This window comes from Kitasatospora sp. NPDC127121 (genome assembly GCF_042677305.1).
Classification (GTDB): domain Bacteria; phylum Actinomycetota; class Actinomycetes; order Streptomycetales; family Streptomycetaceae; genus Kitasatospora.
This window is the reverse complement of record NZ_JBHXTQ010000004.1, coordinates 76,629-168,974: the sequence shown is the minus strand read 5'-3', so window position 1 is coordinate 168,974 and position 92,346 is coordinate 76,629. Positions and strand designations below refer to the sequence as shown.

At 74.7% G+C, this 92,346-nt stretch carries 46 protein-coding genes and 1 tRNA gene; 24 read left to right on the top strand and 23 right to left on the bottom strand.

Going from position 1 to position 92,346, the window contains the following annotated elements; all coding sequences use genetic code 11:
- Positions 1 to 119: 119 nt before the first annotated feature.
- Complete coding sequence (locus ACFVHI_RS04725; RefSeq protein WP_380335722.1) at positions 120 to 7,277, bottom strand: amino acid adenylation domain-containing protein; 7,158 nt, start codon at positions 7,275 to 7,277, stop codon at positions 120 to 122.
- Positions 7,278 to 7,498: 221 nt separating this feature from the next.
- Between ACFVHI_RS04725 and sbnA the strand changes: the two genes are divergently transcribed.
- The 13 genes from sbnA (at position 7,499) to ACFVHI_RS04660 (ending at position 33,407) form a co-directional block, all read left to right on the top strand.
- Positions 7,499 to 8,536 (top strand): 2,3-diaminopropionate biosynthesis protein SbnA, encoded by a 1,038-nt coding sequence (gene sbnA / locus ACFVHI_RS04720; RefSeq protein ID WP_063348730.1) that lies wholly within the window; start codon positions 7,499 to 7,501, stop codon positions 8,534 to 8,536.
- Between the two features lie 103 nt (positions 8,537 to 8,639).
- Positions 8,640 to 16,601 (top strand): amino acid adenylation domain-containing protein, encoded by a 7,962-nt coding sequence (locus ACFVHI_RS04715; RefSeq protein ID WP_380335719.1) that lies wholly within the window; start codon positions 8,640 to 8,642, stop codon positions 16,599 to 16,601.
- Entirely contained in the window at positions 16,598 to 23,872 is a 7,275-nt protein-coding gene (locus ACFVHI_RS04710) for an amino acid adenylation domain-containing protein (protein ID WP_380335716.1), read from the top strand. Before ACFVHI_RS04715 ends, ACFVHI_RS04710 begins: the two co-directional genes overlap by 4 nt.
- 50 nt (positions 23,873 to 23,922) lie before the next feature.
- Complete coding sequence (locus tag ACFVHI_RS04705) at positions 23,923 to 24,126, top strand: MbtH family protein (RefSeq protein ID WP_063348727.1); 204 nt, start codon at positions 23,923 to 23,925, stop codon at positions 24,124 to 24,126.
- A 287-nt stretch (positions 24,127 to 24,413) separates the two neighbouring features.
- Positions 24,414 to 24,662: an acyl carrier protein gene (locus tag ACFVHI_RS04700; RefSeq protein WP_063348726.1), complete on the top strand. Its 249-nt coding sequence runs from the start codon at positions 24,414 to 24,416 to the stop codon at positions 24,660 to 24,662.
- Positions 24,663 to 24,723: 61 nt separating this feature from the next.
- Positions 24,724 to 25,992 (top strand): beta-ketoacyl synthase, encoded by a 1,269-nt coding sequence (locus ACFVHI_RS04695; RefSeq protein WP_063348725.1) that lies wholly within the window; start codon positions 24,724 to 24,726, stop codon positions 25,990 to 25,992.
- A 2-nt stretch (positions 25,993 to 25,994) separates the two neighbouring features.
- Complete coding sequence (locus tag ACFVHI_RS04690) at positions 25,995 to 27,116, top strand: beta-ketoacyl synthase N-terminal-like domain-containing protein (protein ID WP_107452908.1); 1,122 nt, start codon at positions 25,995 to 25,997, stop codon at positions 27,114 to 27,116.
- On the top strand, positions 27,113 to 27,841 hold the full coding sequence (gene fabG, locus ACFVHI_RS04685) for a 3-oxoacyl-ACP reductase FabG (protein WP_063348724.1): 729 nt from the start codon (positions 27,113 to 27,115) through the stop codon (positions 27,839 to 27,841). The genes ACFVHI_RS04690 and fabG overlap by 4 nt, the downstream gene beginning before the upstream one ends.
- An 11-nt stretch (positions 27,842 to 27,852) precedes the next feature.
- Positions 27,853 to 29,553 (top strand): NAD(P)/FAD-dependent oxidoreductase, encoded by a 1,701-nt coding sequence (locus tag ACFVHI_RS04680; RefSeq protein ID WP_244293425.1) that lies wholly within the window; start codon positions 27,853 to 27,855, stop codon positions 29,551 to 29,553.
- Positions 29,554 to 29,621: 68 nt separating this feature from the next.
- Positions 29,622 to 30,653 (top strand): 2,3-diaminopropionate biosynthesis protein SbnB, encoded by a 1,032-nt coding sequence (gene sbnB / locus ACFVHI_RS04675; RefSeq protein WP_380335710.1) that lies wholly within the window; start codon positions 29,622 to 29,624, stop codon positions 30,651 to 30,653.
- Positions 30,654 to 30,827: 174 nt separating this feature from the next.
- Positions 30,828 to 31,316: a MaoC family dehydratase gene (locus ACFVHI_RS04670; protein ID WP_063348721.1), complete on the top strand. Its 489-nt coding sequence runs from the start codon at positions 30,828 to 30,830 to the stop codon at positions 31,314 to 31,316.
- 163 nt (positions 31,317 to 31,479) lie between these two features.
- Positions 31,480 to 32,799, top strand: coding sequence for a histidine kinase (locus tag ACFVHI_RS04665; RefSeq protein ID WP_063348720.1), 1,320 nt, complete (start codon positions 31,480 to 31,482; stop codon positions 32,797 to 32,799).
- Positions 32,763 to 33,407, top strand: a complete 645-nt coding sequence (locus ACFVHI_RS04660; protein WP_063348719.1) for a response regulator transcription factor — start codon at positions 32,763 to 32,765, stop codon at positions 33,405 to 33,407. Before ACFVHI_RS04665 ends, ACFVHI_RS04660 begins: the two co-directional genes overlap by 37 nt.
- A 24-nt stretch (positions 33,408 to 33,431) precedes the next feature.
- On the opposite strand, the gene ACFVHI_RS04655 is transcribed toward ACFVHI_RS04660, so the two are convergent.
- On the bottom strand, positions 33,432 to 34,076 hold the full coding sequence (locus ACFVHI_RS04655; RefSeq protein WP_063348718.1) for a response regulator transcription factor: 645 nt from the start codon (positions 34,074 to 34,076) through the stop codon (positions 33,432 to 33,434).
- Positions 34,077 to 34,110: 34 nt separating this feature from the next.
- Here ACFVHI_RS04655 and ACFVHI_RS04650 point away from each other — a divergent pair, with 34 nt between their 5' ends.
- Positions 34,111 to 35,454: a sensor histidine kinase gene (locus ACFVHI_RS04650; protein WP_380335705.1), complete on the top strand. Its 1,344-nt coding sequence runs from the start codon at positions 34,111 to 34,113 to the stop codon at positions 35,452 to 35,454.
- Here the strand turns inward: ACFVHI_RS04650 and ACFVHI_RS04645 are convergent.
- The 5 genes from ACFVHI_RS04645 to ACFVHI_RS04625 all read right to left on the bottom strand — a co-directional run bounded on the left by ACFVHI_RS04645 (position 35,436) and on the right by ACFVHI_RS04625 (position 61,352).
- Positions 35,436 to 36,719, bottom strand: a complete 1,284-nt coding sequence (locus ACFVHI_RS04645; RefSeq protein ID WP_380335702.1) for an MFS transporter — start codon at positions 36,717 to 36,719, stop codon at positions 35,436 to 35,438. The two genes, ACFVHI_RS04650 and ACFVHI_RS04645, sit on opposite strands and share 19 nt — an antisense overlap.
- The gene (locus tag ACFVHI_RS04640; RefSeq protein ID WP_380335700.1) at positions 36,716 to 49,135 is read right to left on the bottom strand and encodes an amino acid adenylation domain-containing protein; all 12,420 of its coding nucleotides are present in this window, start codon (positions 49,133 to 49,135) and stop codon (positions 36,716 to 36,718) included. The genes ACFVHI_RS04645 and ACFVHI_RS04640 overlap by 4 nt, the downstream gene beginning before the upstream one ends.
- Before the next feature lie 11 nt (positions 49,136 to 49,146).
- Positions 49,147 to 58,836: an amino acid adenylation domain-containing protein gene (locus ACFVHI_RS04635; protein ID WP_380335697.1), complete on the bottom strand. Its 9,690-nt coding sequence runs from the start codon at positions 58,834 to 58,836 to the stop codon at positions 49,147 to 49,149.
- Between the two features lie 124 nt (positions 58,837 to 58,960).
- Positions 58,961 to 60,334: a serine hydrolase domain-containing protein gene (locus ACFVHI_RS04630; protein WP_380335694.1), complete on the bottom strand. Its 1,374-nt coding sequence runs from the start codon at positions 60,332 to 60,334 to the stop codon at positions 58,961 to 58,963.
- 10 nt (positions 60,335 to 60,344) lie between these two features.
- Positions 60,345 to 61,352: a cyclopropane-fatty-acyl-phospholipid synthase family protein gene (locus ACFVHI_RS04625; protein WP_063348712.1), complete on the bottom strand. Its 1,008-nt coding sequence runs from the start codon at positions 61,350 to 61,352 to the stop codon at positions 60,345 to 60,347.
- A gap of 254 nt (positions 61,353 to 61,606) precedes the next feature.
- On the opposite strand from ACFVHI_RS04625, the gene ACFVHI_RS04620 reads away from it, so the two are divergent.
- The 9 genes from ACFVHI_RS04620 to ACFVHI_RS04580 all read left to right on the top strand — a co-directional run bounded on the left by ACFVHI_RS04620 (position 61,607) and on the right by ACFVHI_RS04580 (position 70,864).
- Positions 61,607 to 61,804 carry an MbtH family protein gene (locus tag ACFVHI_RS04620; protein ID WP_063348711.1) on the top strand — a complete coding sequence of 66 codons (198 nt, stop codon included), beginning with the start codon at positions 61,607 to 61,609 and terminating at the stop codon, positions 61,802 to 61,804.
- 43 nt (positions 61,805 to 61,847) lie between these two features.
- Positions 61,848 to 62,810: a TauD/TfdA family dioxygenase gene (locus tag ACFVHI_RS04615; protein WP_244293424.1), complete on the top strand. Its 963-nt coding sequence runs from the start codon at positions 61,848 to 61,850 to the stop codon at positions 62,808 to 62,810.
- 264 nt (positions 62,811 to 63,074) lie between these two features.
- Complete coding sequence (locus ACFVHI_RS04610; RefSeq protein ID WP_159398483.1) at positions 63,075 to 63,839, top strand: DUF4097 family beta strand repeat-containing protein; 765 nt, start codon at positions 63,075 to 63,077, stop codon at positions 63,837 to 63,839.
- A gap of 3 nt (positions 63,840 to 63,842) precedes the next feature.
- Positions 63,843 to 64,739 (top strand): ABC transporter ATP-binding protein, encoded by an 897-nt coding sequence (locus tag ACFVHI_RS04605; RefSeq protein ID WP_063348709.1) that lies wholly within the window; start codon positions 63,843 to 63,845, stop codon positions 64,737 to 64,739.
- Positions 64,739 to 66,343, top strand: a complete 1,605-nt coding sequence (locus ACFVHI_RS04600; protein ID WP_063348708.1) for an ABC transporter permease — start codon at positions 64,739 to 64,741, stop codon at positions 66,341 to 66,343. The genes ACFVHI_RS04605 and ACFVHI_RS04600 overlap by 1 nt, the downstream gene beginning before the upstream one ends.
- A gap of 207 nt (positions 66,344 to 66,550) precedes the next feature.
- Positions 66,551 to 67,804, top strand: coding sequence for a sensor histidine kinase (locus tag ACFVHI_RS04595; RefSeq protein ID WP_380335688.1), 1,254 nt, complete (start codon positions 66,551 to 66,553; stop codon positions 67,802 to 67,804).
- On the top strand, positions 67,801 to 68,478 hold the full coding sequence (locus ACFVHI_RS04590; RefSeq protein ID WP_063348706.1) for a response regulator transcription factor: 678 nt from the start codon (positions 67,801 to 67,803) through the stop codon (positions 68,476 to 68,478). Before ACFVHI_RS04595 ends, ACFVHI_RS04590 begins: the two co-directional genes overlap by 4 nt.
- Positions 68,479 to 68,720: 242 nt before the next feature.
- On the top strand, positions 68,721 to 69,716 hold the full coding sequence (locus ACFVHI_RS04585) for an ArsR/SmtB family transcription factor (RefSeq protein ID WP_380335685.1): 996 nt from the start codon (positions 68,721 to 68,723) through the stop codon (positions 69,714 to 69,716).
- A gap of 191 nt (positions 69,717 to 69,907) precedes the next feature.
- Positions 69,908 to 70,864 (top strand): TauD/TfdA family dioxygenase, encoded by a 957-nt coding sequence (locus ACFVHI_RS04580; RefSeq protein WP_380335683.1) that lies wholly within the window; start codon positions 69,908 to 69,910, stop codon positions 70,862 to 70,864.
- A gap of 61 nt (positions 70,865 to 70,925) precedes the next feature.
- Here ACFVHI_RS04580 and ACFVHI_RS04575 read toward each other — a convergent pair.
- The 13 genes from ACFVHI_RS04575 to bldG form a co-directional block, all read right to left on the bottom strand.
- Positions 70,926 to 70,999: transfer RNA gene (locus tag ACFVHI_RS04575), tRNA-Thr, on the bottom strand.
- A gap of 82 nt (positions 71,000 to 71,081) precedes the next feature.
- Positions 71,082 to 71,747 carry a leucine efflux protein LeuE gene (gene leuE, locus ACFVHI_RS04570; RefSeq protein WP_380335680.1) on the bottom strand — a complete coding sequence of 222 codons (666 nt, stop codon included), beginning with the start codon at positions 71,745 to 71,747 and terminating at the stop codon, positions 71,082 to 71,084.
- A gap of 84 nt (positions 71,748 to 71,831) precedes the next feature.
- Entirely contained in the window at positions 71,832 to 73,493 is a 1,662-nt protein-coding gene (locus ACFVHI_RS04565; RefSeq protein ID WP_380335677.1) for an alpha/beta hydrolase, read from the bottom strand.
- Positions 73,494 to 73,630: 137 nt separating this feature from the next.
- Entirely contained in the window at positions 73,631 to 74,764 is a 1,134-nt protein-coding gene (locus ACFVHI_RS04560) for a hypothetical protein (RefSeq protein WP_063348701.1), read from the bottom strand.
- A 321-nt stretch (positions 74,765 to 75,085) separates the two neighbouring features.
- Complete coding sequence (locus ACFVHI_RS04555) at positions 75,086 to 76,297, bottom strand: DNA polymerase III subunit delta' (RefSeq protein ID WP_363370692.1); 1,212 nt, start codon at positions 76,295 to 76,297, stop codon at positions 75,086 to 75,088.
- Positions 76,298 to 76,540: 243 nt separating this feature from the next.
- Entirely contained in the window at positions 76,541 to 80,080 is a 3,540-nt protein-coding gene (tmk, locus tag ACFVHI_RS04550) for a dTMP kinase (protein WP_380335674.1), read from the bottom strand.
- A gap of 228 nt (positions 80,081 to 80,308) precedes the next feature.
- Positions 80,309 to 83,191 carry a type I DNA topoisomerase gene (gene topA / locus ACFVHI_RS04545; RefSeq protein ID WP_380335672.1) on the bottom strand — a complete coding sequence of 961 codons (2,883 nt, stop codon included), beginning with the start codon at positions 83,189 to 83,191 and terminating at the stop codon, positions 80,309 to 80,311.
- Positions 83,192 to 83,581: 390 nt separating this feature from the next.
- The gene (locus ACFVHI_RS04540; RefSeq protein ID WP_063348697.1) at positions 83,582 to 84,040 is read right to left on the bottom strand and encodes a DUF3592 domain-containing protein; all 459 of its coding nucleotides are present in this window, start codon (positions 84,038 to 84,040) and stop codon (positions 83,582 to 83,584) included.
- A 249-nt stretch (positions 84,041 to 84,289) separates the two neighbouring features.
- Positions 84,290 to 85,822, bottom strand: a complete 1,533-nt coding sequence (locus ACFVHI_RS04535; protein WP_063348696.1) for a methyltransferase — start codon at positions 85,820 to 85,822, stop codon at positions 84,290 to 84,292.
- Between the two features lie 138 nt (positions 85,823 to 85,960).
- Complete coding sequence (locus ACFVHI_RS04530; protein ID WP_063348695.1) at positions 85,961 to 86,686, bottom strand: hypothetical protein; 726 nt, start codon at positions 86,684 to 86,686, stop codon at positions 85,961 to 85,963.
- Positions 86,683 to 86,967: a cyclophilin-like family protein gene (locus tag ACFVHI_RS04525; RefSeq protein WP_208869091.1), complete on the bottom strand. Its 285-nt coding sequence runs from the start codon at positions 86,965 to 86,967 to the stop codon at positions 86,683 to 86,685. The genes ACFVHI_RS04530 and ACFVHI_RS04525 overlap by 4 nt, the downstream gene beginning before the upstream one ends.
- A 204-nt stretch (positions 86,968 to 87,171) precedes the next feature.
- Positions 87,172 to 87,591, bottom strand: coding sequence for an ATP-binding protein (locus ACFVHI_RS04520; RefSeq protein ID WP_063348694.1), 420 nt, complete (start codon positions 87,589 to 87,591; stop codon positions 87,172 to 87,174).
- Between the two features lie 165 nt (positions 87,592 to 87,756).
- Entirely contained in the window at positions 87,757 to 88,098 is a 342-nt protein-coding gene (gene bldG / locus ACFVHI_RS04515) for an anti-sigma factor antagonist BldG (protein WP_049659132.1), read from the bottom strand.
- 221 nt (positions 88,099 to 88,319) lie between these two features.
- Between bldG and ACFVHI_RS04510 the strand changes: the two genes are divergently transcribed.
- The gene (locus tag ACFVHI_RS04510) at positions 88,320 to 90,824 is read left to right on the top strand and encodes a DEAD/DEAH box helicase (protein WP_380335666.1); all 2,505 of its coding nucleotides are present in this window, start codon (positions 88,320 to 88,322) and stop codon (positions 90,822 to 90,824) included.
- Here the strand turns inward: ACFVHI_RS04510 and ACFVHI_RS04505 are convergent.
- The 3 genes from ACFVHI_RS04505 to ACFVHI_RS04495 form a co-directional block, all read right to left on the bottom strand.
- Complete coding sequence (locus tag ACFVHI_RS04505) at positions 90,819 to 91,319, bottom strand: Rv3654c family TadE-like protein (protein ID WP_380335663.1); 501 nt, start codon at positions 91,317 to 91,319, stop codon at positions 90,819 to 90,821. The genes ACFVHI_RS04510 and ACFVHI_RS04505 overlap by 6 nt on opposite strands.
- Positions 91,307 to 91,666, bottom strand: coding sequence for a TadE family type IV pilus minor pilin (locus ACFVHI_RS04500; protein WP_380335660.1), 360 nt, complete (start codon positions 91,664 to 91,666; stop codon positions 91,307 to 91,309). Before ACFVHI_RS04500 ends, ACFVHI_RS04505 begins: the two co-directional genes overlap by 13 nt.
- Positions 91,667 to 91,958: 292 nt before the next feature.
- The gene (locus tag ACFVHI_RS04495) at positions 91,959 to 92,231 is read right to left on the bottom strand and encodes a DUF4244 domain-containing protein (RefSeq protein ID WP_063348693.1); all 273 of its coding nucleotides are present in this window, start codon (positions 92,229 to 92,231) and stop codon (positions 91,959 to 91,961) included.
- Positions 92,232 to 92,346 lie beyond the last annotated feature (115 nt).

Here is a 92,346-nt window from a genome sequence, read left to right as displayed (position 1 = left end):
TAACCCCCCCCGGGGGCGCGCGCTTGCCCCCCCGCCCCCCCGGGCGCCCCCCCGGGGGGCCCCCCCCCCCCGCCCCCTCCCGGCCCGGGCCCGCATACGGGCCCCGGCCGTCCGGTCGTTCAGGACCGGCGCAGCGCGGCGTCGGCCACCGCGCCGATCCGGCCGGCCGCCTCCCGGCCGAGCATCTCCTCGTGGCCGCAGGCGACGTCGTGCACCGTCAGCGCGCCGGTCAGGTGCGCGCGCCAGCGGTCGGCGAGCTCGGCGGCGGGGGCGCCCTGCACCTCGTCGGCGGCGGTGAACAGCAGCAGCGAGCCGTCGAACCGGCCGGGGGTGAACTCCCGGGCGATGTCCGTGTGGTGGCGCATCACCGCCATCAGCCGGCGCAGCTCCCCGTCGTCGATGCCCGCCCCGGCGGCGTGGTGGGCGAGGAAGGCCCCGCGGATCTCCTCGTCGGTCGGGTTGTGGTCGCCCGGCAGCACCGGGAAGACGTCCAGCGCCGCCAGGAAGGCCACCCGCTCGCCCGCCGCCTGGAGCTGCACCGCCATCTCGTGCGCGACCAGCCCGCCGAAGGACCAGCCCAGCAGGTGGTACGGGCCGTGCGGCTGCACCCGGCGGATCCTAGCCAGGTACGTGGCCGCCAGCTCCCGCACGCCCTGCGGCCGTTCCCACTCCCCCTCGGGCGCGGCGACGCCGTCGGACTGCAGCGCGTACACCGGCCGGGCCGGGTCGAGGTGCGGGGCCAGCTCCGCGTACGGCAGGCCGAAGCCGACCCCGCCGTGCACGCAGAACAGCGGCTCGGCGGTGCCGCCCGGCCGGATCGGCAGCACCGGCTCCAGCACCGTCGCGGGGAGCCGCTGCTCGGTGGCGGGCCGGGCGGCGGCGGCGAGGGCCGCCACCGTCTTGTGGGTGAAGACGTCGGCCAGCGAGAGCGTGAGCCCGGCCTTCGCGGCCCGGCTGACGATCTGCACCGAGCGCAGGCTGTCGCCGCCGAGGTCGAAGAAGTCCCCGTCGGCGCCGACCTGGTCGAGGCCGAGGATCTCGCCGAAGACCCCGGCGATGACCTCCTCGGCCGGCGTGCCCGGGCGCCGCACCGGGGCCTGCGCGGCGGCGGGCGCAGCACCGGGCGCCGGCAGGGCGCGGGTGTCGAGCTTGCCGTTCGCGGTCAGCGGCAGCGCGGGCAGCGTCACCAGCGTCGCGGGCACCATGTGCGCGGGGAGCGACTCGGCGACGAACGCGCGCAGCACCGGCACGTCGACGGCGGCGACGCCGGGCAGCGGCACCACGTACCCGGTCAGCTGGGGCACGCCGGTGGGCGAGGGCGCGACCTGCACCGCGGCCTGCACGACCACCGGGTGGCGCACCAGCGCGGCCTCGATCTCGCCGAGCTCGATCCGGAAGCCGCGCAGCTTCACCTGGTGGTCCACCCGGCCGACGTAGTCGAGCGTGCCGTCGGCCCGCCAGCGGACCAGGTCGCCGGTGCGGTACATCCGGGTGCCGGCCGGCCCGTACGGGTCGGCGACGAAGCGCTCGGCGGTGGTGACGGGGCGGCGCAGGTAGCCGTGTGCCAGGCCGGTGCCGGCGATGTACAGCTCGCCGGTGACGCCGACCGGCGCGGGCGCGAGGGCGTCGTCCAGGACGTACAGCCGGTGGTTGTCCAGCGGGCGGCCGATCGGCGGGCGGCCGCTGCCGGGGCGCAGCGGGTCGCTCCAGGTGGCGCAGACCGAGGCCTCGGTCGGGCCGTAGGCGTTGCGGAACTCGGTCAGCGGGGCGAACCGGTCGACCAGCGCGGCCGGGCAGGCCTCGCCGCCGACCAGCAGGTGCAGGCCCTCGGGCAGCACCACGTCCTCGGGCAGGCCGGCCACCACGGTGGGCGGCAGCACCACGTGGTTGACCTGGTGCTCGGCGAGCAGCGCGCCCAGCACCTCGCCGGAGACCCGGCTCTCGTCGGTGGCGACCACCAGGGTGCCGCCCGAGTACAGCGAGACGCCGAGCTCCCAGACGGTGGCGTCGAAGCTGAACGAGGCGAACTGCAGCACCCGGGTGTCCGGCCCCGCGCCCATCCGCGCCTGGTGGTTGGCGGCCAGGTTGGCCGCCCCCAGGTGCGGCACCGCGACGCCCTTGGGGCGGCCGGTGGAGCCCGAGGTGTAGATCACGTAGGCGACGTCCTGCGGGACGAGCGGCCGGGTGCGGTCGGCGTCGACGGGGTTGCGGTCGGGCCGGCCGGTCAGGTCGGACCGGGTGCGCAGGGAGTCCAGGACCAGCGGGACGACGCCCTCGGGCAGCCCCGGGATCCGGTCGGCGACCGCCTCGACGGTCAGCACCTGGGCGGGCGCCGCGTCGTCGAGCATGTAGGCGATCCGCTCGGCCGGGTACTGCGGGTCGACCGGCAGGTAGGCGGCGCCGGTCTTGAGCACCGCCAGCAGCGCGATCACCAGCGGCGCGGAGCGCGGCATCGCCAGCGCGACCACGTCGCCGGGGCCGACCCCGCGCTCCAGCAGCAGGTGGGCGAGCCGGTTGGCCCGCTCGTTGAGCGCCGCGTAGGACAGCCGCATCGTCGCCGGGCCGGCCGGTACGCCGTCCGGGCCGATCAGCGCGGGGTGGTCCGGGTCGGCGGCCGCCAGGCCCTCGAACACGGCGGTCAGGGTGACCGGGGTGAACGGGGCGGTCGGGCCGGCCCACTCCTCCAGCAGGACGCGGCGCTCCTCGGCGGTGAGCAGGTCGAGGGCGCTGAGCGGTGCGTCGGGGGTGCGGGCGGCGGAGTCGAGCAGGGTGGCCAGGGCCCGGGCGAGGCGGGCCGCCGTCGCCCCGGTGAACAGGTCCTCGCGGTACTCCAGGCGGATGTCCAGTCCGGCCGGGGCGCCGTCCGGGCCGGTCCGCTCCAGCACCTGGAAGGACAGGTCGAACTTGGCCGTCGTGCTGCCGATCGGCAGCACCTCGGCGCTCAGGCCGGGCATCGCGGGCAGCGGGTCGGCACTGTTCTCGAAGGCCAGGATCACCTGGAAGAGCGGCTGCCGGCCCATCGAGCGGACCGGGTTGAGCTCCTCCACCAGGTGCTCGAACGGCAGTTCGGCGTGCCCGTAGGCGGTCAGGTCGGTCTCCCGGACCCGCCCGAGCAGGGCGGCGAACGCCGGGTCGCCCGAGGTGTCGGTGCGCAGCACCACGGTGTTGACGAAGAAGCCGACCAGGTCGCGGACGGCGTCGTCGGTGCGCCCGGCCACCGGGCTGCCGAGCGGGATGTCGGTGCCCGCGCCCAGCCGGGTGAGGAGCGCGGCCAGGCCCGCCTGGACGGCCATGAACAGGCTGGCGCCGCCGCGCCGGGCCAGTTCGGCGAGCCGGGCGTGGGCCTCGGCGGGCACCGTGCACTCGACCTCGGCGCCGCGGTGCCCGGCCCGGGCCGGGCGGGGGAAGTCGGTGGGCAGGTCCAGCTCCTCCGGGATGCCCGCCAGCGCCTCGCGCCAGTGCGCGAGTTCGGCGCTGGCCAGGCTGTCCGGGTCGTCCTTGGAGCCGAGCAGTTCGCGCTGCCAGAGCGCGTGGTCGGCGTACTGCACCGGCAGCGGCTCCCAGCGCGGCCCGGCGCCGTCCAGCCGGGCCCGGTAGGCGTCGGAGAGGTCGCGGGCGAGCGGGCCGAGCGACCAGCCGTCGGCGGCGATGTGGTGCACCGTCAGGGCCAGCGCGTGGCTGTCCCGGCCGAGGGTGAACAGCCGGGCCCGCAGCGGCACCTGGGCGGACAGTTCGAAGGGGTGGGCGGCCTCGGCGGCCAGCGCCGCCTCCAGCGCGCCCGGCGCCGCCCCGGAGAGGTCCACCACGACCAGCGGGGCGCCGGCCTGCTCGGCCTCCTCGGCGGAGAGCACCAGCTGCGAGGGCAGCCCGTCGGCCTCGGCGAAGACGGTGCGCAGGCTCTCGTGCCGGGCCACCACGTCCCGGACGGCGGCGGCCAGCGCGGCGGCGTCCAGCGGGCCGGTGAGGCGGACCGCCAGCGGGATGTTGTAGCTGCCGGTGGGGCCGTCCATCTTGTCCAGGAACCAGAGCCGCTCCTGGGCGTGCGAGAGCGGCACCGAGGACGGCCGGTTCGGGACGGCGCGCAGCGCGGGGCGCCGGGGGGCCGGCTCCGCCGCGTCGGCGGCCGCCGACTCCGGGTCGAGGACGCGGGCCAGCGCCTCGGCCGTCCGGGCGTCGAACAGGGCCCGCACCGGGACGTCCGCGCCGAGCGCGGCACGCAGCCGGTTGGCGACCCTGGTCGCGGACAGCGAGTGGCCGCCGAGTTCGAAGAAGTCGTCGTCGGCGCCGACCCGGTCGAGCCCGAGGGCCTCCGCGAAGACCGCGCAGAGCAGTTCCTCGCGCTCCCCCACGGGCTCGCGTCCGGTGCCCGCCCGCTCGTCCGGCGGGGCGGGCAGGGCCTTGCGGTCGACCTTGCCGTTGGGGGTCAGCGGCAGGTCGTCCAAGGGAACGTACACGGCAGGGATCATGTGCGTGGGCAGCACCGATGACGCCCGCTCCCGCAAGCGGTCGCGGTCGATCCCTGCCGGTACGACATAGGCGACCAGGCGGGCGTCCCCCGCCTGGTCGGTGCGGGCCGTGACGACGGCCCGCGTCACTCCGGGCTGCGCCGCGAGCACGGACTCGATCTCGCCGAGTTCGATGCGGTAGCCACGGATCTTCACCTGGTGGTCGCTGCGCCCCGCGTACTCCAGGGCGGTGCCGGCGGCGTCCCAGCGGACGATGTCGCCGGTGCGGTACATCCGCGCGCCGCTCGGGCCGTACGGGTCGGCGACGAAGCGCTCGGCGCTCAGGCCGGGGCGGCCCAGGTAGCCGCGGGCCAGGCCGGTGCCGGCGAGGTAGAGGTCGCCGAAGGTGCCGTCGGGGACGGGGCGCAGCGCGCCGTCCAGGACGTACACCCGGGTGTTGGCGATCGGGCCGCCGATCGGCGGCGGCCCGGCCGCGGTGGTGGTCAGCGGCGCGGCGGTGGACCAGATGGTGGTCTCGGTCGGGCCGTACACGTTGGTCACGGACGCGCAGTGCGCGGTGAGGGTGCGGGCCAGCGGCTCGGGCAGCGCCTCGCCGCCGACCAGGGCGCGCAGGCCGGCCAGCCGGGGGGCGTGGTCGGCGGCGAGCGACTGCCAGAGGCTGGGGGTGGCCTGCAGCAGGGTGGCGTCCAGGCCGGTGACGGCGTCCGCCAGGGCGGCCGGGTCGCGGACCGTCTCGCGGTCGGCGACCAGCAGTTCGGCGCCGGCGGCGAGCGGGACGAACAGCTCCAGGTTGGCGATGTCGAAGCCGAAGGTGGTGACGGCGAGGAAGCGGTCCTCGGTGGTCACCTCGAAGCGGGCGACCATGTCCTCGACCAGGTTGACCAGCGCCCGGTGCGGCACCACGACGCCCTTGGGGCGGCCGGTGGAGCCCGAGGTGTAGATCACGTACGCGGGGTGGTCGGCGTGCGGGGCCGTGCCCGGTACGCGCTGCCCGGGCGCACCGGTCGCGGCGTCCGGGCCGTCCAGGACCCACAGTTCGCCGGTGCTCATCTCGCCTTCGGAGGCTTCGGCGGCGAGGAGTTCGCGCACCCGGCGGTGGGTGAGGGTGACCACCGGGGCGGCGTCGGCGAGCATGTAGCGCAGCCGGTCGGCCGGGTAGTCCGGGTCCAGCGGCAGGTAGGCCGCGCCGGACTTGAGGACGGCCAGGGCGGCCACCACCAGGTCGCAGGAGCGGTCCAGCGCGATCGCCACCACCTGCTCCGGGCCGGCCCCGGCGGCGTGCAGGGCGTGCGCCAGCGCGTCGGCGCGGGCGTGCAGTTCGCGGTAGGTCAGGCGCTCCCCGCCGCAGCGCACGGCGGGCGCGTCCGGGGTGCGGGCGGCCCGGGCGGCCAGCAGCGGGGCCAGCCAGTCGCCGGGCAGCGGCGTCCCGGTGGCGTTGCGGGTCTCGGTGATCCCGGCGCGCTCGGCCTCGTCCAGGACGTCCAGCCGGCCGCACGGCTCGTCGGGCCGGGCGACGGCGGCGGCCAGCAGCCGGGCGAAGCGCCGCCCGACCAGTTCGGCCTCCGCCCGGGTGACCAGCGCGGGCACGTGGTTGACGGCCAGGCCGAACGGGGTGCCGGGGAAGACCGTGAGGGTGACCGGGAAGTGGGTGGCGGAGCGGACGTCGGCGCCGGTCACCCGGGGGCCGGTGCCGGTGGCCAGCGGCAGGCCGCCCATCGGGTAGTTCTGGAACATCAGGGCGGTGTCGAAGAGTTCGCCGCGCACGGCGGTGAGCTGCTGGACCTCCGCCAGGGTCAGGTGCTCGTGCGCCAGCAGCGCGGTCTGCGACCGCTGCACGTCGGCGAAGAGCTCGGCCGGGGTGCGGGCCGGGTCGACGTCCACCCGGACCGGGAGCGTGTTGGCGAACAGGCCCACCATCCGCTCGACGTCCGGGACCTCGGCCGGCCGGCCGGAGGTGACCGCGCCGAACAGCACGGTGTCCTGGCCGGTCAGCCGGGACAGCAGCAGCGCCCAGCAGCCCTGCACCACCGCGTTGACGGTCAGGCCGCGCGAGCGGGCGAAGCCGGTCAGCGCGGTGGAGACCTCGGGGGTCAGCTCCAGCGGGACGGCCTGCGGCAGCGCGGCCGCGCCGGCGGCCCGGTCGCGGCCGGCCGGCACCAGCCGGGTCGGGTCGACGACCCCGGCCAGGGCGGCGGTCCAGGCCTGCCGGGCGGCCTCCTTGTCCTGCGCGCCGAGCCAGGCCAGGTGCGCCTGGTAGCGGGCCGCGCCGGCCCGCGGCTGCTTGGCGGGGGTGCCGCCGGCCTTCAGCTCCTCGGCGAGCGCGGCGAGTTCGCCGATCAGCGAGACCATCGACCAGCCGTCCACCAGGATGTGGTGGACGGTCCAGACCAGCCGGCAGCGCCCGCCCTCGGCGCGGGCCAGGGTGAGCCGCTGGAGCGGCGGGCGGGCGAGGTCGAAGCGGCGCAGCCGGTCCTCCTCGGCGAGCCGGTCGAACTCCGCCTCCGGCCCCTCGGCGGAGGCCGCCACCGCGACCTCGCGCCACGGCAGTTCGACCGACGTGGGGATCACCTGGATCGCCTCGCCGTTCTTGCGGTGCCGGAAGCAGGCCTTCAGGTTGGGGTGCCGCTCCAGGAGCAGGCCCGCCGCGGTGCGCAGCGCGGCGGCATCGGCGTCGGTCAGCTCGTCCAGGTCGAGGACCAGCTGAATGGTGTAGACGTCCGTCCCCTCACGGTCGTACTCCGAGAGAAAGAGCAGTCCCTGTTGCAGCGGCGAGAGCGGAAGGACTTCACTGATGGCGGACGGCCGATTCAAACCGGGCTCCTCGTGGAAGGCCTGCAAGTGCGGAATAACAAACGCTTTCCGATGGCGCTGACGAGCAACTGACCGGCAACTGACGGACGGCTGACGCGTGCCTCCGGACGGGTCCGAAACCCTGGTCGCGGACCCCGTCAGCAGTCCGTCAGCCCCTCGTCAGCGCCCGGCGGGAGGCTTGCCGCCGAGGCTAATTCGTTACCGAAGGCCAGGAGTCTCCAGTGCCGGTCATTTCCGCGTCGCACGAATTCGAGGTCAGCGACCTCTTCGTGAATCTGCAGCCGTTCTTCGGGCACCGTCTCTTCCTGAAAGTCGAAGGGTTCAACTTCGCCGGGTCCATCAAGCTGAAAGCGGCCCGGGAAATGGTCGCGCAGGCCGAGGCGGCGGGCGTCCTCGGCCCCGGCTCGACCCTGGTGGAATCCTCGTCCGGGAACATGGGCGTCGCCCTGAGCGTGCTCGCCGCCAGCCGCGGCTACAAGTTCATCTGTGTCACCGACTCTCGCTGCAACGAGGTCACCCGCCGCACCATGGAGTCGTACGGCGCCGAGGTGCACCTGATCACCGAGCCGCACGAGACCGAGGGCTTCCTCGGTGCGCGGATCCGCCACGTCAAGGCGCTGCTCGCCGCCGACGAGAAGCGGGTCTGGCTCAACCAGTACCTGAGTCCGGGCAACTGGATGGCGCACTACCGGACCACCGCGCCGGCCATCGCCCGCCAGTTCCCGGACCTGAACGTGCTGTTCATCGGCGCGGGCACGACCGGGACGCTGATGGGCTGCGCCCGGTACTTCCGCGAGCGGCGCCCCTCGGTGCGGGTCGTCCCGGTCGACAGCGTCGGCTCGGTCACCTTCGGCGCCCCGCCGGCCACCCGGCACATCCCGGGCCTGGGCACCAGCGTGCGGCCCGCGCTGCTGGACGAGTCGCTGGTGGAGCGGGCGGTCCACGTCGAGGAGACCGACACCGTCCGCACCTGCCGCGAACTGATGCGCGGCGGCTTCCTGTTCGGCGGCTCCACCGGGACGGCCGTCAGCGGCGCGCTGCGCTGGCTGAACGAGCACTACGGCGACGGCGCGGGCGGCGTGCGCGAGCGGGTGACCGCCGTGACCATCTCGCCGGACCTGGGCGAGCGCTACATGGACACCGTCTACCACGACGAGTGGGTGCGCGGTTCGGTCGGCCCGGAGGGCCTGCTGCCCGGGGTCGAGCACCGGGGCCTCGGGGCGGGCGTCGCCGCCGGGCTCCAGACCGTGTCCGGCTGACCGGTCCGCCGGGGGCGGGGCCTGCGGGGTCGGGGCCGGCGGGGTCAGAGGGTCGAGAGTTTTCAAGGCGGGGCTGAGGCTGAGAATGACGGAGAGCAAAGCAGTGACGACAAACCGGAACGCTGTCCTTCCGCTCACCGCGGCACAGGCCGAGATCTGGTTCGACGAGCAGTTCGCCGCCGGGCCGCTGGCCTACAACATGGCGGACTACATCGATCTGCGCGGACCGCTCGACGCCGAGCTGCTCGGACGGGCGCTGCAACGCCTCGGCCACGAGGCCGAGGGGCTGCGGGTGCAGTTCGTCGAGGAGGACGGCGCCCCCGGCCAGATCATCCGCCCGCTCGCCCAGCTCCCGCTCAAGACGCTGGACTTCAGCGGCGAGGCGGAGCCCTCGGCGGCCGCCGAGCGGTGGATGCGGGCCGACCACGCCGACCCGATGAAGGTCACCGACTTCCCGCTGTTCCGCGGCGCGCTGATCAGGCTCGCCCCGGAGCACCACCTGCTCTACCTGTGCATGCACCACATCCTCGCGGACGGCTTCAGCCGCTCGCTGCTCTACCCCAAGCTGTCCAGCGCCTACACCCGGCTGGCCGCCGGCGAGGGCCCGGCCGAGCTGGACGCCGACGCCATGCCGGCCTTCCACCGGCTGCTGGACGCCGAGCGCAAGTACCTCGACTCGTCGATGGTCGAGAAGGACCGCGCCTACTGGACGGACCGCCTCACCTCCGACCGGCACGGCGCGGTGCCCGAGCTGGTCTCGCTCTCCGAGCAGGAGCCGGCCCCCGGCCGGGTCGCGCTGCGCGAGACCGCCCGGCTCTCCCCCGCGACCACGGCCGCGCTGCACGCCCTCGCCCAGGACGGCAAGGTCACCATGCCGGTCCTGATGGTCGCCGCGATGGCCGCCTACACCCAGCGCGTCACCGGGGTCGCGGCGCCGCTGCTCACCCTGCCGGTCACCGGCCGGGTCGGCGCGGTCAGCCGCGAGATCCCCGGCATGCTCGCCAACTACCTGCCGCTGGCCGTCCGGGTGCGCCCGGAGATGACCCGCACCGAACTGCTGCGCGCGGCCTGGGTCGAGGTCGCCGGCACGCTGAAGCACCAGCGCTACCGCGGGGACAAGGTCCGCCGCGACATCGGCCTGCGGATCGACGACCAGCGCGCCTTCGGCCCGTTCATCAACGTGCTCAACCAGGACCCGGAGCTGGCCTTCGGCGACTGCCGCGGGGTCGTGGTCAACCTGTCCACCGGCATCGTCAAGGACCTCATCATGACGGTCCTGAACGCGGACGACGGCACCGTCGAGATCCACCTCGACGGCAACCCCGAGCTGTACGAGCCGGCCGAACTCGCCACCCACCTCGCCCGGTTCGAGACCTTCCTCGGCACCCTCGCCACCATGCCCGCGGACCGTCCGCTCGGCCAGGTGGGCCTGGGCGCGACCGGCGAACCGCTCGGGCTGCTCGGAGCCTGGGATCCGGCCACCGCCGCCGACCAGGGCCTGGTCGAGCGGGTCCGCGCCGTCGCGGCCGGTACGCCCGACGCGGTGGCCGTGGCCGACGGCGCCGAGCGGATCGACTACCGCGAACTGGTCGCCCGCGCGGCGGGCCTGGCCGCCCGGCTGACCGCCGCCGGGGTCACCACCGGTTCGGTGGTCGCGATGTTCGCCGAGCCCGGCGTCCCCTTCGTCACCGGTGTGCTGGCCGTCCAGGCCGCCGGCGGCGCCTACCTGCCGCTCGACCCGACCGCCCCGGCCGCCCGCAACACCGGGCTGCTGGAGGACGGCGGCGCCCGCCACCTGCTGGTCGGCGCCGGGTACGAGGAGCAGGCCGCCGAGCTCACCGCCGGGGCGACCACCGCCCTGCCGCTGGCCGACCCGTCCGACTCCACCAGTGGCGCCGAACTCGCCTCTGTCGGAGGCGAGTTGGACCTGGCGTACGTGATGTTCACCTCGGGCTCCACCGGCAAGCCCAAGGGCGCGATGGTGCAGCGCTCGGGGATGATGAACCACCTCTGGGCCAAGGTCGGGGACCTCGACCTGGTAGCCGGGGAGGGCGTCGTCCAGAACGCGCCGCTCACCTTCGACGTGTCGGTGTGGCAAATGCTCGCCCCGCTCATCGTCGGCGGCACCGTCCGGGTCTCCGGCACCGACATGGCCGCCGACCCGGCCGCCCTGTTCGGCATGGCCCGGGACGAGAAGATCGCCGTCCTGGAGGTCGTGCCCTCGCTGCTGCGCGCCGCCCTGGACGCCTGGGACCTCGACGGCACCGCACCCGAACTCCCGGACCTGCGCTGGCTGATGGTCACCGGCGAGGCCCTTCCGGCGGACCTGTGCCAGCGGTGGCACGCCCGCCACCCGCACATCCCGATGATGAACGCCTACGGCCCCACCGAGTGCTCCGACGACGTCACCCACGCCGTCATCCGCGCCGGCGACACCCTCACCGCCCGCGTCCCCATCGGCACCGCGGTGCGCAACACCCGCCTCTACGTCCTCAGCGACGAACTCCAGCCCGTCCCCGTCGGCGTGCCCGGCGAGCTCTACATCGGCGGCGCCGGAGTCGGCCGCGGCTACCTCCACGACCCCGCCCGCACCGCGGGCACGTTCATGGCCGACCCCTACGCCGGACCCGGCACCCGGATGTACCGCACCGGCGACCGCGTCATCCAACGACCCGACGGCCAGCTCGAATTCATCGAACGCCGCGACCACCAGGTCAAGATCCGCGGCCGCCGCGTCGAAACCGGCGAGATCGAAGCCGTCATCCGCTCCCTCGACACCGTCGCCGACGCCGCCGTCGCCGTCCTCCCCGACGCCTCCGGCAACCCCCGCCTCATCGGCTACCTCACCGGCCCCGGCGTCGACCCCGCACAGGTCCGGGCCGAACTCTCCCAACTGCTGCCCGGCTACATGATCCCGGCGTCCTGGCTCGTCCTCGACACCATGCCGCTCACCCCCAACGGCAAGCTCGACCGCAAGGCCCTGCCCAAGCCCGCCCTCGGCGAGCAGGACACCCTCCGCAGCCCCCGCACCGAGCGCGAGCGGGTCCTCTGCGACATCCTCGCCGAGGTCCTCGGCACCGGCCGGGTCGGCATCGACGAGGACTTCTTCGCCCTCGGCGGCGACAGCATCCGCTCCATCCAGGTCGTCAGCCGGGCCCACAAGGCCGGACTCACCCTCACCACCCGCGACATCTTCACCCACAAGACCGCCGCCGCCCTCGCCCGGGTCGCGGGCGGCGCCGACCCCACGGCGGCGACCGCGCCCGCCGAGGACGCGGGCGGCACCGGCCCGTACGAACTCACCCCGATCATGGGCCAGTTGCACGACGACACCACCAGCCTCACCGGCCCGGTCGTCAAGTACAGCCAGCACGTGGTCGTCCGGGTCCCCGCCGCCCTGGACGCCGAACTGCTCGACGCGGCCCTGCACACCCTGGTCGACCACCACGACGCGCTGCGCACCCGGGCCACCGAACCCGCCCCCGGCCTGTGGCACCTGGAGGCACTGGCCCCCGGCGCGCTCGCCGGCGTCCGCCTGGTCGCCACCGCCGAGAACGGCGCCGGCAGCGGCGCCGACGACCAGGACGCCCTCGGCTTCGCCGAGCGGCAGGCCTCCGCCGCCCGCGCCCGGCTCGACCCCGCCGCCGCCGTGATGATCCAGGCCGTGCTGATCGGCGCGGCCCCCGGCGCCGACACCGCCCTGCTGGTGCTCTCCGCCCACCACCTGGTCATCGACGGCGTGTCCTGGCGGATCCTGCTGCCCGACCTCGCCGCCGCCTGCGAGGCGCTGGCGGCCGGCCGCACCCCCGCCCTCGACCCGGTCGGCACCTCCTACCGCGCCTGGTCCCAGCTGCTCGCCGCGCAGGCCCGCACCCAGGTCCGCGGCCCCGAACTCGCCCTCTGGCAGTCGATCCTGACCGGCCCCGACCCGCTGGTCGGCACCCACCGGCTCGACCCCGAGACGGACGTCTACGGCACCCAGCGCACCCTGCGCCTGGAGCTCGGCCCCGAGGTCACCGGCCCGCTGCTCACCGACGTCCCGGCGGCCTTCCACGCCGAGGTCAACGACGTCCTGCTGACCGGCCTCGCCCTCGCCGTCGCCGACTGGCGCCGCCGGCACGGCCGCGCCGACTACGCCCAGACCCTGATCGAGCTGGAGGGCCACGGCCGCGAGCAGCTCAGCGACGGCCTCGACCTGTCCCGCACCGTCGGCTGGTTCACCAGCGCCTTCCCGATGCGCCTCGACCCCGGCACGCTCGACTGGGACGAGCTCTGGGCCGGCGGCCCCGCCCTCGCCGCCGCCCTCAAGCGGATCAAGGAGCAGCTGCGCGCGCTGCCCGACCGCGGCGTCGGCTACGGCCTGCTGCGCTACCTCAACCCGCACGCCGCCCGCGCCCTGGCCAGCCACCACAAGCCGCAGATCGGCTTCAACTACATGGGCCGCTTCGACGCCCGCGAGGCCCGCCTCTGGGAGCCGGCCGGCGGCGACGGCGTGGTCGGCACCGGCGCCCACCCCGGCATGCCGCTGCCGCACCTGCTCGACGTCACCCCGGCCACCGAGGACCGGCACGACGGCCCGCACCTGATCGCCAACTGGTCCTGGGCCGGCCGGACCGTCGCCGAGGAGGACGCCCAGGACGTCGCGGCCACCTGGTTCCGCGCCCTCGAACTGCTCGCCCGGCACGCCACCGCCCCCGGCGCGGGCGGCCGCACCCCCTCCGACCTGCCGCTGGTCGCCCTGGCCCAGGACGAGATCGAGGAGTACGAGGCCGAACTCGCCCAGGCCGGCACCGCCCTCGCCGACGTCCTGCCGCTCACCCCGCTCCAGCAGGGCATGCTCTTCCACGCCGACTACGACACCGCCGCCGGGGGCGACGCGGACGCGGTCGACGTCTACACCCTGCAGATCGTCGCCGACATCGAGGGCGACCTCGACGCCGATGTCCTGCGCGCCGCCGGGCAGACCCTGCTCGACCGGCACCCCAACCTGCGTGCCGCCTTCCGCGCCCGGGCCACCGGCGAGCCCGTCCAGGTCATCGCCCAGCACGCCGAACTGCCCTGGCTGGACGCCGACCTGACCGACCTGCCGGAGCCCGCCCGGGCCGCCGAGCTGAACCGCATCACCGAGGCCGAGCGCACCCGCCGCTTCGACCTCGCCGCGCCGCCGCTGCTGCGCTTCGCGCTCGTCACCCACGGCGAGGGCCGGCACCGGTTCATCTGGACCAGCCACCACATCCTGGTCGACGGCTGGTCGATGCCGCTGCTCGTCCGCGAGCTGTTCGCGCTCTGCGCGCCCGGCGCGGACGTCGCGCTGCTGCCCGACCCGGCCCCGTACCGCTCGTACCTGGCCTGGCTGACCGCGCAGGACCGCACGGCCGCCCGGGCCGCCTGGCACGAGGTGCTGGCCGACATCGACGAGCCCACCCTGCTCGTCCCCGCCGACCCGAGCCGCCTCCCGGCGCTGCCCGACGCGGTGCTCGCCGAGGTGCCGCGCGAGCTGACCGCCGCGCTCGCCGGCTGGGCCCGCACCCAGGGCCTGACCGTCAACACCGTGGTGCAGGGCTGCTGGGCGCTGCTGCTCGGCCGGCTCACCGGCCGCCAGGACGTGGTGTTCGGCGCCGTCACCTCCGGCCGCCCGGCCGAGGTCCCGGACGTCGAGTCGATGATCGGCATGTTCCTCACCACCGTGCCGGTCCGGGCCCGGCTGCACCCCGGCGACACCCTCGCCGAACTGCTGCACGCCCTCCAGGACCAGCAGACCGCGCTGCTCCCGCACGAGCACCTCGGGCTCGCCGCGATCCACCAGGCCGCCGGCCTGTCCGGCGAGGTCTTCGACACCGTGGTGCTGTTCGAGAACTTCCCGCTGGACGAGAACGGCCTCGACACCGGCGTCGCCGACGGCCCGCGCATCGTCCGCACCGAGGCCCTGGACGCCCGGCACCACCCGCTGAGCCTGGTGGTCCACCCCGGCGACAGCCTGCACCTGCGGCTGGACTACAACCCCGGCCTGTTCGGCCGGGCCGAGGTCGAGCGGGTCGCGGCGATCTTCCAGCACCTGCTGCGGACCGTCGCCGAGCAGCCCGGACTGCCGCTCGCCCAGGTCGACGTGACCGCCCCGGCGGACCTCACCGGCACCGGCACCCCCGGCGAGCTGGGCGGACTGCTCGGCGCCTGGGACCCGTCGATCCCCGAGGAGAGCCTCGGCGTCGTCGAGCGGGTGCGCGCCGTCGCCGCCCGCACCCCCGAGGCGACCGCCGTCACCGACGGCGCCGGCTCGCTGACCTACCGGGAGCTGGTCGAGGCGGCCGGCGGCCTGTCCGCGGGCCTCACCGAGGCCGGTGTCACCACCGGCTCGGTGGTCGCGATGCTCGCCGAGCCCGGCGTCCCGTTCATCACCGGCGTGCTGGGCGTGATCGGCGCCGGCGGCGCCTACCTGCCGCTCGACCCGACCGCCCCGGCCGCCCGCAACACCGGGCTGCTGGAGGACGGCGGCGCCCGCCACCTGCTGGTCGGCGCCGGGTACGAGGAGCAGGCCGCCGAGTTCGCCGCCGCCGTCCAGGACGGGCCGGTCACCGTCATCGGCCTGGAGCAGGCCGCCGGCGCGCGGGCCCTGCCCGACTGCGTGGGCACCGGGCTGGACCTGGCGTACGTGATGTTCACCTCGGGCTCCACCGGCAAGCCCAAGGGTGCGATGGTGCAGCGCTCGGGGATGATGAACCACCTCTGGGCCAAGGTCGGCGATCTCGACCTGGTAGCCGGGGAGGGCGTCGTCCAGAACGCGCCGCTCACCTTCGACGTGTCGGTGTGGCAGATGCTCGCCCCGCTGGTCGTCGGCGGCACCGTCCGGGTCTCCGGCACCGACATGGCCGCCGACCCGGCCGCCCTGTTCGGGATGGCCCGGGACGAGAAGATTGCCGTCCTGGAGGTCGTCCCCTCGCTGCTGCGCGCCGCCCTGGACGCCTGGGACCTCGACGGCACCGCACCCGAACTCCCGGACCTGCGCTGGCTGATGGTCACCGGCGAAGCCCTCCCCGCCGACCTCTGCCACCGCTGGCACACGCGCCACCCGCACATCCCGATGATGAACGCCTACGGCCCCACCGAGTGCTCCGACGACGTCACCCACGCCGTCATCCGCGCCGGCGACACCCTCACCGCCCGCGTCCCCATCGGCACCGCCGTCCGCAACACCCGCCTCTACGTCCTCAGCGACGAACTCCAGCCCGTCCCCGTCGGCGTCCCCGGCGAGCTCTACATCGGCGGCGCCGGAGTCGGCCGCGGCTACCTCCACGACCCCGCCCGCACCGCCGCCACCTTCATGGCCGACCCCTACGCCGGACCCGGCACCCGGATGTACCGCACCGGCGACCGCGTCATCCAACGACCCGACGGCCAGCTCGAATTCATCGAACGCCGCGACCACCAGGTCAAGATCCGCGGCCGCCGCGTCGAAACCGGCGAAATCGAAGCCGTCATCCGCTCGCTGGAGACCGTCGCCGACGCCGCCGTCGCCGTCCTCCCCGACGCCTCCGGCAACCCCCGCCTCATCGGCTACCTCACCGGCCCCGGCGTCGACCCGGACCGGATCCGCCGTCAACTGGCCGAGCTGCTGCCCGGGTACATGATCCCGGCGTCCTGGCTGGTGCTGCCCGCCATGCCGCTCACGGCCAACGGCAAGCTCGACCGCAAGGCCCTGCCCAGGCCCGATCTCGGGGACCAGGAGGAGGCCCGCGCGCCGCGCACCGAGCGCGAGCAGGTGCTGACCGAGATCCTGGCCGAGGTCCTCGGCACCGGCCGGGTCGGCATCGACGAGGACTTCTTCGCCCTCGGCGGCGACAGCATCCGCTCCATCCAGGTCGTCAGCCGGGCCCGCAAGGCCGGACTCACCCTCACCACCCGCGACATCTTCACCCACAAGACCGCCGCCGCCCTGGCCCAGGTCGCCGAGGAGCAGGAGCAGAACCCCGCCGAGCCCGCCCCGACGGAGCCCGAAAGCAGTCTGATCGCCCTGTCCGACGAGGAACTGGCCGATCTGGAATTCGAGTTGAATGAGGAACTTTCGTGACGACCGCCCCCAGAACCGGGTCGAAGATCAGCGAAGTACTTCCGCTCTCCCCCCTCCAGCAGGGGCTGCTGTTCCTGTCCTCGTACGACCAGGCCTCGCCCGACCTGTACACCCTCCAGTTCGTCGCGGAGGTCGACGGGCCGGGCGCGGGTGACGGCGAGCAGCTCGCCGCCCGGCTGCGCGCGGCCTCGGCCGCGCTGCTGCGCCGGCACCCCAACCTGCGGGCCTGCTTCCGCAACCGCAAGACCGGCGAGCCCGTCCAGGTCGTCCTCAAGGAGACCGAGGTCGAGCCGCAGTGGCAGCTGCACGACCTCACCCACCTGCCCGAGGCCGACCGGGAGGCGGAGGCGCAGCGGCTGACGCGTGAGGACCGGCTGCGCCGGTTCGACCTGGCGCGGCCGCCGCTGATGCGGTTCACCCTGATCCGGCTCGGCGCGGGGCACCACCGGTTCCTCTGGTCGGTGCACCACATCGTCATGGACGGCTGGTCGTTCCCGCTGGCCGTCCGCGAACTGGTGCTGCTCGGCGACGAGGCGGGGGCGGCGGCGCTGCCCGCGCCCGCGCCGTACCGCTCGTTCCTGACCTGGCTGAACGGCCGCGACCGGGCCGCCGCGCGGGCGGCCTGGGCGCAGCTGCTGGACGGCCTGGACGGGCCGGTCCGGGCGCTGCCCGCGGCCGGCGACGGCGAGTCCCTCGAACTGCCGTCGCTCGTCCGGGGGTTCCTGTCGCCGGAACGCACCGCGGCGCTCGCCGGCTGGGCGCGCGGCCGGGGCCTGACCCTCAACACCGTGGTGCAGGGCTGCTGGGCGCTGCTGCTCGGCCGGCTCACCGGCCGCGAGGACGTGGTGTTCGGGTCGGTCACCTCCGGCCGCCCGGCCGAGGTCCCGGACGTCGAGTCGATGATCGGCCTGTTCGCCAACACCCTGCCGGTCCGCGCCGATCTGCGCCCGGACCAGCGGGCGAGCGAGCTGTTCGAGGCGCTGGCCCGCCAGCAGCTCGCGATGATGCCGCACGAACACCTGCCGCTCGCCGAGGCGCAGGCCGCCTCCGGCGTCCAGGGCGAGCTGTTCGACACCGTCCTCGCCTTCCAGAGCTACCCGCTGGACGAGGCCGCGCTGTTCCGCGAGTCGGGCGGCACCGTCAGCTCCGCCCAGGTGCTCTCGGCCACCCACTACCCGCTGAGCCTCACCGTCTTCCCCGGCGAGCGGCTGGACCTGCACCTCGCCTACCGGCCCTCGGCCTTCGCCGAGGCCGCTGAGCACACTGACGCCGCCGAGGACCCGCAGTCGTCCGCGCAGCGCGTCCTGGACCGGCTGGTCCGCGTCCTGGAGCAGGTCGCCGACGACCCGCAGGCCCCGCTCGCCCGGCTCGGCGCGCCCGAGCCCGCCGAACTGGCCCGCATCCTCGGCGAGTGGAGCGGCGCCTCGGCCGCCCCCCGGGAGCCCGCGCGGCGCGCCACCGTCGCGGAGCTGTTCGCCGAGCAGGCCGCCCGCACCCCGGACGCCGTCGCGGTCACCGCCCCCGGCGAGGCCGCCCTCAGCTACCGCGAGCTGGACGAGCAGGCCAACCGGCTCGCCCACCTGCTCGCCGCCCGCGGCGCCGGCCCGGAGAGCCTGGTGGCCGTCGCGCTGCCGCGCGGCGTCCAGCTGATCGTCGCCGTCCTGGCCGTCCTCAAGGCGGGCGCGGCCTACCTGCCGCTGGAGCCCGGCCACCCGGCCGACCGGATCGGCTACACCCTGCGCGACGCCCGTCCGGCGCTGCTGCTGACCGCCGGCGGCGTGCTGCCCGAGCCGCCCGACGCCCCGGACCTGCCGCGCCTGGACCTGGACGCCCCGGAGACGGCCGCCGCGCTGGCCGCCCACCCGGCCACCGCCCCGGACACTGCGGCCTCCCCCGAGCACCCGGCCTACGTCATCTACACCTCCGGCTCCACCGGCCGCCCCAAGGGCGTCGTGGTGCCGCACCAGAACGTGGCGCGGCTGCTGGAGGCCACCGACGACTGGTTCGACTTCGGCCCCGGCGACGTGTGGACGCTGTTCCACTCCATCGCCTTCGACTTCACCGTCTGGGAGCTGTGGGGCGCGCTGCTGCGCGGCGGCCGGCTGGTCGTGGTGCCGTACGACGTGTCGCGCTCCCCCGACGCCTTCCTGGACCTGCTCGCCGAGGAGCGGGTGACCGTCCTCAACCAGACGCCGTCCGCCTTCTACCAGCTGATGCGCGCCGACGCCGACCGCCCGCGCCCGCTCGCCCTGCGGACCGTGGTGTTCGGCGGCGAGGCGCTGGACATCGGCAAGCTCACCGACTGGTACACCCGGCACGCCGACGACGCTCCGCGCCTGGTCAACATGTACGGCATCACCGAGACCACGGTGCACGTCTCCTACCAGGAGCTGGACGCCCCGACGGCCGCCGCCGGCGGCGGCAGTGTGATCGGGCGCGGCATCCCGGACCTGCGGGTCTACCTGCTCGACGGCGCCCTGCAGCCCGTCCCGGCCGGCGTGCCCGGCGAGCTGTACATCACCGGCCCCGGCCTGGCCCGCGGCTACCTGCGCCGCCCCGACCTCACCGCGGCCCGCTTCGTCGCCTGCCCGTTCGAGCCCGGCGGCACCCGGATGTACCGCACCGGCGACCTCGGCCGCTGGCGGGCCGACGGCACCCTGGAGTACCTGGGCCGCGCCGACGAGCAAGTCCAACTGCGCGGCTTCCGGATCGAGTTGGGCGAGATCGCGACCGTCCTCGGCCAACACCCCGCGGTCGCCGAGGCGGCCGTGATCGCCCGCGAGGACCGGCCCGGCGACCAGCGCCTGGTCGCCTACGTGGTGCCCCGCGACGGCGCCGACCCGGCCGGGCTGCGGGAGTTCGCCGCCGAGCGGCTGCCCGAGTACATGGTCCCGGCGGCCGTGGTCCCGCTCGCCGCGCTGCCGCTGACCGCCAACGGCAAGCTCGACCGCCGCGCCCTGCCCGCCCCCGCGTACACCACCTCGGCCCGCAGCCCGCGCACCGCCGAGGAGGAGCAGCTCTGCGGCGTCTTCGCCGAGGTGCTCGGACTCGACCGGGTCGGCGTCGACGACGACTTCTTCGCCCTCGGCGGCCACTCGCTGCTCGCCACCCGGATCGTCAACCGGGTCCGCGCCGAACTCGGCGCCGAACTCCAGGTGCGGGACCTCTTCGAGGCCCCCTCCCCCGCCCGCCTCGCCGAACGGCTGGCCGCCGCCGCACCCGGCCGCGCCCCGCTCGCCGCCGGGCCGCGCCCGGCCGTGCTGCCGCTGTCGTACGCGCAGCAGCGGCTCTGGTTCGTCGAGCACCTGGGCGCACCCGGCGGGCTGTACGCCATCCCGCTGGCGATCCGCCTCTCCGGGCGGCTCGACACCGCCGCCCTGACGGGCGCCCTGCACGACGTGGTCACCCGGCACGAGGCGCTGCGCACCGTCTTCCCGCAACACGCCCCCGCTGAGGCCCCCGAGACCACCGGCAGCGGACCGGCCGAACAGCGGGTGCTCACCCCGGCCGAGGCCGCCGTCCCGCTCCCGGTGAGCGAGACCACCGAGGCGGGCCTGCCCGCCGCCCTCGCCGCCGAGGCCGCGCGCGGCTTCGACTTGGAACACCACCTCCCGCTCCGCGCCCGCCTGTTCCGGCTCGGCCCGGACGAGCACGTGCTGACGATCGTCCTGCACCACATCGCCGGCGACGGCTGGTCGCTCGCCCCGCTCACCCGCGACCTCACCGCGTACTACCGGGCCCGGGTGGCCGGCCGCCCGGCCCAACTGCCGCCGCTGCCCGTCCAGTACGCCGACTACGCCCTGTGGCAGCGCGGACTGCTCGGCGCGGAGGACGACCCGCAGAGCGAGCTCACCCGCCAACTCGGCTACTGGAGCGAGACCCTGAAGGGCCTGCCGGAGGAACTGGCGCTGCCCTTCGACCACCCGCGCGGCACCCGGGCCGAGCACCGCGGCGACGTCGTGCGCACCACCGTGCCGCAGCCGCTCAGCGCCGAGCTGCACCGGCTCGCCGCCGCCTGGGGCGTCAGCGTCTTCATGCTGCTGCGGGCCGGGCTCGCCGCCCTGCTCACCCGGCTCGGCGCGGGCACCGACATCCCGCTCGGCAGCCCGATCGCCGGCCGCACCGACGAGCGGCTCGACGAGCTGGTCGGCATGTTCGTCAACACCCTGGTGCTGCGCACCGACACCTCCGGCGACCCGGGACTGCGCGAGCTCGCCGAACGGGTCCGGGCCTACGACCTGGCCGCCCACCAGCACCAGGACGTGCCCTTCGAGAAGCTCGTCGAGGTGCTCAACCCCGAGCGCTCGATGGCCCGGCACCCGCTGTTCCAGGTGATGCTCGGCTTCCAGCAGGCCGGCCCGGCCCCGGCGCCCGAGGACGACCCGGAGCTCGCCGTGACCGAGCAGCCGGTGCCGGTCCGGACCGCCAAGTGGGACCTGTTCTTCCAGCTCACCGAGCAGGCCGGCGGCGCGCTCGCGCTCGCCGTCGAGTACCGCACCGACCTGTTCGAACCCGCCACGGCCCGCCGGATCACCGACGCCTACCTGCGACTGCTCGCCGCCGCCCTCGCCGAACCCGCCCGGCCGCTGTCCCGGCTGGACCTGCTCGGGCCCGAGGAGGAGGCCGAACTGCTCGCCCTCGGCACCCACCGGGCCGGCACCCCGCGCAGCACCCTCACCGCCCTGGTGGACCGCCGGATCGCGGCCACCCCGGACGCGGTCGCGCTGGTCCACACCGAGCCCGGCCGCCCCGAGCGGCTGCGGCACACCAGCTACGCCGAACTGGACGCCGAGGCCAACCGCCTGGCCCACCTGCTGACCGCGCGCGGCGCCCGCCGGGGCGACCTGGTGGCGCTGCGCCTGGAGCGCGGCCCGGCCGTGGTGAGCACCCTGCTGGCGATCGCCCGCACCGGCGCGGCCTACCTGCCGATCGACCCGTCCTACCCCGACGAGCGGGTCCGCGACATGCTGGCCGACAGCGGCGCCCGGCTGCTCGTCACCGAACGCTCCCTGGCCGAACGGGAGCTCCCCGCCGGGGTCGTCAAGCTGCTCCTGGACGCCCCCGAAACCCTGGCCGACCTGGCCGACCGGCCCGTCACCGCCCCGGTGCCCGCCGCCCCGATCGACCCCGACGACCTGCTGTACGTCATCTACACCTCCGGCTCCACCGGCAAGCCCAAGGGCGTCGCGGTCCCGCACCGCGCCGCCGTCCGCCTGGTCCTGGGCCTGCCGGAGCTGGCGCCGACCGCCGCGGACACCTTCCTCTACTTCGCGCCGGTCGCCTTCGACGCCTCCACCTTCGAGATCTGGGGCGCGCTCGCCCACGGCGCCCGGGTGGCGGTCCACCCGCCCGGCCCGGCCGACCCGCAGGCCCTGGAGTCCTTCCTGGCCCGCGCCCGGGTGAGCGTCGCCTTCCTCACCACCCAGTTGTGCAACACCATCGCCGACACCCGGCCGCGCGCCCTGGCCCCGCTGCGGGCGCTGCTCACCGGCGGCGAGGCGCACTCCCGCGACCACCTGGACCGGCTGCGGGCCGCCCTGCCGGACACCACGGTGTTCAACGTGTACGGCCCCACCGAGACCACCACCTTCGCCACCGGCCAGGACCTCGGCCGCGCCGAGGGCACCGTCCCGATCGGCCTGCCGATCGGCGACACCCGCGCGTACGTCCTGGACGAGGCGCTGCGGCCGGTGCCGCGCGGCGTGGTCGGCGAGCTGTACCTGGCCGGCGAGGGCCTGGCCCGCGGCTACCTCGGCCAGCCCGCGCTGACCGCCGCCCGCTTCACCGCCTGCCCGTTCGGCGCGCCCGGGGAGCGCATGTACCGCACCGGCGACCTGGTCCGCTGGGACCGGCACGGCCGGATCGAGTACGTCGCCCGCGCCGACCAGCAGGTCAAGATCCGCGGCTACCGGGTCGAACTCGGCGAGATCGAACGGCTGCTGGCCGAGCACCCGGCCGTCGCCCGGGCCGCCGTCCTGGCCCCCGCCGACGCCGCCGGCCAGCGCCGCCTGGTCGCCTACCTGGTGCCCGCCGACGGCCGGCCGACCCCCGGACCGGCCGAGTTGCAGGGCCACCTGGCCCGCTCGCTGCCCGGCCACATGGTGCCGGAGAGCTACACCGCACTGCCGGAACTGCCGCTGAACGCCAACGGCAAGCTGGACGTCAAGGCCCTGCCCGCCCCCGCGGCCACCCCCTCGGCCCGCGCCCCGCGGGCGCCCCGCACCGAGCCGGAACGGCTGCTCTGCGCCGCCGTCGAGGAGGTCCTGGGCACGGGCCCGGTCGGCCCCGACGACTCCTTCTTCGCCCTCGGCGGGGACAGCCTGAAGGCGATCCGGCTGGTCAACGCGGCCGGCCGGGCCGGGCTGCCGATCAGCCTCGGCGCGGTCTTCGAGCACCGCACCCTGGAGGCGCTGGCCGCGGCCGCCGCCACCGGGGGCGGCGCGGTCGACCTGCTCGGGCCCGTCCTGCCGATCCGGCCCACCGGCGGGCGGCCCCCGCTGTTCTGCGTGCACGGCGGCCTCGGCTTCGCGATCCCGTTCGCGGCGCTCGCCGAGCACCTCGACCCGGAGCAGCCGGTCTACGGCCTCCAGGCCCGCGGCCTGTCCGACGACGGCCCGCTGCCGACCGACCTGGGCGACGTCGCCGAGGAGTACCTGGCCCGGGTGCGCGCCGTACAGCCGCACGGCCCGTACCACCTGCTCGGCTGGTCCTACGGCGGCGTCGTGGCGCACGAGATGGCCGTCCGGCTGCACGCCGCCGGCGAACAGGTGGCGCTCCTGGCCAACCTGGACGCCTACCCCGACGACGCCCTCGGGGCCCGGCCCAGCGACGCCGAGTTCCTCGCCGACTTCCTGGCCGAGGCCGGGGTCGACGCGGCGGAGCCGGAACGGCTCACCCCGCAAGGCGTCGCCGCGCACCTGGCCCGCACCGAAGGCCCCCTCGCCGCGCTCGAACCGGGTACGCTGGAACGGCTGCTGGGGGTCATGCGGAACAACCTGGAGCTGTTCCAGCGGTTCACCCCGGGCCGCTTCGACGGCTGCCCGATGACGCTCTTCGTGGCGGTCGGCGGCGACACCCGCCCCACCCCGGAGGAGCGCGCCCTCAAGGTCAAGAGCTGGGAGCCGCACGTCGGTTCCGCCGTCCTCGCGCACGACGTGGACAGCGGGCACCAGCAGCTACTGCAACCCGCACCGGCGGCGGCGATCGGCGCGGTCGTCGAACACGCCCTCGCCGCCCTGGCCGCGAGCCCGACCGGCACCCCGACCACCTGACGCCCGGTCAACCCGGCACGTCCCGCGATCCCGAGATCTGGAGAACAGTCATGGCGAACCCCTTTGACCGCGAAGACGGCACCTTCCTCGTCCTCGTCAACGCGGAGGGGCAGCACTCCCTGTGGCCGTCCTTCGCCGCCGTCCCGGAGGGCTGGTCGGTGACCCTGGAGGCCACCGACCGGGCCACCGCCGTCGCCCACATCGAGGGCAACTGGACGGACATGCGCCCGCTCAGCCTCCAGCAGCAGGGCTGACCGGCCGGGCCCGCGCCCGGAATCCGGAAGAACGCCGCCGGACGGCTCCGACCCCGCCGCCCGCCGCACCCCCAGGGCCTTCGCCCGCCGGTGCGGCGGGCGGCCGTTTTGTCCCCGGCACCCCTCCCCACCAGGCACGCGACACCCCGCCAGGACCCGTCAGTGAGCGGTCAGTTGGACGTCATCGACCCGTCATCGGGCCTGACTAATTTGCTGCTCAGAGGCCCGATTTCCGGGCACCCCAGGGCACCCGCACAGGGCACCCGCAAAAACGGAGGAAAACGAGCATGACGACGGTAGCCCCGGAGCGTCTCACCCGGATCCGCGAAATCATCGCCGAGAACATCGACGTGCACACCGAGTTCGCCGACACCGCGCTGTTCGTCGACGAGCTGGGCGCCGACTCGCTGAAGCTCATCGACGTGCTCAGCGCCCTGGAGATGGAGTACTCCATCGTCATCGACATGAACGAGCTGCCGAAGATGGTGAACGTGGAGGCCACGTACCAGGTGACCGCGACGGCCGCCGGCTGGTGATCGGGGCGGGTTCCGGGACCGGAACCCCCGCCCGCAGGCATCCCACTGCTTAAGGAGTCCCATGTCCACCGCACAGTCACCAGCGGCACCCCGCGCCGGCGTGCCCGCCGACCGCCGCCGGGTCGTCCTCACCGGCCTCGGGGCGATCTCCAGCATCGGCACGGGTGTCGAGGAGTACACCGCGGGGCTGCGGGCCGGCCGCTCCGGTGCGCGGCCGATCACCCGGTTCGACACCGAGGGGTTCGGCCAGAACATCGCCTGCGAGGTCCCCGACTTCGAGCCGGAGCGCTGGATCCGCAACGTCCCCCTCGACGACATGGGCCGCGCCGGGCAGTTCGCCGTCGCCGCCGCCCGGATGGCCGTGGAGGACGCCGGGCTCACCGAGGCCGACCTCGGCGAGCGCCAGGCCGTCATCAGCGTCGGCACCACCGACGGCGAGGGGCACGACATCGGCGTGCTGGTCGAGCAGGAGATCGCGGCCGGGGACCCGGAGGGCATGGACCCGGTGCTGTCCCGCCGGATCAACGCCGGCCGGCTCACCACCGTCATCGCCCGCGAGCTGCGGATGCCGAACGTGGAGCCGACCACCATCACCACCGCCTGCGCGGCGGGCAACTACTCGATCGGCTACGGGCTGGACGCGATCCGCTCCGGCGAGGTCGACATCGCCCTGTGCGGCGGCGCCGACGCCGTCTGCCGCAAGGCCTTCGCGCTGTTCAAGCGCTTCGGCGCGCTCACCCCGGACGTGGTCCGCCCGTTCGACAAGAACCGCCAGGGCATCCTGACCGGCGAGGGCGCGGGCATCCTCGTCCTGGAGAGCCTGGAGTCCGCCCTCGCCCGCGGCGCGCACATCTACGCCGAGGTGCTCGGGTACGGCCTCAGCTGCGACGCCGCCCACCCGACCGCGCCGAACCGCGACGGCATCGCGCGCGGCATCCGGCTCGCCCTGGACGACGCCGGGGTCGAGCGGGACGAGATCGACTTCATCTCCGCGCACGGCACCGGCACCAAGGCCAACGACAAGACCGAGTCGGCCGCCATCGTCGACGTGTACGGCGACGCACCGCCGCGCACCGTCGCGGTGAAGTCGATGCTCGGCCACTCGATGGGCGCGGCCAGCGCGCTCGGCGCGATCGCCTGCAGCCTCGCCATCGAGCACCAGTTCATCCCGCCGACCATCAACCACGTGGAGACCGACCCCGACTGCCCGCTGGACGTCGTGCCCAACCAGGCCGTCGACGCGGAGGTCCGGATCGTGGAGAACAACTCCAGCGCCTTCGCCGGCAACAACGCCATCCTGATTCTGGGCACGTACGGAGAGCGAGTCTGACGATGACCACCGCAGCCACCCCGGCGGCCCTGCCGCCGGAGACACTCGTCATCACCGGTTGGTCGGCCGTGTCGCCGTACGGCCTGACCCGCCAGGACTTCGCGTCCGGCGTGCGCGCCGGCGCCAAGACCGCCGTCAAGGCGGACGCCGCGCTCGGCACGCTGCCGTCGCCCGACGTCTGCCTGGTGCCCGGCTTCGACATCAAGGGCCTGCTCGGCCCCACCGGCACCGCCAAGATGGACCGGCTCACCGCGCTGGCCCTGGTCGCCTCCGACGGCCTGCTCAAGGACGCTGACGGCAACCGGGTGGTGGAGACCGACGACCGCACCGGTGTGGTCCTCGGCATCTCGATGGGCAGCCTGGAGAACGTCACCAACTTCCTCAAGCAGTCCTACACCAACGCGCTGCCCTTCCACGTCGACGCCGGCCGCATCCCCTTCGGCAGCCTCAACCACGCCGCCGGCGCCACCGCCATCCGGCACGACCTCAAGGGCCCCAACACCACCGTCGCCGGCGGCCGGGTCAGCGGCCTGCTCGCCCTCAACTACGCGCGACGCCTGATGGGCCAGGGCCGGGCGACCAAGTACCTGGTCGGCTCGGCCGAGGAGTTCTCCGCCGCGCACGCCTGGATCGAGCACACCGCCGTCGCGGCCGGCGACTCCACGCCGCTGCTCGGCGAGGGCTGCGGCCTGTTCGTGGTCGAGCACGCCGGCACCGCCCAGCGCCCGGCGCTCGCCGCGGTGCTCGCGGTGGAGACCCGCGTCGACATCGACGACGACCCGAAGGCCGCCGTCACCGCGTGCGTGCAGCGCGCCCTGGCCCGCGCCGGCGTCACCGCCGACGAGGTCTGGGCCGCCGTCCCGTGCGCCGCGCCGACCGCGGCCGGCCGGGCCGAGTACGACGCGCTCGCCGCGCTGCTGCCGGCCGAGGCACTGGGCCGGGTCCCGTCCATGGAACTGCTCGGCGACACCAGCGCGGCCTCCGCGTCCTTCCAGATCCAGGCGGTGCTCGGCGTGGCCGAGGCCGACCCGGCGGCCCGGGGCCGGATCGCCCTGGTGTCCGCCGTCGACCGTGACGGCGCGGTGGGCTGCGCCGTCCTGAGACTCTTCGGGGAGCACGCGTGATCGCCCTGGTCAGCGGCGGGTCCCGGGGCATCGGCAAGGCCATCGTGCTGCGCCTGGCCCAGGACGGCTACGACGTCGCCTTCTGCTACCGCTCCAACGCCGAGGCTGCCGAGCAACTCGCCAAGCAGGCGGGAGAGTTCGGCACCCGGATCACGGCCACCCAGTGCGACGTGGCCGACCCGGAGCAGGTCCGCGACTGGTACAACCGCACCGAGCGCGAGGTCGGCCCGGTGGACGCCGCCGTCACCTCGGCCGGCATCACCCGGGACCGCCCGGTCATCCTGATGCCGGAGGACGACTGGAACCAGGTCCTGCGCACCAACCTGGACGGCGTGTACCACGTGTGCCGCGCCGCCGCCTTCGCGATGAGCAAGCGCCGCAGCGGATCGATCGTCAACCTGTCCTCGGTGTCCGGCATCTACGGCAACCTCGGCCAGGCCAACTACGCCGCGTCCAAGGCCGGCATCATCGGCTTCACCAAGTCCCTCGCCAAGGAGACCGGCCCGCGCGGCGTGCGCGCCAACGTGGTCGCGCCGGGCCTGATCGCCACCGACATGGTCGGCGACATGTCCGACGCCGCGGTGGAGCGGATGCTGAAGAACGTCGCCCTCGGCCGGGCCGGCAAGCCCGAGGAGGTGGCCGACCTGGTCTCCTTCCTGGTCTCCGACCGCGCCGCCTACATCAGCGGGTCGGTCTTCGAGATCCACGGCGGCGGCACGTTCTGATGGGAGCACGAATGCAGGGGGCCCAGGGACTGCGCGACCACTACGACGCGATCGTCGTCGGCAGCGGCATCGGCGGCCTGACCACCGCCGGCTACCTGGCGGCCGACGGGCGCAGCGTCCTCGTCCTCGAACAGCACGACATCGCCGGCGGCAACGCGCACGTGTTCCGCCGCCGGCGCAAGTACGAGTTCGACGTCGGCACGCACTACCTCGGCGACTGCGGCCCCGACGGGCACTTCCCGGCGATCCTGGCCGGCCTCGGCGTCCTGGACCGGGTGCGGTTCCGGCCGATGGACAACGAGCAGGGCTTCGACCGGATCATCACGCCCACCGCGACCGTCGACGTGCCGGCCGGCTGGGACGCCTACCGCGACCGGCTGCGGCAGGCCCTGCCCGAGGAGGCCGACCGGATCGCCGGCTTCCTCGAACTCGCCGAGAACGTGGCCGGCTCGACCCGCGCCGGCCTGAACGGCGAGTCCCTGGTCGACCTGTTCCGCAAGTCCCCGCAGACCATGCGCTGGTCCCGCCGCACCTTCGCCGACGCCCTGGGCCACTTCGGCCTCTCCGCCAAGGCGCGCACGCTGCTCGCGGCGCAGGCCGGCAACTACGGCACCATGCCCGACGGCATCAGCCTGGCCCACCACGCCTCGATGATGGACCACTACCTGCGCGGCGCGTACTACCCCGAGGGCGGCGGCCAGGCGATGGTCGCCGCGTTCGTCGAGGCGCTGGAGGCGCACGGCGGCGAACTGCGCACCCGCTGCGACGTCCGCCGCATCCTGGTCGAGAACGGGCGCGCCACCGGCGTCGAACTCACCGACGGGCAGCGGGTCTCGGCCCCGCTGGTCATCTCCAACGCGGACTACCGGCGCACCGTCCTCGACCTGTGCGGCGGCGAGGACGCCTTCCCCGCCGAGGTGGTGGCCCGCACCCGCGCGGCGACCATGCGCGGCTCCTTCGTCTCGGTGTACATCGGGCTCGACACCGAACTGCCGGGCCTGCCCAACGCCAACCTCTGGTGGCACGACAGCGACGACATGGAGGGCGCGCACGCCGCCATGCTGGAGCGGTACGCGCGGGACGGCTCGATGGACTCGGTGCCGGCGCTCACCTTCTCCTTCGCCTCCCTCAAGGACCCGGGCGCCACCGCCGTCTGCCCGCCCGGCCACAGCAACTTCCAGCTCATGACGGGCCTGCCGCCCGGCTACGGGTTCTGGGGCCTGGAGGGCGGCCCGGCCGACGGCGAGCCCTACCGCCGCAACGCCGCCTACCTCGCCCGCAAGCAGCAGCTCACCGAGGTCATGCTGGCCACCGCCGAGAAGGTCATCGGCCCGTTCCGGGAGCGCATCACCCACCTGGAGACGGCCACCCCGCTCACCCACGAGCGCTACATCCGGGCCACCGGCGGCACCCCGTACGGCATGGCCAGCTGGGGCGGCTCCAACCAGCGGCCGGACGTGCGCACCGAGGTCGAGGGCCTGTACGTGGTCGGCCAGAGCGTCCGCTACGGCAGCGGCATCGCCGCGGTCGCGAACAGCGGCATGGCCGCCGCCTCCGACATCATCGGCCGCGGGCTGCTGCGCGAGGTGTTCGGCGGCGCGGTGCTCGGCGACCCCTCCCGGCTGCCCGACCGCGGCCCGGACTGGGACCCGCTGGTGGTCTCGCGCGGGCGGGCGCGGCAGCGCGCCAAGGGCCTGGCCCGCATCGGCTGACCCCTCCTCCGCCCCTCCCGTTTCCCCACCCTCCGATCCGCACCCCTCCGACCAGGAGCACTGTTCCCATGAATCAGGTCCCTCCCTTCGCCGTGGTCTCCGGCGCCCAGGTGCACGAGGCCCTCAACGGGCACGAGGACGAGGTCGTCGCCACGGTCGAGGCCGCGTACCGGCTGCACGGCGAGGGGCAGACGGTCAACCCGGACTCGTACTTCCTGCGCTTCCCCGACCGCCCGTCCTCCCGGATCATCGCGCTGCCGGCCTCGGTCAAGGGCGAGGTCGGCGTGCACGGCATCAAGTGGATCTCCAGCTTCCCGGACAACGTGGCGGCCGGCCTCCCGCGCGCCTCGGCCGTCCTGATCCTCAACGACGCCGAGACCGGCTACCCGTTCGCCTGCCTGGAGAGCTCGATCATCAGCGCGGCGCGCACCGCCGCCTCCGCGGCCCTCGCGGCGGCCCGGCTCGCCGACGCCCGCGGCGAGCGCCCGACCCGGGTCGGCTTCTTCGGCGTCGGCCTGATCGCCCGCTACGTGCACACCTACCTCGCCGCCAACGGCTTCGACTTCACCGCGGCCGGCGTCCACGACCTGTCCGCCGAGCACGCCGAGGGCTTCTCCGACTACCTGCGCCGGGCCGAGGGCGAGGGCGTGGAGATCACCGTCCACGACAAGGCCGAGGACCTGATCCGCTCCAGCGACCTGGTGGTCTTCGCCACCATCGCCGGCGAGCCGCACGTGACGGACCCGCAGTGGTTCTCGCACAACCCGCTGGTGCTGCACGTCTCGCTGCGCGACCTCTCCCCCGAGATCGTCCTCGACTCGTGGAACGTCGTCGACGACATCGAGCACTGCATGAAGGCCGGCACCTCGCCGCACCTGGCCGAACAGCGCGTCGGCCACCGCGAGTTCGTCGCCGGCACGCTCTACGACGTGCTCACCGGCACGATCACCCCGCCGTCCGACCGGCCGGTGGTCTTCTCCCCGTTCGGCCTCGGCGTGCTCGACATGGCCGTCGCCAAGCACGTCTACGACCGCGTCCTCGCGGCCGGGCAGCTGCACACCGTCCCGGACTTCTTCCACGAGCTCAAGCGCTACGGCTGAGCCCTCCCCACCCTGCCCCAGAGGCCCGCCCGCGCTCCCGGCGCCGGCGGGCCTCCGGCCTTCCCGCCGCCCCGCCCCCTCCGCTGACGGCCAACTGACGGCACGCTGACCGAACGGCCCCACGGCCCCCCGACGCCTTGTCCGCGCCATGGACGGCCGCCCAGAATCACCCGCATGAGATCCTTTGCCAACCTGGCCGAATTCACCGGGGCGACCGGGGAGCACCTCGGCTACAGCGAATGGCTCGACGTCACCCAGCACAGCGTCGACCAGTTCGCCGACGCCACCGGCGACCTCCAGTGGATCCACGTGGACCCGGAGCGCGCCGCCACCGGCCCGTTCGGCGGGACCATCGTCCACGGCTACATGACGCTCGGCCTGCTGCCCGCGATGATGCGCGCGATCTTCGAGATCCACAACGTCAAACTGGGCGTCAACTTCGGCCTGGACAAGGTCCGCTTCCCCCGCCCGATCCCGGTCGGCGCCCGGGTCCGCGGCGGCGCCAAGGTCACCAGCGTCCGCGAGACCCCGATGGGCCACCTGGCCGCGGTCCGGATGACGGTGGAGGTCGAGGGCCAGCAGCACGCGGCCTGCGTGGCGGACACCCTGTCCCTCTTCGTCGCCGCCCCCGACACCGCCGAGGGCGGCTCGGACGGCTTCTGAGCCCACCCGCCGACGTCACCGCCGCCGCCAGGTAGAAGAACCTCCCCCTCCGGTCGTGCAAGAGGGGGGTTATTACTACCGATTCCGGCACGCCGTCCCCGCCAGAATGGTCACACGGCCACCACGGCCGCGGCACAGCGAACGGCACAGAGAGGAGCGGGTCATGGACCGCACGATGAAGCTCGGGGGAAGCCCCTCGGCGGTCGAGATCAGGGGATTCTCCGTCCCCGCCGGATTCACCGGGCTGCGGCGGGCACTGGCCCTCTGCTGGATGTCCGTCGCGGCCTTCGGGCGCTCGCTCGGGGTCACCGGCGCGATCTCCCTCGTCGGCCCCGGCCTCGGCCTGGTGCCGCGGGCCATGGAGCGCGTCCGGGCGCTGGCCGCCCGCCAGCGCGGCCTGTCCGAGCGCTGGTCCGGCGTGCAGATCCCCGGCCCGCCCAGCGGCCTGCCGGCCGCCCCCGAGGGCGCCTCGGGAGCCGTCGCCCGCTACCGCTGGATCATGAGCGACCCGCAGACCAAGCGGGAGTTCACCTGGGTGCTCACCGACCCGATCGCCGGCGGCTTCCTCGCCTTCATGCCGATCGCCGTCCTGCTCAGCGGCTTCTGGGGCATCTTCCTGGCCTTCTTCGGCGTCCCGCTGTCGACCCAGTGGGACGGCCTCTGGTACCAGTTCATCCCGATCGACGGCCAGGCCACCGCGGTACTGGCCGGCGTCCTCGGCGTCCTGCAACTGCCGCTGGCCCTGTGGATGGCCCCCCGCGCCGTCCGCAAGCACGCCCTGTACACCCACTCCATGCTCGCCCCCAGCGAGCAGGAACTGATGGCCAGCCGGATCCAGCACCTCACCACCACCCGCAGCACCGCCGTCGACACCCAGATGGCCGAGATCCGACGGATCGAACGCGACCTGCACGACGGCGCCCAGGCCCGCCTGGTCGCGATGGGCATGACCCTGGACGCCGCCGAACACCTGCTGGAGACCAACCCCGAGGCCGTCCGGGCGCTGCTCATCGAGGCCCGCCAGTCCTCCTCCAAGGCCCTGGAGGAGATCCGCAACCTGGTCCGCGGCATCCACCCGCCGGTCCTCGCCGACCGCGGACTCGCCGACGCGGTGCGGGCGCTGGCCATGGTCTGCCCGGTCCCCACCGAGGTCGTCGTGGACCTCCCCGGCCGCCCCGAGATGCCCGTCGAGTCCGCCGCCTACTTCGCGATCTCGGAGATCCTCACCAACGTCGCCAAGCACTCCGGCGCCGACCGGGCCTGGATCGACATCCGTTACGATCACGGCATGCTGCGCATCACCGTGACCGACAGCGGCCGCGGCGGCGCCGACGCCACCCGGGGCACCGGCCTGCGCGGCATCGAGCGACGACTCAGCACGTTCGACGGGGTCCTGGCCGTGAACAGCCCCGTCAACGGCCCGACCATGGTGACGATGGAGCTTCCGTGCGTATTGTCCTCGCCGAAGACCACTTCCTCCTGAGGGACGGCCTGATCCGCCTCCTCCAGGCCTACGGACACGAGGTGGTGGCCGCCGTCGACAACGGTGCCGACCTCCTCGCAGCCCTCACCGAGCAGCAGCCGGACGTCGCGGTCGTCGACGTCCGGCTTCCGCCGAACTTCACCGACGAGGGCCTGCGCGCCGTCCTCACCGCCCGCCGCACCATGCCCGACCTCCCGGTCCTGCTCCTCTCCCAGTACGTCGAACCGCTCTACGCCCGCGAACTCCTCGCCAGCGGCGGCCGCGGCGTCGGCTACATGCTCAAGGACCGCGTCACCAACGGCTCCCAGTTCCTCGACTCGATCCGCCGCGTCGCCGACGGCGGCACCGCGATGGACCCCGACGTCATCTCCCAGCTCCTCGTCCGCAAGGAACGCGACGAGAACGTCGGCAGCCTCACCGACCGCGAACGCGAAGTCCTCGAATGGCTCGCCCAGGGCCGCTCCAACGCCGGCATCGCCCAGGGCCTCTTCATCACCGAGAAGGCCGTCGCCAAGCACATCAGCAACATCTTCACCAAGCTCGGCCTCCTCCCCACCGACGGCGACAACCGCCGCGTCCTCGCCGTCCTCGCCTACCTCGACCAGTGACGTCCGTCCACGGCGAGCAGGCCGTCAGCCGTGGCGGGCGCCCGAGTCCCAGACCCAGGCCGCGATGCCGACCCGGTTGTTCACCTTCAACTTCCGCTGCACGTGGGCCATGTGGGTCTTCACCGTGCCGGCCGAGATGAACAGCGCCTCCGCGATGTCGGCGTTGGTCAGGCCGTCCGCGACCAGCCGCGCGACCTCAAGCTCACGCGGCGTCAACTGCTCGACCTTGGGCGCCTTCTTCTGCTTCGGGCCGGCCAGGCTCCGCAGCAGCCGGGTGGTGATCTGCGGGCTGATCAGCGAGTCTCCCTCGACGGCGGCGCGCACCGCCTCGATCAGCAGCGGCGCACCGGAACGCTTCAGCAGGAAGCCGTACGCGCCCGCCTTCAGTGCCGAGTGGACGTACTCGTCGAGGTCGAAGGTGGTGACGATGACGACCCGTACGCCCGGGCTCTCCTCGGCCAGCCGGCGGGTCAGCTCCAGCCCGTCCATCCGCGGCATCCGGATGTCGGCGAGCAGGACGTCCGGCCGCAGCGTTCGCGCGATCTCGAGCGCCTCGTCACCGTCGCCCGCGACCGCGAGCACCTCCATGTCCGGTTGCAGGTCGAGGATGTGTCGAAAGCCTTCCCGCACGGTTGCCTGGTCGTCAGCGATCACGATGCGTGTCGTCATAGGCTGATCCTCGCACGGGGTAGCATCCGAGCACATGACAAATCAACTGGCCAGGATCGGACGCCCAGTTGGCACGGCGTTACTCGCGGCGGTCGCCATCTCGGTTGCGGTGTGGGCGGGTTCACCGGTTTCGGTACTGATCCGGGGCTCGACGACGGTGGCGGTGCTGGCCGCCGCGGTCCTGATCGTGTGGCTGCCGGGGCAACCACGGACCCGGAACCTGGTGACCGTCCCGGCGGCCTGCGCGATCTCGCTGTACGCGACGTTCCGCTACGAGGGCCCCGCCGACAACACCTCGGGGCTCTGGATCCTGGTCGAATCGGTCGCCCTGCTGGTCACCGTCATGCCCGCGGTGCGCGGGTCCGCTCCGGCGGTCGCCGCCCTGCTGGGGCTGCTCCTGCTGGTGACCGCGACCCTGCTGCCGCTGCGGATCGCGCTGACCCTCGACCCGCCGGCCGGGCCGCGCGAGACCATCGGGCTCTGCGTGGTCTGGGGCCTGGCCGCGGTGGCCGCGGTGGGGGCGTCCTGCTACCTGCGCTCACTGGACAGCCGGCGCAGGCTGGCGGTCACGGAGGAGCGGCGCGCCCAACGGCTGCACGTCGCCCGGGATCTGCACGACTTCGCCGCGCACGACGTGACCGGGGTGATGGTGCTGGCGCAGGCGGCCCAGATGCTGGCCAAGGTGTCGCCGGAGAAGGCGCTGGCGCTGCTCCCGCAGATCGAGAACGCCGGCATCCAGGCGCTGAAGTCGATGGACCGGACGATCCGGATCCTCAGCGAGCTGGAAGAGGACCGCCGGCCGGGCCGGGACGGGGACGGGACGGCGGCGGACGATCCCGAGGAAAACACGGCGGCCCGGCCCCACTCGCTGGACGAACTGCCGGACCTGATGAACCGGTTCGAGCACACCGGGCTGATCCCGGCCCGGCTCGAACTCTCCCCCGGCGCCGTGGACGGCCTGCCGGAGCTGGTCGACGCCGTCGGCTACCGGGTGGTGATGGAGGCGCTCACCAACGTCCGCCGACACGCCCCCGCCTCGCCCAGGGTGACGGTCACCGCCGAGCGGGTGGCCGACGGCGGCGCCCTGCGGGTCCTGATCCACAACGAGCCGGTTCCGGCCGGCGCCCGGGCGGACGCCGCGGCGGCGGCCGAGCGCGAGGGCGGCGGCACCGGCATCCGGGAGCTGCGTCGGCGGGTCGCGGGGCTGGGCGGCGAGCTGACCGCCGGGGCCTGCGCGAACGGCGGCTGGCAGGTCGCCGTCGTCCTGCCGCTGGACGGCATCCCGGCCGCCCGCGACATCGGCGACGGAGCGGGCGCCCCGGCCGGGCACGCTCGGGGCGCTCTCACCCGTCCGGGCGATCAGTCCTCTCCGGATTGATCGACGTCCCTCACCTGATCGGAGGACGGCAGCCGCAGCGAACCCGCCGCCGCGCCGGCCAGCCCGAGCATCGCCAGGCCGACGGCGCAGCCGAGCATCGCCTGGGTGCCGCTCAGCCACTGCGAGAGCAGCCCTCCCAGGGCCGCGCCGCCGGCCTGCGCGCCGCCGTTGAACAGGTTGGTCGCCGAACTCAGCCGGCCGCGCATGCCGTCCGGGGTGAGCAGGATCTGCTGCGTACCGACGACGGTGTACGCGGTCGGCGCGAGGAAGGCCATGGCGGCCAGGAAGCCGCCCCAGACCAGCGCGCCGCTGGTGACGGACATCAGCGGGACGAGCACCGCGAGCAGCCAGATGATCCCGACCACGGCCTGGTAGGGCGTGATCGAGCGGGAGATCCGCGGCGCCGCGAGCGCGCCGATCAGGCCGCCGACACCGAACATCGCGGCCATCGTGCCGACCTTCCCCGGCGAGGCCCCGTTCTGCTCGGCGGCCACGATGACAACCAGGTAGAGCGCCTGGAACAGCAGGTTGAGGCCGAGCAGCAGCAGGGTGGTCGAGCGCATGAACGGCTGGCGCACCAGGAAGGCGAAGCCGGCCACGATGTCACGCGGGATAGTCGAGATCGGGGAGGGCCTGCGCTCCTGCTTCGGCAGCCGGACGAACAGCAGCGTCACGAAGGCCACCAGGTGGGCGACGGCGTCGGCGAGGAACGGAACGGCCCGCCCCAGGCCGAACAGGAACCCGCCGCCCGAGGTGCCGACCAGCTGCCCGAGGTGCATCCGCGCGGTGTTCACCGAGAGCGCCGTGGGCAGTTGCTCGCGGGTCACCACCAGTGGCAGCGAGGCCCGCTCGGCCGGGTCGAACAGGCTGGTGGCCGCCCCGGCGACGGCCGCGGTGAGCAGCAGCAGCCAGGTGGTGACGTGCCCGGTGGCGGCGGCGAGCGCGAGCAGGCCGAGCATCACCGCCCGGACCAGCACGCAGACCACCATGATCTTCTTGCGGTCCCAGCGGTCCACCAGCGCACCGGCCGGCAGCCCGACGGCCACCTGGGCCACCGCGTTGACCGCGCTCACCGCGCCGGCCACCCCGGGGGAGCCGGTCGTGGCGAGGGCGAGCAGCGGGAAGGCGATGGTGGAGACGTTGAGACCGGTCTCGGAGGCCGTGGTGCCGATCCACAGCAGGTGGTAGACCCGGTTGCGGCGGAGCGGGAGCTCCGGTTCCGTGACGGCCACCGAGCGGTCGGCAGCGGGTGCGAGCTCACTCATCCCCGCACCTCCCGGCACTCGTCGGCGATCGCGCGCAGCACGTCGGCGAACTCCGCGGCCAGCCGCTCCACCGTCCCGTGGTGGTGGACCGCCGGGGAGTAGTACCAGGTGAACTCCAACCGTCCGTCGTGGATCCCGCCGACGATCTCCAACACGTGCTCCATCCGGTCGTCCGGACCGAGGTCCTGGCCGATCGCGCCGTGCACGGTGTGCACGAGCCCGCTGCCGGGCCCGCCGTCGCTGCGGTGCCGGCCGAGGAAGTTGAACACCACGTCCGGGTCCGGCCCGGTGAGCACGGTGTCCGGGTGCAGGTGGCGCAGCGGGCCGTGGCCCAGGCCCTTGCCGGGGACAGCACGCAGCTGCCGCCGCACGATGCGGGTGAGGGCCCGCCAGTCGTCGCCCTCGGGGACGGTGAGGCGGACGGGGTGCACCGCGGTGAACCAGCCGACCGTCCGGGACAGGTCGACGTCGTCGAGCAGCCGCTCGCGGCCGTGGCCCTCCAGGTCGACGGTGACCTCGTCCTCGCCGGTCCAGCGGGCCAGCACCCGGGCGAGCGCGGCGAGCGCGATCTCCTCGACCCTGGTGCGGTAGACGGTCGGCGCGTGCTCGGCCAGCTGGGCCGAGTCTTCGGCGCCGAGCCGCACCCGCACCTCCCGGCCGCCGCCCACGGTGGCGACGCCGTCGAGGTCGCGGGGCACCGGCCGGGCGGCGCCGACCCCGTTCCAGTGGTCGAGCTCGTGGTCCAGCGCGCCGGAGCGCACGTGCTCGACCAGGCGGGCGGACCACTCCTGGAAGGTGGTGCTCCGCGGGCCGAGGTCGACCGGCCGCCCGGCCGCCGCCTGGGTGTGGGCCGCGTCCAGGTCGTCCAGCAGGATGTTCCAGGACACGGTGTCGACCACCAGGTGGTGGACCGTCAGGAACAGTCGGTCGCGGCGGCGTCCACCGGACTCGAAGAGGACGGCGGCGAGCAGCGGGCCGCGGTCCAGGTCGAATCCGGCCTGGGTGGCGCGGGCCTCCCGGTCCAGCAGCGCGCCCAGTTCGCCGTCGGGGGTGGCGGAGGTGTCCACCACCCGCAGCAGCGGCTCGCCGGCCCGGTAGGGCGGGTTCTCCTGGGCCCAGCCGTCGACGGTGCGGGTGTAACGCATCCGCAGCGCGTCGTGGTGCTCGACCAGGGTCTCCAGCGCGGCGGTGAGCGCCGCGCGGTCGGCCGGCGCGCCGAGCTCCAGCAGCACCGACTGGTTGAAGTGGTGCGGGTGGTCGTGGGTGTCGAAGAACCAGCGCTGCACCGGGGTCAGCGGGACGGGCCCGACGGCCGGCGGCCGGCCCTCGGCCGCGCCGTCGCCGATCTCGGTGGCGACGGCGGCGAGTCCGGCCACGGTCTGGTGCAGGAAGACGTCCTGGGCGTCCAGCCGCAGCCCGGCCCGGCGGGCCCGGGCGACCACCTGGATGCTGAGGATGGAGTCGCCGCCGAGGTCGAAGAAGCTGTCTTCGACGCCGACCCGCTCGATGCCGAGCGTCTGTGCCCAGATCCGGGCGAGCAATTCCTCCTTCCGGTCGCGCGGCGCCACCCGGGCCGCCACGGCGGTGTCCGGTCCGGTCGGCGCCGGGAGCCTGCGCCGGTCCACCTTCCCGTTGGTGCCGACCGGGAGCTGGTCGAGCACCTGGACGGCGGCCGGCACCATGTAGCCGGGCAGGGCGCGGGCCACCGCGTCCCTGAGCACCGCGGGCGAGAGCTCGGAGGCGCCCGACCGGGCGCCCGGGGCCACGTACGCTGCCAGCAGCTCGCGGCCGCCCTCCGGCTTGAAGACCACCACGGCGGCGTCCCCGACGCCGGGCTCGCGCAGCAGCACGGCCTCGATCTCGGAGGGCTCGACCCGGTGGCCACGAACCTTGAACTGCGTGTCGGTGCGGCTGACGAACTCCAGCTCGCCGCCGGCCACCCGGCGGACCAGGTCGCCGGTGCGGTACATCCGGCTCCCGGGCCCGCCGAACGGGTTGGCGACGAACCGCCCGGCAGTCAGGCCGGGCTGTCCGGCGTAGCCGCGGCCGAGCCCGGGGCCGTCGATGTAGAGCTCGCCGGGCACGCCGTCCGGCACCGGCCGCAGGTGGCGGTCGAGGATGTGCAGGCCGACGCCGTTGAGCTCGGTGCCGACCGGCACGGGGGCGCCCGCGGGCAGCTCGCCCGGACTCCACAGGGTGGAGACCAGCGTGGCCTCGCTCGGCCCGTACACGTTGAAGAACTCCCGGCCCTGTGACCAGGTGCGCACCAGGTCGGGCGGGCAGACGTCGCCGGCGGCGGCGACGGTGGGCAGCCGGCCGCGCAGCCGCTCGGCGTCCATCACCGCCAGCAGCGCCGGGGGCAGCACCGCCACGGTGGCACCGGTCCGGATGATCTCCCCGGCCGGGTCGGGCGCGGGGCGCGGGCTGGTGAGGCAGAGCGCGCCGCCTGCGGTGAGGGTGCAGAACAGGTCGCACACCCCGCCGTCGAAGCTGGCCGGCGCGTACTGCAGCACCCGGCTGTCGGCGGTGATGTCCCAGGCCTCGCGCAGCACCCGGGCGGTCCGGGCGATCGCGCCGTGGCTGATCACCACGGCCTTGGGGCGGCCGGTGGAACCGGAGGTGTGCACCACGTAGGCGACGTGGTCGGCCTCCACCCGGTACGGGGAGCCCGGCTCGCCGGGCAGCGCGGGGCCGGCCGGGGCCACCTCGCCGTCCGACCCGTCCGACCCGTCCGACCCGTCCGACCCGTCCGACCCGTCCGACCCGTCCATCCGCAGGACGGTGAACGGCCCCTCGGGGAGCCGCTCTGCCAGGTGCGCCTGGGTGAGCAGCAGCGGGACCGCGGTGCCGCTGATCATCGCGCCGATCCGGTCTGCCGGGTACTGCGGGTCCAACGGCACGTAGCCGCCGCCGGCCTTGAGCACCGCGAGCGCCGCCACCACCATCTCCACCCCGCGGTCGGCGAACACGCCGACCAGGGTGTCCGGGGTGACGCCCCCGGCGACCAGGCGGCGGGCCAGGCCCCCGGCCCGGGCGTCGAGTTCGCCGTACGAAACCTCGGTGCCGTCGTCGGCGACCACGGCCACCGCGTGCGGGCGCTCCTCGGCCCGCCGGCCCACCAGCTCGTGGGCGAGCACGCCGGCTTCCCCGTCCGGATCCCGGTGCCAGCGCCGGGGCTCCAGCACGAGCTCCTCGGCCGGGACGTAGGGGAGTTCGCGCAGCGGGTCGCCCGGGCGCTCGGAAATGCCGCCGAGCAGCAGGACCAGGGCGTCGGCCATCCGGCGGGCGGTGCTCCGGTCGAACAGGCCGACGCTGTACTGCAGGGCGGCGTCCAGGCCGCGGTCGGTCTCCTGGAACTGGAAGGTGAGGTCGAACGCGGCGCCGCCGGTGGGCAGGCCGAACTCCTCGGTGCGGGCGCCGTCGAGGCGCACCGGGCCGCCCGGGGCGTCCTGCAGGACCACCATGGCCTGGAACAGCGGGGTGCGGCTCGGGTCGCGCTCCGGCCGCAGCGCCTCGACCAACCGGTCGAAGGGCACGTCGGCGTGGGCGAAGGCGCCGTTGACGGACTCCCGCACCCGGCCGAGGAAGCCGTCGAAGCCCTCCTCCCAGTCCACCTCGGAACGCAGCACCAGGGTGTCCACGAAGAAGCCGACCACCTGCTCCAGTTCGGGCCGGTCGCGACCGGCCGAGACGGTGCCCACCGCGATGTCGTCCTGGCCCGACCAGTGCGCGAGCAGCAGCTGGGTCGCCGCGACCAGCACGGTGAACAGCGTCGCGCCGCGGTCCTGGGCGATCCGCTTGAGCCGCTTGGCGGTCTCCGCGTCCACGGCGAACTCCAGCTGCGCGCCCTCGCGGCCGCGCACCGGCGGCCGGGGCCGGTCGGTGGGCAGCTCCAGCGGCTCCAGGCCGGCCAGCCGCTCCCGCCACCAGTCGAGCCGGCCGCTCCCCGCGCGCTCCCAACGGGCACGCTGCCAGGCCGCGAAGTCGGCGTACTGGATGGGGAGTTCCGGCAGGTCGGCGGTACCGCCGTGCCGCCGGACGCGGTACAGCTCGGCGAGGTCGCGGACCAGCACGCCGGCCGAGCGGCCATCGGTGACGATGTGGTGCAGGACCAGGGTCAGCACGTGCTCGTCCTCGGCCAGCCGGACCAGGTGGGCCCGGAACAGCGGACCGGTGCGCAGGTCGAAGGGGGTGGCGCCGTCGGCGCCGATGGCCTCCCGCAGCCGGTCCTCGCGCTCGTGCGCGGGGTGGCCGGCCAGGTCGGTGCGGGCCAGCGCGAAGGGCCGCCCGGTCGGGGCGATCAACTGCCGCCCCTCGCCGTCGACCTGGCCGAAGAGCGTGCGCAACGACTCGTGCCGGTCCACCAGGTCGGCCAGCGCCAGTTCCAGTGCGTCGGCGTCCAACGGGCCGTGCACCCGCAGGCCCAGCGGTGAGTTGTACTCGGCACCGGTCCCGCCGAACTGCCCGAGGAACCAGAGCCGTTGCTGGCCGAAGGAGAGCGGCGGGGCACTTTCCCGGCCGACCGGCGCCAGCGCGTCGGCGGGCGCCTCCCGCTCGGCGGCGAGCAGCGCGGCCAGCGACCGGACGGTCGGCGCGCTGAACAGGGCGCGCGGGGAGATCCCGGAGGCCACGTGCTGCCGCAGCCGGGACACCACCCGGATGCTCAGCAGCGAATCACCGCCCAGCTCGAAGAAGTTGTCCTCGGCCCCGATCCGCTCGACGCCCAGCACCTCCGCCCAGATCCCGGCCAGCAGGATTTCCGACGCGCCCTCGGGGGCCAGGTACTCGCCGCCGAGGGCGAGGTCCTCGGGCGGCTCGGGCAGCGCCCGGCGGTCGGTCTTGCCGTTGGGCAGCAGGGGGACGCGGTCCAGTCCGACGAAGGCCGAGGGCACCATCGCCTCGGTGAGGCCGACGGCCAGTCGGGCCCGCAGCCCGGCCGGGTCGATCCCGGCGCCGGGCACGGCGGGCACCACGTACGCCACCAGCCGGTCCCGGCCGCGGTCTCGGCGGGCCACCACGACCGCCTCGGCCACGTCGTCCAGCGCGGTGAGCGCCGCCTCGACCTCGGCGAGCTCGATCCGGAAGCCGCGGATCTTGACCTGGTGGTCGGCCCGGCCGAGGAACTCCAGGACGCCGTCGGCCGTCCAGCGGCCCAGGTCGCCCGGCCGGTACAGCCGGCCGCCCGGGGTGAACGGGTCGGACAGGAAGTGCTCGGCGGTCAGCTCGGGACGCCGCCAGTAGCCGGCACTCACGCCGTCCCCGCCGATGTGGATGTGGCCGGGCACGCCGACCGGCACCGGCTCGCCCCGCTCGTCGAGGACGTACACCCGGGTGTTGCCGATCGGGCTGCCGACCGGCACGTAGGCGGCGAGGCGGGCCAGCCGCTCGGGGGTGGGTACGAACACCGTGGAGTCGACGGTGGCCTCGGTCGCCCCGTAGGCGTTGACCACCATGGTGTCCGGGTGGGCGTGCTCCAGCAGCTCGCGGCAGTCGTCGACGCGCCAGCCCTCCGAGCCGACCGACATCACCTGGAAGGCCGGCAGCCGCTCGCCGCGCCCCCCGACCTCCTCGACCAGTGCCCTGGCAAGTGAGGGGACCAGTTCGATCGCGGTACCGCCGACCCGCTCGACCAGCGCGAGCAGCCGGGCAGGGTCGGTGACCAGGTCGGTCGGCACGACGAGCATCGAGCCGCCGAAGAAGACCGAGCGGAGCAGGTCGGCCAGGAAGAGGTCCACCGAGAGGCTGGTGATGGAGACGAAGCGCAACCTGCGTTCCGTCAGGTCGTACAGCTCGTCCCAGGCGCCGGCGATGTGGAGCAGGTTCCGGTGGGTCACCACCACGCCCTTGGGCCGGCCGGTGGAGCCGGAGGTGTACACCACGTACGCCGGGTCGTCCGGCCCGGCGGCGACCTCCGGCGGAGTGTCCGGGCCGGTGTCGGCGACGGACTCGACGGTGACCAGGGCACCGCCGTGGCCGGGCAGCCGGTCGGCGATCGCGGCGTGGCTCAGCACCACCGCCGGCTCGGCGTCCTCCAGCATGAACTCCAGCCGCTCGCGCGGGTACGCCGGATCCAGCGGCACGTAGGCGGCACCGGACTTCAGCACGGCGAGCACGGCGAGCACCATGTCGGTGGAGCGCTCCAGGTGCAGAGCCACCCGCTCGCCCGGCCGGGCGCCGGCGGCGACCAAGCGATGGGCGAGCCGGTTGGCCCGGCGGTCCAGCTCCCGGAAGGTCAGCGGAGCGCCGCCGTCCGCCTCCAGGACGGCCACCTCGTCCGGGCGGGCGACGACCTGGGCGTCGAACAGCTCCTGGACCAGCGCCTCGGTGCGGCGCGGGCGCGCGGTGTCGTTCCACTCGGCGAGCAGGGTGTACCGCTCCCCCTCCGTGAGCCAGGGCAGCGCGGTCGGCCCGCGGTGCGGGTCCGCGGCCACGCCCTCCAGCAGGGTGCGCAGCCGGCCGCCGATCCGCTCCACGGTGGCGGCGTCGAACAGCTCGGGATCGTAGGTGAGTTCGATCCGCAGCGCGGTGTCGGCGTGACTGCTGACGGTGAGCGGCACGGTGCTGCTGTCCGAGGAGCGCAGCACCTGGACGCCCACCCCGTCGCGGCCGGTGGCGCCCTCGGCGACCGGGTAGTTTTCGAAGACCACCACGCTGTCGAACAGCCGCTCCCCGGAGGCCAGTTCGGCGCAGCGCCGGACGTCGGAGAGGGCCAGGTAGTCGTGCGCGGTGCTCTCCGCCTGCGCCGCCTGCAGGGCGCGCAGCCAGGCCCCGAGGTCACCGTCCGCCTCCGGTCCGGCCACCCGGGCCCGGACCGGGACGGTGTTGACGAACATGCCGATGCCGCTCTCGATCCCCGGCACCTCGGGGGTGCGCCCGGAGACGACGGCACCGAAGACCACGTCCGGCTCGCCGGCGTGCCGCGACAGCAGGATCGCCCAGGCGCCCTGCATCAGGGTGTTGAGGGTGATCCGGTTCTCCCGGCACCAGTCGGCCAGCACCCCGGTGACCGCCGGATCCAGGGCGAGCTTGTGCGAGCCGGCGGCCCGGGCGCGGTGGTCGGCGGCGGGCTGGCGGTCCACCGGCAGCGCGGTGGGCTCGGCGAAGCCGGCCAGCACCTGCCGCCAGTGCGCCAGGGCGGCCTCGCGGTCCTGCCCGGCCAGCCACTCCAGGTACTCGCGGAACGGCGGCCGGCTGACCGGGAGGGCGGCCCGCCCCTCGACGGCGGCGACGTAGTGCTCCAGCACCTCCTCGAACAGCTGGGCGGTGCTCCAGCCGTCCAGCAGCAGGTGGCTGAACGTCCACAGCTGGTGGACGGTCCGGTCGTCGACCCGGGCCAGGACGATCCGCATCAGCGGCCCGGCGGTCAGGTCGATGCCGCGCTCGCGCTCGGCCCGGACCAGCTCGTCCAGCCGCCGGCCGGGGTCGGGGTCCCCACGCCAGTCGAGCAGCTCGACCGGCAGTTCCAGGTCCGAGCGGATCAGCTGGACCGGCTCGGGCACGCCCTCCCAGCGGACGGTGGCGCGCAGCACGTCGGTGCGCCGGAACACCTCGCGCCAGGCCGCGGCCAGCGCCTCGGCGGCGACCACTCCCTCCAGCCGCAGGGCCAGCTGGTCGACGTAGGCGCCGCCGTCCGGGTCGGTCAGGGTGTGGAAGAGCATGCCGCCCTGCAACGGGGTGAGCGACAGGACGTCGTCCACGCCCCGGCCGTCGCCGACCAGCCGGTCGAGGGCCGCCTGGTCGAGCCGGGCCAACGGGTGGTCGGACGGCGTGCGGCCGCCGGCGCCGGGCTCGGCGCAGTGCGCGATGACGGCCCGCAGGTGCGCCAGCAGCGACTCGCCGAGCCGCCGGACGGTCTGCGGCCGGTGCAGCGCCCGGGAGGTGAACCAGGACAGCGTGAGCACCCCGTCGGAGACGGCGCCGACCACCTCGATCTGCGCGCTCCGCTCGTGGTCGCCGTCCCACTGCGGCCCGCCGTCGCCCAGGTGGGCGCGGTAGAGGGAGCGGGCGGCGAACGCGCCGTCCAGCTGCCCGTGGTAGTTGAAGGTCACGGCCGGCGCGGCAGCCGGGGTGAAGCCCGCCCGGTGGGCGGCCAGCGCACCGTGGCCGAAACCCTTGGCGGGGACGGCACGCAGTTGCTCCTTCACCGACTTCAGTCGCGCGGCGACCCCGTCGCCGGCCGCCACCGTCAGCGCGACCGGGTGGACGGCGGTGAACCAGCCGACCGTGCGGGAGAGGTCGGCACCGGGCAGGACGTCCTCACGCCCGTGCCCCTCCAGGCCGACCAGCACCCGCTCGCGGCCGGTCCACTCGGCGAGCGCGCCGGCCAGGGCGGTGAGCAGCACGTCGTCCACCCTGGTCCGGTAGACCGGCGGGACGTCGCGCAGCAGCGCCTCGGTCTCCTCGGCGGTGAGGGCGAAGTCCGCGCGCTCCAGCGAGGCCGCCGTGTTGGGCCCCGCACCGTCGGCGGGCAGCTCGAAGGACTCCTCGGCGATCCGCCGCCAGTACGGGAGTTCGTCGTCCAGGCCACCGTCGCGGACGTACTCGGCGAGCCTGGCGGACCAGGCCGCGAACGGGGTGGTCGGGGTGCCGAGGTCGACCGGTCGGCCGGCCCGGGCCTGCTCGTAGCCGGTCGCGAGGTCGTCCAGCAGGATGCGCCAGGAGACGCCGTCGACCACCAGGTGGTGCGCCGTCAGCAGCAGCCGGGGGCCCGCCCCGGCACCCTCGTCGAACAGCACGGCGCGCAGCACCGGGCCGCGCTCCGGGTCGAGGGCGCGGCGGGCCGACTCCGCCTCCTCGCGCAGCGCCGCCGCGCGCTCCGGCCCGCCCAGGCCGGCGGTGTCCCGGCGGCTCAGCAGCGGGCCGTCCTGGTGCGCCGCGGCCTCCTGCAGCCAGCCGCCGTCCGCGCGGCGCAACCGGGTGCGCAGCGCCGGGTGGTGGGCGACCAGGCCCTCCAGCGCCCGCGCCAGTGCGGCCGGGTCGGTGCCGGGAACCAGCTCCAGCAGCAGCGACATGGTGAACCGGGGGATGTCGACCGCACCGGCCAGCAGCCGGTGCTGCATCGGGGCCAGCGGTGCCGGCCCCTGGTGCTCGTACTGCTGGGCGGTGTCGGCCACGGTGGTGACGCCGGGGGCGATCCGGGCGATGGTCTGCTTGACCAGGATGTCCCTGGACTGGAGCAGGAACCCGGCGGCCCGGGCCCGGGAGACGGCCTGGATGCTGAGGATGGAGTCGCCGCCGAGGGAGAAGAAGTTGTCCTCGGTGCCGACCAGGTCGGCACCGAGCAGCTCGGCCCAGATCCCGGCCAGAGCCCGTTCGACCTCGGTGCGCGGCGGCACGTAGCCGGTGGCCGGCTCCGGCTCGACGGCGCTCTCCGGCAGGGCCCGGCGGTCGGTCTTGCCGCCGGCGGTGCGCGGCAGCGCCGTCAGGAAGGCGAAGGCGGCGGGGACGAGGTAGTCCGGCAGCAGGCCGTGCAGGTGGGCGCGGAGCGCGGCCGCGCCCGGCACTGCGGCGCTCGGCACCACGAAGGCCACCAGCCGCTGGACGCCGGCCCGGCCGACCCGGGGCACCACCGCGCAGTCGTCCACCGCGGGGTGGGAGCGCAGCGCCGCCTCGATCTCGCCCGGCTCCACCCGGACGCCGTTGATCTTGACCTGGTCGTCGCCGCGGCCGGCGAACTCCAGCCGCCCGTCCGGCGTGCGGCGGACCAGGTCGCCGGTGCGGTACATCCGGGTGCCCGCGGGGCCGAACGGGTCGGCGACGAAGCGCTCGGCGGTCAGTGCGGCCCGGTGCAGGTAGCCGCGCCCGACCGGCAGACCGGCCAGGTAGAGCTCGCCGCGCACGCCGGCCGGGACGGGGCGCAGGTGCGCGTCCAGCACATAGGCCCGGGTGCCGCGCACCGGCAGGCCGAGCTCCGGCGCGCGGGCGGTGTCCACCCGGGCGGCGAGGGTGTCGACGGTGCACTCGGCCGGCCCGTAGAAGTTGTGGGCGGTCAGCCCCGGGGTCGTGGCCAGCTCGCGCCACAGCTCCTCGCCGACCGCCTCGCCGCCGAGCACCAGCACTGCGGGCCGGTGCGGCGCGGCGGGGGCGAGCAGGCCTGCGTCGAGCACCGGGCGGGCGAAGGACGGCGTGAGCTGGAACAGGTCCACCTGCTCGCGCCGCGCGTAGGCCACCAGGTCGTCGGCGTTCAGCCGGGTCTCGCTGTCCACCAGGTGCAGGGTGTGGCCGTCGGCCACCGCCATCAGTGGGTTCCAGGACGCGTCGAAGGTCGGCACCGTGGTCAGCGCGACCCGCAGCGGGCGGCCGAGCAGGGCCGCCGCGGGCCGGAACAGCTCGTCCCGCTGGCGGGCGAACAGGTTGGCCAGCGAGCGGTGTTCGACCACCACGCCCTTGGGCCGGCCGGTGGAGCCCGAGGTGTGGATGACGTACGCGGCGTCCCCGGGGGCCGGGGCGGCCACGGGTTCGTCGTGCCCGTCCCGGGCGGCGACGGCGGCGACCACGGCGGGCTCGTCCAGCAGCAGCCGGGGCAGTTCGGCGGGCACCGCGCCGGCCAGCTCCCCGGTGCCGAGCACCAGCGCGGGCCGGATACCGCGCAGCAGGTCGGCGATCCGCTCGGCGGGCTCCTCGGAGTTCATCGGCACGTACACCGCGCCGGCCTTGAGCACCGCCCAGAGCGCGACCACGAAGTCGGTCGAGCGCGGCAGCACCAGTGCCACCAGGCTCTCCGCGCCGATCCCCAGGGCCCGCAGGTGGCACGCCAACCGGTTGGCCCGGCCGTTGAGTTCGCCGAAGCCGAGCCGCTCGTCCCGGAACACCAGGGCGGGCGCGCCGGGGGTGGCGGCGGCCTGCCGCTCGAAGGCCTGGACCAGGGTGGCGGGGCCGTCGTCGGTGGTGGCGGCCGCCGCATCCCAGTCGCGGCGCAGCTCGGCCGCCTCCTCGGCGGAGACCAGCGGCAGCGCGCGCAGCGGGGTGTCCGGCTGCTCGCCGACCGCCTCGAACAGGGCGACCAGCCGCTCGCCGAGCGCCCGGACGGTCCGCTCGTCGAACAGCGCGGTGCTGTACGACAGGCCGAAGTCCAGCTCGCCGTCGCGCTCCTCGAACTCCAGCCCGAGGTCGACGGTGGCCTCCCAGCGCGGCAGCTCCAGCTGCTCGACGGCCACCCCGGGCAGAGCGAGCGGGGCTCCGAACGCGTTCTGCAGCACCATCATGGTCTGGAACACCGGGGTGCGGCTCGGGTCCCGGACCGGCTCCAGCCGTTCGACCAGCCGCTCGAACGGCACCTGGTCGTGCTCGAAGCCGTCCAGCACGCCGTCCCGCACCCGGGCGAGCAGCGCCGCGAACGGCTCCTCCTCGTCCACCGCGGTGCGCAGCGCGACGGTGTTGGCGTAGAAGCCGACGGCACGCTCCAGCTCGGGCCGGCCGCGGCCGGTGGTGACGGTGCCGACGGTGACGTCCGGCTGCCCGGAGAGCCGGGCGAGCAGCAGCTGGTAGCCGGCCAGCAGCACCGGGAACAGCGTGGTGCCCTCGCGCCGGGCGAGGTCCTTGAGCCGAGCGGTCGACGCGGCGGGCACAGCCAGCCGCAGCACGGCGCCGGCCGTGCCGCGGACCGGCGGACGGGGGCGGTCGGTGGGCAGGCCGAGCGGCTCGGCGCCGCGCAGCCTGCTCTCCCAGTAGTCGAGCCCGGCCTTCACCCCGGGCCCGGTCAGCCACTCGCGTTGCCAGAGCGCGTAGTCCGCGTACTGGACCGCGACCGGCTCCGGGCGCGGCGTGCGACCGGCGGCGAACTCCGCGTACGCCGAGCCGAGTTCGTCGAATAGCACACCCGAGGACCAGCCGTCGATGACGCTGTGGTGGGCGGTGATCAGCAGCACGTGCCGCTCCGGCGCGGACCTCAGCAGCAGGGCACGCAGCAGCGGACCCCGCGCGAGGTCGAAGGGCGTCGCGAGCTCGGCCCGTACGACGGCCGCAACACCGGGCTCCCCGGCATCAGGCTCCCCGGCATCGGCGGCGGGCTCGGCGAGGCGCAGCACCCCGGACGCCACCGGGTGGACGACCTGACGCACCCGGTCGCCCTCGACCCGGTAGCTGGTGCGCAACACCTCGTGTCGCTCCACCACCAGGTCCACCGCCCGGGCCAGCGCGTCCCGGTCGAGCGGACCGGTCAGCCGCAGGCCGAAGGCGCTGGTGTACTCGCTGCCCTCGGGGGCGAGGCTGCTGAGGAACCAGAGCCGCTGCTGGCCGGAGGAGAGCGGGACCTCCTCCGGGCGCGGGCCGGCGCCGATCGCGGCGTCCGCCGCGGCGGCGGGCGCTCCGGGCGCGTCCGGGGCCGCTCCCTGGCCGGCCAGCCGCCGCAGCAGCTTCTCGCGCAGCTCGGGCGGCAGCGCCGACAGTCGGTCGGGCCGGGACGTGGGACCGTTCATGCTCATGCTCCTCATGCCTCGCTGCTCGTGCCGGTGTCCGCCAGTCCCTCGGCGGCCAGGATGTCCGCCAGGACCTTGTCCTCGATGAGCGCCGCCAGCTCGGAGACGGTCCGGGCGGTCATGACCTCCCGCGGCGACAGGGAGATCCCGAACGCCCTGCGGACGCTTGCCATCACGCCCAGGCTCCGGATGGAGTCCCCGCCCAGGCCGATGAAGTCGTCGTGCGGGCCGACCTGCGCCACCCCCAGGACGTCCGACCAGATGCCCGCCAGGGCCTGCTCGGTGGGCGTCAGCAGCTCCTGCGGCTCCGGTGCTGCGGGCTCGGTGGACCGTTCCGCGGGTCGGCCGAGCGCCGCCCGGTCGACCTTGCCGTTGGGGGTGAGGGGCAGCGCCGGGACGAAGGCGAAGCCCGCCGGGACCATGTGCTCGGGCAGCAGCCCGGCCAGGAAGCGGCGCAGCTCGGCCGCGTCCGGCGCGTCCGGGCCGCCGGTGGTCACCACGTGCCCGCCGAGCACCCCGTCGGCGACCGTGGCAGCGGCCGCGGCGACGCCCGGGTGGCGGGTCAACGCACTCTCCACCTCACCGAGTTCGATCCGGAAGCCACGCACCTTCACCTGGTCGTCGACCCTGCCCAGGTACTCGATCACGCCGTCGGCGCGGCGCCGGGCCAGGTCGCCGGTGCGGTAGAGCCGTCCGCCGGGCGCACCGAACGGGGCGGCGACGAACCGCTCGGCGGTCAGCGCCGGACGGCCCCGGTAACCGCGGGCCAGGCCGTCGCCGCCGAGGTACAGCTCGCCGGTGACGCCGTCGGGCACCGGGCGCAGCGTGCCGTCGAGCAGGTAGGCCTGGGTGTTGCGGATCGGCCGGCCGATCGGGACGGCGCCCGGGGCGAGCGGCTGCCCGGGCTCGGCCCGGTACACGATGCAGCCCACGGTCGCCTCGGTCGGCCCGTACTCGTTGATCACCGCGCTGCCGGGGTGCCGGGCCCGCCAGCCGGCGAGGGTCTCGCCGGGCAACTGCTCGCCGCCGACCACCAGGTCGGCCGAGCCGGCCGCCACGTCGGGCAGGCGCTCCAGCAGCGGGAGGTGGCTGGGCGTCGCCTTGACGAAGCCCACCGCGGTGCCGGCGGCGGCCAGTTCGGCGAGCGCGTCCGGCTCCAGCGGGGACACCACGACCGTGCCGCCCAGGGTGAGCGGGGTCCACAGCGCGGTGACGGTGAGGTCGAAGGCGATCGAGGAGTGCAGCAGCGCCGAGGTGCGCAGGCCCGGGTACGCGTCGGCGGCGTGGGCCAGGTAGTGCGCCAGCGAGGCGTGCTCGACGACCACGCCCTTGGGGGTGCCGGTCGAACCGGAGGTGTAGAGCACGTACGCGGTGTCCGCCGGGGCGGGTCGGACGACCCCGGTGTGGTCGTACGGGCCGGCCAGGCCCGCCAGGTCCACCAGGTCGACCGGGCAGCCGGCCGGCGCCTCGCCGTCCAAGGCCGCTGCGCCCTCGGCGTCCGCCAGCAGCCGCACCGGACCGCACTCGGCGAGCAGGGCGCCGAGCCGCCGGGCCGGGTGCTGGAGGTCCAGCGGCACGTACCCGGCGCCGGCCTTCCACACCGCGAGTAGGGTCACCACCAGCAGCGCGGAGGGCCGCATGGCGACGGCCACCACGTCCTCGGTGCCGACCCCGGCGGCGCGCAGACGGGCGGCCAGCGCGTCGGAGCGCGCGGCCAGGTCGGCGTAGTCGAGGCGGCCGTCGGGGCCGGTCAGCGCGAGCGCCGCGGGAGTGCGCCGGGCCTGGGCGGCGATCCGCTCGGGCACGGTGGTGCGGTCCACGGCGACCGCGGTGTCGTCGTGGCCGGTCAGGTGCCGCCGCAGTTCGTCCTCGGTCAGCCAGGGCAGGTCCACCAGCCGGGTCGGCGCGTCCCGCTCCGGCTCGGCCATGCCGCCCAGCAGCAGACCGAGCCGGTCGGCGAAGGTCCGCACCGTCCGCTCGTCGAACAGGGCGGGGTCGTAGGCGAACGAGAAGGTCAGCCGCTCGGTCGGGTAGACGCCCACCGTCACCGGATAGTTGGTGGTCTCGGCGTCGGCGCTCACGTCGCGCAGGGCGAGGCCGCCGACGGTGAGCGCGGCGTCGTCCACCGGGTAGTTCTCGAAGACCAGCACGCTGTCGAAGAGCCTGGCCGGGGCGGCGATCCCGCTGCGGGCCTGGATCGCGGTGAGCGGCAGGTGCTCGTGCACGCGGGCCCGCACCTGCTCCTGCTGGAGCTCGCGCAGCCAGGGCCCGAGCTCGGCCTGCGGGTCCGCGAGGGCGCGGACCGGCAGGGTGCCGATGAACAGCCCGACCATGTCCGGCGCGCCGTCGAGGTCGTTGGGGCGGCCGGAGACGGTCGCGCCGAAGCAGACGTCGCCCTGCCCGGACAGCCGGGACAGCAGCAGCGCCCAGGCGCCCTGGACCACCGTGTTCACGGTGACCTGCCGGTCCCGCGCGGCCCGGTAGACCCGGGCGGACAGCTCGGCCGGCAGTTCCACCCGCAGCCGCGCGGAGGACTTGACCCGGTGCTCGCCGGTCGGCCTGCGGTCGAAGGGCAGCGGGGTGGCGGTGGTCAGGCTCGCCAGCCGCTCGGTGAAGTACCGCTGCGCCTCGTCGGTGTCCCGGGCGAGCTGCCAGGCCACGTAGTCGCGGAACGGCGGCCGCTCGACGGCGGCGGACGGCCGGCCGGCGCGCAGCGCCGCGTACTCGGCGAACAGGTCGGAGAGCACCTGGTAGAGGCTCCAGCCGTCCAGCAGCGCGTGGTGGAAGGTCCACAGCAGGTGGAGCGAGCCGCTGTCCAGCCGGGCCGCGGTGAGCCGGGTGAGCGGGCCGCCGGCCAGGTCCGCGCCGAGCGCGCGGTCGGCGGCGAAGAGCCGCTCCAGCGCCTCGGCCCGCCCGGCCTCGTCCAGTCCGCTCCAGTCCAGCACGGTCAGCGGGGTGGGGACGGTCCGCAGCACCCGCTGGACGAACCCGCCGGCCCCGGCGTCGGCGACCGTGGTGCGCAGCACCGGGGTTCGGTCGACGGTGCTGCGCCAGGCGCGTTCCAGCAGGTCGACGCGGTCCACGCCGTCCAGCACGAAGGCGAACTGGGCGAAGTAGGCGTCCTGACCGCCGGTCTCGGCGGCGGCCTCCAACGAGTGGAAGAGCATGCCGGCCTGCATCGCGGTGAGCGGATAGAGGTCCGCCACCGCTCGACCGTCACCGGCCAGCCGGTCCACCGCGGCCTGGTCCAGCCGCAGCAGCGGGAAGTCCGAGGGGGTCCGGCCGCCGGCTCCGGGTTCGCCCGCGTGCGCGGCCAGCGCGCGCAGCGCATCGGCGGTGGCCTCGGCGAGGCGCCGTACGGTGGCCTCCTCGTGCACCTGGTCGGAGTACTGCCAGAGCAGTTCCAGGGCGCCGCCGTCGCCGAGGACGGCGATGACGTCGAGCAGGTGGGGACGGACCGACTCCGGGGACTGCCGCAGCCACATCCGCGGCCGGGTGCCCGCCTCGAACGGGCCGCCCTCGGGCAGTTCCTCGAAGCGGCCGAGGTAGTTGAAGCTCACCTCGGGCGCGCGGTCGCGCTCGGTGCGGTGGGTGGCCGCATCGCGCAGCGCGCCGTGGCCGAGGCCGCCGCCGGGGACGTCCCGCAGCCGCTGCTTCACGGACTTGAGGACGGCCGGCCAGCCGGCGGCCGGGTCGGGCAGGTCGAGGGCGACGGGGTACACGGCGGTGAACCAGCCGACGGTGCGGGACAGGTCGGTGCCGTCCCGCTCGGCCCGGCCGTGGCCCTCCAGGTCCACCAGCACCTTCGGCAGGCCGGTCCAGGCGGCCAGCGCGGTGCCGAGCGCGCTCAGCAGGACGTCGTCCGGGCCGCCCCGGTAGCGGGCCGGGAGCTCCCGGAGCACCGCGTCCGTCTCGGCGGCGGTCAGCCGGACGGTCAGCGTGCGGGTCGAAGCCGCGGTGTTGGCACCTGCCCGGTCGCGCGGCAGCCGGGGCGTCGCCCCGTCCGGCACGCCGTCCCAGTACGCCCGGTCGGGCTCGAACTCGCCGGCGGCGGTGCGGGCTTCGAGGTCGAGCGCCCAGGCCCGGAACGAGGTGGTCTTGGCGCCGAGCCGCACCTCCCGGCCGACCGCGGCCTGTCGGTAGGCGTCGGCGAGGTCCTCCAGCAGGATGCGCCAGGAGACGCCGTCGACCACCAGGTGGTGGGCCGCCAGCACCAGCACGTCCGGCCGCTCGGTGCCGCCGCGCAGCAGGGTGGCGCCGAACAGCGGGCCCTCGGCGAGGTCGAACTCCTCGGCCCGCTCGGCCACGTCGTCGATCCGGCGGTCCTGCTCGTCGACCGGCAGGCCGGCCAGGTCGACGACGTGCAGCAGGGGGCCGACCTGGCCGGGCGCGTGGTGGCCGACGGTCCCGGTGAAGCGCAGCCGCAGCGCGTCGTGCTGCGCGAACAGGGCGCGCAGCGCCCGCTCCAGGGCCGACTGGTCGACTCCGGGGGCCAGTTCGACCCGGACGGTCTGGTCGAAGTGCCCGGGCCGGGCCGGGTCGGTGCCGTGGAACCAGCGCTGGATCGGGGTGAGCGGCAGCTCGCCCTCGACCGGGCCCTGTTCGGCGGCGGGCGCCTCGTCCCGGGCCCAGACCGCCACGGCGGCCAGCGCGGCGACGCTCTGATGCCGCATCACGTCGCCGGAGCGCAGGGAGAGCCCCTCGGCGCGGGCCCGGGCGGCGACCCGCATGGTGAGGATGGAGTCCCCGCCCAGCTCGAAGAAGTTGTCCTCGACACCGACCCGTTCCACGCCGAGCAGCCGGGCCCAGGTCTGCGCGAGCAGCCGCTCCTTCTCGTCGCGCGGCGCCAGGTAGGCCCGCCCGGCGTCGGCCTCGGGCAGCGGCAGGGCAGCCCGGTCGAGCTTCCCCGCGGCGTTCAGCGGCAGCGCCGGCAGCGTGACGAAGGCGGACGGCACCATGTACGAGGGCAGGTGCTCCGCCAGTGCGGCGCGCACCCCGGCGGTGTCCGCGCCCTGCTCGGCGTCCCGGGGCACCAGGTAGCCGACCAGGCGCTTGGAGCCCGCGCCGTCCGGCAGGGCCAGGACGGCGGCGTCGGCCAGCTCCGGCAGCCGCAGCAGGGCGGCGACGATCTCGCCGGGCTCGATCCGGAAGCCGCGCACCTTGACCTGGTCGTCGGCCCGGCCGAGGAACTCCAGCACGCCCTCGGGCAGCATCCGGGCCAGGTCGCCGGTGCGGTAGAGCCGCTCGGCCGGGTCGAAGACCGCGGGGCCGAACCGCTCGGCGGTCAGCTCGGGCCGGCCGAGGTAGCCGATCGCCAGGCCGTCGCCGGCCAGGTACAGCTCGCCGGGCACGCCGTCCGCCACCGGCCGTCCGTCCTGGTCCAGCAGGTGGACCCGGGTGTTGGCCAGCGGGCGGCCGATCGGCACCGAGGCCCGCTCCAGGTCCCGCTCGGTGATCCGGTGGGTGGTGGCGAACACCATGGACTCCACCGGTCCGTAGCCGTTGACCAGGCGCAGCCCGGGGTGGCGGCGCAGCACCCGGCCGACGTGCTCGACCGAGACGGCCTCACCGCCGGTCAGCACCTGGCGGAGCGTCCCGAAGATGCCCGGGTACTCCTCGGCCATCACGTTGAACAGGCTGGAGGACAGCCACAGGGTGGTGACGCCGTGCCGCTCGACGAGCTCGGCGATCGCCTCCGGCTCGGGCGTGGGGGCCGGCTGGAGGACGCAGCGGGCGCCGTGCAGCAGCGCGCCGAACAGCTCCAGGGAGAACGCGTCCCAGGAGATCGGCGCCGTCTGCAGGACCACCTCGTCCGGCCCGAACCGGGCGTAGTCGGTGCCGACGAAGGTGCGCACGGTGGCGCGGTGGGCCGCCAGCACGCCCTTGGGCCGACCGGTGGAGCCGGAGGTGAACATCACCGTCGCCGGGTCCTCGGCGCTGCCCGGGACGGCCGGGTCAAAGCCGTCCTCGGCGTCGGTGGCCGGGTCGGTGAGCGACAGCAGGACCGGGTCGCCCGCGGCGGGCCAGGCTGCCCGGACGGTCGCCTCGGCGTCGGCCCCGACGAGCGCGACCGGCGCGGCCAGGTCCTCGATCATCAGCCGCAGCCGCTCGACCGGCAGGCCGGTGTCGAGCAGCGCGTAGGCGCCGCCGGCCTTGAGCACCGCCAGCAGCCCGACGACCATCCCGGGCGAGCGCCGGGCGCAGACCGGGACGAGCGTGCCGCGCCCGACCCCGGCGGCCGCCAGTCGGCGGGCCAGCCGGTTGGCCCGGGCGTTGAGCTCGCCGTAGCGGACGACGGTCTCCTCGTGCACCAGGGCGACGGCATCCGGGCGGAGCCGGGCGACGTGCTCGAACAGCTCGTGGACCCGGGCCCCGCGCGGGTAGGTGGTCCCGGTGTCGTGCCAGTCGGCCCGGGCCCGCCGGGCCCCGGCGTCCTGCGCGCCGACCAGGGCGAGCTCCCCGGCGGGCGTGTCGGCGCCAGCGACGGCCGACCGGAGCAGGCCGAGCAGGTGGTCCGCCAGCCGGGCGACCGTGGCGGCGGTGAACAGGTCGGTGCTGTACTCGATGCCCGCGCCGAGCGTGTCGCCGTGGTTCCAGAACTCGAAGAGCAGGTCGAACCGCGAGGAGGAGCGCGGGAGTTCGGCCTCGGCCAGGTGGAGCCCGGCGGCCGCCGCCCCGGGGCGCAGCAGCGGCTCCTGGTAGGTGACGGCGGTCTGCACCAGCGGCATCCGGCCCGGTTCGCGGACCGGACGCAGCGCCTCGACCAGCCGGTCGAACGGCACCTCGCCGTGCTCGACCGCAACCAGGGTGGACTCCCGTACGGCGTCGACGAGTTCGCCGAACGGCCGGGCGGGGTCGAGCGCGGTGCGCAGCGGCACCAGGTTGGCGAAGAAGCCCTGGGTGTCGTCGTCCACGCCGTCGCGGCGGCCGGCGGTGGCGATGCCGAGGGCGAAGTCGCGCTGGCCGCTGTGCCGGGCCAGCAGGACGTGCACGGCGGCGGTCAGCGTCATGAAGACGGTGGCCCGACGGGCCCGGGACAGGGCGCGCAGCCCGGCGGCCAGCTCGGCCGGGACGCGGAACCGGTGCAGGGCGCCGGCGCCGGTGCGGGCCGCCGAGCGCGGCCGGTCAGCGGGCAGGTCGAGCGGCGGCAGGTCGGCGAGCCGCTCGCGCCAGTACGCGATGTCGGCGTCCCAGGCGCCGGCCCGGGCCCGGTCGCGCTGGTCGGCGGCGTGGCGGGCGAACTGGTCGGGCGCCGGCGCCACCGGGCCGAGCGGCCCGCGCACGGCCCGGCCGTAGAGCTCGAAGAGCTCCCGGAGCAGGGCGCGGGTGGACCAGCCGTCGGTGACGATGTGGTGCTGGTCCAGCACCAGCACGTGCCGCTGCCCGGGCAGATGGATCAGCAGGGTGCGCAGCAGCGGCCCGGCCACCAGGTCGAACGGACGGGCCGTCGCCTCGGCGAGCAGTCGCTCGTGCTCGTCCGCCGCCTTCCCGGCCGACAGCGCGGTGAGGTCGACCACGTCGAGCGCGGGCTCGCCGGGCTCGTGCACCACCTGCACGCCGCCGTGCTCGCCGGCCCGGAAGGTGGTGCGGAGCACCTCGTGCCGGGCGAGCACCGCGCCCAAGGCGGCGCGCAGCGCCTCGTCGTCCAGTTCGCCGGTCAGCTCGATGCCGACCGCGGCGCCGTACCCGGCCAGGGCCGGGGCGGCATCGTGGAGGAACCAGAGGCTCTCCTGGGCGAAGGACATCGGCACGGTGCCGCCGTGACCACCCGGCGCGCCGTCGCGCGCGACGGCCCGGACCGGGGCGGGGGTGTGCCCGGCCGGTCCGACCAGGGCGGGGGTGTGCCCGGCCGGTCCGACCAGGGCGGCGACCGCGCCCGCGGTCGGCGCGGCGAACAGCTCGCGCAGACTCGGCGCGGTGCCGAACTCCGCCTTCAGCCGGGCCAGGACGCGGGCGCCCAGCAGCGAGTCGCCGCCGAGGTCGAAGAAGTCGTCGGTGGTCCCGACACCGGTGGTGCCGAGGGCCTCCTCCCAGATCCGGACCACGGCCTCCTCGACCGGGCCGTCCGCCGGCACGTGGGCGACCCCGCGGCCGGTCCGGTCCGGCGCGGGCAGCTTGGCGCGGTCCACCTTTCCGGAGGGGTTGAGCGGGAAGTGCCCGACCGGGACCACCGCGGAGGGCAGCAGGTGCTCGGGCAGGGTGCGGCGCAGGTGTGCGGCGAGCTCGGCCCGGGTGGGCGCGGCCAGGCCCGCCTCCGCGCGAACGTGGACGACCAGTCGGCGGTGGCCGCGCTCGTCCTCGGGTGCTCCGGCGACGGCCTCGGCGACGGCCGGGTGGGTCAGCACGGCGGCCTCGACCTCGCCCAGCTCGACCCGGAAGCCCCGGATCTTGACCTGGTCGTCGGTCCGGCCGCGGTAGCGCAGCACGCCGTCCGCGGTCCACTCGGCGAGGTCGCCGGTGCGGTAGAGGCGGCCGCCGGCCGGTCCGTACGGGTCGGCGACGAAGCGCTCGGCGGTCAGACCGGGGCGGCCCAGGTAGCCGAGCGCCAGCCCGTCTCCGGCCACGTACAGCTCGCCGACGGCGCCGGGGGCGACCGGCCGCAGCCGCTCGTCGAGAACGTGCACCCGAGTGCCGGTCACCGGGCGTCCGATGTCGGGGGCGGTGCCGTCCCCGGGGATCGGGTCGCTCATGGTGGCGCAGACGGTGGACTCGGTCGGCCCGTACCCGTTGACCATCAGCCGGCCGGGCGCCCAGCGGGCCGCGACCGCGGCGGAGCAGGCCTCGCCGGCCGTGACGACGGTGACGCCGGCCGGGACCGCCCCGTCCGGCAGGGTGGCGAGCACCGCCGGCGGCAGGGTGACGTGGGTGATCCGCAGTTCGGCCAGCAGGTCGCCGAAGGCCGGACCGGGTACCAGCCGCGCGGCGTCGGCCAGGACCAGCGTGCCGCCGGTGAGCAGCGCCATGGAGAGTTCGAACACCGAGGCGTCGAAACTGGGGCTGGCGAACTGCAGCACCCGGGAACCGGGGCCGGCCGCCAGCTGGGCGACGTGTTGGGCGGTGAGGGCGGCGAGGCCGTGGTGGGGCACGGCCACGCCCTTGGGGCGCCCGGTGGACCCGGAGGTGTAGATGACGTACGCGGCGTCCAGTGGGTGTCCCGGCCCGACCTTCCCGGCCGCGGCCGGGTCGGTGTCCGGGCAGCCCGCCAGCGCCTCGGCGACGGCCGGGTCGGCGAGGTCCAGCACGGCCGGCGGGCCGTCGGCGGCCCGGACCGAACCGGCGCCGTTGGTGAGCAGCAGCCGCGGCGAGGCGTCGGCGAGGACGTAGGCGACCCGTTCGGCCGGGTAGGCCGGATCGACCGGCAGGTAGGCGGCACCGGCCTTGGTGGTGGCGATGGCCGCCAGCACGAGATCCGCGCCGCGGGCCATGCCGAGCGCCACGATGCTGCCGGGGCCGACGCCCCGGTCGATCAGCAGGTGTGCCAGCCGGTTGGTCCGGCTGTCCAGCTCGGCGTACGAGAGGGTGCCGGCCCCGGACACCAGGGCGGGCGCCCTCGGGGCCCGCTCGACCTGCCGGCGCAGCAGCTCGGGCAGGGTGCCGGCGGCGGGCGCCGGCGGTCCCGCGTGCCACCCTGCCGCCTCCGCCGACGCCGGGTCGGTGCCAGTGATGAGCCGTGCGTCCGGGGAAGCCGCCTCGTGCGACATGGTTGTGTCTCCTGCCCTTCGGTCTGCTCTGCCCGTTCAGCCGGCCGTCCGGTCCGACGACGGCTTCGGACTCCCGCGGGTCGCGGGAGTCCGGAACACGCTGGTTACTGCCGTGTACCGCCGCTCACCACCGGGCCGCCAGGCGCCCGCCGACCTGCATGCGGTCGATCCGCCCGGTGTCCGGGTCCCGGTGGAAGCGGCCGGTGTAACCGGTCCGCTCGGTGGTCAGCTCGACGACCGAGAACGCCAGGTCCGACCGGACGGCGAGCCGGGCGAACGGTCGGCCTCCCTGGTCGAGCCGCAGGCCGTCCGGGTCACGGACCAGGCGGTACTCGGTGGCGCCGTTGCGGTAGGTCCCCGCGCAGTCGGCGAGGAGGTGCTCGGGGGCCGGCGGCGCGTCGCCGCGCAGCCGGGTGAACGGGTGACTGCCGACCTCGATCCCGGCCTCGCCCAGTTCGGCCAGCAGGTCGTCCCAGAGCGCGAGTCCGGTGCCCGCGTTGGTGGTCAGCGCGACGACCGTGCCCTCCTGCGGGTCGACCCGCAGGTGGCAGGAGGTGCCGTCGCCGGTGCCGTCGTGACCGACCCAGGTCCGGCCGTCCGGGGCCAGGTGGTGCGCGAGGCCGAGGCCCCAGGCGTCGGCCAGGCCGAACGCGTCGGTGTTCGGCTCGATCCGGCGCATCGCCTCGGTGACCCGGGGCGGCGGCAGCAGCGGCCCGCGCGGGCGCACCGGTTCGTCCGCGAGCAGGGTGCCGAACCGCAGCAGGTCCGCGGCGGCGAGCGCGAGCGCGCCGGCCGGCGCCTCCACCGACGGCAGCAGCTGGGCCACCGGGCGGGCGGTACCGTACGCCGGCTGCACGGCGTGCCCGGGGACGTGCCCGGCGGCGGCGCCCGAACCGGTGACGAAGGCCGCTCGAATGCCGAGCGGACGCAGCAGGACCGAGGTGACGGCCTCCTCCCACGGCATGCCGAGGGCCAGTTCGGCGACTCGGCCGGCCGCCACCAGCCCGACGTTGGAGTAGGAGAAGGCCGTGCCCGGCGGGCAGACCACGGTCGCCGCGGCCTCCCTGAGGTACTGGTCGCGGTCGGCCGGCGGTTGCTCGGCGGGGTGACTCCCGGGCAGTCCGCCGGTGTGGGTGAGCAGGTGCCGCAGCGTCAGTTCGCTTCCGAGCGCCCCGGGCAGCGCCGCGAACTCGCGGAACTGCTCGCCGAGCGGGGCGTCCTGGTCCACCTCGCCCTCACCCGCCAGGGTCGTCAGCAGCGCGGCGGTGAACGGCTTGGTGAGCGAGCCGACCGGGAACCGGGACTCCGCGACGACCGGCCGGCCGCTGTCGTGGCGCTCCTCCCCGGCCACCACCACCGAGGTCACGCCCCGGTGCAGGATGGCGAGTTGGGCTCCGGGGACGGTGTGCCGGCGGATCAGTCGATGCAGCAGCCGGCCGAGCCCGCCGGCGCTGGCCGGGTCGACGCTCCTGGTGGGGGTTGCCGAGGTGGTCGTCATGGTGTCGGGGTCACTCCAACTCGAAGACGACGGAGGCGGCGGGCGACTCGATCCGCTGCTCGCCGGCCAGCTTCCAGCCGGTCTCCTCGAAGACCCCGTACCACTCGTCCAGGGTGGGCACGTACACCCCCATCAGGTCGTGGGCGGACTCGAAGCCGAGGTTGAACAGCGGGATCCCGCGGTCCGGGTAGCCGACCGTGCGGGTGGTGTCGCCCAGCAGGAAGCGGCGCACGTTGGGGAACCGCTCGCGCAGGGTGCGCATCGACTTGACGGCGTTCTCGCGGGGCCAGAAGTCGTGGCCCATCATGAAGCAGGTGAGCAGCTCGACCTCCGCGAAGACGGGGTGCGGGGCCAGGTCGCGGGCGTCCGCCTGGAGAGCGGTGATGCGGTCGGACAGGCCGGCCCTGGCCACCTCACGGGTGGTCATCTCGACGGCCGGGAGGCCGATGTCGAGGCCGAGCCCGCGGGTGCCGGGGTAGCGGTTGGCGAGCTGGATGAGCCGCTCGCCGCTGCCGCAGCCGAGGTCGGCGGCGACCTTGAAGTCGAACGGCAGCCGATCCATCGCGGCCCAGAACGCCGGGTCGAACGAGAACGAGGACAGCTCGCGGCAGGCGTAGCCGATGGCCGCGCCGTCGCGGTGGTGGAAGGAGCCGACCCGGTTCTCTTTTCGGAGCACCGAGGGCATTTCGGTATAAAGACCGGAGCAGCCCCGGCTGAGCCAGTGGAAGTACGACCGGTAGGTGTTCACCTCGTCGAAGATCGGGCCGGGGCTGACGGTGCCGCCATCGCGGGTGACGACCCCGACCGAGGCGAGCGCCTGGAACATCCCGCGGGACGCGACCGGGTCCAGCCCGAGCTTTTCCGCCAGTTCCTCCGCATCCAGAGAGGCGGCGCCGTCCAGTTCGTCGAGCGCGCCCACCTCCCAGGCTGCGGCAATTGCCCAGGATGCCACCGCCGAGTTGTAGATGTCGGCCGATGTCAGTTTTGCCCCGGGTATCGCCACTTCAGTGATCGACATGGATGCCTCCTGTTCGGTTTCCGGCAGGTGCCATCAGTTTCGATCGAAACCAACAGCAGGCTCCAGCTCCTTAAGCAGGGCACGATAACCGCAGGTCAGCGCGACATACCGGCCCGCCGCAGGCATTCGGCGAAGCGAAGCCGAAGGGTCCGTTTTCTGATTTAAGGCCTGGCTTAACGAGCTTGTCAGCACGCCGAACCGATTCCCAGCATGAGCGGTGCCAGTACCAGCCCCACCAGTTCAGGGAGAGACGAATGGGCAACCCGTTCGAGAACGCCGACGGCACCTTCCGGGTTTTGGTCAACCAGGCGAACCAGCACAGCCTCTGGCCGGATTTCCTCGACGTTCCAGACGGTTGGTCGTCGACGTACGGACCCGACTCCAGGGAGGAATGTCTGAATTACGTCGAGAGCAACTGGAACGACCTCCGCCCACGCTCCATCGCGTCCTGACCGGAAATCCCCAGGGCGCACCGACGCGAAAGAAAGGAAAGCGGTGTCCACGCTGCGGTTGCACGATGAAGAGCGCGACGAGATCGCGGTTCTCGCCGATGAATTCCTGGAGTCGCTGAACGGCGACCAGGACCCCTCGCGGATGTCCGCGGCCGCCACCGGCGCCGCCCAGCGGCTGCCCGAGCGGCTGCGGACCTTCCTCGCCGCGACGCGGACCGGCGGGGAGGCCATCACCGTGGTCTCCAACCTGCCGGTCCGGGCCGATCTGGAGCCCACCCCGCTCGGCTGGGAGCCGGCCGCCAAGCTCGGCGCGGGCTGGCACGAGGAGGGCGTGCTGGCCCTGGTCGGCGCCGGACTCGCCGAGCCGTTCGGCTGGACCAGCCAGCAGGCCGGCCGGCTGGTCCACGACGTCTGCCCCACCCCCGAGGACGACAACTCGCTGACCAGCGCCAGCAGCACCAGGGAGCTCAACTTCCACACCGAGGACGTCTTCCACCCCTGCCGCAGCGACTACGTGGCCCTGCTGTGCCTGCGCAACCCCACCCAGGTGGGCACCACCTACGTCCGCGCCGAGGCGCTCGACCTGCCTCAGGACGTCCGCGAGGTGCTGTTCCAGGAGCGCTTCCTGTTCCTCCCGGACGACTCCCACAACCTCGGCTCGCTGCCCGACAGCGCCGGCGACGGCTCGCAGCTCGGCGCCGTGCTGTTCGGCCCCCCGAACACCCCCTACCTGCGCTTCGACATCGACTTCATGCGCCCGCTGCCCGGCGACGACGCGGCCGCCGAAGCCGTGGAGACCGTCCAGGCCGTCCTCGGCGAGCACGTGGAGCGGATCTCGCTCGCCCCCGGCGACCTGGTCTTCGTCGACAACTTCCGGGTGGTGCACGGCCGGGAGTCCTTCCGCTGCCGCTTCGACGGCACCGACCGCTGGCTCAAGCGGGTCAATCTCACCCGCGACGCCCGGCGAATCAGCGCCGTCACCGGAAAGCGGACCGTGCTGATCTGAGGCCGGAGCCGGCGGCCCGCGACAACCGCTTCCGAACACCCCTTCCCCGCCCGCCCGGCACGGCCTTCATCGGCCCGTGCCGGGCGGGCGCTCTTTCCCCGAGGAATTCGTATAGTGAACCCCCGGTCCACCCGAGTCCGTTCACCCGTGCCGCCCCGGCCGAAAGAACGAGAGCACGTCCTCGGCCAAAGGGACGAGGCGCCCCGCCGATCTCTCCCGAAAGGCGGATGTTGCCGCCCCGGCCCCGCCGGGAGCATGACGGGTATGAAAATGTCGACCGCCAAGCTGGCCTGGGTGGCCCCGATCTCCGCGCTGGCCATCGCACTCACGGGCTGCGGTGTGAGCGACGACCTGGACGCCCAACCCCGCAACGATTCCAAGGACTTCGGCTTCCAGGGCACGCACCTCACCGTGGACACCGACAAGGATGTGACCCTGGTGCCCGCCGACGGCACCACCCTCAGGGCCGACCGCAGGCTCGCCGGCCAGGCCGCGAAGGACGGCAACGCCGCCTGGACGCTGGAGGGCGAGACCCTCAAGCTGTCCGGCAAGTGCAGCGGCATCGTCCTCAACTGCAAGGCCCAGTACACCGTGCACGTCCCCAAGGGCGTGGCCGTGACCGTCCAGGGCAGCGGATCGGCCGGCGTCACCGCCAAGGGCGTCGACGGCAAGCTCGACGTGAAGACCGAGCAGGGCTCGGTGGACCTCGACGGCCTCGCCGCGCCGCTCACCGTCCGCACCGACAAGGGCAAGGTCGACGCGAGCGGCCTCTCCTCCACCGACGTGGACGTCGCCAACGAGAACGGCAGCGTGAAGCTGACCTTCGTCAAGGCGCCCGACAGGGTCAAGGCCGAGTCCGACACCGGCAGCATCACCGTGCGGGTCCCCGAGGACGGCACCCGCTACCACGTCGAGGCCAAGGCCGGCTCGTCCAACCCCCACGTGGAGGTCGGCGAGGACCCGAACTCCGCCCACGCCATCACCGTCGCCTCCAAGGTCGGCGTCGTCCGCGTCAACACGAAAGACTGAGCGATGGAACTCCAGATCACCGACCTGACCAAGGAGTACCGCGGCGGCAAGCGCGCGGTGGACTCCTTCTCGTTGACCCTGCGCCCCGGCGTGCTCGGCCTGCTCGGCTCCAACGGCGCCGGCAAGTCCAGCCTGATGCGGATCCTGGCCACCGTCACCAAGCCGACCTCCGGCCAGGTGTTCTGGAACGGCACCGACATCGCCGAGAACCCCGGCCCGCTGCGCCGCACCATCGGCTACCTGCCACAGGACTTCGGCGTCTACCCGCAGCTGACCGCCCGCGAGTTCCTCTCCTACCTGGCCTCGGCCAAGGGGCTGCAGGGCCGTTCCGCGAACGCCCGGATCACCGAGCTGCTCGACCTGGTCAACCTCTCCGGAGCCGCCAAGCAGCGGCTCGGCTCGATGTCCGGCGGCATGCGCCAGCGGGTCGGCATCGCCCAGGCGCTGCTCAACGACCCCCAGCTGCTGATCGTCGACGAGCCGACCGTCGGCCTCGACCCGGAGGAGCGGATGCGGTTCAGCAACCTGCTCACCGGCCTCGGCTCCGAGCGGATCGTGATCCTCTCCACCCACATCGTCTCCGACGTGGCGGCCACCGCCGACCGGATCGCCATCATGGGCAAGGGCCGGCTGATCCACCACGGCACCCCGGAGGAGCTCCTGCGGCTCGCCGAGGGCTCGATCTGGGAGCTCACCGTGGCCTCCGACCAGATCCCGGCCCTGCGCTCGCGCTTCGTCCTCGGCGGCACCACGCGCACCCCGCAGGGCGTCCGCGCCCGGGTGATCTCCCCGCACGCGCCCGCCCAGCACGCCGAGCCGGTCCCGCCGCGGCTCGACGACGCCTACCTGCTGCTGACCTCCGCCCCGGCTCCGGCCGCCCCGCAGGCGGTGGTGCGCTGATGGCGGGCACCGTCACCGCGCTCGCCCTCGCCGACTTCCGGGAGCGCCGACGCCGCCCCGCCTACCTGGTGGTCCTGCTCGGCACGCTCGCCCTGGGCCTGCTGGCCGCCCCGGTCGGCTCCTCGACCTGGCAGGTCTTCCAGATCAGCGGCTACCGGGGCCTGTACACCAGCGGCTACGTCGGCACCGTCACCGCGCTCGGCGGCGCCGTCTGGCTGGCGCTGGCCGGCTTCAACATCACCCGCGGCACCGTCCCCAAGGACGAGCGCAACGGCGTCGGCCAGATCCTCGCGGCCACGCCGATGACCCGGCCCTCGTACCTGTTCGGCAAGTTCTGCAGCAACCTGCTGGTGCTCGGCTCGATGCTGCTCGCCCTCGCGGTGACCGCGTTCGGCGTGCAGCTGGTCAAGGGCGAGTCGTACCACGTCGACGTCGTGCGCCTGCTGCTGCCCTTCGTCCTGATCACGCTCCCGCTGCTGGCCCTCGTCGCCGCCTGCGCGGTGCTCTTCGACACCCTGCCGGGCCTGCGCGGCGGCATCGGCGCGCTGATCTGGTTCGTGGTCTGGCTGGTCGGCATCATGGCCTCCCAGGCCTCCGGCGCGTACGACCTGCTGAGCATGGAACGGATCAGCGAGTCGATGCGCCAGGCGATCTCGGCGGCCGGCCACCCGGCCGAGGCGGTGCGCTTCGGCGTCGGCCTCACCTCCGACGACAAGACCCCGGTCACCTTCGACTGGCAGGGCCTCGGTCTCGGCAACCTGGGCGGCGGCCTGCTGGCCAACGCCGCGCTGCTGGTGGCCGGTTCGCTGGTGGCCGCGCTGCTGTCGGTGCTCTGGTTCCGCCGCTTCGACCCGTCCGCCGCCATCGGCGCGGTCGGCGCGCTGGTCCCGGGCGCCAAGGGCGCGGCCGACCGGACCGGTGCCGAGCACGCGGACCACGCCGAGGAGCCGGCCGCCGGCGCGGGCACCTCCTTCGGCCTCGACCCGTCCCTGTTGACGCCGCCCCGGACGGGCTCGTCCTTCCTGCCCACACTGGTCGGCGAGGTGCGCATCCTGCTCCAGGGCATGCGCTGGTGGTGGCTGGGCACGCTGGCCCTGGCCGTGCTCGCCGCGTTCGTCCCGAGCGGGAACGTCCTCCACCCGGTGCTGCCGCTCACCGTGCTCTGGCCGGTGCTCATCTGGTCCCGGATGGGCAACCACGCCGGCGCCGGGAGCATCGACGACCTGCTCGCCGCCTGCCCGGCCGCGGGCCGCCGACTGCTGGCAGGACTGCTCGCCGGGATCGCCGTGGCGCTGGCCGTCACCGCGGTGCCGATCGTCCGGCTGATCGCCTCCGGCGACACCGGCGCGGCGGTCGCCGCCCTGGTCGGCGCTCTGGTGGTGCCCGCCCTGGCGATGCTCTGCGGGATCGTCAGCCGCGGTCCCCGGCTGTTCCAGGCGCTCTACCCGCTGCTCTGGTACGCGATGTTCAACCGCATCCCCGAGGTCGACTTCCTCGGCGTGGCGGAGGGCAAGGGCCCGGGCACGGCCGCGGTGGCCGCCGCCGCGGTGCTACTGGCCGCCCTGGCCCTCGGCGTGGACTCCGTACGGCGCGCCAACCGCTGAACCACCGCCCTCCGAGACAGGCCCCGGCCCCCGGCGCCAGGCCCCGAGCGGCGCCCGGCACCCCCGTCCGGGCGCCGCTCCGGCCATCCCCGTCCAGCCGACGGCACCGACCGCCCCACCCGCCTCACCCGCCCCGCTCCCCCGCGACCTTCCGGCCTCCCGTTCCCTGATCGACCGTCCGACTCCACCGACCCGAAAGGCCGGCCCGTGCGGCTCCCCAGCCTCCGAGACCTCCTCGCCCACCCGGCCCCGGACGAGGCGTCCCCGGCGACGCCGGTGTCCACCCTGCCGCGCGCCGCCCGGGCCGCCCTGGCGGTCGGGTTCGGCGTGCTGTGGCTGCTGGACCTGGCCATGAGTCTGGACACCGCCGGACCGCTGCTGCCGCTCGCCGGGCTGGTCCCGGCCGCCCTGGTGCTGTTCGGCCCGCGCGGCCGGCCCGAACTGCGCGCCGGGACGGCCGCGCTCTGGTCGCTGATCTGGTCCGCCGTGGGCTTCGTCCGCGGCACCGAGCAGGACTCCCCCGGGCTGATGGAGCTGCTCGCGCTGAGCCTCCTGCTGATCACCACCGCCCGGCACATCCGCGCCCGCGCCGCCGTCCTCGGCACCTGCACCGCCCTGGTGACCGCCCTACTGGGGCTGGCCGCACGGGTCTCCCGCAGCGCCTCCGGGACAGTGCTGACCGTCATGCTGCTGGCCATCGTCGCCGGCGCCGCGATCGCCCTCGGCTGCTACCTGCGCGCGGCCGACACCCGCCGGCTCCAGGCCGTGGAACAGGTTCGCCGCGACGAACTGATCGACCTCGCCAACGACCTCAACGACTTCGTCGCCCACCACGTCACCGGCATCATCGTGCTGGCTCAAGCCGGCCGGGCGATCTGGCAGACCGCGCCGCAGGAAGTCGTCCCGATCTTCGACGACATCGAGCAGGCCGGCAGCGAATCCCTGGAATCGATGCGGCAGTTGGTCGCCATGCTGCGCGAGGGAACCGACCTGGCCGCCGCCTCGCCGCTCTCGGGGCAGGGCATCGCGCACATACCCGTCATGGTGGAGTCCTTCCGCCGGGGCGGCACTCCGGTGGACCTGCAGCTGGACGAGGCCGCGCTCACCGCCCGGCTCGCGCCCGAGATCGTCACCACCGCGCACCGGGTGATCACCGAGGGCCTGAGCAACGTGCGCCGGCACGCCCCGGACGCCACCGGGGTCACCGTACGGATAGGCCTCGGCCCGTCCACCCTGGAGGCCACCGTGCGCAACGGACCGCCACGCGGGGGAACGCCCCGCAAGGGTCTGCGTGTCCCCCACCTCGGACAGCAGGACCTCGGCCTCCTCGGGCTCCAGGAGCGCGTCCGGGCGGTCGGAGGAACGCTCACCGAGCGCCCGGACGATACGGGAGGATGGGAACTGACGGCCCTGCTCCCCGTGAGGAACACGGACCCCAGCACTCGGAGGATGCCGGCATGACCATCAAGGTGCTCATCGCGGACGACCAGGACATGGTCCGCACCGGCTTCCGGCTGATCCTCGACAGCCAGCCCGACATCGAGGTGCTCGGCGAGGCCGCCGACGGCGCCACCTGCGTCGAACTCGCCCGCCGGCTGAGGCCCGACGTCTGCCTGGTAGACATCAGCATGCCCCGGTTGAACGGCCTGCAGGTCACCCGGCTGCTGGCCGGCCCCGGGGTGAGCGACCCGCTGCGGGTGGTCGTGGTCACCACCTTCGACCTGGACGAGTACGTCTACGGCGCGCTGCGCGGCGGCGCCCAGGGCTTCCTGCTCAAGGACAGCGGATCGACCCTGCTGATCGAGGCGGTCCGCGCGGTCGCCGCCGGCGACGCGATGGTCTCCCCCGCCGTCACCGTGCGGCTGCTCAAGCGGCTCTCCGCCGCCGGGCCCGGAGCGGCCCAGGCCGCCGCGACGACGCTCTCCCCGACCGTCCTGACCGACCGGGAACTCGACGTGGCACGGCTGGTCGCCCGCGGCCGCACCAACCAGGAGATCGGCGAGACGCTGGCCATCTCCCTCTCCACCGTCAAATCCCATCTGGCCAGTGTCCAGACGAAGTTGAAGGTGCGCAACCGGGTCGAGATCGCCGCCTGGGCCTGGGAGGGCGGCACCATGCAGCGGGGTGGGGAATAGGGACGAAACCCGGGTGGAACACCCCCTGTTCGCCGCACCTCCACCGCCCCCACCCTTCCTGTCACCGTGTGCGACTCCTCGGCCCGCCCCTGCGGATCTCCCGAACGGGGGATACCCCGGCGCGCCGGCGAACGGCGATGATTGCCCCCAGTCGAATAGGGGGAGCTTCGGCCGAACGTCCGCGTGGCCAAGTTCTCTTCGGGGGAAGGGAAAACACGTTCGTGAGCCGCATCGTCTTTTCCATGGAGGATCTCGTCCGCGTCCGGGTCGCCGGACCACCGACAGCCGAGGCCGAGGCGGCGTTCGCCTTGGACAACTGGTCGAAGAACTCGGGTGGTTACTTCCGAAGATGGCATCAGACAGTCACCAACAGCGTACGGAGCCGAGAAGAGCTCCAACGCCTGATACACCGCTTCGACCTTTCCGGACGGACCATCTGGGATCTGCTCGGCGCTCCGCCGCCGCAGGTGGACGATCCGTCCGACCCGTTACCGCGACTTCCGACACGAACCGCCGGTGAGGACCTCTCCTCCGGACCGGACGGCCTGGTCCAGGAGTTCGGCACGATCGCCGTCCTCCCGTACTGGCAGGCCATCCACGCCCGGCTGGTCCGCGACACCGACGCCTACCGGCAGATCATGAGCGCCTCCGGGGTGGAGACGCTGCTCCAGGCCCTGCACCCGCGCGTCCACTGGCGGGCACCGGTCCTGGAGGTCGAGGACGACCGGGACCAGACCATCGAGCTCAGCGGCCGCGGCCTGCTCATCACGCCGTCGCTGTTCCTGACCGCGCCCGCCGTGGTCCCGCCGCACGCCACCGTGGTCAAGGCCGAACCGGCCCCGGCCCTGGTCTTCCCGATCCGCCCGGACTCCCGCGGGGACGCCGTGCTCGGCACCCGCGAGGCCGAGCGGCCGCTCGACTCCGCCCAGGGCGAGGCCCTCGCCAGCCTCGTCGGCAAGACCCGGGCCGCCCTGCTGGAGGCCCTGCTCAACGGCAGCACCAACGGCGAACTCGCCGACCGCGTCGGCGTGTCCAACGCCGCCGTCAGCCAGCACACCTCGGTCCTGCGGGCGGCCGGCCTGATCGCCACCCGTCGCACCCGCAACCTCGTCCTGCACACCGTGACACCCCTGGGCCGTTCCCTGCTGAACGGCGGCACCCGCCTCCTGGCCCACCCCCCGGGCACGGCGCCGCACCGGAACGCGCCCCACGGCAGGTCCATCCTGGCCGGCCGCTAGCCCTCGGCCCACCGCCGGGGCCCCGGCCCCGGCGCGGCCCCGGCCCCGCGTTCGCCAGACGTTTTCGGGCCTCTCTTAATCGCCTGTCCCCGGCAACAGCCACGCCGCGAAGATGATGGCGTTCCCGATCCCCGCCACCACCGCACAGACGAGGTGAAGCCGCCGTGACGAGATCGCGTACGGACCTTGAAGTGTCCTTCCTCGAAGAGAGCGGGACGGTGCAGCCCGTCGCCACCGTTCCCGACCGGGCGGAGCGCGGCGAGTGGCTGCTCGCCCACCGCCCCGAACTACGCCGACTGACCCTGCGCCACGGCTCGCTGAGACTCGTCGGCGCCGCAGTCGCCTCCACCGACGAGCTGGCCGGGGTGGCCGCCGTCCTCGGCGGCGGCGCCCTGGAGTACACCGAGCGCTCCACCCCGCGCTCGCGGGTCGCCGGCAGCGTCTACACCTCCACCGAGTACCCGGCCGACCAGCGCATCCCCCAGCACAACGAGAGCTCCTACTCCTCGCGCTGGCCGGACCACCTCTTCTTCCTCGCCACCCGCACCCCGCGCACCGGCGGCCAGACCCCGGTCGCGGACAGCCGCACCGTCCTCACCGGACTCCCGGCCGAGCTGGTCGAGAAGTTCTCCGCCCTCGGCGTGCGCTACACCCGTGCCTACCACGACGGCATCGGCCTCTCCTGGCAGGAGGCCTTCCAGACCGAGGACCGCAGGCACATCGAGGCCTACTGCCGCGACAACGGCATCGCCTGGGAGTGGGAGGGTGACCTGCTGCGCACCAGCCAGGTCCGCCCGGCGCTCACCCGGCACCCGGTGACCGGCGAGACCGTCTGGTTCAACCAGGCCCACCTCTTCCACATCGGCTCGCTGCCCGCGAGGACCACCGAGGCGCTCCTCGCCGTCTTCCCCGAACAGAACCTGCCGCGCAACGCCTACTTCGGCGACGGCAGCCCCATCGACGCCGACACCCTGGCCGAGATCCACGCCGCCTTCGACCGCACCACCCTCGCCCCCGACTGGACACAGGGCGACGTCATGGTCGTCGACAACATCCTCGCCAGCCACGGCCGAGCCCCCTACACGGGCGACCGCACCGTCCTGGTCACCATGACCTCCGCCGCCTGGGCCGACTGGCCCACCCCCTGACCCCCACCCCACGCACGCAAAAGCCCCAGGTCACGGCGAGTGAGTCCTGGGGCTTCTACAGAGCCGCCTGCGGGATTCGAACCCGCGACCTACGCATTACGAGTGCGTTGCTCTGGCCAGCTGAGCTAAGGCGGCACCGTTGTCACGCGTGGTGGCAACGCGGGCCAGTCTACACAGGTTTCGCGGGTGATCCACACCCGGTTGGCGGGGGTGGGGGTCAGGCGGAGGAGACGGCGAGTTTGGCGGCGAAGCCGGCGAAGAGGACGGCGACGCCGCTGGTGAGGGTGGCGGAGAGGCGCCTGCGGCGGCGGAAGGTGGCGGCGAGGGTGGTGCCGGCGAAGATCAGCAGGGAGAGGTAGAGCACGCTGAAGGTCTGGAGGATGCCGCCGAGCAGGCCGAAGGAGAGAGCCGGCTGACCGTAGGCCGGGTCGACGAACTGGGTGAAGAAGGAGAGCAGGAAGAGGATCGCCTTCGGGTTCAGCAGGCTGATCACCAGGGCGCGGCGGAACGGGCGCTCGACGGGTTCGGCGGCCGGTTCGGCGGTGGCGGCGGGGTTGTCGGGGTTGTCGGCGCTCCGGCGTTCGCGCCAGAGCTGGCGGGCGGCGCGGAGCATGCCGTAGCCGATCCAGAGCAGGTAGGCGGCGCCGCCGAGCTTGACCACGGCGAAGACGGCCGGGTTGGCCTTGAGGAGGGAGGCGGCGCCCAGCGAGGTGAGGCTGATCAGGGTGAGGTCGCCGACGAAGACGCCGGCGGCGGCCTGGTAGCCGGTCCGGATGCCCTTGCGGGCGGCGACGGACAGCACGTACAGGGAGTTGGGGCCGGGCAGTAGGACGATGACGAGGGCGCCGAGGACGTACGTCGCCAGGTCGTTGACTCCGAGCACGGTGCGCTCCGGGGAGGGGATGAGGGCGGGGGGCGCTCATCGTAACGTCGCACCGGCGGTCGGTTGAAGCGGAAACCATCCCTCCTACCGGGCGCAGCGCTTGCCCGGCTCCGGTGCCTCGCCCGCCAGCAGGTAGCGGTTGACCACGCCGTCCACGCAGGCGTCGTGGTGCCCGTACGCGGTGTGGCCGTCCCCGTCGTAGGTGAGCAGGCGTCCGGACTCCAGTTGCCCGGCCAGCGCCTGGGCCCACGCGTACGGGGTGGCCGGGTCGCGGGTGGTGCCGACGACGACGATGGGGGCGGCGCCGGCGGCCCGGATGGTGTGCGCCGTGCCGGTGGCCCGGATGGGCCAGTAGGTGCAGGCCAGCGCCATCCACGCCATGTCGCGGCCGAAGTGCGGCGAGGCCTGTTCGAAGTCCGGCACGGCGCGCTGGACGTCCTCCGGCCCGGCGAACGGGGCGGGCAGGTCGAGGCAGTTCACCGCCGTGTTGGCGAACATCAGGTTGGGGTACGAGCCGTCCGCCTCGCGCCCGTAGTAGGAGTCGGAGAGCCTCAGCAGGCTGGTGCCGTCGCCGGCCTTGGCGTCGGTGAGCGCGGTGCGCAGCTTGGGCCAGAGGAAGTCGGCGTACATGGCCTGGATGACGCCGGTGGTCGCCTGGGCCGCGGTGAGTCGGCGGCCGCGGTCGGTGCTGGTCAGCGGGTGGGCCTGGACGGTGGCGAGCAGGGCGGTGAGCTGATCGCCGATCTGCTGTTCGGTGCGGCCGAGCGGGCAGTCCTCGTGCTTGGCGCAGTCCTTGGCGAAGGCGGCCCAGGCGGTCTCGAAGCCGCCGGCCTGGGTGCGGTTGCCGGTGACCGAGTCGAGCGACGGGTCCACCGCGCCGTCCAGCACCAGCCGCCCGACCCGGCCGGGGAAGAGCCCGGCGTAGGTGGCGCCGAGGAAGGTGCCGTAGGACTTGCCGACGTAGTTCAGCCGCTCGTCGCCGAGCAGGGCGCGCAGCACGTCCATGTCGCGGGCGGCCTCGACGGTGCCGAGGTGGCCGAGCGCCGCCCCGGCGCGCTGCCGGCAGCCCTCGGCGAACTCCTTGTCGGCGGCGATCAGCGCGTCGATTCCGTGCTGGTCGCCGGGGGTGAGGTCGACGGCGGTGTAGGCGTCCATCCGGTCGCCGCTCAGGCAGGTGACCGGGTTGCTGCGGCCGACTCCGCGCGGGTCGAGGCCGACCAGGTCGTACCGGGCGCGCACGCCGCTGTCGTACGTCCGGGCGGCGGCCTCCAGGTACTCGACCGCCGAGCCGCCGGGCCCGCCGGGGTTGAGCAGCAGCGAGCCGAGCCGGCCGCCCCCGGCCCCCTCCGCGGAACCCGAACCCGAACCCGAGCCCGCTGGGACGGCGGTGGCGCGGGCCGCCACCAGGGTGAGGTCGCCGTCGCCGGGCCGGTCGTAGTCCAGCGGCACCCGGAAGGCGGTGCACTCGAACCCGCCGTCGCACGACTGCCAGTCGAGCCGCTGCGCGTAGTACGGGGCCAGCCCGGCCGGGACGGCGGCGGGCAGCGGCTCCAGCGGCGTGACCCCGGGCGGGGCCGGGGTGGACGACCCGGCGCCCCCCGCCCCGGACGAACCCGCTGAGCCCGCTGAGCCGTCTGAACCCTCTGAACCCGACGAGCTCGACGAACCCGACGAACCCGCACCGCACCCGCCCGCCAGCAGCCCGACGGCGAGCGCCGCGGCCAGTACCCGCCCGGTGGCCCTCATCCGACCCCTCGCGATCATCCGAGCCCTCTCGATCGTCACCCAGGGTCGTCGCCCGGCGACCCGCCTCGCATTGCACCACAGCGCGCCGCCCGGCACCCGCCACGGGCACCGGGCGGCGACGCCCCGTCCACACCGGGTCAGGACGCCTTGGCCAGCGCGTCGGCCAGGTACTGCGCCGCCTGCCGGACGAGCCGCATCCGCTCCCGGTCGGGGGTGTAGTCCTGCACGTTGTCGGAGATCTTCACCTCGGCCTTGGCCGCCGGTCCGGCCCCGGCCTGGAGCGCGGCCTGGAGCTTGCGGGCCGTGTCCAGCCCGGCCGTGTCGGCCTTGGCGGCGGCCAGCAGGAGCTTCGCCGCGCTACCGGCCGGGGCCTCGGCGCCGGCCTGGGTGAGCGCGGCGGCGTCGTAGCGGCCGGACACCGCGGCGGCCGCGCCGTACAGGTCGGGGCGGGACAGCCCGGCGGCGGCCGCGCACGGCGCACCGCCCTCGACACCGAGGGTGCCCCAGGAGGCCGGGCCGGGCGCCAGGATGCGGAACGAGGCGGCGATGGCGGCGCGCAGCGTCTCGTCGTCGGCGACGGCGGCCGGCGCGGCGGCGACCAGGTCGCAGGGGTGCGCGGTGCCGTTCGGCGCCTCGGGGGCGACCAGGATGAAGGGGCGGGCGCGGCCGGTCTGCAGGGCCGCGGTGAGGCCCTCGAAGACGTCCGGGACCTCGGCGTCGGCGGTCTTGCGCGGGGTGGCCGCCTGCATCACGACGACCGGGAAGCGCGCGTTCGGCTCCTTGGCGTACTGCGGCGGCAGCCAGACCCGGACGGTGCGCGGCTGCCCGTCCGGGCCGGGCACGGCGGACTGCAGCAGTTCGCCGCCGCCCGGCTGGCCGACGCCGTCGAAGTGGCTCACGGCGGCCGACGGGGCGCCGGAGGCCGCGGCCGGCTCCGCCACGACGGGCGGCGCCGGCTGCTGCCGGACCGCCGGTCCCCCGCCCGGGCCCGCACCCGCCGCGCCGACCATCGACTCGGCCCGGTCCGATTCCTGGCCGCGGGGGGTCAGGCCGCCGAACGCCCCGAGCGCCGTGAGCAGCGTCAACGCGGTGACGCAGACCCCGCAGATCATCGCTCCGGCCGCCCGCACCAGCATCGGCCAGCGTTCACCGGCCAGTTCGTAGGTCGCGGCGGCGCGCAGGTCGCGCCAGCGCTGGAGCGCGCCGCGGGCCAGCCAGATCCCGCCCAGCGCGGCCATCAGCAGGGGGATGACGAGGAGCGAACGAACCATGGGACGCACCGCCTCGGGAGGAGGGCCGGCGCCGGACGGGACCCGGTGCCGTACGGGGGCGACGGCCCCGGCACCGGGGCACAGTCGGCCCCCAGCGTGCACAACGGGCGGACGGTCGCACGCGGGTGTGCCCGGCGCGTATCGATCGTTCACTCGAAGGTGGGACAACGGGACGGCTCCGGGAGGCCTACGCCGGGCACCCGACCCGACGGTCCCACCCCGAACGGCCCAGCGGCCCAGCGGCCCAAGGGCCCGGCGGCCCGGCGGCCCGGCGGCCCGGCGGACCGACGGACCAGCGGCCCGACGGCCCGGCAACGCAGCTCAGCCCGCGCGCAGCGCCACCGTCATCGCCTCGACGGCGAGCAGCGGGTCCACGTTGCGGTCCAGCGCCTGCCGGCAGGCGAGCACCGCCTCGATCCGGCGCAGCGTGCCCTCCGGCGGGCCGTCCTGCGCGACCCGGTTCAGGGCCTGCCGCTGGTCCTCGTTGGCGAGGGTGCCGCTGGAGCCGAGCTGGAGCGCGAGCACGTCCCGGTAGAAGCCGAGCAGGTCGAGCAGCGCGACGCCGAGGGTCTCCCGGCGGGTGCGGGTGGCCCGGCTCTTCTGCCGCTTCTCCAGCTCCTTGACCGCCCCGGCCATGCCGCGCGGCGCCTTGCTGCCCTCGGCGGCGCCGTAGGCGGCCTTCAGGTCGTCGGTCTCCTTGGCGTCCTGGGTCTCGGCGAGCGCCTCGGCGTCGGCCTTGGCGGTGTCGACGAGACGCTGGGCGGCGGCCAGGCAGCCGCCGATGTCGCCGACCTCCAGCGGGATCCGCAGCACCTCGGCGCGGCGGGTGCGGGCCTGGTCGTCGACGGCGAGGCGGCGCGCGCGCTCGACGTCGCCCTGCCCGGCGAGTGCGGCCAGCCGGGCCGTCTCCGGGTCGACGCCGTCGCGGCGGACCAGCATGTCGGCGACGGCCTCGGCGGCGGGCGTGCGCAGGACGAGCAGGCGGCAGCGCGAGCGGATGGTCGGCAGCACGTCCTGGACGGAGGGGGCGCAGAGCAGCCAGACGGTGCGCGGGGAGGGCTCTTCCACGCCCTTGAGCAGCGCGTTCGCGGCGGCCTCGGTGAGCCGGTGGGCGGCGTCGACCAGGATCACCGACCAGCGGCCGCCGGTCGGGTAGCTGGAGGCGCGCAGCACGAGCTCGCGCATGTCGCCGACGCCGATGGACAGGCCGTCGGTCCGGACGTACTTGACGTCGGCGTGGCTGCCGGCCAGCACGGTGTGGCAGCCGTCGCAGAACCCGCAGCCGGGCGTACCGCCGAGCGCGAGGTCCGGGCTGGTGCACTGGAGGGCCGCGGCGAACGCGCGCGCGGCGGTGACCTGCCCGGCCCCGGGCGGGCCGGTGAACAGCCAGGCGTGCGTCATCAGGGAGGCGTTCCCGCCCGGCTGCGGGCCGGCTCCGCGGCCGGCCGCGATCGTCGCCCCGGCCGACCGGGCGGCGGCGGTCAGCTGCTCGACCACCCGCTCCTGGCCCACCAGGTCGTCCCAGACGGCCACTGCTGCTCCCAAGCTCAGTACGGCAGCGCTCCCGGCGCCTCTTCCCCGCCGTCGAGCATACGTGTCCGCTCCGACAGCCACGGCGCCCTCCGGGGCGCCCACCGCCGAAGGAGGCGCCCCGCCACCGAAGGCGACGGGCGGCGCCGCCGGGGCTCTCCACCCCGACGACGCCGCCCGTCGTCCGTACCGCTGTCCTACCGTCGTCCGTACCGCCGCACGCCCGAGGCCGGCCCCGGCCGCCCCTCAGCCCCGACGGCCCCAGCGACGGCCCTTGCCCTTGCCGCCGCCCTCGCCGACCCCGCCCTCGCCGACCCCGCCCTGGTCGCCCCCGGGGGCGGGCCGGTCCTGGCCGCCACGCGGGTCCTGCGGGGCCGGGCCGCCGTGATTCCAGCGCGCCCACTCGTCACGCGAGCCGAGCAGGGTGTCGGTGAGGCTCGGCAGGTCGTCCATCGGCGTCTCCTCGGCCCACTCCGGCCGGGGTCGCTCGGCGGTGGCCTGCGACTCGTCGGCGGGCTGCGGCTCGTCGCCGACCACCGGCAGCTCACGGGTGCTGTCCACCGGCTCCTCGCGCCACAGCCCCAGCGGCACCCGGTCCTCGGTACGGCCCGCCTCGGTACGGCCCGCCCCCACACGGCCCGGCTCCACCCGGCCCGGGGCCGGACGCTCCGACACAGAACGCTCCGACACAGAACGCCCCGGCGCCGGACGCCCCGGCTCGATCCGCGGCAGCACCGCGGTCCGGTCCGCCTCCTCCGTGACCTTCGGCAGCACGGCCGTCTCGTCCACGGCGGTCGGCGGGACGACCGGCAGCTGGGCGGTCGCGTCGGCGGCCTCCGCCGCCCGGACGGCCGCCTGGCTGTCCCGCAGCGACAGCTCCCGCGTTGCCTCGTCGGTGCCGCCGGGCCCGGGAGTGCCCACGGGCCCCGCCCCCGGGACGTCCCGGACGGCCCGCAGCTCGGTGGTCACGGCGTCCCCGGGAACCGAACCAGCGGCCGGACCGGCAGCCTGACCAGCAGCCGAGCCCGAGGCCGAACCGGCCGAGCCCGCCAGACCGGCTGTACCCGCCGCCGCCCGATCCGCCGCCGTCTGCGCCGCCGCAGCCGCGGCCGCGAGCGCGGCGGCCTGCGCCAGCCGGGCCTCCTCGGCCCGCTGCAGCGCCTCCTCCGCCCGGCGGCGCTGCTCCTCGCGCTGGAGCTCCCGCTGCCGCTGCAGCTCCGCCTGGGCGGCCGCCTCGTCGGCGAGGCGCTTGCGCTCGGCGGCCTCCGCGGCCAGCCGGGCGTCCTCCTCGGCCTTCCGCTTGGCCTCCTCCTCGGCGCGGCGGCGGGCTTCCTCCTCCGCCCGGCGGCGGGCCTCCTCCTCGGCCTTGCGCCGGGCCTCGGCGGCGGCCCGTTCGGCCTCCTCCTTGGCCAGCCGCTCCTGCTCGGCCTGTTCGGCGCGCAGCTGCGCCAGCACTTCCTGCCGCTTGCGCTCGGCGGCCTCGGCCTCGGCCTTCTTGCGGGCCTCCTCGGCGGCGCGCCGCTCGGCCTCTTCGCGGGCGAGCCGCTCCTGCTCGGCGCGGGCGTCCTTCTCCTGCTCGGAGAGCGGCAGCTCGCGGTCGAGCCGGTGCCGGATGGCGGTGGTGACGAAGCCGGGGGCCTGGCTGCCGTCGACGACCAGGTAGCGCGCCGGGTCGGCGGCCGCGAGGGCGAGGAAGCCGGCCCGGACCCGCTGGTGGAACTCGGTGGGCTCGGACTCCAGCCGGTCGAGCGCCTCGGTGAAGCGCTCCCGGGCCCTGGTCGGGTCGACGTCCAGGACGACGGTCAGGTCGGGCAGCAGCCCGCCGGTCGCCCAGCGGGAGATCCGGGCGACCTCGGTGGCGGCCAGGTCGCGTCCGGCGCCCTGGTAGGCGATGGAGGAGTCCATGTACCGGTCGGTGATCACCACGGCGCCGCGGGCGAGGGCCGGCCGGATGACGTTCTCGACGTGCTCGGCCCGGTCAGCGGCGTAGATCAGCGCCTCGGCGCGGTGCGACAGGCCGGTGTTGCCGACGTCCAGGACGAGACCGCGCAGCCGCTGGCCGACCGGGCTGCCGCCGGGCTCGCGGGTGAGCACGACCTCGTGCCCCTTGCCGCGGATCCACTCGGCGAGCGCCTGGGCCTGGGTGGACTTGCCGGCGCCGTCGCCGCCCTCCAGGGCGATGAAGAAGCCGGTGCCGGCGCCCTGGCGCGGGGCCGGGCCGACGGCGCCGCGCACCGCGTCGACCAGGTCCCGGCCGAAGGGCGCGGTGCCGCGCCGGTCGTCGGTCCGCAGCAGGACGACGGCGGCGAGGACCAGCGTGAGCAGCCCCGAGGTGGCGACGGCCAGGGCCGCACCGCCGTGGATGAAGGTGAACGAGCCGGGCTCGACCGTGCCGTACTCGACGTCCCCGTACGCCGCGGCGATCAGCGGGACGACGACCAGCGCGGCGCCGACCACGACCCGCAGCACCGCGTACAGGTGCTCGGTGACCTTCGGCAGCCGGGCCTCCTCGACCTCCTGGCCGAGCAGGGTGCGCCCGGCGGAGACGACGATCCCGGCGGTGAGGCCGGCCAGCACGATGAGGGCCAGGACGAGGACGAAGTCCAGCACCAGCCCGGCCAGGATCAGCGCCACACCCTCGGTGAGCAGCGCCAGCGCGAGCAGGCGGCGGCGGGAGAGCGCGGACAGCGTGGCCCGGGTGAGCCGGGAGCCGAGGGCGGGCGCCGCGGTGGCGGCGAGGACCAGCAGGCCGTAGCCGATCGGCCCGGCCCGGTGCTCGGCGGCGGTGAGCAGCGCGAGCGCGGCGACGCCGGCCATCGAGGCGTACCCGGCGGCGACGGCGAAGGTGAAGTACGGGGCGCTGCCGGTGCGGCCCTTGCTCAGCGCGGGGCCGGGCGTGGCGTCGGTGGGGGCGCGCAGGCCCTGCAGCGGCGAGTGCGGGGCGACGGCCACCGGGCCGACGGGCAGCTGCTGGAGGTAGTCGCGGGCGGCCGAGGCGGCGAACAGGCCGGCCGCGCCGAGCGCGGCGAAGGTGACCTGGTGGGCCCGGAGCCAGTCCGAGCCGAGAGCGGCGCCGATGTTGTTCAGCAGGGTGAGGGCGACCAGGCCGGCGGCCGCGAGCGGCAGGGTGGCCCAGCCGGTGAAGCGGTCGATGCTCCGGACGGTGTCCAGGTGGGCGGCGGCGGGCCGCTGCTCGGCGGCGGGGGCGTACGGATCGGCGGGCGGCAGCAGGCCGGGGACGGCGGCGTCCTTGGCGATCCCCCGGACCCGCTCGGCGGCACCGGTGACGAACACGGTGGCGAGCAGGACGTAGGCGGCGGCGCCGGAGGGCTTCGGGCCGGAGCCCAGCCAGACGGTCCACCAGGGGGCGAGGCCGATCAGCAGGGCGCACAGCGCGTCGGCGCCGAACAGCGTCCAGCGCCGGTCCAGCCGGCCGGCGACCAGTCGGTGCACCGGTCCGAGCAGCGCGACGCCGACCAGCCCGGTGGCCGCCAGCCGGACGGCGAGGACCGCCGTGACGGCGAAGGCGAGGCTGCGCGGCAAGGCGCCGAACTGGCCGCCGAGGGCGACGGCGATCACGGTGAGCGCGAGCAGCACCAGCAGGCCGAGCCGGTCGGCGGTGCCGCCGATCAGCTGGGTGGTCCACAGGCGCCGGTAGGGGCGCGTCCGCAGCAGCGCGCGAGCCCGGTCGACCGGGGTCCCGGCTGGCGCGACCTCGGGCAGCCCGGACGTGGCGTCGCGGGCGGCCGGGGCGGCGCTGGGGGTGGGCTGCTCCTCGCTCGTCATACGGTCAGCGTAGCGGGCTGGGGTTGACCGGAATGAGATGAACGGGGTTCCGGATCCCGCTCATCACCGGGTTGTGACGTTCCGCGCACACCGTCCGACCGGCCTCGGGCCCGCGTCCCCGGGGTGGGGTCGCGGGCCCGTAAGCACTGGCGGGACTCTGGCGGAGGCGCCGGCGAAGGCGCTGGCAGCGGCACCGACGGAGCCCCCTGCCGGAGGATCCGGAGGAGATCAGCCCTCGTCGGTGGCCGCGGCCTTCCCGACGGCGGTCTTCTTGGCCGCCGTCTTCTTCGCCGCGGTCGCCTTCGTCGCCGTCGTCTTCGTCACGGTCTTCTTGGCGGCGGTCTTCTTCGCGGCCGCGGTCTTGGTGGCCGCGGTCTTGGTCGCCGTCGCCTTCTTGGCGGTCGCCTTCTTGGCCGGGGCCTTCTTCGCCGTCTTCTTCACCGGCCCGCGCGCCCGCTTCTCGGCGAGCAGCTCGTAGCCGCGCTCCGGCGTGATGGTCTCGACCTCGTCGTCCTTGCGGAGCGTGGCGTTGGTCTCACCATCGGTCACGTACGGTCCGAAGCGGCCGTCCTTGACCACGACGGGACGCTCGCTGACCGGGTCGGTGCCCAGCTCCTTGAGCGGCGGGGCGGCGGCGGCCCGGCCGCGCTGCTTGGGCTGGGCGTAGATGGCCAGGGCCTCCTCCAGGGTGACCGTGAACATCTGCTCCTCGTCGGTGAGCGAGCGGGAGTCGGTGCCGCGCTTGAGGTACGGGCCGTAGCGGCCGTTCTGCGCGGTGATCTCCACGCCCTCGGCGTCGGCGCCGACCACGCGCGGCAGCGAGAGCAGCCGCAGCGCGTCCTCCAGGGTGACGGCGTCCAGCGACATCGTCTTCAGCAGCGAGGCGGTGCGCGGCTTGACCGCGTTCTTGCCGGTCTTGGGCGTGCCCTCGGGCAGGATCTCGGTCACGTAGGGGCCGTAGCGGCCGTCCTTGGCGACCAGCATGTTGCCGCTGACCGGGTCCGGGCCGAGCTCGAAGTCGCCGCTGGGCTTGGCCAGCAGTTCCTCGGCCAGCTCGACGGTGAGCTCGTCCGGCGGCAGCTCGTCGGGGATGTCGGCGCGCTGGCCGGGCTCGCCCTCGACGTCGGAGGCGCGCTCGACGTACGGGCCGTAGCGGCCGACCCGCAGGGTGATGTCGTCGCTGATCCGGAACGAGCTGATCTCCCGGGCGTCGATCGCGCCGAGGTCGGTGACCAGTTCCTTCAGGCCGCCCAGGTGGTCGCCGTCGCCGTTGCCGGCCTCGGCGGCGCCGCCGGTCGCGTGGCCGTCGCCCTCGCCGAAGTAGAAGCGCTTCAGCCACGGCACGGACTTGGCCTCGCCGGCCGCGATCCGGTCGAGGTCGTCCTCCATCTTGGCGGTGAAGTCGTAGTCGACCAGCCGGCCGAAGTGCTTCTCCAGGAGGTTGACCACGGCGAAGGAGAGGAAGGACGGGACGAGCGCCGTCCCCTTCTTGAACACGTACCGGCGCTGGATGATCGTGTCGATGATCGACGCGTAGGTGGAGGGGCGACCGATCTCCCGGTCCTCCAGCTCCTTGACCAGCGAGGCCTCGGTGTAGCGGGCCGGCGGCTTGGTGGCGTGGCCCTCGGGGGTGAGCTGCTCGGCGGCCAGCGGGTCGCCCTCGACGACCTGCGGCAGCCGGCGCTCACGGTCGTCCAGCTCGGCGTTCGGGTCGTCCGCGCCCTCGACGTAGGCCTTGAGGAAGCCGTGGAAGGTGATGATCTTGCCGGAGGCGGAGAACTCGACGTCACGGCCGTCCGCGGACGCGCCGCCGACCTTGACGGTCACCGACTGGCCGACCGCGTCCTTCATCTGGGAGGCGACGGTGCGCATCCAGATCAGCTCGTAGAGCCGGAAGTCGTCACCGGTCAGGCCGGTCTCGGCGGGGGTGCGGAAGCGGTCGCCGGAGGGGCGGACGGCCTCGTGCGCCTCCTGCGCGTTCTTGACCTTGCTGGCGTAGGTGCGCGGGGCGTCCGGCAGGTAGTCGGCCCCGTACAGCTGGGTGACCTGCGCGCGGGCGGCGGAGATCGCGGTCTCCGACAGCGTGGTGGAGTCGGTGCGCATATAGGTGATGAAGCCGTTCTCGTACAGCTTCTGGGCCACCTGCATGGTCCGCTTGGCGCCGAAGCCCAGCTTGCGGCTGGCCTCCTGCTGGAGCGTGGTGGTGCGGAACGGCGCGTACGGCGAGCGGCGGTAGGGCTTGGACTCGACGCTGCGGACGCTGAACGCGGTCTGCTCCAGGGCGGCGGCCAGCTGCCGGGCGGCCTGCTCGTCCAGGTGCAGCGTGTTGGCGCTGCCGGCCTTCAGCCGACCGTCCGAGCCGAAGTCGCGGCCGGTGGCGATCCGCTTGCCGTCCACCGAGGACAGGCGGGCGCCGAGGGTCTCCGGGTTGGCCGCGTCGGCCGGGGTGCGGCCGGTACCGAAGGTGCCGACCAGGTCCCAGTACGAGGCGGTGCGGAAGGCGATCCGCTCGCGCTCGCGCTCGACCACCAGCCGGGTCGCGACGGACTGCACCCGGCCCGCCGAGAGCTTCGGCATGACCTTCTTCCACAGCACCGGCGAGACCTCGAAGCCGTAGAGGCGGTCGAGGATTCGGCGGGTCTCCTGGGCGTCGACCAGGCGCTGGTTGAGCTCGCGCGGGTTGGCCACCGCCTCCTGGATCGCCGTCTTGGTGATCTCGTGGAAGACCATCCGGTGCACCGGCACCTTGGGCTTGAGCACCTGCTGGAGGTGCCACGCGATGGCCTCGCCCTCGCGGTCCTCATCGGTGGCGAGGAAGAGCTCGTCGGACTCCGCGAGCAGCGACTTCAACTTGCTGACCTGGGACTTCTTGTCCGCGTTGACCACGTAGATGGGGGCGAAGTCGTGGTCGACGTCCACCCCGAGGCGGCGCACCTCGCCGGTGTACTTGTCCGGGACCTCCGCCGCGGTACTGGGGAGGTCGCGGATGTGCCCGACGCTCGCCTCGACGATGTAGCCGGGGCCCAGGTAGCCCTTGATCGTCTTCGCCTTGGCCGGCGACTCGACAATGACGAGTCGCTGTCCGTGCGCGGTCTCGCTGCTCGGGGACACCTTCGCTCTTCTCTCCCGGTCCTTATCTGGGCTGGTCGGCGCCGGCAGCACGGGCTGCGCTCCGCCCGACCCCTCCACCGCCCCGGGGCTGCCGCTGTACGACGACCCCACCAGCGGAGTGTGACCGTACCCCGGCCACTCTTGTCAAACGGAAGGATCCCGCGTTTTCACTTTGCCGGGCTCACCGACGCCACTCGAACGGTAACCCGATGACAGAGGTTCGCGCCCCGTGGAGGGGGGGTTCGGCGGGTTCCGGAGGATGGAATGACGGATTTCAAAATCTGTCAACGGAATATCGACGGCCCCACGGAGGGCCGCAGCGGGGCCTCCGCAGAGCGCCGGCCACCGGTTCCCGGCGAGCCCGACCGGGGTCGGGCGTACGCCCAGGATTCAGCCGTTGACCGCCACGAGCAGCCCGGCACCCGCCGCCAGACAACCCATGCCGAGCACGCTCCACAGCAGGTCGGCGACGGCGGCCCGGCGGACCTCCCCGGCCGCCAGCACCACCCGGCTCGGGCGGCGCGGGTCGTAGCAGATCCGCACCGGGGCGCCCGGGGTGAAGCGGTCCGGACGGCGCAGCGGAGTGTGTCCGCGCGGACGGGTGAGCACCAGCTCGGCGATCCGGCCCGCTCCGGCCCCTTCGGCCGGGGGCAGGACGGAGAAGGAGAGCAGCGGGGCGCTGTCGAGCTGGCCGTGCGCCTCGTCCTCGGCCACGACCGTGGCCACCGCCGACGCCCCCGAGCGGCGCATCCGGTGGCGCAGGCGCACCTCGGCGGCGCACCAGAGCAGCAGCACGCCACCGAAGAGGGCGAGCACCAGCCCGCCCACCGTCGCCGTCGTCGTGTCCACCCCTGGCCCCCGGCTCCCCAGCTCTGTCCACAGCCTGTGGACAGAGCCTCACAGCAGGGGGCCAACGCGCGGCGGCCGACCGGAGACCGCCGGACGAACCGGGGAGTACGGGAAGGTGAACCGGCGCCGACCGCCCCCGCCAGGGGCGCCGCACCGAGGGCGCCGCGCCCGGGTGCATCACCCCGAGGACGCCGCGCCGGGTGCGCCGGGTGCCCCGCGGGTCAGGCGCGCCGCGCCAGGTGAACCGGGTCAGCCTGCCGGGCGGATGAACCCCTGCTCGGTCAGCAGCCGCAGCGACTCGGGCACCCGGTCCCGCAGGACCACCCGGTCCTCGCCGAGCAACTGCGCGATGGCGTCCACGATCTCGCCCGCCGACAGCGAACCGTCACAGACCCCGACGAAACCGGCACCCACCGTGTCCACCTTGGTGGCCCGCCGCATGCCCCGGTTGTGACGCAGGATCACGTGCTCCGGGTCCTCCGCGCCCGGCTCGCCGACCTGCTCCTGGACCACCTCGTCGGCCAGCACGTAACGGGTCGCGAGCAGGCCCGCGTCGTCGTGCGAACGCAGGAAGTCCTGCCGGTCGAACCACTCCTCGATGTGCGGGCCCAGCGGCTGCTCCACCGGGTGCGGCCACTCCTCCACCCGGACGGTCGGGCGCTCCGCGCCGCTCGCCCGCAGGGTGATCCAGCCCATGCCGATGCCCTCGACCCGGCCCGCCTCGAAGGCGTCCAGCCACTCGCCGTACCGGGCCTGGTAGTCGCCGCCCGGACCGCGGTGATCGCCGCCGTCCCGCAGCCACAACTCGGCGTACTGGGCGACGTCCTGGACCTCCCGCTGGACGATCCAGGCGTCCAGTCCGGTGCCCGCCACCCAGCCGGCCAGCCGCTCGTGCCAGTCCTCGCCCTTGACGTGCTGCCAGTTGGCGAGCAACTGGCAGTAGCCGCCCGGCTCCAGGTGGTCGGCGGCCGAGCGGACCAGGCTGCGGCACAGGTCGTCGCCGGCCATGCCGCCGTCGCGGTAGGTGAACCGGCCGGTCGGCGAGATCACGAACGGCGGGTTGGAGACGATCAGGTCGAACCGGCGCTCCCCGACCGGCTCGAAGAGGCTGCCGGTGAGTGCCTCCCGCCGCTCGAAACCGGACAGCGCCAGGGTCAGCTCGGAGAAGCGCAGCGCGCGGGGGTTCAGGTCGGTGGTGGTCACCTGCCCGGCGTGCCGGGCCGCGTGCAGCGCCTGCACACCGGAACCCGAACCGAGGTCCAGCGCGGACCGGACCGGACGGCGCACGGTGATGTTGGCCAGCGTCGTCGACGCGCCGCCGACCCCGAGCACCAGGTCCTTGCGGGCCACCCCGTGCGCGGTCTCGCCGGATCCGATACCGCCCGCGCCACCCACCGCGCAGCCCAGGTCGGACACCACCCAGGCGTCCGAACTGTCCATCCCGGCCACCTCGTTGGCGTACGGCCGGACGTCCACCGTCGCCCGCACCAGCTCACCGTCGGAGCGCAGCCAGCCGTCGGCCAGGCAGTCCTCGACCGGCAGCGCGGCCGCGGCCACCCGGTACGGCACCGGCTGCTGGAGCAGGAACAGCCGGACCAGCGTCTCCAGCGGGCTGCCGCCCCTGGTCGCCCGGAGCGCCGGCACGGCCTCGCTACGGGCCAACGCCGCATAGCCGGTGGGCCCGAGCAGGTCGAGGCAGCCATCGGCGGTGAACGAGGCGGCGAGCAGCGCCTCACGCAACTTGGCGAGGCGGGTCTGGTCGAGAACGGGGCTACTGATCACCCCGCCATTGTCCCCCGCCCCGGACCGGGCGGCCGCCGGGTCCGGGGCGGGTCGGGGGCCGTCTTCGGGGGCGGGTCGGGGGCAGGGTCGGGCACCCTCCGGACCGGCGCCGGGGCGGCCGGCCCGACGGCCCCGGGCTCAGCTCGCGCTGGGCACGGGGGTGGTCGGGGTGGTCGGCGGGGCGGCGGGCGGGCTCGCCGGGGTGGTGTCGGTGCCCGCGGAGGGGGTGGTCGACGGGCTCGCGCCGTCCGTCGCGCCGGGCGCGGGCGTCCCGCCGGGCGCCCCGGCGCTCGGGGTGGCGGACGCGCCGCCCGGGGCCGCGGCGGCGGGCTTGCAGCCGTCCTGCTTGGCCATGGCCGCGCCGAGGTCGCCGCGCTGCAGCTTGCCCTGCGCCTGCGTGGACAGCGAGGCCAACTGCTGGATCTGGTCCGAGATGCTGCGCAGGCCGTCCGCGAACTTCGACTGGTCGGTGTTGGTCACGGCGTCCAGCTTCTTCTGGATGTCCTGATAGCCGTCGGCCGCCTTGGTCAACTCGGCGACGGCGTCCTTCTGCAGGTTCTCGCCGTCCTTCACCTTGGGCACCCCGGCCGCGGTGATGGCCGCCGCGATGTCCTGGTTGGTCTTGGCCAGCCGCCCGATGTCCGTCGAGAGCCGCTTCTGCAGCTCGGTCGGGGTCTCGCCGGTCTTCACCTGGGCGGTGTCGGCGAGCGCGGCCTGCGCCTGGACGATCGGGTCCTTGGCCGAGCCACAGACGTTCGACGCCCAGGACTCCAGCTGCTTGCCGTTGTCGTCGCCGCCGCAGCCGACGGCGCCGAACGCGAGCAGCGCGCCGAGGACGGGTACGGCCAGCAGTCGCTTGTTCACCGGGAGGAGCCTTTCGGTTTCGGTCGTCTTCGGTCGTCGAACCTACACGGCCGATGTCCGCCGCCTGCCGACCGGTTCCCGGACCTCCGGTGCCCCCACCGAGTGCCCGGCCCCGCTCGGGCGCGCTCGACACGGATCGGGCGGATCGGATCGCCGGGCCGGACGGCACGCGGCACGCCGACCGGCGTGCCGAAGTAGACCTCTTCGCCCCAGGTGCTCACCGAGGAGCTGATCGGCAGCTCGACCCGGAGCGCCTCGGTGGTGGGTGCGGCCTCCAGCATGGCGGCGGCCTGTCCTGCCTGCGCCCAGCCACAGAATGCGAATCCGCAGGGGCTTCCTTGTCGCGACGGGTCCGATCACCGATCGGACCCGATCGTGCCGGAAGCAGCGAACCGCCAGATTCAACAACGTTTCAACGCGTCCCAGAGGACCGGGCCGACGCCCGGACCACCCCGGGCACACGAGGCACGCCGAAGGCCGGGCCCTCAGACCACCACGGACTCGACCGAGACCGGCCAGCTCATCCGGATCAGGCCGCCGTCCGTGCCGTTGGTGACCTCCAGGTCCTCGACCAGACCGGTGATCACGGCGAGGCCGAGGGTGTCCTCGTCCGGGTCCGCCCCCTCGGCGGCGCCGGGGGCCGGGACGGCGGCGGGGCCGGCCTCGTCCTCGACCTCGATGAGGAAACGCTTCTCCTGGTCGGTCAACGCGACCCGGACCGTGCCACCGATGCCGCCGCGCTGGTGCAGGCCGACCGCACGGGAGCAGGCCTCACCGACCGCGAGCCGTACCTCGTCGAGCACCGACTCGTCGACCCCGGCCCGTCTCGCGACGGCCGCGGCGACCAGCCGGGCCGTTCGCACGTGCTCCGGAAGCGCACTGAATCGAAGTTCGACGGTTGCCATCTCTCCCCTTCGGGGTGCTCCGACCAGGGCCGACGATGCGGCCCCTGCGGGCCGGCGGAACCGGCCCCGGGGCGGCCGGGAAGCACCGGGGCCCGCAGGCCCCGGCACCCCGGACGCTTGGAACGAACGGGCCGGCCTCCACGGGCACGGGCCGGCCCGGCCGCGTCAGTCGGTCGCGTTGACCGCGTCGTCCACCGAGGTGTGGATCGGGAAGACCTTGGTCAGGCCGGTGATGCGGAAAATCTTCAGGATGCGCTCCTGGTTGCAGACCAGGCGCAGCGAGCCCTCGTGGGCACGCACCCGCTTCAGACCGCCCACCAGCACACCGAGGCCGGTCGAGTCGAGGAAGTCAACGCCTTCCATGTCGACGACGAGGTGGTACTTGCCGTCGTTGACGAGCTCGACCAGCTGCTCCCGCAGCTTCGGGGCGGTGTACACATCGATCTCGCCGCCAACCTCGACGACCGTACGATCGCCGACTGAACGGGTCGACAGGGACAGGTCCACGGAACCTCCAGCACCTTGCCTTGCTACGTCATGTGCGATCCTCGGCCGGCCGGCCGCCACCGCATGGTCGCGAGCCCGGGCGCGCCCAGCCACACGTGGCAAGCCTCGGCGCTGCGACCCACGGCCATCCGGCCGTCACGGCCACATTCAACCACCTGCGACCATGCCCGCACGATGGCTTACGACGATTCTCCGTCACGCCGGTGACACACTGGGTCCTCATGCCGCCCCGACACAGCCTGCCCGAGGCACTGCTCACGACCCTGTCCACCAGCCGGGGGCGGTCCGACCGGCTCACCCATACGGAGCACCTTCCCGCCCGACCTGCGCGTTATGCGCCGTGGCCCGAGTCGATCCGGCCCGAGATCGTGGCCGCCGCCCTCGCCGTCGGCGTGGAGCAGCCCTGGGCGCACCAGGCAGAAGCGATGAATCTGGCCAAAAGCGGTCAGACTGTGGTGATCGCCACAGGCACCGCCTCGGGCAAGTCGCTCGGCTACCTGGCCCCGGTCCTCAGCGACCTGCTGGACGGCACCGAGGCCCGCAACGGCCGCGGCGCCACCGCGCTCTACCTCGCCCCGACCAAGGCGCTCGCTGCCGACCAGCGCCGCCGGGCCGCCGAACTCGCCCCGCCCCGGGTCCGACCCGCCCTCTACGACGGCGACACCCCGCCCGAGGAACGCGAGTGGGTCCGCCAGTACGCCTCGTACGTGCTCACCAACCCGGACATGCTGCACCGCGGCATCCTGCCCGCCCACGCCCGCTGGGCCTCCTTCCTCAAGGTGCTGCGCTACGTGGTCGTCGACGAGTGCCACAGCTACCGGGGCGTGTTCGGCTCGCACGTCGCCCAGGTGCTCCGGCGGCTGCGCCGCATCTGCGCCCGATACGGTTCGTCACCCACCTTCCTGCTCGCCTCCGCCACCACCGCCGACCCGGCCGCCACCGCCGAGCGCCTGACCGGCCTGCCCGCCCAGGCGGTCACCGAGGACGCCTCGCCGCGCGGACCCATGGTCTTCGGCCTCTGGGAGCCGCCGCTGACCGAGAACGTCGGCGAACACGGCGCGCCCGTCCGCCGCACGGCCACCGCCGAGGCCGCGCACCTGCTGACCGACCTGGTCGAACGCCAGACCCGCACCGTCGTCTTCGTCCGCTCCCGCCGGGCCGCCGAACTCGTCGCCCTCCAGACCCAGGACCAGCTCGGCCGACCGCTCGCCGACCGGGTGGCCGCCTACCGCGGCGGCTACCTCGCCGACGAACGCCGGGCCCTGGAACGCGCGCTGCACAGCGGCCGGCTGCTCGGACTCGCCTCCACCTCCGCTCTCGAACTCGGCGTCGACGTCTCCGGCCTCGACGCCGTCCTGATGGCCGGCTACCCCGGCACCCGGGCCTCGCTCTGGCAGCAGGCCGGGCGGGCGGGCCGCGAGGCCCAGGGCGCACTGGCCGTCCTGATCGCCCGGGACGACCCGCTGGACACCTACCTGGTGCACCACCCGGAGGCGCTGTTCGCGGCGCCCGTCGAAGCCACCGTGCTCGACCCGGACAACCCCCACGTGCTCGCGCCGCACCTGTGCGCGGCAGCCGCCGAACTCCCGCTCACCGACGCCGACCTGGAGCTGTTCGGCCCCTCCACCGCACCGCTGCTGCCCGTCCTGGAACGGCGCGGCCTGCTGCGCCGGCGCAGCGACGGCTCCTGGTACTGGACCCGCCGCGAACGCGCGGCCGACGCCGTCGACCTGCGCGGCAGCGGCGGCAGCCCGGTGCAGATCGTCGAGGCCGACACCGGCCGCCTGCTCGGCACGGTGGACGCCGCGGCCGCCCACACCACCGTCCACACCGGGGCCGTCCACCTGCACCAGGGCCGCACCTTCCTGGTCCGGGAACTCGACCTGGAGAACTCGGTCGCCCTGGTCGAGCCGGCCGACCCGCCGTACACCACGGCCGCCCGCGACATCACCTCCATCTCCGTGCTCGACACCGACACCACCGTTCCCTGGGGCGAGGGCCGGCTCAGCTTCGGTTCGGTGGAGGTGGTCAACCAGGTGGTCGGCTACCTCCGGAAGCGGATCTCCACCGGGGAGATCATGGGCGAGAGCAAGCTCGACCTGCCGCCCCGCACGCTGCGCACCCGCGCGGTCTGGTGGTCCGTCACCGAGGACCAGCTGCTGGACGCGGACCTTCCGCTCGACCAGCTGCCCGGCGCCGCCCACGCCGCCGAACACGCCTCGATCGGCCTGCTGCCGCTGTTCGCCACCTGCGACCGCTGGGACATCGGCGGCGTCTCCGCCCCGCTGCACCCCGACACCGAACTGCCCACCGTGTTCGTCTACGACGGCCACCCGGGCGGGGCCGGCTTCGCCGAACGCGGCTTCCAGCGGGCCGTCGAGTGGCTGACGGCCACGCGCGAGGCGATCGCCTCCTGCGAGTGCGAGCGCGGCTGCCCGTCCTGCGTCCAGTCACCCAAGTGCGGCAACGGGAACGAGCCGCTGGACAAGGCCGCAGCCGTCCAACTGCTGGACGTCCTGTTGGCCGGCGCCCCCACGACGGCAGGCTCCAGGACGGCGGACCCCTCAGTGGACCCTGGAGCGGCGGCTCCCTCAGCAGACTCCTCAACAGGCCCCTCAGCGGACCCCTCAGCGAGCTCCGAAACGGACCACGAGACGGACCCCGAGAAGGACTCCGGGGCGAAGCCCGAGCCGAGCGCGGACGGTGGGCCGCCGACCGGCTCATGAGCCCGCCGCCGAGCCGCCGGTCGGCCCGCCGAGGCCGTCCTCGGCGGCGGTGACCCCGGCCCGCACCGGCCCGGCCCGCGCCCTCGCCCGCGCCGGGCCGACCGGCAGACGCGCCGGCAGCCCACCGACCGTCACCTCGGCCACCACCTCGACGGCGTCCCCCGTCCGGTCCACCGTGCAGGACACCAGACCGGCGCCCTGCGCGGCGGCGATCCCCTCGGCCCGCCCACACCCGCCGTCCGGGTCCAGCAGCAGCCGGTCCGCGGCCGCGAGGGCCGCCAGGTCGGCGGCCGACTCGGCCCGGTGCCGCGCGGCGACCACCGCTCCGACCGCGATCGTCCCGGCGAAGACCGCCGTGCCGAGCATCGCCAGGGCGAGCAGCCAGACCGTCGCCGAACCGGCGTCCGGCCCGCGCCCGCCGACGGCGGCCGCCCGGGCGGTACGAGTCCTCGCCCACCGCCGCACCCCCGACCGCACCCCGGTCAGGCCGGCCATGAACCACCACCTCCCGCGATTCCCGCTCCTCCCGTGACCCCCACGAGGGTGTCCTCCCGCGCCGCCACCGCGGTCGCGCCCAGCCGTACCGCGAGCAGCCCGCCGAGCCTGCCCGGCGCCCCGCACGGCGCGTCCACCTCCACCCGCACCACCTCCGCCGCCATCGCCACCCGCACCTGGGCCCCCGGCGGCGCGGCCGCGCGGGCGAGTTCGGCGGCGTCCGCCTCCCCGCGTGCGGCCGCCCTGGCCCCGACCCGGGCCGCGTCCACACAGCGGATCTGCGCGGCCGCCGCCAGTACGCCCCAGATCAGCATCGCCGCGAGCAGGACGAGCGCCGGCAGGGCCACCGCGGTCTCCGCCGTGACGAAGCCCGCATCGCCGCGACGGCCCGGCCGCAGCGACCGCGCCCGCCCGCCACCACGTGCCGCCGCCAGGCCAGGGCGAGCCTTCGGTCTCCCGCCATTCGCCCGGAGGCGGTGCGCGGCGGCGTCGGGGTGCGCGCACCGAACGGCAGCGGAGGGGCACGACGCGGAGGGGGCACCTCCCGGCTGAAGGCCGGGGGACGCCTGCCGGCCGACGGCAACGCGACGAGAAGCATTCCCCAACACCGCTGCGCAGGCGGGAGTTCGCGGACGGTCGCTAGGTCGCATGAAGCGCCCGTTCCAGTGAATCGGTCAGCGCCCCCATGATGGTCGCGCTGGTCACCACCTTGTACAGCCCGGCCGCGAGGGCACACGCGGCCAAGGTGCCGACGGCGTATTCCGCCGTGGTCATCCCGGCGTCCGACCGGCCCCGGCTCCGGGCCATCCCGCGCATCCGGCGGGCCGCCCAGCGGCTCCTGCGCCGCCACACCCCGGGCGCCTGACGGAGCGCGCGCCCGCTGCCGGGCCTCGTTGCGATCACTGCAGTCATGAATCTCTCCTGTCTCCGAAATTCCGAAATACCGATGTCCCGCCATACCGATGTCCCCGATGCCTCCTACGCGGCTGCCGCCGACGCCGCTGCCCACGGCTCCGCCGCCGATCCG

Excerpts from the sequence above, each read along its gene's own strand:
- ACFVHI_RS04705 (WP_063348727.1), top strand. The coding sequence starts at position 23,923 with ATGGCGAACCCCTTTGACCGCGAAGACGGCACCTTCCTCGTCCTCGTC.
- ACFVHI_RS04700 (WP_063348726.1), top strand. The coding sequence starts at position 24,414 with ATGACGACGGTAGCCCCGGAGCGTCTCACCCGGATCCGCGAAATCATC.
- ACFVHI_RS04695 (WP_063348725.1), top strand. The coding sequence starts at position 24,724 with ATGTCCACCGCACAGTCACCAGCGGCACCCCGCGCCGGCGTGCCCGCC.
- ACFVHI_RS04690 (WP_107452908.1), top strand. The coding sequence starts at position 25,995 with ATGACCACCGCAGCCACCCCGGCGGCCCTGCCGCCGGAGACACTCGTC.
- ACFVHI_RS04680 (WP_244293425.1), top strand. The coding sequence starts at position 27,853 with ATGCAGGGGGCCCAGGGACTGCGCGACCACTACGACGCGATCGTCGTC.
- sbnB (WP_380335710.1), top strand. The coding sequence starts at position 29,622 with ATGAATCAGGTCCCTCCCTTCGCCGTGGTCTCCGGCGCCCAGGTGCAC.
- ACFVHI_RS04670 (WP_063348721.1), top strand. The coding sequence starts at position 30,828 with ATGAGATCCTTTGCCAACCTGGCCGAATTCACCGGGGCGACCGGGGAG.
- ACFVHI_RS04665 (WP_063348720.1), top strand. The coding sequence starts at position 31,480 with ATGGACCGCACGATGAAGCTCGGGGGAAGCCCCTCGGCGGTCGAGATC.
- ACFVHI_RS04655 (WP_063348718.1), bottom strand. The coding sequence starts at position 34,076 with ATGACGACACGCATCGTGATCGCTGACGACCAGGCAACCGTGCGGGAA.
- ACFVHI_RS04650 (WP_380335705.1), top strand. The coding sequence starts at position 34,111 with ATGACAAATCAACTGGCCAGGATCGGACGCCCAGTTGGCACGGCGTTA.
- ACFVHI_RS04645 (WP_380335702.1), bottom strand. The coding sequence starts at position 36,719 with ATGAGTGAGCTCGCACCCGCTGCCGACCGCTCGGTGGCCGTCACGGAA.
- ACFVHI_RS04640 (WP_380335700.1), bottom strand. The coding sequence starts at position 49,135 with ATGAACGGTCCCACGTCCCGGCCCGACCGACTGTCGGCGCTGCCGCCC.
- ACFVHI_RS04635 (WP_380335697.1), bottom strand. The coding sequence starts at position 58,836 with ATGTCGCACGAGGCGGCTTCCCCGGACGCACGGCTCATCACTGGCACC.
- ACFVHI_RS04630 (WP_380335694.1), bottom strand. The coding sequence starts at position 60,334 with ATGACGACCACCTCGGCAACCCCCACCAGGAGCGTCGACCCGGCCAGC.
- ACFVHI_RS04625 (WP_063348712.1), bottom strand. The coding sequence starts at position 61,352 with ATGTCGATCACTGAAGTGGCGATACCCGGGGCAAAACTGACATCGGCC.
- ACFVHI_RS04620 (WP_063348711.1), top strand. The coding sequence starts at position 61,607 with ATGGGCAACCCGTTCGAGAACGCCGACGGCACCTTCCGGGTTTTGGTC.
- ACFVHI_RS04610 (WP_159398483.1), top strand. The coding sequence starts at position 63,075 with ATGAAAATGTCGACCGCCAAGCTGGCCTGGGTGGCCCCGATCTCCGCG.
- ACFVHI_RS04605 (WP_063348709.1), top strand. The coding sequence starts at position 63,843 with ATGGAACTCCAGATCACCGACCTGACCAAGGAGTACCGCGGCGGCAAG.
- ACFVHI_RS04600 (WP_063348708.1), top strand. The coding sequence starts at position 64,739 with ATGGCGGGCACCGTCACCGCGCTCGCCCTCGCCGACTTCCGGGAGCGC.
- ACFVHI_RS04590 (WP_063348706.1), top strand. The coding sequence starts at position 67,801 with ATGACCATCAAGGTGCTCATCGCGGACGACCAGGACATGGTCCGCACC.
- ACFVHI_RS04585 (WP_380335685.1), top strand. The coding sequence starts at position 68,721 with ATGGAGGATCTCGTCCGCGTCCGGGTCGCCGGACCACCGACAGCCGAG.
- ACFVHI_RS04565 (WP_380335677.1), bottom strand. The coding sequence starts at position 73,493 with ATGAGGGCCACCGGGCGGGTACTGGCCGCGGCGCTCGCCGTCGGGCTG.
- ACFVHI_RS04560 (WP_063348701.1), bottom strand. The coding sequence starts at position 74,764 with ATGGTTCGTTCGCTCCTCGTCATCCCCCTGCTGATGGCCGCGCTGGGC.
- tmk (WP_380335674.1), bottom strand. The coding sequence starts at position 80,080 with ATGACGAGCGAGGAGCAGCCCACCCCCAGCGCCGCCCCGGCCGCCCGC.
- ACFVHI_RS04525 (WP_208869091.1), bottom strand. The coding sequence starts at position 86,967 with ATGCTGGAGGCCGCACCCACCACCGAGGCGCTCCGGGTCGAGCTGCCG.
- ACFVHI_RS04520 (WP_063348694.1), bottom strand. The coding sequence starts at position 87,591 with ATGGCAACCGTCGAACTTCGATTCAGTGCGCTTCCGGAGCACGTGCGA.
- ACFVHI_RS04510 (WP_380335666.1), top strand. The coding sequence starts at position 88,320 with ATGCCGCCCCGACACAGCCTGCCCGAGGCACTGCTCACGACCCTGTCC.
- ACFVHI_RS04505 (WP_380335663.1), bottom strand. The coding sequence starts at position 91,319 with ATGGCCGGCCTGACCGGGGTGCGGTCGGGGGTGCGGCGGTGGGCGAGG.
- ACFVHI_RS04495 (WP_063348693.1), bottom strand. The coding sequence starts at position 92,231 with ATGACTGCAGTGATCGCAACGAGGCCCGGCAGCGGGCGCGCGCTCCGT.